The 115343-nt window shown below is 71.6% G+C and carries 100 protein-coding genes, 7 pseudogenes and 1 riboswitch (2 of these 108 cut by a window edge); of the genes and pseudogenes, 77 read left to right on the top strand and 30 right to left on the bottom strand.

The window, feature by feature from the left end:
* From infB to CLT74_RS14970, 7 genes are all read left to right on the top strand, one after another.
* A protein-coding gene (gene infB, locus CLT74_RS15000; protein ID WP_099847102.1) for a translation initiation factor IF-2 crosses the window boundary here: on the top strand, positions 1-745 show its end. Its footprint begins 2243 nt before the window's first position; 745 of the gene's 2988 nt are visible here — the last part of the coding sequence; the start codon falls outside the window, past its left edge; its stop codon occupies positions 743-745.
* Positions 746-836: 91 nt separating this feature from the next.
* Positions 837-1130: a DUF503 domain-containing protein gene (locus tag CLT74_RS14995; RefSeq protein WP_099847101.1), complete on the top strand. Its 294-nt coding sequence runs from the start codon at positions 837-839 to the stop codon at positions 1128-1130.
* Positions 1131-1263: 133 nt separating this feature from the next.
* Entirely contained in the window at positions 1264-1764 is a 501-nt protein-coding gene (rbfA, locus tag CLT74_RS14990) for a 30S ribosome-binding factor RbfA (protein ID WP_099852038.1), read from the top strand.
* Positions 1765-1808: 44 nt separating this feature from the next.
* Positions 1809-2918: a DHH family phosphoesterase gene (locus tag CLT74_RS14985; RefSeq protein ID WP_099852036.1), complete on the top strand. Its 1110-nt coding sequence runs from the start codon at positions 1809-1811 to the stop codon at positions 2916-2918.
* Positions 2919-2981: 63 nt separating this feature from the next.
* Positions 2982-3389 (top strand): hypothetical protein, encoded by a 408-nt coding sequence (locus tag CLT74_RS14980; RefSeq protein WP_099852033.1) that lies wholly within the window; start codon positions 2982-2984, stop codon positions 3387-3389.
* Complete coding sequence (locus tag CLT74_RS14975; RefSeq protein ID WP_199172386.1) at positions 3389-3598, top strand: DUF6186 family protein; 210 nt, start codon at positions 3389-3391, stop codon at positions 3596-3598. The genes CLT74_RS14980 and CLT74_RS14975 overlap by 1 nt, the downstream gene beginning before the upstream one ends.
* Before the next feature lie 527 nt (positions 3599-4125).
* Positions 4126-5457 (top strand): MATE family efflux transporter, encoded by a 1332-nt coding sequence (locus tag CLT74_RS14970; RefSeq protein WP_099847099.1) that lies wholly within the window; start codon positions 4126-4128, stop codon positions 5455-5457.
* Here CLT74_RS14970 and CLT74_RS14965 read toward each other — a convergent pair whose 3' ends face one another.
* On the bottom strand, positions 5458-5778 hold the full coding sequence (locus tag CLT74_RS14965) for a hypothetical protein (RefSeq protein ID WP_099847098.1): 321 nt from the start codon (positions 5776-5778) through the stop codon (positions 5458-5460).
* A gap of 144 nt (positions 5779-5922) precedes the next feature.
* On the opposite strand from CLT74_RS14965, the gene truB reads away from it, so the two are divergent.
* The 7 genes from truB (at position 5923) to CLT74_RS14930 (ending at position 13764) form a co-directional block, all read left to right on the top strand.
* Complete coding sequence (truB, locus tag CLT74_RS14960) at positions 5923-6807, top strand: tRNA pseudouridine(55) synthase TruB (RefSeq protein ID WP_099847097.1); 885 nt, start codon at positions 5923-5925, stop codon at positions 6805-6807.
* Between the two features lie 52 nt (positions 6808-6859).
* The gene (locus tag CLT74_RS14955; protein ID WP_099847096.1) at positions 6860-7789 is read left to right on the top strand and encodes a bifunctional riboflavin kinase/FAD synthetase; all 930 of its coding nucleotides are present in this window, start codon (positions 6860-6862) and stop codon (positions 7787-7789) included.
* A 192-nt stretch (positions 7790-7981) separates the two neighbouring features.
* Complete coding sequence (gene rpsO / locus CLT74_RS14950) at positions 7982-8251, top strand: 30S ribosomal protein S15 (RefSeq protein WP_099847095.1); 270 nt, start codon at positions 7982-7984, stop codon at positions 8249-8251.
* A gap of 221 nt (positions 8252-8472) precedes the next feature.
* The gene (locus CLT74_RS14945; RefSeq protein WP_099847094.1) at positions 8473-10842 is read left to right on the top strand and encodes a polyribonucleotide nucleotidyltransferase; all 2370 of its coding nucleotides are present in this window, start codon (positions 8473-8475) and stop codon (positions 10840-10842) included.
* Between the two features lie 122 nt (positions 10843-10964).
* Positions 10965-12344, top strand: a complete 1380-nt coding sequence (locus CLT74_RS14940) for a M16 family metallopeptidase (protein WP_486582732.1) — start codon at positions 10965-10967, stop codon at positions 12342-12344.
* Positions 12345-12447: 103 nt separating this feature from the next.
* Positions 12448-13221 (top strand): 4-hydroxy-tetrahydrodipicolinate reductase, encoded by a 774-nt coding sequence (gene dapB, locus CLT74_RS14935; protein WP_099847093.1) that lies wholly within the window; start codon positions 12448-12450, stop codon positions 13219-13221.
* A gap of 69 nt (positions 13222-13290) precedes the next feature.
* On the top strand, positions 13291-13764 hold the full coding sequence (locus CLT74_RS14930) for a GNAT family N-acetyltransferase (protein ID WP_099847092.1): 474 nt from the start codon (positions 13291-13293) through the stop codon (positions 13762-13764).
* 11 nt (positions 13765-13775) lie between these two features.
* On the opposite strand, the gene CLT74_RS14925 is transcribed toward CLT74_RS14930, so the two are convergent.
* Positions 13776-14357 (bottom strand): GNAT family N-acetyltransferase, encoded by a 582-nt coding sequence (locus CLT74_RS14925; protein ID WP_099847091.1) that lies wholly within the window; start codon positions 14355-14357, stop codon positions 13776-13778.
* Between the two features lie 35 nt (positions 14358-14392).
* Between CLT74_RS14925 and CLT74_RS14920 the strand changes: the two genes are divergently transcribed.
* The gene (locus CLT74_RS14920; RefSeq protein ID WP_099847090.1) at positions 14393-15682 is read left to right on the top strand and encodes a glycosyltransferase family 87 protein; all 1290 of its coding nucleotides are present in this window, start codon (positions 14393-14395) and stop codon (positions 15680-15682) included.
* Here CLT74_RS14920 and CLT74_RS14915 read toward each other — a convergent pair.
* Positions 15578-16132, bottom strand: coding sequence for a GNAT family N-acetyltransferase (locus tag CLT74_RS14915; RefSeq protein ID WP_099847089.1), 555 nt, complete (start codon positions 16130-16132; stop codon positions 15578-15580). The two genes, CLT74_RS14920 and CLT74_RS14915, sit on opposite strands and share 105 nt — an antisense overlap.
* 78 nt (positions 16133-16210) lie before the next feature.
* On the opposite strand from CLT74_RS14915, the gene CLT74_RS14910 reads away from it, so the two are divergent.
* The 6 genes from CLT74_RS14910 to CLT74_RS14885 all read left to right on the top strand — a co-directional run bounded on the left by CLT74_RS14910 (position 16211) and on the right by CLT74_RS14885 (position 22965).
* Positions 16211-17440: a DNA glycosylase AlkZ-like family protein gene (locus CLT74_RS14910; RefSeq protein ID WP_099847088.1), complete on the top strand. Its 1230-nt coding sequence runs from the start codon at positions 16211-16213 to the stop codon at positions 17438-17440.
* Entirely contained in the window at positions 17437-18057 is a 621-nt protein-coding gene (locus tag CLT74_RS14905; protein WP_199172190.1) for a DUF2752 domain-containing protein, read from the top strand. The genes CLT74_RS14910 and CLT74_RS14905 overlap by 4 nt, the downstream gene beginning before the upstream one ends.
* 62 nt (positions 18058-18119) lie before the next feature.
* Positions 18120-18863 carry an FAD-dependent thymidylate synthase gene (thyX, locus tag CLT74_RS14900; RefSeq protein WP_099852028.1) on the top strand — a complete coding sequence of 248 codons (744 nt, stop codon included), beginning with the start codon at positions 18120-18122 and terminating at the stop codon, positions 18861-18863.
* A gap of 80 nt (positions 18864-18943) precedes the next feature.
* The gene (gene dapA / locus CLT74_RS14895) at positions 18944-19870 is read left to right on the top strand and encodes a 4-hydroxy-tetrahydrodipicolinate synthase (RefSeq protein WP_099847086.1); all 927 of its coding nucleotides are present in this window, start codon (positions 18944-18946) and stop codon (positions 19868-19870) included.
* A 52-nt stretch (positions 19871-19922) separates the two neighbouring features.
* Positions 19923-21614, top strand: a complete 1692-nt coding sequence (locus CLT74_RS14890) for a ribonuclease J (protein WP_099847085.1) — start codon at positions 19923-19925, stop codon at positions 21612-21614.
* A 166-nt stretch (positions 21615-21780) separates the two neighbouring features.
* Complete coding sequence (locus CLT74_RS14885; protein WP_099847084.1) at positions 21781-22965, top strand: alpha-lytic protease prodomain-containing protein; 1185 nt, start codon at positions 21781-21783, stop codon at positions 22963-22965.
* A 51-nt stretch (positions 22966-23016) separates the two neighbouring features.
* On the opposite strand, the gene CLT74_RS14880 is transcribed toward CLT74_RS14885, so the two are convergent.
* Together CLT74_RS14880 and CLT74_RS14875 are read right to left on the bottom strand one after the other, a co-directional pair.
* Positions 23017-24666, bottom strand: coding sequence for a type III secretion system chaperone family protein (locus tag CLT74_RS14880; RefSeq protein WP_486582314.1), 1650 nt, complete (start codon positions 24664-24666; stop codon positions 23017-23019).
* Complete coding sequence (locus CLT74_RS14875) at positions 24663-25142, bottom strand: type III secretion system chaperone family protein (RefSeq protein WP_099847082.1); 480 nt, start codon at positions 25140-25142, stop codon at positions 24663-24665. Before CLT74_RS14875 ends, CLT74_RS14880 begins: the two co-directional genes overlap by 4 nt.
* 112 nt (positions 25143-25254) lie before the next feature.
* Between CLT74_RS14875 and CLT74_RS14870 the strand changes: the two genes are divergently transcribed.
* Together CLT74_RS14870 and CLT74_RS14865 are read left to right on the top strand one after the other, a co-directional pair.
* On the top strand, positions 25255-27702 hold the full coding sequence (locus CLT74_RS14870; protein WP_099847081.1) for an FtsK/SpoIIIE family DNA translocase: 2448 nt from the start codon (positions 25255-25257) through the stop codon (positions 27700-27702).
* Positions 27695-28072, top strand: coding sequence for a VOC family protein (locus tag CLT74_RS14865; RefSeq protein ID WP_099847080.1), 378 nt, complete (start codon positions 27695-27697; stop codon positions 28070-28072). Before CLT74_RS14870 ends, CLT74_RS14865 begins: the two co-directional genes overlap by 8 nt.
* 167 nt (positions 28073-28239) lie before the next feature.
* Here the strand turns inward: CLT74_RS14865 and CLT74_RS14860 are convergent, their stop codons facing one another.
* Together CLT74_RS14860 and CLT74_RS14855 are read right to left on the bottom strand one after the other, a co-directional pair.
* Positions 28240-28467 (bottom strand): hypothetical protein, encoded by a 228-nt coding sequence (locus tag CLT74_RS14860; protein ID WP_099847079.1) that lies wholly within the window; start codon positions 28465-28467, stop codon positions 28240-28242.
* 83 nt (positions 28468-28550) lie between these two features.
* Positions 28551-28865 carry a DMT family transporter gene (locus CLT74_RS14855; protein WP_099847078.1) on the bottom strand — a complete coding sequence of 105 codons (315 nt, stop codon included), beginning with the start codon at positions 28863-28865 and terminating at the stop codon, positions 28551-28553.
* A gap of 57 nt (positions 28866-28922) precedes the next feature.
* Positions 28923-28989: riboswitch (guanidine-III (ykkC-III) riboswitch) on the bottom strand.
* A 90-nt stretch (positions 28990-29079) separates the two neighbouring features.
* Between CLT74_RS14855 and CLT74_RS14850 the strand changes: the two genes are divergently transcribed.
* From CLT74_RS14850 to pspM, 7 genes are all read left to right on the top strand, one after another.
* Positions 29080-30003 (top strand): ornithine cyclodeaminase family protein, encoded by a 924-nt coding sequence (locus CLT74_RS14850; RefSeq protein WP_099847077.1) that lies wholly within the window; start codon positions 29080-29082, stop codon positions 30001-30003.
* Between the two features lie 57 nt (positions 30004-30060).
* Positions 30061-31548 carry a 30S ribosomal protein S12 methylthiotransferase RimO gene (gene rimO, locus CLT74_RS14845; RefSeq protein ID WP_099847076.1) on the top strand — a complete coding sequence of 496 codons (1488 nt, stop codon included), beginning with the start codon at positions 30061-30063 and terminating at the stop codon, positions 31546-31548.
* A gap of 71 nt (positions 31549-31619) precedes the next feature.
* Positions 31620-32213, top strand: coding sequence for a CDP-diacylglycerol--glycerol-3-phosphate 3-phosphatidyltransferase (gene pgsA / locus CLT74_RS14840; protein WP_099852026.1), 594 nt, complete (start codon positions 31620-31622; stop codon positions 32211-32213).
* 59 nt (positions 32214-32272) lie between these two features.
* On the top strand, positions 32273-32782 hold the full coding sequence (locus CLT74_RS14835; RefSeq protein WP_099852023.1) for a CinA family protein: 510 nt from the start codon (positions 32273-32275) through the stop codon (positions 32780-32782).
* A gap of 251 nt (positions 32783-33033) precedes the next feature.
* Positions 33034-33492, top strand: a complete 459-nt coding sequence (locus tag CLT74_RS14830; protein ID WP_099847075.1) for a helix-turn-helix domain-containing protein — start codon at positions 33034-33036, stop codon at positions 33490-33492.
* A 182-nt stretch (positions 33493-33674) separates the two neighbouring features.
* Positions 33675-34535, top strand: a complete 861-nt coding sequence (locus CLT74_RS14825) for a PspA/IM30 family protein (protein ID WP_099847074.1) — start codon at positions 33675-33677, stop codon at positions 34533-34535.
* Positions 34536-34558: 23 nt separating this feature from the next.
* The gene (pspM, locus tag CLT74_RS14820; RefSeq protein WP_099847073.1) at positions 34559-35341 is read left to right on the top strand and encodes a phage shock envelope stress response protein PspM; all 783 of its coding nucleotides are present in this window, start codon (positions 34559-34561) and stop codon (positions 35339-35341) included.
* A gap of 11 nt (positions 35342-35352) precedes the next feature.
* On the opposite strand, the gene CLT74_RS14815 is transcribed toward pspM, so the two are convergent.
* The 3 genes from CLT74_RS14815 to CLT74_RS14805 all read right to left on the bottom strand — a co-directional run bounded on the left by CLT74_RS14815 (position 35353) and on the right by CLT74_RS14805 (position 40975).
* Entirely contained in the window at positions 35353-36030 is a 678-nt protein-coding gene (locus CLT74_RS14815) for a hypothetical protein (protein WP_143697167.1), read from the bottom strand.
* Positions 36031-36149: 119 nt separating this feature from the next.
* Positions 36150-39866, bottom strand: coding sequence for a hypothetical protein (locus CLT74_RS14810; protein ID WP_099847071.1), 3717 nt, complete (start codon positions 39864-39866; stop codon positions 36150-36152).
* Positions 39867-40171: 305 nt separating this feature from the next.
* Entirely contained in the window at positions 40172-40975 is an 804-nt protein-coding gene (locus tag CLT74_RS14805; RefSeq protein ID WP_099847070.1) for a DNA-formamidopyrimidine glycosylase family protein, read from the bottom strand.
* A 110-nt stretch (positions 40976-41085) separates the two neighbouring features.
* On the opposite strand from CLT74_RS14805, the gene CLT74_RS14800 reads away from it, so the two are divergent.
* On the top strand, positions 41086-42288 hold the full coding sequence (locus CLT74_RS14800; protein WP_099852021.1) for a hypothetical protein: 1203 nt from the start codon (positions 41086-41088) through the stop codon (positions 42286-42288).
* Positions 42289-42375: 87 nt separating this feature from the next.
* Here the strand turns inward: CLT74_RS14800 and CLT74_RS14795 are convergent, their stop codons facing one another.
* Together CLT74_RS14795 and CLT74_RS14790 are read right to left on the bottom strand one after the other, a co-directional pair.
* Positions 42376-42618 (bottom strand): CPCC family cysteine-rich protein, encoded by a 243-nt coding sequence (locus tag CLT74_RS14795; RefSeq protein ID WP_099847069.1) that lies wholly within the window; start codon positions 42616-42618, stop codon positions 42376-42378.
* Between the two features lie 26 nt (positions 42619-42644).
* Positions 42645-43544, bottom strand: coding sequence for an SAM-dependent chlorinase/fluorinase (locus tag CLT74_RS14790; RefSeq protein ID WP_099847068.1), 900 nt, complete (start codon positions 43542-43544; stop codon positions 42645-42647).
* 253 nt (positions 43545-43797) lie between these two features.
* On the opposite strand from CLT74_RS14790, the gene CLT74_RS14785 reads away from it, so the two are divergent.
* A complete protein-coding gene (locus tag CLT74_RS14785) occupies positions 43798-44400 on the top strand; it encodes a hypothetical protein (RefSeq protein ID WP_143697166.1) in 603 nt (200 codons plus the stop codon).
* 152 nt (positions 44401-44552) lie between these two features.
* On the opposite strand, the pseudogene CLT74_RS14780 reads toward CLT74_RS14785, so the two are convergent.
* Positions 44553-49084, bottom strand: a pseudogene (locus tag CLT74_RS14780) (ATP-dependent helicase); the annotation flags it as partial.
* Positions 49085-49296: 212 nt separating this feature from the next.
* On the opposite strand from CLT74_RS14780, the gene CLT74_RS14775 reads away from it, so the two are divergent.
* From CLT74_RS14775 to CLT74_RS14730, 10 genes are all read left to right on the top strand, one after another.
* Positions 49297-49677: a hypothetical protein gene (locus CLT74_RS14775; protein ID WP_099847066.1), complete on the top strand. Its 381-nt coding sequence runs from the start codon at positions 49297-49299 to the stop codon at positions 49675-49677.
* Positions 49678-49825: 148 nt separating this feature from the next.
* On the top strand, positions 49826-52663 hold the full coding sequence (locus tag CLT74_RS14770) for a Na+/H+ antiporter subunit A (RefSeq protein WP_099847065.1): 2838 nt from the start codon (positions 49826-49828) through the stop codon (positions 52661-52663).
* The gene (locus tag CLT74_RS14765) at positions 52660-53118 is read left to right on the top strand and encodes a Na(+)/H(+) antiporter subunit C (RefSeq protein ID WP_099847064.1); all 459 of its coding nucleotides are present in this window, start codon (positions 52660-52662) and stop codon (positions 53116-53118) included. Before CLT74_RS14770 ends, CLT74_RS14765 begins: the two co-directional genes overlap by 4 nt.
* A gap of 25 nt (positions 53119-53143) precedes the next feature.
* Entirely contained in the window at positions 53144-54646 is a 1503-nt protein-coding gene (locus tag CLT74_RS14760; RefSeq protein WP_099852018.1) for a Na+/H+ antiporter subunit D, read from the top strand.
* Entirely contained in the window at positions 54643-55239 is a 597-nt protein-coding gene (locus CLT74_RS14755; RefSeq protein ID WP_099847063.1) for a Na+/H+ antiporter subunit E, read from the top strand. Before CLT74_RS14760 ends, CLT74_RS14755 begins: the two co-directional genes overlap by 4 nt.
* Positions 55236-55499: a monovalent cation/H+ antiporter complex subunit F gene (locus tag CLT74_RS14750; protein ID WP_099847062.1), complete on the top strand. Its 264-nt coding sequence runs from the start codon at positions 55236-55238 to the stop codon at positions 55497-55499. Before CLT74_RS14755 ends, CLT74_RS14750 begins: the two co-directional genes overlap by 4 nt.
* Complete coding sequence (gene mnhG / locus CLT74_RS14745) at positions 55496-55831, top strand: monovalent cation/H(+) antiporter subunit G (protein WP_099847061.1); 336 nt, start codon at positions 55496-55498, stop codon at positions 55829-55831. Before CLT74_RS14750 ends, mnhG begins: the two co-directional genes overlap by 4 nt.
* Positions 55832-55996: 165 nt before the next feature.
* Positions 55997-57349 (top strand): hemolysin family protein, encoded by a 1353-nt coding sequence (locus CLT74_RS14740; RefSeq protein ID WP_099847060.1) that lies wholly within the window; start codon positions 55997-55999, stop codon positions 57347-57349.
* Positions 57346-58413 carry a hemolysin family protein gene (locus tag CLT74_RS14735; protein ID WP_099847059.1) on the top strand — a complete coding sequence of 356 codons (1068 nt, stop codon included), beginning with the start codon at positions 57346-57348 and terminating at the stop codon, positions 58411-58413. The genes CLT74_RS14740 and CLT74_RS14735 overlap by 4 nt, the downstream gene beginning before the upstream one ends.
* A gap of 10 nt (positions 58414-58423) precedes the next feature.
* On the top strand, positions 58424-59365 hold the full coding sequence (locus CLT74_RS14730) for a sporulation protein (protein ID WP_099847058.1): 942 nt from the start codon (positions 58424-58426) through the stop codon (positions 59363-59365).
* Between the two features lie 110 nt (positions 59366-59475).
* Here the strand turns inward: CLT74_RS14730 and leuE are convergent, their stop codons facing one another.
* Together leuE and CLT74_RS14720 are read right to left on the bottom strand one after the other, a co-directional pair.
* On the bottom strand, positions 59476-60138 hold the full coding sequence (gene leuE / locus CLT74_RS14725) for a leucine efflux protein LeuE (RefSeq protein WP_099847057.1): 663 nt from the start codon (positions 60136-60138) through the stop codon (positions 59476-59478).
* A complete protein-coding gene (locus CLT74_RS14720) occupies positions 60135-61379 on the bottom strand; it encodes a bifunctional pyridoxamine 5'-phosphate oxidase family protein/GNAT family N-acetyltransferase (RefSeq protein ID WP_099847056.1) in 1245 nt (414 codons plus the stop codon). Before CLT74_RS14720 ends, leuE begins: the two co-directional genes overlap by 4 nt.
* Before the next feature lie 34 nt (positions 61380-61413).
* Here CLT74_RS14720 and CLT74_RS14715 point away from each other — a divergent pair, with 34 nt between their 5' ends.
* From CLT74_RS14715 to rny, 10 genes and pseudogenes are all read left to right on the top strand, one after another.
* Positions 61414-62754, top strand: coding sequence for an aminotransferase class I/II-fold pyridoxal phosphate-dependent enzyme (locus CLT74_RS14715; protein ID WP_099847055.1), 1341 nt, complete (start codon positions 61414-61416; stop codon positions 62752-62754).
* A 206-nt stretch (positions 62755-62960) separates the two neighbouring features.
* Entirely contained in the window at positions 62961-63662 is a 702-nt protein-coding gene (locus tag CLT74_RS14710) for a UdgX family uracil-DNA binding protein (protein WP_099847054.1), read from the top strand.
* Between the two features lie 75 nt (positions 63663-63737).
* On the top strand, positions 63738-64877 hold the full coding sequence (locus CLT74_RS14705; RefSeq protein WP_099847053.1) for an acyl-CoA dehydrogenase family protein: 1140 nt from the start codon (positions 63738-63740) through the stop codon (positions 64875-64877).
* 67 nt (positions 64878-64944) lie between these two features.
* Complete coding sequence (locus CLT74_RS14700) at positions 64945-66348, top strand: MFS transporter (protein WP_099847052.1); 1404 nt, start codon at positions 64945-64947, stop codon at positions 66346-66348.
* Between the two features lie 4 nt (positions 66349-66352).
* Positions 66353-66553, top strand: coding sequence for a DUF3046 domain-containing protein (locus CLT74_RS14695; protein WP_099847051.1), 201 nt, complete (start codon positions 66353-66355; stop codon positions 66551-66553).
* Positions 66554-66738: 185 nt separating this feature from the next.
* Positions 66739-67590: pseudogene (gene recA / locus CLT74_RS31385) on the top strand (recombinase RecA); the annotation flags it as partial.
* 60 nt (positions 67591-67650) lie between these two features.
* Positions 67651-68205 (top strand): annotated as a pseudogene (locus CLT74_RS31380) (LAGLIDADG endonuclease); the annotation flags it as partial.
* A 171-nt stretch (positions 68206-68376) separates the two neighbouring features.
* A complete protein-coding gene (locus CLT74_RS31375; RefSeq protein ID WP_275410384.1) occupies positions 68377-68877 on the top strand; it encodes a hypothetical protein in 501 nt (166 codons plus the stop codon).
* Positions 68878-68886: 9 nt separating this feature from the next.
* Positions 68887-69660, top strand: a complete 774-nt coding sequence (locus tag CLT74_RS14685; protein ID WP_099847049.1) for a regulatory protein RecX — start codon at positions 68887-68889, stop codon at positions 69658-69660.
* Positions 69661-70472: 812 nt separating this feature from the next.
* Entirely contained in the window at positions 70473-72239 is a 1767-nt protein-coding gene (gene rny, locus CLT74_RS14680) for a ribonuclease Y (RefSeq protein WP_099847048.1), read from the top strand.
* 66 nt (positions 72240-72305) lie between these two features.
* Here rny and CLT74_RS14675 read toward each other — a convergent pair whose 3' ends face one another.
* From CLT74_RS14675 to CLT74_RS14660, 4 genes are all read right to left on the bottom strand, one after another.
* Positions 72306-73202 carry an amino acid ABC transporter permease gene (locus CLT74_RS14675; protein WP_099847047.1) on the bottom strand — a complete coding sequence of 299 codons (897 nt, stop codon included), beginning with the start codon at positions 73200-73202 and terminating at the stop codon, positions 72306-72308.
* On the bottom strand, positions 73202-73876 hold the full coding sequence (locus CLT74_RS14670) for an amino acid ABC transporter permease (protein ID WP_099847046.1): 675 nt from the start codon (positions 73874-73876) through the stop codon (positions 73202-73204). The genes CLT74_RS14675 and CLT74_RS14670 overlap by 1 nt, the downstream gene beginning before the upstream one ends.
* Positions 73877-73957: 81 nt before the next feature.
* Positions 73958-74824: a glutamate ABC transporter substrate-binding protein gene (locus CLT74_RS14665; protein ID WP_099847045.1), complete on the bottom strand. Its 867-nt coding sequence runs from the start codon at positions 74822-74824 to the stop codon at positions 73958-73960.
* 60 nt (positions 74825-74884) lie between these two features.
* A complete protein-coding gene (locus CLT74_RS14660) occupies positions 74885-75631 on the bottom strand; it encodes an amino acid ABC transporter ATP-binding protein (protein ID WP_099847044.1) in 747 nt (248 codons plus the stop codon).
* A 188-nt stretch (positions 75632-75819) separates the two neighbouring features.
* Between CLT74_RS14660 and selD the strand changes: the two genes are divergently transcribed.
* Positions 75820-76821, top strand: coding sequence for a selenide, water dikinase SelD (gene selD, locus CLT74_RS14655; RefSeq protein WP_099847043.1), 1002 nt, complete (start codon positions 75820-75822; stop codon positions 76819-76821).
* A gap of 216 nt (positions 76822-77037) precedes the next feature.
* Entirely contained in the window at positions 77038-77517 is a 480-nt protein-coding gene (locus CLT74_RS14650) for a hypothetical protein (RefSeq protein WP_099847042.1), read from the top strand.
* 77 nt (positions 77518-77594) lie between these two features.
* On the opposite strand, the gene CLT74_RS14645 is transcribed toward CLT74_RS14650, so the two are convergent.
* Positions 77595-77831 (bottom strand): DUF2277 domain-containing protein, encoded by a 237-nt coding sequence (locus CLT74_RS14645; protein WP_099847041.1) that lies wholly within the window; start codon positions 77829-77831, stop codon positions 77595-77597.
* A 53-nt stretch (positions 77832-77884) separates the two neighbouring features.
* Between CLT74_RS14645 and miaB the strand changes: the two genes are divergently transcribed.
* The 5 genes from miaB (at position 77885) to CLT74_RS14625 (ending at position 84371) form a co-directional block, all read left to right on the top strand.
* Positions 77885-79402, top strand: coding sequence for a tRNA (N6-isopentenyl adenosine(37)-C2)-methylthiotransferase MiaB (gene miaB, locus CLT74_RS14640; protein ID WP_099847040.1), 1518 nt, complete (start codon positions 77885-77887; stop codon positions 79400-79402).
* A 161-nt stretch (positions 79403-79563) separates the two neighbouring features.
* Entirely contained in the window at positions 79564-80811 is a 1248-nt protein-coding gene (locus CLT74_RS14635; RefSeq protein ID WP_199172385.1) for a tetratricopeptide repeat protein, read from the top strand.
* A gap of 208 nt (positions 80812-81019) precedes the next feature.
* A complete protein-coding gene (locus CLT74_RS14630; RefSeq protein ID WP_486582313.1) occupies positions 81020-82900 on the top strand; it encodes a CHAT domain-containing protein in 1881 nt (626 codons plus the stop codon).
* 92 nt (positions 82901-82992) lie between these two features.
* The gene (locus tag CLT74_RS31370; protein ID WP_486582312.1) at positions 82993-83286 is read left to right on the top strand and encodes a hypothetical protein; all 294 of its coding nucleotides are present in this window, start codon (positions 82993-82995) and stop codon (positions 83284-83286) included.
* The gene (locus CLT74_RS14625) at positions 83283-84371 is read left to right on the top strand and encodes a tetratricopeptide repeat protein (protein WP_099847039.1); all 1089 of its coding nucleotides are present in this window, start codon (positions 83283-83285) and stop codon (positions 84369-84371) included. The genes CLT74_RS31370 and CLT74_RS14625 overlap by 4 nt, the downstream gene beginning before the upstream one ends.
* 56 nt (positions 84372-84427) lie before the next feature.
* Here the strand turns inward: CLT74_RS14625 and CLT74_RS14620 are convergent, their stop codons facing one another.
* Both CLT74_RS14620 and CLT74_RS14615 read right to left on the bottom strand, forming a co-directional pair.
* The gene (locus CLT74_RS14620) at positions 84428-84616 is read right to left on the bottom strand and encodes a DUF397 domain-containing protein (protein ID WP_099847038.1); all 189 of its coding nucleotides are present in this window, start codon (positions 84614-84616) and stop codon (positions 84428-84430) included.
* Positions 84606-85454: a Scr1 family TA system antitoxin-like transcriptional regulator gene (locus CLT74_RS14615; protein ID WP_158240270.1), complete on the bottom strand. Its 849-nt coding sequence runs from the start codon at positions 85452-85454 to the stop codon at positions 84606-84608. Before CLT74_RS14615 ends, CLT74_RS14620 begins: the two co-directional genes overlap by 11 nt.
* Before the next feature lie 205 nt (positions 85455-85659).
* Between CLT74_RS14615 and CLT74_RS14610 the strand changes: the two genes are divergently transcribed.
* Entirely contained in the window at positions 85660-85806 is a 147-nt protein-coding gene (locus CLT74_RS14610; protein ID WP_486582311.1) for a hypothetical protein, read from the top strand.
* Positions 85803-86951: a helix-turn-helix domain-containing protein gene (locus CLT74_RS14605; protein WP_486582310.1), complete on the top strand. Its 1149-nt coding sequence runs from the start codon at positions 85803-85805 to the stop codon at positions 86949-86951. The genes CLT74_RS14610 and CLT74_RS14605 overlap by 4 nt, the downstream gene beginning before the upstream one ends.
* A 313-nt stretch (positions 86952-87264) precedes the next feature.
* On the opposite strand, the gene CLT74_RS14600 is transcribed toward CLT74_RS14605, so the two are convergent.
* Positions 87265-88539: a pectate lyase family protein gene (locus CLT74_RS14600; RefSeq protein ID WP_486582731.1), complete on the bottom strand. Its 1275-nt coding sequence runs from the start codon at positions 88537-88539 to the stop codon at positions 87265-87267.
* A 590-nt stretch (positions 88540-89129) separates the two neighbouring features.
* Positions 89130-90338: a DUF349 domain-containing protein gene (locus tag CLT74_RS14595; RefSeq protein ID WP_099847034.1), complete on the bottom strand. Its 1209-nt coding sequence runs from the start codon at positions 90336-90338 to the stop codon at positions 89130-89132.
* A 259-nt stretch (positions 90339-90597) separates the two neighbouring features.
* Between CLT74_RS14595 and CLT74_RS14590 the strand changes: the two genes are divergently transcribed.
* Genes CLT74_RS14590 through dapF form a run of 3 tightly spaced genes read left to right on the top strand, consistent with a single transcriptional unit; the run spans position 90598 to position 93096 of the window.
* On the top strand, positions 90598-91329 hold the full coding sequence (locus CLT74_RS14590; RefSeq protein ID WP_099847033.1) for a class III extradiol dioxygenase subunit B-like domain-containing protein: 732 nt from the start codon (positions 90598-90600) through the stop codon (positions 91327-91329).
* Entirely contained in the window at positions 91326-92243 is a 918-nt protein-coding gene (gene miaA / locus CLT74_RS14585; protein ID WP_486582309.1) for a tRNA (adenosine(37)-N6)-dimethylallyltransferase MiaA, read from the top strand. The genes CLT74_RS14590 and miaA overlap by 4 nt, the downstream gene beginning before the upstream one ends.
* Before the next feature lie 7 nt (positions 92244-92250).
* A complete protein-coding gene (gene dapF / locus CLT74_RS14580) occupies positions 92251-93096 on the top strand; it encodes a diaminopimelate epimerase (protein WP_099847032.1) in 846 nt (281 codons plus the stop codon).
* Positions 93097-93202: 106 nt separating this feature from the next.
* Here dapF and CLT74_RS14575 read toward each other — a convergent pair.
* A pseudogene (locus CLT74_RS14575) lies at positions 93203-94672 on the bottom strand (NAD-dependent malic enzyme); the annotation flags it as partial.
* Between the two features lie 175 nt (positions 94673-94847).
* Between CLT74_RS14575 and hflX the strand changes: the two are divergent.
* A complete protein-coding gene (gene hflX, locus CLT74_RS14570; protein ID WP_099847031.1) occupies positions 94848-96296 on the top strand; it encodes a GTPase HflX in 1449 nt (482 codons plus the stop codon).
* Between the two features lie 64 nt (positions 96297-96360).
* Complete coding sequence (locus tag CLT74_RS30825) at positions 96361-98079, top strand: hypothetical protein (protein ID WP_199172189.1); 1719 nt, start codon at positions 96361-96363, stop codon at positions 98077-98079.
* A 52-nt stretch (positions 98080-98131) separates the two neighbouring features.
* On the opposite strand, the gene lexA is transcribed toward CLT74_RS30825, so the two are convergent.
* On the bottom strand, positions 98132-98914 hold the full coding sequence (gene lexA / locus CLT74_RS14560) for a transcriptional repressor LexA (protein ID WP_099847030.1): 783 nt from the start codon (positions 98912-98914) through the stop codon (positions 98132-98134).
* Between the two features lie 551 nt (positions 98915-99465).
* Here lexA and nrdR point away from each other — a divergent pair.
* The 5 genes and pseudogenes from nrdR (at position 99466) to CLT74_RS14545 (ending at position 105105) form a co-directional block, all read left to right on the top strand.
* Positions 99466-99966 carry a transcriptional regulator NrdR gene (gene nrdR / locus CLT74_RS14555; RefSeq protein ID WP_099847029.1) on the top strand — a complete coding sequence of 167 codons (501 nt, stop codon included), beginning with the start codon at positions 99466-99468 and terminating at the stop codon, positions 99964-99966.
* 68 nt (positions 99967-100034) lie between these two features.
* Positions 100035-100502, top strand: a pseudogene (locus tag CLT74_RS30820) (vitamin B12-dependent ribonucleotide reductase); the annotation flags it as partial.
* Positions 100503-101384: pseudogene (locus tag CLT74_RS31365) on the top strand (LAGLIDADG family homing endonuclease); the annotation flags it as partial. It abuts the pseudogene before it with no gap.
* Between the two features lie 177 nt (positions 101385-101561).
* Positions 101562-103985, top strand: a pseudogene (locus CLT74_RS30810) (vitamin B12-dependent ribonucleotide reductase); the annotation flags it as partial.
* Positions 103986-104154: 169 nt separating this feature from the next.
* Positions 104155-105105 (top strand): DUF2332 domain-containing protein, encoded by a 951-nt coding sequence (locus CLT74_RS14545; protein WP_099847028.1) that lies wholly within the window; start codon positions 104155-104157, stop codon positions 105103-105105.
* Here CLT74_RS14545 and CLT74_RS14540 read toward each other — a convergent pair.
* Complete coding sequence (locus CLT74_RS14540; protein ID WP_099847027.1) at positions 105089-105508, bottom strand: DUF6010 family protein; 420 nt, start codon at positions 105506-105508, stop codon at positions 105089-105091. The genes CLT74_RS14545 and CLT74_RS14540 overlap by 17 nt on opposite strands.
* An 83-nt stretch (positions 105509-105591) precedes the next feature.
* Between CLT74_RS14540 and CLT74_RS14535 the strand changes: the two genes are divergently transcribed.
* Together CLT74_RS14535 and CLT74_RS14530 are read left to right on the top strand one after the other, a co-directional pair.
* Positions 105592-106575: a helix-turn-helix domain-containing protein gene (locus CLT74_RS14535; RefSeq protein WP_099847026.1), complete on the top strand. Its 984-nt coding sequence runs from the start codon at positions 105592-105594 to the stop codon at positions 106573-106575.
* A gap of 214 nt (positions 106576-106789) precedes the next feature.
* Entirely contained in the window at positions 106790-108061 is a 1272-nt protein-coding gene (locus CLT74_RS14530; RefSeq protein ID WP_099847025.1) for a BtrH N-terminal domain-containing protein, read from the top strand.
* 118 nt (positions 108062-108179) lie between these two features.
* Here the strand turns inward: CLT74_RS14530 and CLT74_RS14525 are convergent, their stop codons facing one another.
* A complete protein-coding gene (locus CLT74_RS14525) occupies positions 108180-109358 on the bottom strand; it encodes an RNA polymerase sigma factor (RefSeq protein WP_099852006.1) in 1179 nt (392 codons plus the stop codon).
* Positions 109359-109444: 86 nt separating this feature from the next.
* Positions 109445-109786 (bottom strand): YciI family protein, encoded by a 342-nt coding sequence (locus CLT74_RS14520; protein ID WP_099847024.1) that lies wholly within the window; start codon positions 109784-109786, stop codon positions 109445-109447.
* 91 nt (positions 109787-109877) lie between these two features.
* On the opposite strand from CLT74_RS14520, the gene CLT74_RS14515 reads away from it, so the two are divergent.
* Positions 109878-110117, top strand: coding sequence for a DUF5522 domain-containing protein (locus CLT74_RS14515; protein WP_099847023.1), 240 nt, complete (start codon positions 109878-109880; stop codon positions 110115-110117).
* A 21-nt stretch (positions 110118-110138) separates the two neighbouring features.
* Here CLT74_RS14515 and CLT74_RS14510 read toward each other — a convergent pair whose 3' ends face one another.
* Entirely contained in the window at positions 110139-110828 is a 690-nt protein-coding gene (locus CLT74_RS14510; RefSeq protein ID WP_099847022.1) for an iron-dependent transcriptional repressor DtxR, read from the bottom strand.
* A gap of 100 nt (positions 110829-110928) precedes the next feature.
* On the opposite strand from CLT74_RS14510, the gene CLT74_RS14505 reads away from it, so the two are divergent.
* From CLT74_RS14505 to CLT74_RS14495, 3 genes are all read left to right on the top strand, one after another.
* Entirely contained in the window at positions 110929-111777 is an 849-nt protein-coding gene (locus CLT74_RS14505; protein ID WP_099847021.1) for a sulfurtransferase, read from the top strand.
* Between the two features lie 72 nt (positions 111778-111849).
* On the top strand, positions 111850-113031 hold the full coding sequence (locus CLT74_RS14500; protein WP_099847020.1) for an acetoin utilization protein AcuC: 1182 nt from the start codon (positions 111850-111852) through the stop codon (positions 113029-113031).
* A gap of 28 nt (positions 113032-113059) precedes the next feature.
* A protein-coding gene (locus tag CLT74_RS14495) for a bifunctional GNAT family N-acetyltransferase/acetate--CoA ligase family protein (RefSeq protein ID WP_099847019.1) crosses the window boundary here: on the top strand, positions 113060-115343 show its 5' portion. Its footprint extends 275 nt past the window's final position; 2284 of the gene's 2559 nt are visible here — the first part of the coding sequence; its start codon is at positions 113060-113062; its stop codon lies beyond the right edge, outside the window.

The following is a 115343-nucleotide window of genomic DNA, read 5'->3' as shown; positions in this document are numbered from 1 at the left end:
CGACCGCACGGTGCGGCAGATCGCCGAGCAGCGGCAGGCGCGGCGGCGGGCGGCGGCATTCGCCAACTCCCGTGGTCGGGCCACTCTTGAGACGCTCATGGAGCAGCTCAAGGAGGGCGAGAAGACGTCGCTCAACCTCATCCTCAAGGGTGACGTCTCCGGTTCGGTGGAGGCCCTGGAGGACGCGCTGTTCAACCTCGACATCCCCGAGGAGGTCCAGCTCAAGGTCCTCGACCGGGGTGTCGGCGCGATCACCGAGAGCAACGTCATGCTGGCGAGCGCATCGTCCGAGCCGGTCACGATCATCGGCTTCAACGTGCGGGCCTCCAACAAGGTCCGCGAGATGGCCGACCGCGAGGGCGTGGAGATCCGGTACTACACCGTCATCTACCAGGCCATCGAGGAGATCGAGGCGGCGCTCAAGGGCCTGCTCAAGCCGGAGTACGAGGAGGTCGAGCTCGGCTCCGCGGAGATCCGCGACGTGTTCCGCTCGTCCAAGATCGGCAACATCTCCGGGTGCATCGTCCGGTCGGGTGTCATCCGACGGAACGCGAAGGCGCGCCTGCTGCGCGACGGCACGGTCGTGGCGGACAACCTCACGATCAGCTCGCTCAAGCGGTTCAAGGACGACGCGACGGAGGTCCGCGAGGGCTTCGAGTGTGGTCTGACCCTGGGTGGTTACAACAACGTCCAGGTCGGCGACATCATCGAGACCTTCGAGATGCGGGAGAAGGTTCGCGCCTGATCCGGCGGTGACGCACTGATCAAGGGGTTTACGCCGGTCGGCGTAAACCCCTTGATCATGTGGGGTGGGGTGCGGGTAGTGTCCCCAGACGATGTACACCGCAACCGCAGTATTCGACCTGCTGCTGCCGGGGGACTCCCGGTCGCTGAAGGCCAAGAGGTCGTACGTACGGCCGATCGTGGCGGCACTTCGCCGGTTCGACGTGTCGGCCGCCGAGGTGGGGGCGCTCGACCTGCACGGGCGAGCGGAGATAGGAGTGGCGGTGGTGGCCGCCGAGGCGGCACACGCCGGCGAGGTGCTCGACTCGTGCGAGCGGTTGGTCGCGAGCCGTCCGGAGATCGAACTGCTGTCGGTGCGCCGCCGGTTGCACGGCGACGACGACTGAGCCGTTGGCCGCCGCCCCGCACGCCGGGGCGGACGGCGCGGGTAGGGTTCGAGTGTTGGGGTCCGGTCCGGGCTCCGGTGACGTGGGCGTCACCGGTCCCGGCCGGTAGCGGGACGCCGTGGAGGTGGCGGAGATGACGGATGCGGCCAAGGTACGCCGGCACGCGGAGCGGGTGCGCGAACTGGTCGCGTCGGTGGTGCGGAGTCAGATCAAGGACCCTCGACTCGGCATGATCACCATCACCGACGCCCGGATCACGGCCGACCTGCGCGATGCCACTGTCTTCTACACAGTGCTCGGCGACGCGGCGGCCCAGGCGGGCACCGCAGCCGCGCTGGACAGCGCCAAGGGCATGCTGCGCAGCACGGTCGGCAAAGCCCTCGGGTTGCGGCACTCGCCGACGCTGACCTTCGTCCTGGACGACGTCCAGGATCAGGTCAAGCGCATCGACGACCTGCTCGCCGCCGCCCGCAACGCCGACGCCGAGGTGCAGCGCCTCGCCGCTCGGGCCGAGTACGCAGGTGAGCCGCAGCCGTACCGGCTGGACGAGGACGAGGACGACGAGGGCGAGACCGCCGAGGCGGGCACCGACGAGGGCGAGACCGACGAGGCCAGGGGCGGGGAACGGCGGTGACCGCTCCCTCCGGTGGTGCCCTCACCGACTCGGACCCGGCCGTCCTGCGGCAGTCCGGCCCCGGCCGGTCCGGTCGGGCGGGTGCCGCCGGACCGGCGGTCCAGGCTGCTGGCGGGTCGGTCTCCGCCGGCCCCACCGAGGCCGACTGGGACGCCGCGGTGGCAGCGGTACGCCAGCTACCAGCCGACGGCCGGGTGCTGCTGATCTGTCACGTCAATCCGGACGGCGACGCGCTGGGCAGCATGCTCGGCTTCGCGCTCGGGTTGCGGCGGCTCGGCCTGCGCCGGTTGCAGGCCACCTTCCCCGGCCCGCTCGAGGTGCCCGAGCCGTTGAGCGGCCTGCCCGGTCTGGAACTGCTGGTGCCGGAGTCGGCGGCGGAGGCCGAGCCGGACCTGGTCATCTGCTTCGACGCGGCGAGCGAGTCGCGGCTCGGTGAGCTGGCCGACCGGCTGGCCGGAAAGGGCACCGCGCTGGTGCTCGACCACCACGCCTCGAACAGCGGTTTCGGCGACGTGAACCTGGTCGACCCGGACGCGGCGGCGACGTCGGTGGTCGCGGAGGAACTGCTGGCCCGGCTCGGCGTACCGCTGGACGCCGGTATCGCCGAGTGCCTGTACGTGGCGTTGAGCACCGACACCGGCTCGTTCCGGTTCGACGCGACCACGCCGGCCGTGCACGAGATGGCTGCCCGCCTGCTGGCCACCGGCATCCGGCCGGGGGAGATCTCCCGGCAGGTGTTCGACAGTCGGCCCTTCGGTGCGGTGCGGCTCTTCGGTGAGGTGCTCGGGCGGGCCCGGCTGGAGCCTGCGGAGGCCGGCGGACAGGGCCTGGTGTGGACCTATGCGACCCTGGACGACCTGGCCCGGCACGAGCAGCGGCCGTACGTGCTCGAGGCACTCATCGATCCGGTGCGCTGCACCGCCGAGGCCGACGTGAGCTGTGTGGTCAAGCAGACCGCGCCGGGCGTGTGGGCTGTCTCGCTGCGCAGCAAGGGTGGGACGGACGTGAGTCGGGTGGCGGTCGCGCTCGGTGGTGGTGGCCACCGGCTGGCCGCCGGGTTCACCGCCCGTGGCACCGTGGACGAGGTCATCGAGCGGATCCGGACCCAGTTGCGGGCGTACGCCCCGGAGAGCGGTGCCGACCAGCAGGGGTGATTTCAGGGTCAGCTCCGGGGCGTCGGCGTTTCGGCACCTGGACAGGACGGGGAGAATCGGATGATGGAGCAGCCCCACGATCTCACCGTCGACGCCCCGCGCACCTGGGAGCGGCCGGTGGTCTGCGTACCGGTGCTGGTCGCCCTCTCACTTGTCGGCGGCCGCTTCCCGTCCTTCTCGACCGAGGCGAACGTCTATGTGTTCGGGGCCGGCGGGATGCTGATCTGGCTCGGCCTGACCAAGCGGGTGCAGGTGCGGCCGGCACCCGAGCGATTGCGGTCCGGCGCGGTCTGGTGGGCGCTGCCGGTGGTGGTGTTCGGGATCTTCGAGGGCGCCACCTTCGTGGCGGCGGCCGGTGACGATTTCCCCACCTTCTCCCGGCTGGCCGACCCGCTGCTGGAGGACCGCCTGGTCCGTTCGGCGGCCTGGTTGGTGTGGCTGTCGGCGTTCTGGGGACTGGTGCGGCGATGATGCGGGCCCTGGCGATCGGCGGTTTCCTGGTCGGGCTGGCGTTGTTCGGGCTCGTCGAGTGGCTGGCCCGGCGGGAGGGCTCGAAGATCCCGACGCTCGGCGAACTCTGCGGTTACGTCATGCGGTACGAGGTGGGTCCGGTGCCGGTGGGCCGGATCGGGCTGTTCGGCTTCTGGTGGTGGATCGGCTGGCACTTCCTGGCGCGGTGACCGGAGCCAACCTGTCCAGATCGCGGGAACAGCGCGCACCATGTGGACCTGAACGATAACTTGGGAAACGGTCGGCGCCGCTTCGGCGCAGGTCAGGGGGCGGAGCCATACCCGGTGCCGCCTCGTTTCAGGGTCGACCGACCCGGGCCACCAGGCCGCCCACCCGCCGCCCCGGCGACCCCGGAACCGGCTTCGGGCGACAGTCGTAGCACCGCCCGTGACGCGCCGCCGCGCTCGGTGACGCGCGCCCTGGAAGGAAGCCACCATGGCCGCCAAGCCCAAGCCCGAAACCACCGACGAGGCCCGTGAGCAGGCCCGTCGCGCACTCCAGACCTCCATGGACACCCGGCAGTGACGGTGTCCGACCGGCGGTGACGCCGAGCCGCCGACGCGTACGGCGGCACCGCCGGTCCGGTCGTCCTTCCGGGTGGCCGGGGTGGACCGGCGCAGCCCTGAGGGAGCGCTCGCCGGGGTAAGTGGTCTACGACCTTGCTCCCCTTACGTCTCACGTGCCACCATCGGCGGCGATGAGCCAGTCCACAGCCGCCGCCGGGCGGGTCGCGTCGCCACGCCGGATCGCCGCGCTCGCCGTGCCCGCCCTGGTGGTGCTCGCCGCCGAACCTCTCTACGTGCTCGTCGACACCGCGGTCGTCGGCCATCTGGGCCGGGTGCCGCTGGCGGCGGTCGCCGTCGGCGGGACCGTGATGACCCTCACCGCCTGGATCGGGACCGTCGTCGCCTACGGCACGACCGGCCGCGCCGCCCGCCGGTTCGGTGCCGGTGACCGCGCTGCGGCAGTGGCCGAGGGTGTCCAGGCGTCCTGGTCGGCCCTTGGCGTGGGGCTGGCGGTCGTGGTCGGCATGCAGCTCGGCGGTGGCGCCCTGGCGGGGGCCCTGGCCGGCGGCGGTGAGGTGGGCGTCGCCGCAGCGGAGTGGCTGCGGATCGCCGCGTTCGGTGCCCCCGGGCTGCTGCTCGCCGCCGCCGGCAACGGCTGGCTACGGGGTGTGCAGGACACCCGCCGGCCGCTGCTCTTCGTCGTCGGCCCCAACCTGCTCTCCGCGGTGCTCTGCCCGGTGCTCGTCTACCCGGTCGGCATGGGGCTGAACGGCTCGGCGGTGGCGAACGTGATCGCGCAGACCCTCTCCGGTGCTCTCTTCGCCGCCGCCCTGGTGGCCGAGCGGGTGGCACTGCGCCCGCGCCCCCGGGTGATCGGCCAGCAACTGGTGCTCAGCCGGGACCTGCTGGTCCGGGGAGTTGCCTTCCAGGCCAGCTTCCTGTCCGCCACGGCGGTGGCCGCCCGGTTCGGTGCCGCCACGGTAGGTGCCCACCAGATCGCCGTACAGCTCTGGTTCTTCGCGGCGCTGGTGCTCGACGCGCTTGCCATCGCCGCGCAGGCGCTGGTCGGAGCGGCGCTCGGTGGCGGTGACGACGCGACAGCCCGGGCGCTGGCCCGACGGATCAGCCGGCTCGGGGCGATCTGCGGTACGGCGTTCGCCGTGCTCGCGGCGGCCGGCGCGGGTGTGGTGCCCACCTGGTTCAGCTCCGATCCGGCGGTACACGAGCAGGCGCTGGTGGCCTGGCCCTGGTTCGCCGCGATGCTGCCGTTGGCCGGCGTGGTGTTCGCCCTCGACGGCGTGCTGATCGGCGCGGGTGACATCCGCTACCTGCGCAACCTCACGGTGGCCGGTGCGCTCGGCGGCTTCCTGCCGGCGATCTGGTTGGCGTACGCCCTCGACCTGGGCCTCGGGGGGATCTGGGCCGGGCTGATGCTGTTCACCGTGATCCGCCTGGTCGGGCTGCTGCTGCGGCTGCGCAGCGGTGCCTGGGCGGTGACCGGCGCGGTCCGCGTCGCCGCCTGATCAGGCCTGGCTGTAGAGCGCGTAGACGAGAAGCACCAGCGCCAGGCTCACCACGAAGGAGACGAGCATGGCGACGACCTTCACGGTGTTCGGGTACCGGTCGCGGAGGCGCTGTCGTCCCTGCCAGGCCCACCAGCGCCGCCGGACCGTGCCGGCCCCGGGCAGAGCGGCCAGCCCCTCGGCGATCCGGACGCCGAGCGTGCGTCTCGGCGGCGGCGGATCCAGCATCCAGTCCGGCAGGACGGAGGGCTGGTCGGGCGTACGCAGGCGGACCGGATCGCCGGGCCGGCGCGTTCGATCTGCACCTCGGTCGGTGGTCATCTCGTGCTCCCCGTGGTCTGCTGGCGCGGCGCTCATCGTCGCCGATACCTCAATCGTGTCAGGGGTGCACCAGCCCGGACATCCCGTTTTTGACTCACTGTCCGGTGCTCAGGCCCGCCGGTCGGTCTGGCAGGCTTGCACGTCGTGAGCACAGACGGCCTGATCGTGGTGGACAAGCCCGGCGGAATGACCTCGCACGACGTGGTGGCCCGGATCCGCCGGCTGGCCCGGACCCGGCGCGTCGGTCACGGCGGCACGCTCGACCCGATGGCCACCGGGGTCCTGGTGATCGGGGTGGGTCGGGCCACCAGGTTGCTGACGTACGTGATCGGTGCGGACAAGAGCTACACGGCGACCATCCGGCTCGGTCAGGCCACGGTCACCGACGACGCGGAGGGCGACGTGATCGCGACCACGCCCGCCGGGACGCTCACCGACGAGGCGGTCCGCGAGGTGCTGGCCGGGCTGACCGGGGAGATCGACCAGGTGCCGAGCGCGGTGAGCGCCATCAAGGTCAATGGGCAGCGGGCGTACAAGCGGGTCCGCGAGGGGGAGAGCGTCGACCTGCCGGCCCGGCGGGTCACCGTGTCCCGGCTCGACGTGCTGGCGATCCGACGGGATCGGCCCGACGTGGTCGACGTCGACGTCGACGTGGCCTGCTCGACCGGGACGTACATCCGGGCGATCGCCCGCGACGCGGGCCTGGCCCTGGCGGTCGGCGGCCACCTGACCGCACTGCGTCGTACCGCGGTGGGCGGGTTCACCCTGGCGGAGGCCGCCACCCTCGACGAGCTGGAGCGCCGGGTGCCGGACGTGGTGGGCCTGCCGCTCGCGGTCGCGGCCGAGCGGTTCTTCCCCCGCCGGGACGCCACCGCCGAGGAGGCGAAGGTGCTCTCCCACGGCGGTCCGCTCGACCCGGTCGGCCACACCGGGCCGTACGCGGTCTTCGATCCGGCCGGCGGGCTGATCGCTATCGTCAGCGAGCGGGCCGGCCGGGCCCGGGCGGAAATCGTGCTGGCCCCGGCCTGACGCCGCCCGGCCGAGCGCCGACGGTAGGGCTCAACGACAGCGGAGGAGCAGCATGCAGCGGTGGCGGGGGTACGACGCGGCGCCCGGTGGCTGGGGACGGTCGGTTGTCACCATCGGCGTCTTCGACGGCGTGCACAAGGGGCACCAGGCGACGATCGGGCACGCCGTGGCGCGGGCCGGCGAACTCGGCGTGCAGTCGGTGGTGGTCACCTTCGACCCGCACCCGGCCGAGGTCGTGCGACCCGGCTCCCACCCGGCGGTGCTGACCGAGCCGTCCCGCAAGGCGGAGCTGATCGAGGCCCTCGGGGCGGACGTGCTCTGTGTGATGCCGTTCACGCCGGAGGTCTCCCGGTTGTCGGCCGAGGCGTTCGTGCACGACGTGCTTGTCGAGCATCTGCACGCCGCACTCGTCGTGGTGGGCGACAACTTCCGGTTCGGCCATCGGGCCGCCGGTGACGTGGCGCTGCTGGAGCGGCTCGGCCGCACGTTCGGCTTCGCCGTCGAGGCACCGCCGCTGGTGGCCGAGGCCGGCACGGTCTTCTCCTCGACGTACATCCGGTCGTGTGTCGACGCGGGCGACGTGACAGCGGCGGCCAACGCGCTGGGCCGCCCGCACCGGCTGGAGGGGGTGGTCGTCCGCGGCGACCAGCGCGGGCGGGAACTCGGCTATCCGACCGCGAACCTGCTCTGCCACAGGTACGCGGCGGTACCCGCCGACGGCGTCTACGCCGCCCGGATGGTCCGTCGGGGCCAGCGGGAGCCGCTGGCCGCCGCCGTGTCGATCGGCACGAACCCGACCTTCTCCGGCCGGGAACGTCGGGTCGAGGCGTACGCGCTGGACTTCGACGGCGACCTCTACGGCGAGCGGCTGGCGCTGGACTTCGTGGCGCACCTGCGGGGGCAGGTCCGCTTCGATGCGATCGAGCCGCTGATCGCCCAGATCGCCGAGGACGTCGAGCGGACCCGCCGGGTGCTGGGCTGACCCGTCGTCGACCCGCCAGTGGCCCTTGACCGGCCGCTTCAAGCGGGTGCTGGTAGGCTGACGGGACGTCGGCTGACCGACGTGGGGCCTCGCCTGCCTGCTCGACGCCGCGGGTGCGAGGACCGTCCGTCACCGGTGCCGTAGCCCGGCCCGACGGACAGCATCGAGACAACCCACCAGAACAGGGAGAACATGGCGCTCGACCAGCAGTCAAAGGCCAAGATCCGCGAGGAGTACGCGACCGCCGAGGGTGACACCGGGTCGCCCGAGGTGCAGGTCGCGGTCCTCACCAAGCGGATCGCCGACCTCACCGAGCACCTGAAGGTGCACAAGCACGACCACCACAGCCGCCGTGGGCTGCTGTTGCTGGTCGGCCGTCGCCGCCGGTTGCTCAACTACGTTCAGAAGAAGGACATCAACCGCTACCGGTCGCTCATCGAGCGGCTCGGCCTGCGCCGGTGACGTGACGGGGGAGTGGCCCACCAGGTCACTCCCCCGTCGGCGTCCCAACCGAGAAACGGGCCACGACCACCCAGACAAGGGAGCGTCGGCGTACCGGTCTCCGGTAGTGGCCTCCGGGCACCCTGGCATCCCGCCGGTGGTCCCGGGCGCTTCGATCGAAGACCGGCCGTCCGCACAGCTCCCGCGTCGTGGCCCCCGATGCGAAGGAGCATTGAAGCAGCATGACCGAGACCAAACTCGGCACCGAAATCCGCACCGCCGTGATCGACAACGGGTCGTTCGGCACCCGTGAGATCACCTTCTCGACCGGCCGACTGGCCCGACAGGCCGCCGGCTCCGTCATCGCCCAGCTCGGCGAGACGGTCGTCCTCTCCGCCACCACCGCCGGCAAGCAGCCGAAGGAGCAGTTCGACTTCTTCCCGCTGACCGTCGACGTGGAGGAGCGGATGTACGCCGCGGGCCGGATCCCCGGCTCGTTCTTCCGCCGTGAGGGCCGGCCCAGCGAGGACGCCATCCTCACCTGCCGCCTGATCGACCGCCCGCTGCGCCCCTCGTTCGTCAAGGGCCTGCGCAACGAGGTCCAGGTCGTCGAGACGATCCTCGCGCTCGACCCGCAGCACCCGTACGACGTCGTCGCGATCAACGCCGCGTCGATGTCGACGAAGCTGTCCGGCCTGCCGTTCTCCGGCCCGATCGGGGCCACCCGGATGGCCCACGTCGACGGCCAGTGGGTCGCCTTCCCGACCCACGAGGAACTGGCTCGGGCGACCTTCGACATGGTGGTGGCCGGCCGCGCCCTGGCGGACGGCGACGTCGCGATCATGATGGTCGAGGCGGAGGCCACCGAGCACACCGTGAAGCTGGTCGCCGGCGGGGCGCCCGCCCCGACCGAGGAGGTCGTGGCCAGCGGCCTGGAGGCCGCCAAGCCCGCCATCCGTGAGCTGTGCCGGGCGCAGAGCGAGCTGGCCGAGGTCGCTGCCAAGCCGGTCGCGGAGTTCCCGGTCTTCCTGGATTACCAGGACGACGCGTACGACGCGGTCGCCGAGCTGGCCCGCGCCGACGTCACCGAGGCCCTGCAGATCGCCGGCAAGGCGGACCGCGAGGAAGCCCTGGACGCGATCAAGCTGCGGGTGCACGAGGAACTCGGCTCCCGCTTCGAGGGCCGGGAGAAGGAACTCTCCGCCGCCTTCCGTTCGCTCACCAAGTCCGAGGTGCGTAACCGGGTGCTGCGCGAGCAGGTCCGCATCGACGGCCGGGGTCCGCGCGACATCCGGCCGCTGAGCGCCGAGGTGGGCGTACTGCCCCGGGTGCACGGCTCGGCGCTGTTCGAGCGCGGTGAGACCCAGATCCTCGGCGTCACCACGCTCAACATGCTGCGGATGGAGCAGGCGCTGGACACCCTCTCCCCGGAGAAGTCCAAGCGCTACATGCACAACTACAACTTCCCGCCGTACTCCACCGGTGAGACCGGCCGGGTCGGCTCGCCGAAGCGCCGCGAGATCGGGCACGGCGCGTTGGCGGAGCGGGCGCTGATCCCGGTGCTGCCCTCGCGCGAGGAGTTCCCGTACGCCATCCGGCAGGTCTCCGAGGCGCTCGGCTCCAACGGCTCCACCTCGATGGGCTCGGTCTGCGCCTCGACGCTGGGCCTGCTCAGCGCCGGTGTGCCGCTGAAGGCGCCGGTCGCCGGCATCGCCATGGGCCTCATCTCCGACGAGGTCGACGGCAAGACCCAGTACGTGACGCTCACCGACATCCTCGGTGCCGAGGACGCCTTCGGTGACATGGACTTCAAGGTCGCCGGTACCCGTGACTTCGTCACCGCGCTCCAGCTCGACACCAAGCTCGACGGCATCCCGTCGGACGTGCTGGCCGCCGCGCTCCAGCAGGCTCACGAGGCCCGGCAGACCATCCTCGACGTGATGCAGCGGGCGATCGAGGCTCCGGCCGAGATGTCCGACTACGCGCCGCGGGTCACCACGGTCAAGATCCCGGTTGACAAGATCGGCATGGTGATCGGCCCGAAGGGTCAGACCATCAACGCCATCCAGGACGAGACCGGCGCCGAGATCTCCATCGAGGACGACGGCACCATCTACGTCGGCGCGACGAACGGTCCGTCGGCGCAGGCCGCGGTCGAGCGGATCAACGCGATCGCCAACCCGACGCTGCCCAAGATGGGCGACCGGTTCCTCGGCACGGTGGTGAAGACCGCTCCGTTCGGCGCGTTCGTCTCGCTGCTGCCGGGCCGCGACGGCCTGCTGCACATCTCCAAGGTGGGCGACGGCAAGCGGGTCGAGAAGGTCGAGGACTTCCTCAACGTCGGCGACCGGGTCGAGGTCGAGATCGCCGACATCGACCAGCGCGGCAAGATCTACCTGGACAAGGTCCGCCCGGAGGGCGCCGAGGCGCCGGCTCCGGCCGAGGCGGACGGCGAGCGGCCGGCCGGCCGTGACCGGGGTGGCGACCGGGGTCCGCGGGACCGGGGCGACCGGGATCGTGGTGGCGACCGGGGTGCCCGTGGCCCCGAGCGTGGCGAGGGCGGCGAGGGCGGCGGCGACAACCGTCCCCGACGCCGCACCCGGCACAGCTGACACATGAACCGCTGACCGGCCGGGCGACACCGTCGCCCGGCCGGTTCGTCAACTCCTCCACCACCTCGTCGTACTGGAAGCAGGTTGCCGTGAGCCGCACCCGGCGTTCGTCTCTCCCCGCGATCACAGCCGGGGTGACACCGCCCGGTGCTGGCCGGCACGCCACCGCGACCGCTCGGGCCGCCGGTGGATCGACCCGGGCGGTGACCCGGACCCTGAGCGACGATCCGCTGGGCGGCACGGTGCGCCGCACGGTGCTGCCGAACGGCCTGCGCGTGCTCACCGAGGCGATTCCGGCGATGCGCAGTGTCTCGTTCGGCATCTGGGTGGCGGTCGGCTCGCGGGACGAGACCGGCCCGCAGGCCGGCGCCGCCCACTTCCTGGAACACCTGCTGTTCAAGGGCACCCACAAGCGCAACGCGCTGGAGATCTCCTCGGCGATCGAGGCGGTGGGTGGCGAGACGAACGCCTTCACCACGAAGGAGTACACCTGCTACTACGCCCGGGTGCTGGACGAGGACCTGCCCCTGGCCATCGACGTCATGTGCGATCTGGTCGCCGACTCGGTGCTGGAACCGGCCGACGTGGAGACCGAGCGCGGCGTGATCCTCGAAGAGATCGCCATGCACGACGACGAGCCCGGCGACGAGGTGCACGACCTGTTCGCCCAGGCCGTCTACGGTGACCACCCGCTGGGCCGGCTGATCTCCGGCACCACCGACACCGTCACCCCGATGACCCGCCGGCAGATCCAGAGCTTCTACCGACGACGCTACGTCGCGCCGCAGATCGTCATCGCCGCCGCGGGCAACCTCGACCACGCCGCCGTGGTGCGGCTGGTCCGCCAGGCGCTGCGGGGCACCCCGCTGGACACCGACCCGGCGGTGCCCGCGCCGCACCGACCGGCCACTCCCGGCGTACGGACCCGGGCCGCCGCCACGGTGGTGGAGGTCAAGGAGACCGAGCAGGCGCACGTGGTGCTGGGCTGCCCGGGCATCGACCGGCTCGACGAGCGCCGCTTCGCCCTCGGCGTGCTGAACAACGTGCTCGGCGGTGGCATGTCCAGCCGGCTGTTCCAGGAGATCCGGGAGCGTCGTGGCCTCGCCTACTCCGTCTACTCCTACGCCAGCCAGTACGCCGACAGCGGCCTGTTCGGCGTCTACGCCGGCTGCGCCCCGGGTCGGGTCGACGAGGTGCTGGAGCTGACCCGGGCCGAGCTGGCCCGTACCGCCGCGGACGGCATCACCGACGCGGAGCTGGCCCGGGGCAAGGGAATGAGCAAGGGGTCCTTCGTGCTCGGCCTGGAGGACACCGGCTCCCGGATGAGCCGGCTGGCCAAGGGCGAGCTGCTCTACGGCGACCTGGTGCCGGTCAACGAGCTGCTCGACCGGGTCGACGCGGTCACCCTCGACGACGTCAACTCCCTCGCCGCCGAGCTGCTGAGCCGGCCGATGTCCCTCGCGGTCGTCGGCCCGTTCGCTGGCCGGCAGTTCACCGGCTGATCCTCCCTTCCGCTCCTGGTCGGCGGTGATCGGTACGGCCGCATCGCCGAGACGGAGTGGATCACGCGGCGCGACCCCGTCCCGTTGGGATAGGTTGTGCCGCGTGACTGACGAGCAGGAGAAGAGCACGCCCGGGTCGATAAAGGTCGGCGTGCTCGGTGCCGGTGGCCGGATGGGTGCCGAGGTGTGCCGGGCCGTCGAGGCGGCCGCCGACATGCGACTTGTGGCGACCGTCGACCAGGACGACTGGCTGGTCAGCGCCGCGGAGGCCGGGGCGGAGGTGCTCGTCGACTTCACCACCCCCGACGTCGTGATGGACAACCTGCGGTGGTGCATCGACCAGGGCATCCACGCGGTGGTCGGCACCAGCGGCTTCACCGGGCAGCGGATCGAGCAGGTACGCGGCTGGCTGGCCGACCGCCCCGACGTGGGCGTGGTGATCGCACCCAACTTCGGTCTCGGCGCGGTGCTGATGATGCAGTTCGCCGCGCGCGCCGCCCGCTACTTCGAGTCGGTCGAGATCATCGAGCAGCACCATCCACGCAAGCTCGACGCCCCCAGCGGTACCGCCATGCACACCGCGCGCCTGGTCGCGGCGGCGCGTGCCGAAGCCGGTCTCGGTCCGGTGCCGGACGCCACGAAGGACGAGCTGGGCGGGGCCCGTGGCGCTGACGTCGACGGGGTACGCGTGCACGCCGTGCGGGCCACCGGACTGGTCGCCCACCAGGAGGTGCTCTTCGGCACCACGGGTGAGACGCTCACCATCCGGCACGACTCGTACGACCGGGTCTCGTTCATGCCCGGCGTGCTGCTCGCGGTACGCGCGGTGCGGAACCGACCGGGCCTGACCCTCGGCCTGGACGCCCTGCTCGACTGAACGCGTACCTGTGCAGGCCAGGCCCGAAATGACGTCGACCCGCAGCCGGGGCACCCATAGGCTGCTCCGATGATCGACTCTGGCCTGACCGATCGGCGCGGACGCCGGATCACCCTTCGTCCGGTGGACGATGACAACTGGCGGGCGGTCGCCGACGTGGCCCCGCGCGACGACCAGCGTGACTGGGTGCCCGCGCTGGCCGCCCGGTACCTGCTGCTGACCGAGCGTTCCGAGGTGTGGAACTCGCTTGTCGCCTACGCCGACGACACGGTGGTCGGGCACGTCATGTGGGGTGTCGACGAGGACGGGTCGCGCTGGATCGGCGGCATGCTCATCGACGCGGCGGAACAGGGCGGCGGTGTCGGTCGGGCGGTGGTCCGGACCCTCTGCGACTGGTTGACCGTCCAGGGCCGCCCGGTGCGCCTGTCGTACCACCCGGAGAACAGCTCGGCGGCCCGGCTGTACGCCAGCCTCGGCTTCGCGCCCACCGGCGCCTGGGAGGACGACGAGCTGGTCGCGGAGCTAACCGTTCAGCGGGGCTGACGCCCGCCCGCTCAGCCGGCCTGGGGCGGTTCGGTGGGGACGGCGACGTGCAGGCGCAGCTGGGGGACCAGCATGTCGTCGACGTCCAGCGCGCGTCCCGCGCCGTCGGGCTCCCAGCCGGCGGTGGTGAGGAACTTCCGGGACGCCTGGTCGCCCTCGAACACCCACGCCACCGCGCGGTCGAAGCCGGACTCCCGCCACAGGTCGACGCTGGCGGCGAGCAGCCGGGAACCATGCCCGCGTCGGCCCCAACGGGGCTCGACGAGCAGGTCGGTCACGGCCACGACGTCCGTGCCGAGCGCCTCGGCCGGTTCGTTCGGGGCCAGCGCCTCGGCGTCGGCCGGACCGGAGGCGGCGAAGCCCACCAGATACGATTGCTCGGCCTGTTCGACGGCGACCAGCACCCGGTGGGTGTCGCCGGGCGGCTGGCGCACCGCGGCGTCCCAGCGTTCGGCCAGCGACGCCTCGTCGAGGCTGTCCAGCACGTCCCGGGGCAGCAGCCGCCGGTAGGCGACCCGCCAGGTCGCGAGCTGGATGCGGGCGATCTCGGCGGCGTCCTCCGGACGCGCCGGGCGGACGTACCCGAGACTCATGGCACGACAGCCTACGCAGGGCGAGGGGGACGACGGTGGCGCAGGGGGCCAGGCGGACGGCCGGACAGGTCGCCGCGGTGATCGTGCTCGCTGTCGCGGTGGCCGGGTTCCTGTCCGTGGCGGCGGTCCGGCACGGCTTCTTCGACCTGCACGTCTACCGGGGCGCTCTGGTCTGGTGGGTGCACGACGGCGGGGAGATCTACGACTACCTCAAGCCCGGCACCCAGTACGGCTTCACCTACCCACCGTTCGCCGCGCTTGTGATGCTGCCGATGGCGTACCTGTCCTGGCACGCGGCGATCGTGGTGAGCGTGGCGGCCGGCGTGGTGACCACCACGGTGCTGATCTGGTGGCTGCTGGATCCGGTCGCCCGGCGCGCCGGTTGGACCCGCTGGTTCGCCTTCGCGGTGGCGCTGTGCCTGGTCGCCGCCTTCGAGCCGATGCGCGAGACCATCAACTTCGGCCAGGTCAACACGCTGCTGCTCTTCCTGGTCGCGGTGGACCTGCTCCGGCTGCTGCCGGGTGGCAGCCGATGGGCCGGGATCGGCATCGGCCTGGCCACCGCGATCAAGCTCACTCCGGGCATCTTCATCGTCTACCTGCTGGTGACCCGACGGTGGCGCGCGGCGGTGACCGCGTCGGGCGCCGCGACCGCCGCGACCGTGCTGGCCGCGGCGCTGTTCCCGGACGCCTCCCGGGAGTTCTGGACCAGCGCGCTGTGGAACACCGGGCGGGTCGGTGAGCTGGCCTTCGTTTCCAACCAGTCGCTGCGCGGCGTGGTGGCCCGGCTCGACCCGCAGAGTCCCAGCACGGTGGCCTGGCTGCTGCTGGTCGCCGGGACGCTTGTGCTCTGGGCCTGGCGGTCCCGGGTCGCGGCGTCCGTCGGCGACGAGGCCACCGGCCTGGCCCTGACCGGCGCGGTGATGTGCCTGGTCAGCCCGGTCACCTGGGTACACCACCTGGTCTGGCTGCTGCCGGGTCTGCTGCTGCTGGTGGAGCGGGGCATGGCCGCGCCGCCGGGCGGTCGGCGTCGTCGGGTCCTGCTGGCCTGCGCGGCCATCGGGTACGCGTTCCTGATCAGCCGGATCGTCTGGGCCTGGGAGGAGGACTTCTCCGGCCTCGACGGTTTCCTGTTCAGCAACACCTACGTCTGGATCAGCCTGGCGCTGCTGGCCTTCCTGCCGGTGCGCCGCCCGGCCGTACCCCGGTCGTCGGGGGATTCAACCGCCGTCGAGCCGGCCGCTGTACCGCAGCTCGACAAGCCCGATCGCCGGTCGACCGCCGGACAACGGGACCGGATAGGTCGACCGCTCACCGTCCGGTGACAACCCGGCCCGCTCGTAGAACCGGCGGGCCCGGTCGTTGTCGGCCAGCACCCAGAGCCGGTACTCCGTCCAGCCGAGCTGCCGCAGGCCCGCCCGCGCCGCCGCGAACAGGGCCTGGGCGGTGCCGTCACCCCAGTGGTCGGGCGTGACGTAGAGGCTGACCACCTCGCCGTACGCCGGATCGAGATCGCTCCGGTCCTGGTTGTTGCGATACGGCCCGAAGGTGGTGAACCCGACGAGCGTGCCGCCCTCCTCGGCGAGCAGGGTGGTGAACGGGTGGTCCGGGTCGGCGGTGCCGAGGGCCCGGCGGCGCTGCGCCCAGGCGACGGGGTTGAGCAGGTTCAGCACCTCGTCCGGCATGATCCCGGCGTAGCCGGCCTGCCAGCCGCGTACGTGCACCCGGGCGATCGCCTCGGCGTCGTCGGGCTTCTCACGGCGGATGCTGGGCATGGAAGTAGTTCTAGGCCGCCGGGGGCGGCTGGTCCAGCGTCCGCACCGGTGTCGTACGCCTGTCGTAGCCTGCCTGCGATGGCTGCACCGGAATCGCTCTCGCTCGCCCAGGCCCGCCGCGTCGCGTTGGCCGCTCAGGGCTTCGCCGATCCGGCGCCCACCGGGGCGCCCACCCGCCGGCACCTGCGTCGGGTGCTCGACCGGGTCGGGTTGATCCAGATGGATTCGGTGAACGTCCTGCAACGCGCGCACTACCTGCCGCTCTACAGCCGGCTCGGGCCCTATCCGACCACCCTGCTCGACTCCGCCGCCTACCGCAGGCCCCGCGAGCTGTTCGAATACTGGGGCCATGAGGCGTCGCTGGTGCCGGTCGCCCTGCATCCGGCGCTGCGGTGGCGGATGGCCCGGGCCCGCTCCGACGCCTGGGGTGGGATGCGTCGCATCGCCGCCGAGCAGCCCGCCCTGGTCGCCTGGGTACGCGACGAGGTGGCCGCCCGGGGCCCGTTGACCGTCGCCGAGATCGAGCACGACGCGCCCCGCCAGACCGGCAACTGGGGGTGGAACTGGTCGGCGGTGAAACAGGCCCTGGAATATCTCTTCTGGGCCGGCGAGGTGTGCGCGGCGCAGCGCACCACCTCGTTCGCCCGCCGCTACGACCTGCCGGAACGGGTGCTGCCGGCGGAGGTGCTGGACGCGCCGACGCCTACCGACGCGGAGGCGTACCGCACCCTGGTCGGCGTCGCGGCCCGGTCGCTCGGGGTGGCCGCGGAGCCGGAGCTGCGTGACTATTTCCGGTTGCCGGTGGCCGGCGCGCGGCAGGCCATCGCCGAACTGGTCGAGGCGGGGGAGCTGCGACCGGTCACCGTGCAGGGGTGGCGGCAGCCGGCCTGGTTGCACGCGGAGGCCCGGCTACCCCGCTGGGTGCGCGGCAACGGCCTGGTGAGCCCCTTCGACCCGCTGGTCTGGGAGCGCGCCCGCACCGAGCGGCTGTTCGGCTTCAGCTACCGCATCGAGATCTACGTGCCCGCACCGCAACGCGTGTACGGCTACTACGTGCTGCCGTTCCGCCAGGGTGAACGCTTCACCGCCCGGGTCGACCTGAAGGCGGACCGCAAGGCCGGGGTGCTGCTGGTGCCGGCCGCCTGGGCGGAGCCGGGCGTCGACCCGGGGGAGACGGCGATCGCCCTGGCCGCCGAGCTGTACCGGCTGGCCGGCTGGCTCGGCCTGGACACGGTGGCGCCGCCGGCCGCAGGTGACCTCGCGGCACCGCTGGCCGCCGCCCTGGTGGGCGTGGCCGGTGTACGGTGAGGCACGTGACGAGCGTTGACCGATCGGACGCTGCCCAGCCGCATCCCGCCGTGGAGTCGACAGGTTCCGGCGGCACACCGGTCCCGGCCGGCCCTCCGCACGGCGCGCCGGCGGGTGGGGCTGTGCAGGGCGACTGGGCTGCCTACCCCGCCGGCTACCCGGTGGTCGAGTCCGACCGGCTGACCCGCTTCGTGCAGCGGGCCCACGCCCGTACGCCGCGCTGGGTGGTGCCGTTGGCCGCCGTCGGCTGTGTCGCCGCCGGCATCGGCTACACGCTGCTCAGCGACCCCACCCGGTCGGCGCCCGACGCGCTGCCGACCTGCCTGCTCAAGCTGACCACCGGGCTGGACTGCCCGGGTTGTGGCGGCACCCGCGCCCTCTGGTACGTGCTGCACGCCGACCTGCCGGCCGCCGCGCGCCACCACTTCCTCTTCGTCTTCGCGCTGCCCTTCCTGGCGTACCTCTTCGTCGCCTGGGCGGGGCGGCAGGCGTTCGGTTGGCGGCTGCCGGAGCTGCGGATCGGCCCGAAGCTGATCGGCGGTTTCCTCGCCGCCTGGCTGGCCTTCTCGGTGGTCCGTAACCTGCCCTGGCCCCCCTTCACCGCCCTCTACGTGTAGCGCCCGGACCGGCGTTTTCTGGTCGTCAGAGGGTGTCGGCTACAGTCCCAGGAATGCCGGAGATGGTGCAGCCCCAGGTCAAGCTGATCGCGTGGACCCAGTTCGAGCCGCCGGAGGACGTGCCCTGGTCGACGGATGCCGACGGGGGGCAGGCGCTCGCGGAGTTCGCCGGGCGGGCCTGCTACCAGAGCTGGAAGAAGCCGAATCCGGCGACGGCCACGAATGCCGGCTACCTGGCGCACATCCTGGAGGTCGGCCACCTCTCGGTGCTGGAGCACGGCTCGGTGAGCTTCTACTTCACCGGCGTGTCCCGCTCGTTCACCCACGAGCTGATCCGGCACCGGCACTTCTCGTACTCGCAGCTGTCGCAGCGGTACGTGCCGGAGCGGGACGCCGCGATGGTGGAGCCGACGGTGATCGCCGAGGACCCGGAACTGCACAAGCGGTTCGTCGAGGCAGCCGAGGCGAGCGTACGGGCCTACAACGACCTGCTGGAGGGGCTGGAACGTCGCTTCGCCGACGTGACGAACCCGACTCTGCGCCGCAAGCAGGCCCGCCAGGCGGCCCGGGCGGTGCTGCCGAACGCCACCGAGACCCGCATCGTGGTGACCGGCAACTATCGGGCCTGGCGGCACTTCATCGGCATGCGCGCCACCGAGCACGCCGACGTGGAGATCCGTGAGCTGGCGGTGGAGTGCCTCCGACAGTTGCAGCGGGTCGCGCCGAACGTCTTCGCCGACTTCACCATCGCCACGCTGCCCGACGGCACCGAGGTGGCCCAGAGCCCGCACGCCCAGGGGTCCTGAACGGTCCTCCGGCCGCACGCCCGGGGGTGGTGAGCCCCTTCCCCGGTGGCCGGCCGTGGGCCGTCCGATAGGTTGTCACCATGACGCACGACCACCTTGACGCTCCGGTCCGGGCGGCCTCCCGCCCGTTCGGCCGGGTGCTCACGGCCATGGTGACCCCGTTCACCGCCGACGGGGCGCTCGACCTCGACGGCGCGGCGCGGTTGGCGGATCATCTGGTCACCGAGCAGGGCAACGACGCGTTGGTGGTCAACGGCACCACCGGCGAGTCACCGACCACCACCGACGCGGAGAAGGAGCGCCTGATCCGGGCCGTGGTGGAGGCGGTCGGTGACCGGGCCCGGGTGGTGGCGGGGGTCGGCACCAACGACACCCGGCACACCATCGAGCTGGCGACCTCGGCGGAGAAGGCCGGCGCGCACGGGCTGCTGGTGGTCACGCCGTACTACAACAAGCCGCCGCAGGCAGGTCTGCTGCGCCACTTCACCGCGGTGGCCGACGCCACCGGGCTGCCGGTGATGCTCTACGACATCCCGCACCGCTCCGGTGTGGCGATCGAGACCGAGACCCTGGTCCAGCTCGCCGAGCACGGCCGGATCGTCGCGGTGAAGGACGCCAAGGGCGACTTGACGGCGACGAGCTGGGTGACCAGTCGGGCCGAGCTGGCGTACTACAGCGGCGAGGACTCGCTCACCCTGCCCGCCCTGGCCGTCGGCTGCGTCGGGGTGGTGGGCACCTCCACGCACTTCACCGGCGCCGAGACCAAGCGGATGATCGAGGCGTACGACACGGGGGACACGGCAACCGCACTGGCGCTGCACCGCCGCCTGCTGCCGCTGTTCACGGGGATCTTCCGTACCCAGGGCGTGATCCTGGTCAAGGCGGGCCTGGCGGTGCAGGGCCTGCCAGGCGGTCCGGTCCGTCCGCCGTTGGTGGCTGCCACCGATGGTGAGCTAGCCCAGCTACGCGCCGACTGCGCGGCGGCGGGCCTGCCGCTCCCTGAATGATCAAACGAGACGACGGACGCCGGGTGACGGCGTCGCAGAATGAGGTGAACGCGTGACCGAGGCGCACAACGAGGAGGCCCAACTTCCACCGCCGCTGCCGGAGGGCGGGCTGCGGATCATACCGCTCGGCGGGCTCGGCGCCATCGGCCGGAACATGACCGTCTTCGAGTACGACGGCAAGCTGCTTGTCGTCGACTGCGGTGTGCTTTTCCCGGACGTGGAACAACCCGGTGTCGACCTGATCCTGCCGGACTTCGGACCGATCCTCGACCGGCTCGACGACATCCAGGCGATCGTGCTCACGCACGGCCATGAGGACCACATCGGCGCGGTGCCGTACCTGCTCGCGCACAAGCCCGACATCCCGCTGGTCGGCTCGCAGTTCACCCTCGCGCTGGTGGAGGCGAAGCTGGCCGAACGGCGCATCCAGCCGTACACGCTCACCGTCCGGGAGGGCGGTCGGGAGCGGCTCGGCCCGTTCGAGTGCGAGTTCTTCGCGGTGAACCACTCGATCCCCGACGCGCTCGCGGTGGCCATCCGAACCCCGGCCGGCCTGGTGCTGCACACCGGCGACTTCAAGATGGACCAGCTACCGCTGGACGGCCGGATCACCGACCTGGCCGGCTTTGCCCGGCTCGGCGCCGAGGGCGTCGACCTGCTGCTGTCGGACTCCACGAACGCGGAGATCCCGGGCTTCGTCACGCCCGAGCGGGAGATCGGTCCGGTCCTCGACTCGATCTTCGCGAAGGCCCGGGGCCGGATCATCGTCGCGTCCTTCGCCTCCCACGTGCACCGGGTGCAGCAGGTCTTCGACTCGGCTGCCGAGCACGGCCGCAAGGTCGCCCTGATCGGTCGGTCGATGGTCCGCAACATGGGCACCGCGCGGGATCTGGGCCTGCTGAACATCCCGGCCGGCCTGGTCGTCGGGCTGGACGAGGCGACCTCGATGCCGCCCGAGCAGATCGTGCTGATGTCCACCGGGTCGCAGGGCGAGCCGATGAGCGCCCTGGGCCGGATGGCCAGCGGCGACCACCGGCACATCACCATCGCACCCGGTGACACGGTGGTGCTCGCCTCGTCGCTGGTCCCGGGGAACGAGACCTCCGTCTACCGGGTGATCAACCGACTGGCCCGGGCGGGTGCGGTGGTCGTGCACAAGGACGTGGCGAAGGTGCACGTCTCCGGACACGCACCGGCCGGGGAACTGCTCTACCTGCTCAACGTGGTCCGGCCCAGCAACCTGATGCCGGTGCACGGCGAGTGGCGGCACCTGCGTGCCCACGCCCGGCTCGGCATCGAGTCCGGTGTGGCCGCCGACCGGGTGGTGCTCTGCGAGGACGGCGACGTGGTCGACCTGGTGGAGGGGCGGGCCAGCCTGGTGGGTCACGTCAAGAGCCGGTACGTCTACGTCGACGGCCTGGCCGTCGGCGACGTCAGCGAGTCGCTGCTCACCGAGCGGCGCATCCTCGGCGACGGCGGCTTCATCGCCGCGACAGTGGTGGTGGACTCGGTCACCGGCAAGGTGGTCGCCGGCCCGACCGTCTCGGCCAAGGGCTTCTCGGAGGACCAGGGCGCGTTCAACGCGGTGATCCCGCTGGTCACCGAGGCGCTCAACCGGGCAGCCGCGGACGGGATCAGCGACCCGCACCAGCTCCAGCAGATCGTCCGGCGCACCGTGGGTCGCTGGGTCAACGACGCGTACCGTCGTCGCCCGATGATCGTTCCCACAGTGGTCGAGGTCTGAGCACCGGGAGTACCGGACCGATTTCGATGGGCCACCGCACCCGCCGGGTGGTGGCCCATCGGCGTCAGCAAATCGATTGGTCGGCGTGCGAGTTCAACCGTTCGAGCCTTTTGCCCGTACTCCGAGCCGGCAGGCGTAACCGCGCCAGCCGGGAGGAGCATGGCGGATGGACCGCAGACGATTGACAGCCATCGGTGTCGTGGTGGCGGCCCTGGGCGCGGCGGCGGCCGTCGCCCTGCCGTCGTTCGCCGGTGACGGTGGCGCCCCGGTCGGCGCACCGACCAGCGGGGCGGTGGAGGGTGCCGACCCGGAGGTGGTCGAGGCGATGCGACGGGACCTGCGGCTGGACGAGTCGCAGGTGGCCGCTCGACTGAAGACCGAACGCTGGGCCTCCGGGGTGGTCGACCAGCTCCGGGCGGACCTCGGCGCGGCCTACGGCGGCAGTTGGCTCAGCGCCGACGGCAGCGAACTCAACGTGGCGGTCGCCAACGCGGCCCAGGCCCAGCGGGTCCGGGCCGCCGGGGCGGTACCCAAGGTGGTCGAGCGCGGGGTGGGCCAGCTCGACACCCTCAAGACTCGGATGGACCGTACCGCCGCCCGCGCCCGGCAGGTCTCCGGTTGGTACGTCGACGTCGCCTCGAACACGGTGGTGGTGCTCGCGGAGCCCGGTGCGGAAGCGGCGGGGTGGCGGTTCGTGGCCCGTGCCGGCGTGCCGCGAACCGCGGTGCGGATGGCCACCGAGGAACAGCCGCGCCTCTTCGCCGACGTACGCGGCGGCGAGCCGTTCTTCATCGGCAGCGGCCGTTGCTCGGTCGGCTTCGCGGTGACTGGTGGCTTCGTCACCGCAGGGCACTGCGGGCGGGTCGGTGACCGCACCACAGGCGCTGACCGGGCGGCGCAGGGTGTCTTCCGTGCCTCCTCGTTCCCCGGTGACGACTGGGCCTTCGTGCAGGTCAACAACAACACCAGGATGCTTCCGGAGGTGACCGACTTCCGGGGCGGGGTGGCCCGGGTGGCCGGTTCGCAGGAGGTGCCGGTCGGCTCGTCCATCTGCCGCTCCGGCTCCACCACCGGCGTCAGCTGCGGCACGGTGCAGGCCCGCAACGCCACGGTCCGTTACCCGGAAGGGCTGGTCAGTGGGCTGGTACGGACGAACGTCTGCGCCGAGCCCGGTGACTCCGGTGGCTCGTGGATCTCGGGCAACCAGGCGCAGGGCGTGACCTCCGGTGGATCCGGCGACTGCGTCCGCGGTGGCACCACGTTCTACCAGCCGGTAAACGAGATCCTTCAGCGCAACAACCTGACCCTGCTCACCACGCAGAACTTCCGCGCCCTGAGCGGCCGGCGCTGAGTCGCCTTCCCGGCCGGGTCGCTGTCCGGACCCGGCCGGGAACGCGTGGTGTCAGGGCAGGGCGGCGACCGCCTCCGCGTACGCGACGCCGGTGCGGACCGCCGCGTCGACAAGCACCGTGACCTGAGCCGGGGCGACCCCGTACGCCAGATCGGTGGTCACCTCGCCGGCCAGCACCAGCTGACCGTCGCCCGGCTCGTGGACGTACGCCTTGGGCAGCAGCCGGTCCCGATTCCAGGCGTTGCAGAAGGCGTACGCCTCGGCGCGCCGGGTGGCCGCCAGTCGACGCCCGGCCACCACCCGGGCGTGCAGGATGTCGTGGCGTTCGCCGGCCCGCCGGAACTGGATCACCGCGTCGCCCCACCGCCCGAGCACCGTGCCGGCGGCGTCGACGGTGTAACCGTCGCCCCGCTCGTCCAGCGCCCTTGTGATCATGGATACGGTCAACGCGCCGATATCGTCCACTGGCGACCCGGCGAGCCCGCCGTCCGGCTCCGGCGGATCGCCGTGTCCGGGTTCCCCGTCCACCCCGAACTCGTCGTCCGGCTCGCACTCCTCGTCGGCGGGCAGCGGCACCGCCGGGGCGAGCGGACGCTCGGCCAGCCAGGCGGCCATCCGGCCGGACTGGTGCCCGGTGCCGTTGCGGGCGTCAAAGCTGCCGGCCAGCGTGGTCGCGACGGCGAGCAGTTCGGCGCCGAGCTGACCCACGGTGACCTCGGCGGCGGGTCGGCCACCGTACCCCGGCCGGCGCACCACCCGGTCGGCGGCCGTCTCGCCCACCAGTGCGCAGACCAGCGCCCCCGCCGCCGCGAACTCCATCACGGACAGATCCTCGTGCGGTTGGTCCAGCCGGGGGAGCTGCTCGACGACGATCTCCACACCGCGGTCGGGGTACCCGCCCAGGGCGCAGAAGCGCAGGTGGGTGGCGAGATAACCGAACCCGTCGGGTTCCGCCCGGTGCCGCCGGTACGCCCGTACGTGGGCGCGGCCGGCCCGCCGCGCGTGGCCCGCGCGCAGCCACGGCAGCAGCGCCGCGGCCAGGGCCGCCTCCGGCTGGGCGGTGCAGCCGGCCGGCGCGTCGAGCAGGGGGTCGAGCAGGTCGAGCGCGGCGGCCCAGTCGCCCCAACCGGCGAACAGCTCCGCCTGCCGGACGGGCAGGCAGTCGGGGCATCCGGCGGCCGGATCGGGTGCGCCGGCCCGCCACCGGGCCAACCAGCGCCGGGCGGCCGGTTCGTCGCCCACATGATCGGCGATCCGGCACCGCAGCTGCGTCACGACCGCCGCGTTCGCCTCGTCGGCGAGGCCGTCCAACACGCCGCGCGCCTGGTCCAGTCCGATGCGGGGGGTGCCGAGCAGCGCCTCGACGGCGTACCGCAGGTAACGACGTCGGGTGTCGTCGTCCAGGCCCGCCACTGTCAGGCAACGTTGGACGGGTTCGAACAGCCGCCATCGTTCGCCGCCGCGCAGGTGCGTCTCGACCAGTTCGGACCAGGCATCCAGTGCGGTCCGCCGATCGCCGTTCGCCTCGGCGAGGGCGGCGACCCGGGCCAGTTCACCGACGCGCACCTCGCCGTCGGGCATGTCCCGGGCGTCGGCGAGGGCAGCGGCTGGCCCTCGCTCGGCGCGTGCCCCGTCGGCTGACCGGCCACTGACGCGAGCCCGGCTGCGGCTTCGGCCACCGCCCAGCGCTGGCCCGGTCACGAGCGCCCCGTCCCCACGAGTCGGCCCACCTCGGCGGCCAGCCGGCAGCCGGCCGAGATGCCCCGGTCCAGCAGCAGATCCAGTTGATGCGGCGTGACACCCCGTTCCAGGTCGGTGATCACCTCGCCGTAGACCCGGGCCCGGCCGGCGTCGTCGACGTGCACGAACGCTTTCGGCCAGAACCGGTCGCGGTTCCAGGTGTTGCAGAAGTCGTGCAACCGCGGCACGTCCTCGACAGGGAAGGCATGGGTGGCGACGGTGCGCACCTGGAGCAGTTCTCCGGAGTCCCCGGCACGGAGGAACCAGATGTGACCCTGTGCCCACCTGCCCACCAGCGCGCCGTCCCCGCCACCGGCCACCGCGCAACCGCGGTGGGCCAGCACGGCGGCGAGGAGATCACCTGTCAACGGCCGCAGCGTCGACGGATGACCCGCCAACGGGTCGCCGGTACGGTCCTCGAACTCCGGCGACCCCATCGGACACTCCCTCGCGAGGCGAATATCACGGCAGGCGGCGGGTACCGCGCTGCGACACGCGGAGCGACCAGGATGACCGGCCAATCACCCGGCCCGCCGTTACGGTGATGCTATGGCGGGCCGTACCCCTCAGGCGAGTCGGCGGCGCGGCGCGTCGCCGCGTGGCAGCGCGAACAGTCGTGCCCGCCAGCCGGCCAAGAAGACCCGTGCGCCGGTACGGCGCCGTACCTCGACGAGGGGGCCGGGCCCGGCGGCGTACGTCGGTCGGGCGATCCAGGCACTGTGGATGGGGTTGGCCCACGGGGTCGGCTGGGCGGTGCGCGCTGCCGGGCGCCAGGCGGCCTCGGCCCGCGACCTCGACCCGGAGCACCGCCGCGACGGTGCCGGCCTGCTGTTCATCGGTCTCGCCCTGCTCGGTGCGGGCGCGATCTGGTTCTCGGCAGCCGGTCCGGTCGGTGCCCGACTGGCCGACACGGTGCGGCTCTTCCTCGGGGCGATCTCCATAGTGGTGCCGGTGCTGCTGGGCATCGGCGCGTGGCGGCTGATGCGCCAGCCCGGCGACCCGGAGCACCGGGGGCGAGGGCTGGTCGGCTGGGGTTCCATGCTGGTCTCCACCGCCGCGCTGCTGCACATCGGTCAGCAGCCGGTCGACCCGCGCGAGCGGGACTTCGCCGGTGGCCTGATCGGCGCGGGCGTGGGCAGCGTGCTGGAGCGCGCGGTCACCGCCTGGGTGGCGGTGCCACTGCTGGTCCTGCTGCTGGTGTTCGGGTTGCTGGTGGTCACCGCGACGCCGATCAACAAGATCCCCGAGCGGCTCGGTCTGCTCGCCGGCGGCGTGATCGGGCAGGACGAGACGGAGCCGACGGAGGCACCCGCCACGCCGGCGCGGCGGCGGCCCACCAAACGGGCGGCGCCGCCTGTCGACCCGGACGAGTTCGACGACCTGGACGGCGCGGACCTCCAGGAGACCATGGTCCTGCCGCGCAAGACACCGTCCCGGGTGCCGGCCAGCCGCAAGCCCGCCGAGCCGCCGGAGCACTCGCCCGCGCCGACCCGCGCCGAGCAGCTCGCGCTTACCGGCCTGGCCGGCGACTACACGCTGCCCCCGTCGAACATGCTGGGCAGCGGGGCCGCTCCGAAGACCCGCAGCAAAGCCAACGACGAGGTGATCGCCGCCCTCACCGGTGTCTTCGACCAGTTCGACGTGGACGCGGCGGTGACCGGCTTCACCCGGGGGCCGACGGTGACCCGGTACGAGGTCGAGCTGGGCCACGGTGTCAAGGTCGAGCGGATCACCCAGCTCTCCCGCAACATCGCGTACGCGGTGAAGTCGCCGGACGTCCGCATCCTGAGCCCGATCCCGGGCAAGAGCGCGGTGGGTGTGGAGATCCCGAACACCGACCCGGAGAACGTGGCCCTCGGTGACGTGCTGCGGTCGCGCGCCGCCACCAGCGACCACCATCCGATGGTGGTCGCCCTCGGCAAGGACATCGAGGGTGGCTACGTGGTGGCCAACCTGGCGAAGATGCCGCACATCCTGATCGCGGGGGCCACCGGGGCCGGCAAGTCGAGCTGCCTGAATTCTCTGCTTATGTCCATTCTGACCCGGGCCACGCCGGACGAGGTGCGGCTGCTGCTGATCGACCCCAAGCGGGTCGAGATGACCGGCTACGAGGGCATCCCGCACCTGGTCACGCCGATCGTGACGAACGCCAAGAAGGCGGCCGACTCGCTGGAGTGGGTCGTCCGTGAGATGGACATGCGTTACGACGACCTCGCCGCGAACGGGGTCCGGCACATCGACGACTTCAACCGGAAGGTGCGCAACGGCGAGATCAAGGCGCCACCGGGCAGCGAGCGTGAGATGCGTCCGTACCCGTACCTGCTGGTGATCGTGGACGAGTTGGCCGACCTGATGATGGTGGCCCCGCGCGACGTCGAGGACTCGATCGTGCGGATCACCCAGCTCGCCCGGGCCGCCGGCATCCACCTGGTGCTCGCCACCCAACGGCCCTCGGTCGACGTGGTGACCGGCCTGATCAAGGCCAACGTGCCGTCCCGGCTGGCGTTCGCCACCTCGTCGCTCGCCGACTCCCGGGTCATCCTCGACCAGCCGGGCGCGGAGAAGCTGCTCGGCCGGGGTGACGGGCTGTTCCTGCCGATGGGCGCCTCGAAGCCGGTGCGGATCCAGGGCGCCTGGGTCACCGAGCGCGAGATCAACGATGTGGTGAAGTTCTGCAAGGACCAGCGTGAGCCGGAGTTCCGCCCGGACGTGCTGGCCCCCGCGCAGGACAGCAAGAAGAAGATCGACGAGGACATCGGAGACGACCTGGACCTGTTGGTGCAGGCGGTCGAACTGGTGGTCACCTCGCAGTTCGGCTCGACCTCGATGCTGCAGCGCAAGTTGCGGGTGGGCTTCGCGAAGGCCGGCCGGCTGATGGACCTGATGGAGACCCGGGGCGTGGTCGGCCCGTCGGAGGGTTCCAAGGCGCGCGACGTGCTGGTCAAGCCGGATGAGCTGGAAGAGGTGCTGGAGGGTCTGCGGGGCGGCGATGGCTGAGCCGACGGCACTGGCCAGCGAGCTGTTTCCGATCATCACGGCCGCCGATCTGGAGGCCGCACTGCGCTTCTACGAGGGGCTGCTGGGCGGCCGGGTCGAGTACCGCTTCCCGGAGACCGGGGAGGCCGCGTACGTCTCGCTGCGCTTCGGTGACGGCCAGTTGGGCATCGGGCGTCAGGAGGCCGACGAACAGCCCGCGGGTCCGGCGACCCTCTGGGTGTACGTCGCGGACTGCGCCGCGGCGCTGGCCCGGCTGGCCGGGGCGGGCGTGGAGGTGCTCGCCGAGCCGCAGACGCAGCCGTGGGGCGAGCGGATGGCGATCGTCCGCGACCCGGACGGCAACCGGGTCCTGGTCGCCGACCGCGGCTGACAGGCCCTTCGTCACAGCTGGTGATTTCCGGCCCGGAGCCGCCCCACCCTCCCACGCCCTTTGCGATAAGGGCGCGCTCAGAGGTGGAACGGACCGTCGTGAGTGTGGACCCGGGACGTGGCGACGGCCCGCCGCGTGAGGCGGCGGGCCGTCGAGTCGCGGAGAGATCAGAGCGAGCTGAGGATCAGCATGCTCAGCAGCATGGCGACCACGTTGGCCGCGGCGGCGTACCAGCCGAGCGGCTTGTCACCGAGCACCGCGCCGACGACGCCGAGGACCAGGCCGATGACTCCGAAGAGGATCGGGTTGAGCAGCAGCGCGAGGACCGCGCACACGAAGCCCACGATGGTGCAGATGCGGGCGGCGCTGGTCGAGCGGACGGTGCTGGTGGCCATGTCTTCCTCCAGTGGGTGAGTCTCATGTCTGCCGTCCGGTCTCTACCCACTACGGACGATCGCCACGCACCCCCGCCCACGCATCAGTGGAACAGCTTGAGCCCGACCACGCCGGCCACCACCAGCAGGAGGCTGAGCAGGCGGGGGAGGTTGGCCGGTTCGCCGAGCGCCACCATGCCGACGAGGGCGGTGCCGACCGCGCCGATGCCGACCCACACCGCGTAACCGGTGCCGACCGGAATCTCCCGCAGCGCGTACGCCAGCCCGGCCATGCTCAGCACCAGCGTGATCACGAAGACCACCGAGGCGACGGGTCGGGTGAAGCCGGCGGAGCGGTCCAGGGCGATCGCCCAGGCGGTTTCGAGCAGTCCGGAGAGCACCAGCACGATCCAGGCCATCGGGTCACCTCTTCAGCAGGGCCCGGCCACCGGGGCCGGGACGAGTCGGGTTCAGCACGCGGGGCGTCTTGGCCTGACCGGGTACGCCCACGACTCGTCCGGGGCGGCCACGCGGGCCGCCGAAACCGACCGTAGCACCGGGTCGTGGCGTGCCTGGGTGAGACGGATCACCCGGGGTGGACCTCAAGCTTGCTTCAGGCTGCACCATGGACCCGTGACCGTGCTCATCTCCGATCCGGAGGTCGCCGCCGCGCTTGACGCAGCGACCTCGGTCGACGCGATGCGTCAGGCTCTGCTCGCGGCTCATGACGGGCGGCTCGTCGCCCCGCCCCGGGCCGCCGCGTCGCTCGGCGCCGGGCGGATGGTGCTCACCGCCGGGCACCTGGTCGGGCAGTGGTACGGATACCGGGCGTACGACACGTTCGGGCACCCGGAGACCGAGCAGGTGGTGGTGCTGCACGACGGGCGGACCGGCGTGGTGCGGGCAGTGGCCGTGGGGGAGGAACTGGGCTCCCGGCGTACCGGCGCGCTGGGCGGGGTGGCGGTCGACGCGTTGGCCCGTCCGGACGCGGCCACCCTCGGCGTGATCGGCTCCGGGGGACAGGCGTGGACCCAGGTCTGGGCCGCCGCCGCCGTGCGACGACTGCGCGAGGTGACAGTGCACAGCCGGTCGACAGCCCGGCGGGAGGCGTTTGCCGCCCGGGTCCGGGCCGAACTCGGGATTCCGGCCCGGGCGGTGGAGACCGCCCGGGAGGCGGTACGCGACCGGGACCTGGTGGTGCTGGCCACCACCAGCCCGACACCGGTGCTGAGCGCCGCCGACCTGCGCCCCGGCACCCACGTCAACGCGGTCGGTTTCAAACAGGTGGACCGCGCGGAGTTCGGCACCGACCTGCTCGACGCCGCCGCCGTGCTGGTCAGCGACTCGGTCGCGCAGGCGACGTCGTACGCTCCGCCGATGCTCGCCGCCCAGCCGCCGTACCTCTCCCGGCTGCGTGACCTGGGCGCGGTGCTGGCCGGCGCGGCACCCGGACGCACCGGTGCGGACCAGATCTCGGTCTTCTGCTCGGTCGGCCTGGCCGGCACGGAGGTCTTTCTGCTCGACCGCGTGGTCCGGATCCTCGCCACGGCGGTCTGAGGCCGCCCGGCTCATACCGCCGTCGCCGGTGCGGGGACCGCCGCCCGGTACCCTCGGATGGTGTCTGCCACCTCCTCGCCTTCCCCCGACGGTCGCCGGGTCGCACTGCTGACCCTGGGCTGTGCCCGCAACGAGGTCGACTCGGAGGAACTGGCCGCCCGCCTGCACGCCGACGGCTGGCAGGTGACCACCGACGGCGAAGGCGCCGACGTGGTGGTCGTCAACACCTGCGGCTTCGTGGAGAAGGCCAAGCAGGACTCCATCCAGACCCTGCTGGCCGCCGCCGACACCGGGGCGAAGGTGGTCGCCGCCGGCTGCATGGCCGAGCGCTACGGCCGGGAACTCGCCGACAGCCTCCCCGAGGCGCAGGCGGTGCTCAGCTTCGACGACTACCCCGACATCGCCGCTCGGCTGGACGCGGTGGTCGCCGGTCGGGAGGTCGCCGCGCACACCCCACGCGACCGGCGTGAACTGCTGCCGCTGACCCCGGTCGCCCGGCACGGCAGCGCCGTGTCCCTGCCGGGGCACGGCCGTGGCGCCGACGTCGACGAGCACACCCCGGCCCACCTGCGTACGGTGCTGCGTCGCCGGCTGGACAGCGGTCCGGTGGCCTCGCTCAAGCTGGCCAGCGGATGCGACAGGCGTTGCGCGTTCTGCGCCATCCCCGCCTTCCGGGGTGCGTTCGTCTCCCGCACCCCCGACGAGCTGCTCGCCGAGGCCGAGTGGCTGGCCAAGAGTGGCGTCCGGGAACTCGTGCTGGTCAGCGAGAACTCGACCTCGTACGGCAAGGATCTGGGCGACCCACGCGCGCTGGAGAAGCTGCTGCCGCAGCTCGCCGCCGTCGACGGCATCGTCCGGGTACGGGCCAGCTACCTTCAGCCGGCCGAGACCCGGCCGGGGCTGATCGAGGCGATCGCCGGCACGCCGGGGGTGGCACCCTACTTCGACCTGTCGTTCCAACACTCCAGTGAGCCGGTGCTGCGCCGGATGCGTCGTTTCGGCTCCACCGACCGTTTCCTTGAGCTGCTGGCCGCCGCCCGGCAGCTGGCACCGGAGGCGGGGGCGCGCAGCAACTTCATCGTCGGCTTCCCCGGCGAGACCCGGGGCGACGTCGACGAGCTGGTGCGGTTCCTCACCGAGGCCCGGCTCGACGCGATAGGCGTCTTCGACTACAGCGACGAGGACGGCACCGAGGCCGCCGGACTACCGGGCAAGGTTTCCGCGGCCACCATCAAACGGCGGTACGACAAGCTAAGCGCGCTCGCCGACGAGCTGTGCTCGCAGCGGGCCGAGGACCGCCTCGGTTCGGCGGTGGAGGTGCTCGTCGATTCGGTGGACGGCGGGATCGTCGAGGGGCGGGCCGCGCACCAGGCGCCGGAGGTGGACGGGTCGACCACGCTCGTCGCCCCGGACGGTGGCGGCGTCGACCTGACCGCGCTACGCCCCGGTGACCTGGTCCGCGCCACGGTGACCGGCACCGAGGGAGTGGACCTGCTCGCCGTACCGGATGAGATGATCTCCGCCGCGCCCGGCGCGGCGCGGTGACGGTGGGCCGGGACGAGGCGGAGGAGGCACGAGGTGCGGTGCCGGGTGTGCCAGCCGAGCGGGGCGATGCCATGACGGGGGCGACGGAGTCACCACCGGTGCCGGTGGTGGCCCGGGTGCCGGTGGTCAATGCCGCTAACGCGCTGACCGCGCTACGGCTGGCGCTCGTGCCGGTTTTCGCGGCCTCGGTGGTCATGTCGGGGATGACGCACGCCGGATGGCAGGTCATCGCCTGCGTGATTTTCGCCGTGGCCTCGGTCACGGACCTGGTCGACGGATGGATCGCCCGGCGGTTCGCGCTCGTCACGGCCGTGGGCAAGGTGGCCGATCCGATCGCCGACAAGGCGCTCACCGGCGCCGCCCTGCTGCTGCTCTCCTGGTACGACCGGTTGCCGTGGTGGGTGACCACGATCATCCTGGCCCGGGAACTGGGCATCACAGCGCTGAGATTCTGGGTGATCAGGCGAGGTGTGATCGCCGCGAGTCGGGGCGGAAAGATCAAGACGGCGCTTCAGATACTGGCCATCACCTGGTACCTGTGGCCGATGCCGGCGGCGCTCACCCCGATCGGGCCCTGGATCATGGGCGCGGCGGTCGCGGTCACCCTCGTCACCGGGCTTGACTACATCGCCCAGGCCACCCGACTGCGTCGCGCTCAGAGGTGAGCGTCCGTCGACGGCGTTGCGACGCGTAGACCACGTCGGGGCCGGGAAGGATGCAGATCATGGGTGTGCGAGAGGCTGAGGGTGCGATGGGCGCAGTGGCGGCGGGGGTGGTGCATCGTCTCGCCGAGCGGCGGGAGACGTTCGCCACCGTCGAGTCGCTGACCGGTGGTCTGCTGGCCGCCACGGTCGTGGAGATCGCCGGGGCGAGCGCCGTCTACCGGGGCGGACTTGTGGTCTATGCCACCGAGCTGAAGGAGCGGCTGGCCGACGTGCCGGCGGCGCTGCTGGCCGAACGGGGCCCGGTCGATGCCGACGTGGCCAAGGCGCTCGCCGAGGGTGGCCGGCGACGCTGTGGTGCCGACTGGGGACTGGCCACCACCGGGGTGGCCGGACCGGAACCCCAGGGCGGCAAGCCGGTCGGGCTGGTCTTCGTCGCGGTCGCCGGCCCGGACGGCACCGAGGTGCGGCAGCTCGACCTGGACGGCGGCCGTGACCGCATCCGGGGTGCCGCGGTGACCGAGGCGTTGCGCCTGGTAGCCGAGCACCTCCAGGTCCCCGACCCGACCTGAGCCGCCGCCGGTCCGCACGCCGTCGGGCTCGTCGTCGGCCGATCGGTGGCATCCCAGATGCTGTTGTCCCGGCGTGTCGGACACCTGGACCGCCACAGATCGGTGGCGCGGCCGACGGCGGCCAGTGGGATGACCGGGCGGGGCGGGATGTCGCGGCGGCGCGCAGCGGGTACGGTTGCGGGAAAGCTCCGACAGCCGGTGCTCCCACAGGCCGGTCGGCCGGGCGAACTGTGTCCCTCAGGGGAGGTGCGATGGTCCTGCTACGCCGGGTGATCGGTGACGCACTACGGGCGCGCCGGCAGGGGCAGCACCGCACGCTGCGCGAGGTCTCGTCCGCAGCCAACGTCAGCCTGGGCTACCTGTCGGAGATCGAACGCGGTCAGAAGGAACCCTCGAGCGAGCTGCTCGCGGCGATCTGCGACGCGCTGGGCGCCCGCCTCTCCGAGCTGTTGCGCGAGGTCAGCGACACGGTGGCGCTCGCCGAGCAGATGCCGGGCGTGCTGGTGCCGGTGCAGGACGAGCCGACCGAGTCGACGCCGGTCGCCGCCGCGTCGGTGCACAAGGCCACCGGCCGGGGCGTACGCCAGGTCACCTCCGACGGTAACGTCGCCGTCTCCGTGCGGCAGGACTCCCCGCTCAAGGCCACGCTGCGTACCGCCCGGGTCCGGCCCGCCGACCGCAGCGACCGGGACGTGGTCTGCGCCGCCTGAGCCTCGTGGCCGATGGTCGCGGTAGCTCCCGCCGCGTAGGGTTGGTCGCGGACGTCCCCTCTCGCCGGTACGGATGCCGTGTTGGCGCCCGGCTGGGACGATGGATCCACCATCGCCGGTAGCCGGGCCGGTCCTCCGGGGTGGGGCAGGCACAGCGACGTGATTGAGGGGATAGCGCGGAGATGGCGAACCCGTTCGTCAAGGGGTGGAAGTACCTGATGGCGCTCTTCGGCGCCCGTATCGACGAGCACGCCGACCCGAAGGTGCAGCTCCAGCAGGCCATCGACGAGGCGCATCGGCAGCACCAGGCCCTCGTCCAGCAGGCCGCCGCGGTGATCGGCAACCAGCGGCAGCTGGAGATGAAGCTGTCCCGGCAGATGTCCGACGTCGAGCGGTTGCAGGCCAACGCCCGCCAGGCGCTGGTCCTGGCGGATCAGGCCCGGGCCAAGGGTGACGAGGCCGAGGCCGGGCGGTACGAGCAGTCCGCACAGACCCTGGCCACCCAGCTCGTCTCCGCCGAACAGTCCGCGGAGGACCTGAAGACCCTGCACGACCAGGCGCTGGCCGCCGCCGGGCAGGCCCGCCGGGCGGTGGAGAACAATTCCATGATCCTCCAGCAGAAGCTCGCCGAGCGCGCCAAGCTGCTCAGCCAGCTGGAGCAGGCGAAGATGCAGGAGAGCGTCGCCGCCTCGCTAGAGTCGATGTCGGCGCTCACCGCTCCCGGCAGCACCCCCACTCTCGACGAGGTGCGCGACCGCATCGAGCGCCGTTACGCCAACGCCATGGGCCGCGCCGAGCTCGCCAGCAACTCGACCGAGGGTCGGATGCTGGAGATCCAGAAGGCGACCCTGGACACCGCCGGTTCTGCGCGGCTGGACCAGATCCGCGCCAGCATGGCCGGCGATCAGCTCGGCGCGGGCGCTGACCGGGGCACCGTTGCCGATCAGCCGGCCACGGCCGACCCGGCGGTGGCCCGGCTGGACGAGATCCGCGCCAGCATGAGCCGTGAGCGCGGCACCGGCGACACCACGGCCGCCGGCTGAGCGGAGAAATCGAGGAGGCCACGGTGGCAGCGGACGAGCGCACCCGGTACTTCCGCAGGCTGAGCAGACTGCGTGGTTCGGCCCGGCGGTGGAGCGTGCTGGCCGGCGGGCTCGGCGGCGCGACAGTTGTGCTGACCCCGTACGCCGGGATCGGTCTGGCCGACGCGGCCTGGGCCGCCGCCGCGGGCGCGGCCACCGCGTTGGCCGGCTGGCGCTGGGTTGACCTGCGTGCCCTCGCCGCCCAACCCGCCCCGCCACCGCTGGACCCGGCCCAGGTGGCCGCCCGCAACCGGGCCCGCCTGGTGTCCGCCGTGGAGCGGCTCCCCGCCGGTGCCGGCGTGCTGGCCGAGGTGCGCCGGGTTCGCTCCCGTACCGCGCTGCGTGGCACCGCCGCCGCCCAGCCGTGGGAGCGCCTGGACCGGGCCGCCGCGACGATGGCATCCATGGCGGGCCGGCTGACCGGCCTAGCCGAACCGGCCGTCGGCGAAGCCTCCGCCGCCGAACAGTCGCTGCGTGAACTGGCCAACCGGGTCGCCAGCGTGGAACGCGCGGTACGTCTCGCCCCCACCGACGCGAAGCCACCGCTGGCCGAGGCGCACCAGGCACTCACCGGGCAGTTGGAGGCGGGTGTGGCGGCGTACGAGCGCCTGGTGGTCGCCGCCGCCGGCTACCTCGCCCAGGAGTACCGCCCCGAAACCGAGCACCCCGCCGCCGCCCGCCTCACCGAGGCCACCGATCTCCTCCATGGCTTCGCCTCAGCCCTCTCCGAACTACGCGCCGCCTCCCACCCCGCCGCGTCGCGTTGATCAGAATTCCGTCAGGATTCGGCCACGTCTGCGACCCGAACCTCTTTGTCAGTGACGTGTTGTCGCCGTTCGGCGGCGGTCGGGTCGACCTGGGTGGCGAGGGGAGCCAGCGCCAGCCATAGGAGGACGGCGCCCAGACCTTCCAGGAGTCGCAGTGCTCCGTCGGCGGGACGACCGGCGACCATCAGGCCGATCCCCACCATGACCAGCAGCAACCGCCACACCGGAACGGCGCGCCGCACCGCGGCCAGGGCGATGAGTGCCAGCAGGCCGGCGAAGAGCAGTATCGGGCCGACCATGAAGAAGATCAGCTCTACGCCGGGAACCGCGAACGCCTGGTCATAGAGGTCGGTCATCACGGCTTTGTCGGTGGCCCGGAGACCGATCACCAGGTCGATGACCATCTGTACGACAAGCGTCGCCGCTCCGATGAGCGCGACGGTGAGGGCCACCCGTCCAGGGGGCGAGCCGTCGACGAGTCGGAACAGAGCGTACGCGGCCAGGCCGAAGAGGACGAAGCTCGCGATCCAGAGCGCGTGTGCCGCGTCCCAGCCACTGTTGGGGCCGGAGCTGCCACCGAGGCGCATGATCACCCAACCGGCCAGCCAGACCAGTGGTGCCGCCACTAGTCCTGCGGAGGGCAGGTCAACCGACCATCGAGGCCGGGTGTCGATCGATTTCGATCTCATGAGTGGACACTAGGCGCGGCTGGTGCCGGCGCACATCGGTGGTGCCCCGGACCGCGCCCCCGACTCCTGACTGCGGGCGTTCCCGTACGGAGCCACCGTCCGCCCGAGAGGGAGGACTGTCACTCCGGGGTGGTGACCGGGATGGGGCCGGTGTACGGGGAGGCGCCCACCACGTTGAACGAGCGCACCCGGTAGTGGTAGGTGACGCCCCGGGCCAGGCCGGTGTTGGTGAAGCCGCGACCGGTGACGGTGAAGCTGGCCAGCTCCCGGCTGAACTGCGGATCCAGGGCCCGTTCCACGGTGAAGCCGGCACCCTGGCCGGCGGGCGTGCTGGCGGACCAGCCCAGCACCACGGTGGCGGTGTCCGGACCGGGGGCGGTGCTGGCCACGCTGACCGAGGTCGGCGTGCCGGGCGCGGGCGGGGTGGTCACCGTCGCCACTGTTGACCAGGGCGAGGCGGCCCCCAGGTAGGTGGTGCGTACCCGGTAGTAGTAGGTGGTGTCGGGCGCGACCGCCGGGTCCAGGTGGTTGTCTCCGACACTTATCGCGGTGGTGCCGGGTCCGCTGGTGAACGTCGGGTTCGTCGCGCGCTGCACGTCGATGCCGGTGGCGAACGAGTGGTTGGCCCAGCGCAACGCGACCCGCAGCGGTGCGGCGGGGGGAATTGTCGCGGTCAGCTTGGCCGGCGCGGTGAGCTGCACCGACGCGGAAACGCTGTTCGACCAGGTGGAGCAGCTCGCCGCGTTCTCCGCCCGGATGCGGTAGTGGTAGGTGACGCCGGGGGTGACCGTGGCGTCGGTGTAGCGGGTCGCCGTGGCCGCCACGGTGATCGTCGTCAGACCGTTCGTGAATGTCACGTCGGTGGCCCGTTGCAGCAGGTGGCTGGTGGCCGGTGGGCGGCTGCCGTTCCCGGTCCAGGCGAGGGTGATCGCCGGCAGCGCGGTCGCCGAGCCGGGGGCCGGTGCGGCGGTGAGCCCGGTCGGTGCCCGGGGCGAGACCCGCACCACCAGCGGCCGGCTCATGCCCTGGTCCCGGAGGCCCGCCGCCGCACTGCCCCAGCGACACTCCCAGCCCAGGTTGACAAGTTGGTTGACCACCGACGCGGGCCGCCCGTCGACCGGGCTGATCGGGGTGGCGTCCAGCCGGGCACCGGCCGGTCGCGCCGGGTCGAGCAGCCGGACGCTGTCGCCGATCTTGAACGGTAGGGGCGGTGCCTCGGGACGCAGCGCGAGCAGCACGTCCTCTCCCGGATCGACCCGCACCACCTGCTTCCAGCCGAGTTCGCCGGGATGCGGTGGCCGGATCGTGCCGTCCCGACCGACCCGGCCGATCACCTGAACGTCGAGGCCGTCGAACCGCACCGGATGGCTCTGCCGCCCGCAGCCGCGTACCCGCCAGAGTTGGCTGCCGTCACCGGGTGTGCCGACCGCCAGCGCCGGGTCGCTGGCGTGTACCACCTCGGTCGCCGGCTCGGTGGGACCGAGCGGCAGGGCGGCCTCAGCCCGTGGTCCGCCGTGTGGATGGGCCACGCCGAGGCGGCCGGTGAGGCGGCCGTACCCGGGCTCGAAGACCTGCCGGACGGACGTGACGGTCAACGGCAGGTTCACCGGTGCGCCGCCGGGCGGGGTGAACTCCACGGTGGTGGCGTGCACCGGAATCCGGGTCGCCGCGCTCGTGGTGCCGAAGCAGGCGTCGTAGGCCGGCTGCGGGACCACCGGGGGGCGTTGGCTGGCCGCGTACGCGCCGGGCAGGCGGTCCCGCAGCCGGTCGAGGTCGTACGGCGTGGCCCGGGTGCCGGTCACCCGGAGCTGCATCAGGGTGCGGGTGTTCGGGCCGTACCCGGGAGCTGTGGGCGGCGCGCCGCCCTCGGCGGTGCGGTCGGGCCCGCCGGTGTGGTGGTCGTAGCGGGGGTCGAAGCAGGGCAGCGGGACCGGGCAGTCGTTGTAGAGGATCAGCGTGGTGCCGGGGTCGACGGTGGCGAGATCCACGAGCACGTCGGCCCGCTCGCCGGGGGCGAGCAGCAGCGCGTGACCGTCGACGTTGAGCACTGTCGGGTCGCGTCGGTCGTAACGGAAGCCGACCGGCCGGTTCGGCACGACCACGGGCGCCGGTAGCAGGCCGCCCTCGTTGCCGATCCGGATCATCTCCGGGCCGGCCGCCGCCGGGTCGGGTACGCCGCCGGCCCGCCCGTCGGTGGGCCAGTCCGCCGGTCGGTCCGGGGTGCGTACCGCCTCGACCATCGGCACCTCACCGGCGGCGGCATCGGCGAGCTGGCCCTCCGGCGTCCACATGGGCGCGTCCGACGCGGCCCGGTACAGCTGGAGGTTGAGCCAACGGTCGGTGCAGGCGTTGAGGATGCGCCACCGGTGGACCTTCGGCTGCACCTCCAGGTACGGGTACGCGGCACCGTTGACCAGGACCGTGTCGCCGTACGCCGCGGGCACCGCGCTCGGGTGCGGTACAGCTGGGGCTTCCGGCGGCTCGTCGGGGTCGGTGACCGGGTCGTGGTGCGGGTTGGCCACGGCTGCGGCGGACGCGTCGGCACCGGCGGGGGCGGTGCGCGACCAGGGCGCGTAGTCCCACCGGCCGGTCGGGTTGACGCCGTCGCGGCGGTACGGGTTCTGCCGGGACTGGTAGACGTGCGGATGCCAGAGCGAACCCCGGGTCCCCCACCGGTCCCGGTCCCAGGTCGGGTCCTGCGCGGCGAGCTGGGCGTCGTCCGGCACGAACGTCTTGTCCTCGAAGACCAGCGGCAACTGCTCGGCCGGCAGCGTCCCGTCGGTGATCAACCGCTCCTGCGCGTCGTCGGTGAGCAGGTAGAGCGCGAGCTGACCGGAGTAGACGGTCAGCCGGGACAGCCCGACGGTGTTGTCATGGAACCAGAGCAGGCGCCCGCTCTGGTCGTTGGGGTAGTAGAGGGTGGTGGCGCCCTGGCCGGGGTGGGCCATGTCCGGCACGTGGGCCAGGTTGACACCTGTGGGATAGGGGGTGATCTCGCCCGCCGGAGTGATCCACTGCCACGGGTTCCCGGCGCTGATCCAGCCGGTGAGCGCGCCGCACAGATGCAGCACCGCCCGGTTCTGCGGGTAGGGCGCCGGCCCGTCGAGGGGCCCCGGGCCGGCGCCGGGCACCGTCGGGTCGACAGGCAGGAAGAGGTCGCCGGTGGGCAGTTGGTTGATGAACTTGATGCGTACCGGCCGGCCGCGTCGGGCGAGCACGACCGGACCGAGGTGCCACGGTCGTCGTGGCGGGGCGACCGTGTTGTGCCCGTCCGGGTCGGTGCCCAGGTTGAGTTGGCGGTAGCCGCGCAGCCGGGTGGCCGGCAGGTCCCGGTGCAGCCGTTGGGTGTACTCCTGGAGCCCGATCTCGTAGTAGTCGCAGCCCGGATAGGTGATCGTGTCGGGTACGGCGACCGGCAGGTGCGCGCCGAGCGGGGTGCGACCCAGCGGGCCGAGGCCGGGCAGCGGGTCGACGAACTTGCGCAGCCCGGTGCCGGTGACCGCCTGCCCGTCCTCGTCGCGGGCGGGCAGGGGACTGTAGGCGTGGTTGGGCACCGGGCCGAAGCAGCGGGGCGTCGCCGTCGGATCGAGAGTGGCCGGCATCGGCGGCGCGGCTGCTACCTGGTGCGGCGGCGCGGCCGGTGCGGGTGCTCGCGGCGCGGGGGCGGGGGCGCTGGCGTCAGGCTCGGCGGGTACGCCGGGGCGGGTACGGGCGGCGTTGTCGTTCTCCGCCTCCGGGCCGGTCCGGGCGGGAGGGACGGCGCTCGGCGGGCCCGGCTTGTCGGTGCGGGCGGCGCGGTCCAGCCAGGTCGACCGGAGTCTGCGGAACACGGCCATGGCTCTCCCGGTGATCGGGGCGCGGCGGCCACCACCCCGACGTGGCGGCGCGGACGCGCGTGCTGACGTTCCGTGAGCCCTCAACCGCAGCATGCGACGCGAGATGGCCGGTTAGGAAGTCCCCTTTCGTGCCAATCTGCCGAGCTGCCGGCGTGTCGTCGCCGCCACTCCGCGCCTGTCGCGTGACCGGCCGTCCACCGGCTCCGACCTGCCCAGACCACCGCGTGGAAGATGCACGCCGGCAGCCCAGCTCGCCGTGTGGAAGATGCCCGCCGGCAACAGCCGGTTCGCGGCAGGTACGGCGCTCAGGCCGGCTCGCCCGGCTGGCAGGTGGGGCACCAGTAGGTGACCCGTTCGCCCAGTTCCTCCTTGCGGATGGCGGTGCCGCAGCGCCGGCACGGCTGCGCCCGCCGGCCGTACACGTAGCTGGTCTGGCCGCGTGCCAGCGAACCGGTGGTGCTCTGCGTCCAGCGCCCCCGGTTGGCGGCCAGCAACTTCTGCGCCAGGGTCACCAGGCCGAGGAGGTCGGGCACCTCCCGCACGGGGGTACGCGGGTGGATGCCGCGCAGAAACAGCACCTCGCACTTGTAGAGGTTGCCGACGCCGGCCAGCAGGCGCTGGTCGAGCACTGCCACTCCGACCGGGGTGTCTGGGTGGGCCGCGAGTCGACGGACCGCCTCGGCCGGATCCCAGTCGGCGCCGAGCAGGTCAGGGCCCAGGTGACCGACGAGGCGCGACTCGTCGGCGGTGGGCACCAGCGCCACCTCGTGCAGGTGGTAACCGACGGCGGTGGCGACCGGGGCGCGCAGCACCACCCGGATCAGGTGCGCCGGCCGGGCCGTCCACCGCTGTCCGGGGGCGTACGTCCGCCAGGTGCCGTCCATCCGCAGGTGCGAGTGCAGCGTCCAGCGCGACTCACCGGTGCCGGCGGGGGCGTCCAGCCGGAGCAGCAGGTGTTTGCCCCGGCTGGCGCTGTCGCGTACCGCCCAGCCGGCGAGATCGGTGGTGGCGAGCGAGGGCACCCGAAAATCGCTGCCGGTCAGCCGGGCGCCGACAAGCGCGCGTTCCAGGACGCGGGCGGTGTTCCAGACGGTGTCACCTTCGGGCACGGCACCATTCTCCCTCACCCGAGCGCAATTCACATGTATCGCTATTTGTATGGCGCTTCTATTCGATCTACTGATATAGGCACTATCGGGGAGTTCTGAGGAGAATGCTGATGAATCATCCCCGCAGTTCCGTCCTGGCCGTCCTGCTGGCCACCGCCCTCGTCGTAGCTCTGCATCCGACCTCCGCCTCATCGGCCGCCCGGCCCGACCGGTGGACCGCCGACCTGTCGGTCGTCGACGCCGACGACGTCAACGTGCGACACACCCGCGCGGGCCTGCGACTGGCCGACGCCCGGCCACCCGGTGCGCCCGCCCGGCGCAGTGCGGTCGCCGAGGGCATGCTGGTGGCCTCACCGCGTGCCCTCAGTCGTTCCGCCAACCGGATCCGCGCCCAGGTCACCGTCGCCGCCAAGCCGGGTGCCACCGCGACCGTCCAGGTCCGTGGCTGGCGGACGACCGGCTGGACGGAGTGGCGCGACGCCGCGCCGACGGCCGTCTTCGACCAGTCGGTCCGTCGGGTGCAGGCCCGGGTGGTGCTCACCGGCAGCCGTTCGGGCGCGAGCACCGAGGTCCGCGCCGTCCGGCTCACCGCCGACACCGTCGCCGCCACCACCGCCGCCACTCCCGGCCTGACCTACCGGGTGTACGCGACCCGGGTCGGACTGGTCGGCGAGGTCACCGCGAACGGTCACACGGTCCGCGTCCGGGACCATTTCGTGGCGTTGCCGTCCCGCCGGGGACTGTCCCCGCGCAACACCGGTGACTACACCGTGCGGGTCTGCACCGTCACCGGCAGCCGCTGCGAGTACGCCCCGGTATGGGACGTCGGCCCGTGGAACACCCGCGACGACTACTGGAACCTCAGCGCGGTGCGGGAGAACTGGAAGGCCCTGCCGCAGGGCCTGCCGCAGGCGCAGGCCGCCTACCAGAACGGTTACAACGGCGGGCGGGACCAGTTCGGTCGGGTGGTGCTCAACCCGGCCGGCATCGACCTCGCCGACGGGACGTTCTGGGACGGGTTGCAGCTGACCACGAACGCCTGGGTCGACGTGGCGTACCTGTGGACCGGCACCGGCCCCCGTGGGGTGGTCGGCGACGGCCCGCTGACCGTGCGGGCCGGACCCGGCACCGGCTACCAGTCCCGGGGCCTGGCCGCCCAGCACGCAAACGTGCCGATCCAGTGTTACGTGGCCGGGCAGACCGTCGTCGGGCCGTACCGCACCACCAACCGGTGGAACCGCCTGGCCAGTGGGCAGTTCGTCAGTCACGCGTACATCTCGGCGGTCTGGGGTGGGTCGGTGCCGCTCTGCTGAGGCGGCACCCCGAGCCGGGCCGGTGTCCTCCCACGCCGGCCCGGCCCGCCGCGTCACCGGGTGCTCAGCAGCGCCCGGTCGGCTGGCTCAGGGCATCTCCTCCGGCCTCGGCGTCCGCACCAGTTCCTGGTACCGAGGGTGGCAGGCGCCGTAGACGGCGAAATTGAGGCGGGCGTGCGACAGGCTCAGGTCCCCGTTCGCCCCGCCACGGACGACGTCCGCGTCGGCGTCGGCCTGACCGTCATCTGTCCAGAAACAGACCGGGCAGGTGCCGCCGCCGGTCCGGTACGCGCAGCAGGGGCAAGCGGCGGGAACCCAGCGATCATCCACCTTGACAGCTTTCCACAGTAGACGGTTCATCCGTATTGTCCGGGAGCGTCCCCCACGACGCCGGAACCCCGGACCCGCAGCAGCGTACCCGGGACCACCCCGAGCAGTTCGGCGGCGTGTCCACCGTTGACGGAGAGCGCCGCCCGGCCGGCCGAGTCGGCGTGCGCCACCAGGGCGCCGACCGGGGCATCGCCGAACGTACGCCCGTGCACCGCTTCCCGCTCCCACCCGCCGCTACCCGCCGGGCTGTCCGCAGCGGCCGGATCGCCGGCCACCGGACCCACCCGGACCCGTGCCGGCAACGGGTCGAGCAGTTCGGCCCGGGCGGCCAGCTGGACGTTGCCGAACCCGTCCACCGTCAGCACCTCGGCGACGAACCCGTCAGGCAACCGGCGGGCCAGCGGCTCCGGTAGCCGTACCAGCGACGCCGGATCGACCGTCGGGCCGGCCTCGGCCAGCGGGGCACCGAGGGCCAGCCGGGCCGCGACAGGCGCGAAGACGTCGCGTCCGTGGAAGGTGGCCGAGACCCGAGGGGCCAGCCAGCGCGGATTTGTCAGCTCCACCGCCCCGGTGATCCCGCCGAGCGCCTCGGCGGAGTCCAGCAGCAGGCCGTTGTCGGGGCCCACCAGTAGGCCGGCGGGGGTGCCCAGGGCGACACCCCGACGGCTCGTGCCGACCCCCGGGTCGACCACCGCCACGTGCACCCCGAGCGGCAGGTGCGGCACGGTCTGGGCCAGTACCGCGCCGCCCCGACGAACGTCACCCGGCGGCACCAGGTGGGTCACGTCGATGATCCGCAGCATGGGCGCGAGGCGGGCGATCACCCCGTGGCAGGCCGCCACGAAACCGTCGGCGAGACCATAATCAGTGGTCAGCGAGACGACCCCGGCCGGTGCCCGCGACTCGCGGGCGCTGCTGCTGGTCACGGCACCGGATCGTACGCCCTGGATCCGCCGCCACGGGCGATGACGGCGTGGGCAAAGGGCGCGGAACAGGTGAGCCCGGTGCTGCCGCCGTCGCGTGCTGTCGGTGGCGTGGTGCTGTCGGTGTCGCGGTGCTGTCGCCGTCGCGTGTTGTCGGTGTCGCGGTGCTGTCGATGTCCGGTTGCCGGATAGCCGACAGCACGGCTGGCCGACCGGCCACTGCCTGCGGCCCGCTCCGGTTGGGCAGACTGCCTGGGTGAGCCACCGGAGCCTGTCAGCCGTCGCCCTGCTTATGATCACCGTCGCGGTCACCGCCTGTGGTGCGGAGCCGAACAGGTCGCCCGCCGCCGCACCGACACCGACGGTCGCCGTACCGTCGGCGGACCCGGCCTCGCCGAACAGCCCGACCGCCCTGCCCGCCCCCACCGGCGAGGCGAGCCCAGCCGCCCCGAGCAGCGCCGCGCCCCGGTCGTCGGCGGCCGGTCCGGGGGCGGGTGGCACCACCGAGCGACGCCCGCCGAGCCCGCCGCCCGTGGAGTTGCCGCCGCGCCAGGCCGGCGCACCGACCGGCCGGGAGGTCGTGGCAGCGTTCCGAGCGGCCGGGCTCAAGGCGGCGAACGTCCGGGACCGTTCCGTCGACTGTGGACCTGACGGGTTGGGGCTGGGCTGTTCGGAGCTTGTCGTGACCGACAACGTGGCCGTCTACGTCTTTCCCGACGAGAGCAGCGCCGGCGACCTGGCCGAGCGGTGGAGCGGAGCCGCCTACCGCAGCGGCACGGTGGTGCTCAACTACCTTGAGGCACCGACCCCACGCGCCGACCGCCCCCGCTACGAGAAGGTCCTCGACACCCTCCGCTGAAGCCTCCCTCCCTCCCTCCCTCCCTCCCTCCCGGTGCGCGCGATCTTGCACTTCTGGTCGCCGACATGTCCTACTTGAGGGGAATTGTCGCGACGAAAAGTGCAAGATCGCGGCGGTGGTGGGGGTGGGGGAGGGCGTGGGGTGGGGGTGGGTTAGGGGCGGAGGCGGAGGCCGCGGGGGTGGTGCGGAAGCCGGCGGCGGTGAGCGCGTCGCGCAGCGGCGACGAGCGTACGGATTCGCCGTCGGCACGTTCCACGGACATCGGGCCCAACGCGCCGGAGTGGACGGCGTCGGCAAGTGCCTTGCCGGCCGCGCCCAGCGCGTCCGCGTCGTCGGTGAAGGAGAGCAGCGTCCGCCCACCCCGTTCCACGTAGAGCGCCAGCTCACCCTCGACAAGCACGACAAGCGCCCCGGCCTTGCGACCCGCCCGGTGCCCGGTGGTCGGCGGCGAGGTCGCGTCGCCGGAGTCGACGACCCGCTCCGGCCAGGGCAGCGCCGCGCCGTACGGGTTTGCGGGATCGGTGGCCGCCAGCACCACTGCGGCTCCGCCCCGGGGCCGGCCGCCGTCCAGCGGCTCGGCGCGGATCCGGTCCACCGCGCCGGGCACCGCGAACTGCGCCGCGCCCAGCCCGTCGACGAAGTATCCCCGCCGGGCGGCGCCACGCTCCTCAAGCGCGGCGAGCACCGGGTAGACGGCGGCGAACCCGCCGATGACCTGCTCGGCCAGGACCGCGCCCCGGGTCAGCACACCGTGCCGTTCCAGCAGGACGTCGGCGAGTGCGGCGGCGCGGCGGGTCGGGTCGGTGTCCCGCGCCGGCAACCGCGACCAGCGCCCGGCCACGGTCGGTGGGCCACCGCGACTCGGCAGTGCCACCCGTCCCGGCCGCCGGTAACGGCCTCGGGCGGCGGCCGGGCGGGCGCGATGCGCGCCACCGGCACCGAGGACCGCCCGCAACGGTGCCAGGGTGTCGTTGCTGAGGTGACCTGCCCAGACCAGGTCCCAGATGACGGCTGTCAACTCGGCGTCGTCGGTGGCGCCGACCCGGTCGGCGAGGGGCCGGAAGAACAGCGCCTGCCCGTCGTCGAGGGCGTCCAGCACGGCGTCGTGCAGAGGCGTACGGGCGAGAGTCTCGTCCGGCGGCGGGAGCAGCAGCGCGGCCGAGTCGGCGTACGCCAGGCTGACCCAGCCGTCCCCACCGGAGATCGCCCCCGCGCCGGCCCACAGCACCTCGCCACTGGCGCACAGCTCGTCGAGCTGAGCGGGGGAGTAGTCGGCGACCCGGGCCGGCAGCACCAGCCGTTCCAACGCCGACGCGGGCACCGAGACACCCTGCAACTGCTCGACGGTCGCCGCCACCGCCTCCACCCCCCGGGCCGAGGAGCCCACCTGCTGCCAGCGGGGCAGGAAGGTGGCCAGGGCCCGTGGCGGCACCGGCTCGATCTCCCGGCGTAGCGCGGCGAGGGAACGGCGGCGCAGCAGGCGCAGCACCTCGGCGTCGCACCACTGGGTGCCGGCCGTGTCCGGGGTGAACTCACCGGAGACCACCCGGCCGGTGGCCGCCAGCCGGCGCAGCGTCTGCTCGACCACGAAGACCCCGAGCCCGAACCGTGCCGCGCAGGCGGCGGCGGTGAACGGGGCGTGCGTGCGGGCGTACCGGGTCACCAGGTCGCCGAGCGGGTCGGCCACCGGTTCGAGGTACGCCTCGGCCACGCCGACCGGCAGGGCCACGCCGAGGGCGTCGCGCAACCGGCCGGCATCCTCCACGCCGACCCAGCGCTCCTCCCCGGCGATGCGTACCCGTAGCACCCGCCGGGCGGCGGCCAGGTCGGTCAGCCACGCCTCGGGCGCGCCGCGCTCGGCCAGCTCACCGGTGCTCAGGTCGCCGAGCTGGCGGAGCAGCTCGATCACATCCTCGGCGTCGCGGGTACGGCGCTGGGTGGTGAGCCAACGCAGTTGCCGTTCGGTCTCGGCGAGCACCGCCGGGTCGAGCAGCTCGCGCAGGTCGACCCGGCCGAGCAGTTCGCCGAGCAGCGCCGAATCCAGCGTGAGTGCCGCGGCCCGGCGCTCCGCCAGCGGGGCGTCCCCCTCGTAGAGGAAGGCACCGACGTAGCCGAAGAGCAGCGACCGGGCGAACGGGGACGGCCGGGCACTCTCCACCTCGACCAGCCGCACCCGGCGGCCGGCCAGGTCGCGCATCACCTCGGTCAGGGCGGGCAGATCGAAGACGTCCTGCAGGCACTCCCGTGCCGCCTCCAGGGTGACCGGGAAGTCGGCGTACTCCCGGGCCACGTCGAGCAGTTGGGCGGCGCGTTGCCGTTGTTGCCAGAGCGGCTGCCGGCGGCGCGGATCGCGGCGGGGCAACAGCAGCGACCGGGCGGCGCACTCGCGGAACCGGGCGGCGAACAGCGCCGAGGTGCCCACCGACTCCTCCACCAGCTGGGCGACTTCCTCTGGATCGAAGGCCACCACATCGGCGCCGGGCGGGGTGTCGGCGGTGTCCGGCAGCCGCACCACGATCCCGTCGTCGGCGGGCATCACCTGTGCGTCGACCCCGTAGCGTTCGGCGAGCCGGCGACCGATGGCCAACGCCCAGGGTGCGTTGACCCGGGCACCCAGGACGCTGTGCACGGCCAGCCGCCAGTCACCCAGCTCGTCGCGGAAACGTTCGACGACCACCGTCCGGTCGTCCGGTAGGGCCCGGGTAGCGGCCCGCTGTTCGTGCAGGTAGGTCAGGAGGTTTCCGGCGGCCCAGTCGTCCAGCCCGGTGGCCCGCAGCGCGGCGGTGGCCTGCTCGGTGTCCTGCCGCAGCAGGGCCCGCACCCGGGCACCGATCGCCCGGCCCAGTTCCACCGGCCGGCCCGGCTGGTCGCCCTTCCAGAACGGCATCTTCGCCGCCTGCCCGGGGGCGGGGGAGACCAGCACCCGGTCCGGCGTGATCTCCTCGATCCGCCAGGACGAGGAGCCGAGCAGGAAGACGTCACCGACGCGGGACTCGTAGACCATCTCCTCGTCCAGCTCGCCGACCCGGGCGGCCCGTTCCGCGCCGGCCAGGAAGACGCCGAAGAGTCCCCGGTCGGGGATGGTGCCGCCACTTGTCACCGCGAGCCGCTGGGCGCCCGGACGGCCGGTGAGCACGTCGGTGGCGCGATCCCACACCAGTCGGGGTCGAAGCTCGGCGAAGGCGGTCGACGGGTAACGGCCGGAGAGCATGTCCAGTACGGCGTGCAGCGCGGAGTCGGGCAGCTCGGCGAAGGGCGCGGACCGTCGGACCACGCTCGCCAGGTCGCCGACCCGCCACTCGTCAAGCGCGACCATCGCGACGATCTGCTGGGCGAGCACGTCCAGCGGGTTGCGGGGATGGTGCAGCTCCTCGATGGCGGCCTCGCCCATCCGCTCGGCGACCACGGCACAGGAGAGCAGGTCACCCCGGTGCTTGGGCAGGACCACTCCCCGCGAGACCGCGCCGACCTGGTGCCCGGCGCGGCCGACCCGTTGCAGGCCGGCGGCCACGCTGGGCGGTGCCTCGATCTGCACGACCAGGTCGACAGCGCCCATGTCGATGCCGAGTTCGAGGCTGGAGGTGGCCACCACCGCCGGCAGCCGGCCCGCCTTGAGCGCCTCCTCGATCTGCCGGCGTTCCTCCCGGGAGACGCTGCCGTGGTGCGCCCGGGCGATGACCGGCGGTGCCCCGGAGACCGCGCCGGCCTGGGCCATCATCTCGGCAGGTGTCCTCGCCGCCGAGCCGGTCGCGGGAGACGTCGCCGCGGCTGTCTCGTCGGCGGCCAACTCGTTGAGTCGGGCGCAGAGGCGTTCGGCGCTGCGTCGGGAGTTTGTGAAGACGATTGTCGAGCGGTGCGCCCTGATCAGGGCGAAGACCCGTTCCTCCACAGCCGGCCAGATGGACGCCGTACGCGGACCGGCGAGGTCGTCCTCCGCCGCCGCCTGCTCGTCGAGGCGGGTCATGTCCTCCACCGGCACCTGGACGCTTACCTCGATCGTCTTGGCGGTCACCGGGGCCACCACCTCGACCGGGCGGGCGCCGCCGAGGAAGCGGGCGCACTCGTCGAGCGGCCGGACGGTGGCGGAGAGGCCGATGCGCTGCGCCGGGGCGGGCAGCAACTCGTCGAGCCGTTCCAGGGAGAGGGCCAGGTGGGCGCCGCGCTTGGTGCCGGCGACCGCGTGCACCTCGTCGACGATCACGGTCTCCACGCCCCGCAGCGAGTCCCGGGCGGCCGAGGTGAGCAGCAGGAACAGGGACTCCGGCGTGGTGATCAGGATGTCCGGCGGGGTACGCGCGAAGGCCCGCCGCTCGTCGGCGGGGGTGTCACCGGTGCGCATCCCGACGGTGATCTCCGGCGGGGGCAGGGCGAGCCGGGTGGCGGCCTGCCGGATGCCGGTGAGGGGGGCGCGCAGGTTGCGTTCGACGTCGACGGCGAGTGCCTTGAGCGGGCTGACGTAGAGCACCCGGCAGCGCCGCCGAGGGTCGGTCGGGGCTGTCTCGCGGGACAGCCGGTCGAGGGACCACAGGAACGCGGCGAGGGTTTTGCCGGAGCCGGTGGGGGCCACGACCAGGGCGTGCCGGCCGGCGGCCACCGCGTTCCAGGCGCCGGCCTGCGCCGCCGTCGGCGCGGCGAACGCCGCACCGAACCACTCCCGGGTCGCCGGCCCGAACCGGGCGAGCGCCTGCTCGCCGGGGCCGTGCTGGAATCCGCCACGACCCCATCCTGCCCCCGGGTACCGACATTCGTTCACCGCGAGCTGGGCGGGATATGTCTTGTTAAGGCGTTAAGAGCGACTTACGCCTAGAATCCGTTAAGTCTTACTTAACTGCTTGCTCTTGAGGGGCAACATAAAGTAACTTCACCCGCGTCGTGGCGAGCGGTGGAGGGAGTCGGATGGCCGTCGAGGAGCGGAGTTCCGGATCCGGCACCGACGTTCTGATCCGCAAGGTCGACAGCCATGTCACAGCCCTGCGCGCCGGGCTGCAGGGCCCCGATCTCGAACTGGCCGAGCGGCTCGCCAGTTGCCTCCGTGAGCTTGTCGTCTCCACCGCGCAGGCCAGCGCGGCCGACCGAGCCCAGGTGCGGGCCGCCGTGCACTACTTCGTGCTGCGTCGCGAGAGCCGTGGCCGGTTGTTGTCCGTGCGCTCCCTGGCCGCCGCCCAGCGACTTGTCAACAAGGCCGCGTTCCAGCTCGGTCGGCCGGACCTGGTCGTCGACGGGCGCCCGGGTCGTGCCGGCGGAAGCGCCGCGCCGGACGTCGCCGCGCACAACTGATTCGGTCGGTGCGCGCCTTCGGCCGCATTGACGGCGAAAGTGTGCTCATTTCGGAAAAAGCATCCATAGCACGCCGAACTGTCGTCTGATCGCTCCTAGGTGCCCCAACCCCCGTGGGGCGTCTCGGCCACCTCGACCGGGAGCGCGCGTGCTCGTACTGCTGATCCTGCACCTGGTGGCGGCCGTGGTGGCCCCACTGCTGGTCCGCCGGTGGGGTCCGCGCGCCTGTTACCTGCTGGCCCTGGTGCCGGCCACCGCCTTCGGCTGGGCGTTGGTACGCACACCCGAGGTGGCCCACGGCGGTGCGGTGGTCGAGACGTACCCGTGGATCTCGGAGCTGGGGCTGGACCTGGCGCTGCGGATGACCACCCTGTCCTGGCTGATGACCCTGCTGGTCGGCGGTGTGGGCGCGTTGGTGCTCGGCTACAGCGCCCGGTACTTCCCGCCGGACGCGCTCGGCAACTCGCGGTACGCGGGCGTGATGGTCGCCTTCGCCGGGGCGATGCTGGGGCTGGTCCTCGCCGACGACCTGCTGCTGCTCTACGTGTGCTGGGAACTCACCACGGTCTTCTCGTACCTGCTGATCGGGCACAGCAGCGAGCGTCGGTCGAGCCGCTGGGCGGCGGCCCAGGCGCTCACCGTGACCACCCTCGGTGGCCTGGCCATGCTCATCGGGTTCCTGATGCTCGGCCACCACGCCGGTACCTACCGCTGGTCGGAACTCGGGCAGCAGCCGCTGCCCGGCGGGGCGTACCTGGTCGTCGCGGTGCTGCTGATCCTGCTCGGCGCGCTGTCCAAGTCGGCGGTGCTGCCGTTCACCTCGTGGCTGCCGGTGGCGATGGCCGCGCCGACACCTGTCAGCGCGTACCTGCACGCGGCGGCGATGGTAAAGGCCGGCGTCTATCTCCTGGGCCTGCTCACCCCGGTGCTCGCCGTGGTCGGGCCGTGGCGGCCGGTGGTGGTGATCGCCGGCCTGGCCACCATGCTGGTGGGCGGTTGGGCGGCGCTGCGGCAGACCGACCTCAAGTTGCTGCTGGCCCACGGCACGGTCAGCCAACTCGGGTTGCTGACGGTGGTGGTCGGAGTGGGCACCGCGGACGCCGCGCTCGCCGGGGTCGCCATGCTGCTGGCCCACGCGCTGTTCAAGGCGGCGCTGTTCCTCGTGGTCGGCGTGATCGACCACGGCGCCGGGACCCGGGACCTGCGCGCGTTGTCCGGGCTGCGGCGCACCGCGCCGGTGCTGACCGGGGTCGCCGTGCTCGCCGCGGCCTCGATGGCCGGGCTGCCACCCCTGCTCGGCTTCGTCGCCAAGGAGGCCGTGTTCGCCGCCTTCGCCGATCAGCCGCTGGTGCTTGCGGTGCTCGTCGCCGGGACCGTGCTCACTGTCGCGTACAGCATCAGGTTCGTCTGGGGGGCCTTCGCCGACCGTCCCGGCGCCACCGCCACCGATCTGGGCCGGATCGCGCCGTCGATGCTGATCCCTCCGGCCCTGCTGGCCGTCGTCGGGCTCGTCACCGGCCCGGCCGCCGGGGCGTTGGATCACCTGCTCCGCCCGTACCCCGAACTTTTCGGCCCCGTCGGCCAGCACCTGGCCCTCTGGCACGGACTCACCCCGGCGCTCGGTCTGTCCGTGCTCGCCCTGGCCGGTGGTACCGCGCTGTTCGCGCTGCGGGGCCCGGTGGCTCCGGTGGTGGCCAGACTGCGCTGGCCGGTCACCGGCCAACGGGGGTACGAGTGGATCACACACCGCTTCGACCGGGTCGCGGTGGACGTCACAAGCGTCACCCAGCGGGGATCGCTGCCGCAGTACCTCGGTCTCATCCTGATCGTCCTGGCCGCCGTGCCGGGCGGGGCGGTGTTTTTCATCCAGCCCTGGGAGCAGTCTCTGGACCTGTGGGCCACCCCGGCGCAGCCGGTGGTGCTGCTGGTGGTCTGCGTCGCCGCGCTGCTCGCCGTGGGGGCCAGCCGACGGTTGACAGCGATGCTCCTGGTCGGCATGACCGGCTACGGCACCGCGATGCTGTTCGTGCTCTACGGCGCGCCTGACCTGGCGCTCACCCAGTTCCTCGTGGAGACCATGACCATCGCGATCTTCGTGCTGGTGCTGCGTCGACTGCCCGAGCGGTTCTCGATGCGACCGCTGCGGCGCAGTCGCTGGATCCGGCGGACCATCGGGGCGATCGTCGGTACGACAGTCGCCGCGCTGGCGGTCGGAGCCGCGGCGGCCCGGCAGGCGCGCTCCATCTCCGAGGATTTCCCACACCTCGCGGTGGAGCAGGGGCACGGCCGCAACGTGGTGAACGTGACCCTTGTGGACATTCGCGCCTGGGACACCCTGGGGGAGGCCGCGGTGCTGGTGGCCGCCGCGACCGGAGTGGCGAGTCTGATCTTCCACCAGTCCCGCACCGGGCCACGTCCCCGTCGACGGGAGGTCGCCGAGGACGCGGAACCCGCCGGCCGCGAGGTCTGGTTACGCGGCGGGGCCACCCTGCACGAGCGGCAACGGTCGATCGTGCTGGAGGTGGTCACCCGGCTGATCTCGCACACCGCTGTGCTCTTCTCCCTCTACCTGCTCTTCTCCGGGCACAACGCACCCGGCGGCGGCTTCGCCGGTGGACTGGTGGCCAGCCTGGCCCTGACCATGCGATATCTCGCCGGTGGCCGCTACGAGTTGGTCGAGGCGGCACCGATCGGCGCCGGCACGGTGCTCGGCGCCGGTTTGCTGCTCGCGGTCGGCAGCGGAGTGGTCGCCCTGGTCGTCGGCGGCACCGTGCTGGAGAGCGCCACTGTCGACCTGTGGCTGCCCCTGATCGGCCACTTCTACCTGGTCACCTCCCTCTTCTTCGACGTCGGCGTGTATCTGGTGGTGATCGGGCTGGCGCTGGACGTGCTGCGCAGCCTCGGCGCCGAGGTGGACCGCCACATCGAGATGGCCGGTGGGGCCGGCGGCGGGCTGGCCGGTCGGCAAGGGGAGGCGCGGCCATGAGCGCGGGCGCCGACCTGGTCTCCTTCGTCACGATCGGAGTCCTCGTCGGCTGCGGCGTGACCCTGCTGCTGGAACGCAGCCTGAGCCGGGTCCTGCTCGGCGTCATCCTGATCGGCAATGGTGTCAACCTGCTCATCGTCTTCGGCGGCCGGGCCGGGGAGCCGCCCGTGGTGGGCGTCAGCGACGAGAGCGCGATGAGCGACGCGCTGCCCCAGGCCATGGTGCTCACCGCCATCGTCATCACCTTCGGCTTCACCGCCTTCCTGTTGGCCATCAGCTACCGCAGCTGGTATCTGACCGGCGACGACGAGGTCCCGGACGACATCGAGGACCGGGAGATCGTCCGGCGGGCGGCCCGTCGCGAGGTGTCCGCCGCCGACCTGGCCAGCGAACCGGCGGTCGCCGACCCGCAGCAGGTCGACGCGCCGGCCCCACCCCGTGAGGAAGACCGGTGATGAGCCGGTACGGGCGGTGGCGGCGATGAGCGCGCTCGTGCCGCTGCCGGTGGTGCTACCGCTGCTTGGCGCCGCGGTGACGCTGCTGCTGGGCAGCCGTCCGTGGACCCAGCGGACGGTGAGCGTGGGCTGCCTGAGCGCGAGCCTGGTGGTGGCGGTGGTGCTGCTGGTGCAGGCGTACCGGGAGGGGCCGGTGGTGATGCAGATCGGCGGCTGGCCGGCGCCGGTGGGCATCGTGCTGGTCGCCGACCAGTTGGCCGCGCTGATGCTCGTGGTGTCCTCGGCGGTGACCCTCTGCGTGCTGCTGTACTCGATCGGGCAGGGTCAGGCGGAGACCGGGGAGAGGTCCCCGGTGGTGATCTTCCACCCCACCTATCTGGTGCTGACCGCCGGTGTGTGCAACGCCTTCCTCGCCGGTGACCTGTTCAACCTCTTCGTCGGCTTCGAGATGCTGCTCGCCGCGAGCTTCGTGCTGATCACGCTCAACGGCACCGCGCCCCGCATCCGTACCGGCTCCACCTACGTCGTGGTCAACATCCTGGCGTCGATGATCTTCCTGATCTCGGTGGGCCTGGTCTACGCGGCCACCGGCACGCTGAACCTGGCTCAGCTCACCGCGCGGCTCGACGCGTTGCCGGACGGCGTACGGCTGAGTCTTCAGTTGATGCTGCTGGTGGCCTTCGGCATCAAGGCGGCGGTCTTCCCGCTGTCGGCCTGGCTGCCGGACAGCTACCCGACGGCCCCCGCCCCGGTCACCGCGGTCTTCGCCGGTCTGCTCACAAAGGTCGGCGTGTACGCGATCATCCGGACCCAGACCCTGCTCTTCCCGGGGCAGGAGGCCGGGGAACTGCTGATGGTGGCGGCCGGCCTGACCATGCTCGTCGGCATCCTCGGCGCGGTGGCCCAGTCGGACATCAAGCGGCTGTTGTCGTTCACGCTTGTCAGCCACATCGGCTACATGATCTTCGGGGTGGGGCTGAGCACTGTCGCCGGGCTGGTCGGCGCCATCTTCTACGTGGTCCACCACATCACCATCCAGACCACCCTGTTCCTGATCTCCGGACTGGTCGAGCAGCGGGCCGGCAGCACCGACCTGCGCCGCCTCGGCGGACTGGCCCGGCTGGCACCCATGGTGGGTGTGCTCTTCTTCGTCTCGGCGATGAACCTGGCCGGCATCCCGCCCTTCTCCGGTTTCCTGGGCAAGCTCGGCCTGCTCCAGGCCGGGGTGGCCGCCGGCGGACCGCTGCCCTGGACGCTTGTCGCCGTGGGCACCGTGACCAGCCTGCTCACCCTCTACGTGGCGAGCCGGGTGTGGAACATCGCCTTCTGGCGCTCACCCTGCGAGACGGTCGCGCCGACCGCACCACTGCCCGCGTTGATGGTCGGTGCCACTGTCGCCCTGGTCGCGCTCGGGGTGGCGCTGACAGTGGTGGCGGGTCCGCTGTTCGAGTACACCGGGCGGGCCGCGACGGATCTGATCGAGCGCACCCCGTACGTGCGCGCCGTCCTGCCGGGCGGGGTGTCATGACCGCGCCGGGCGCCCTGCCGCCCGCGTCGGCGGACCGGCAGACCCGGATGGGCCGGTGGCGTGACCAGCTGATCGCCTACGGCTGGCTGGTGCTGGCCTGGAACCTGTTCTGGGGAGAGCTCACCTGGGGCAATCTGCTGGGCGGGCTGCTTGTCGCCGCCGTGGTGCTGCTGTTCTTCCCGCTGCCGCCGGTGACCTTCCACGGCCGGCTCCGGCCGTGGGGACTGCTGGTGTTCGGCGGCCGGTTCGTCGTCGAACTGGTCCGGGCCAGCGCCCACGTCGCCCGGATCGCGGTGCAGCCCGGCTACACCCCCCGTTCGGCGATCCTCGGGGTGCGGCTGCGCCTGCCCACCGATCTCAACCTGGCCCTCACCGCCGAGGTGCTCTCCCTGGTGCCCGGCACGTTGATCGTGGAGGTGGACCGGGACGCCGGAATCCTCTACGTGCACGTGCTCGACGTACGTGGCCCCGCCGACCTGGACGCCCACCGGGCCCAGGTCCGCGCCGTGGAGCGGCGGATCGTCGAGGCGGTCGGCTCGAACGCCGAGCTGCGCCGGGTACGTACCGGACCCGTCGACAAGGAGTCTCCGTGACCGTCTTCCTCGCCATCGTCCTCACCACGCTGCTGTCGGTGACCGCGCTGCTCGCCCTCGGCCGCCTCTACCGGGGCCCGTCGCTGCTGGATCGGGTCGTCGCCGCCGACATGCTGCTCGCCACGATGGTCGGTGCCGTGGGCGCGGAGGCGGCGGTCAACCGGCACGCCACCACCCTGCCGGTGCTCGTGGTGCTCGCCCTGCTCGGCTTCGTCGGCTCCGTGTCGCTTGTCCGCTTCGCTGTCCGGGACCGGGCGTGACACCGGGTAGCGTCGCCGACTGGCTGGGCGCGGTCAGCCTGGTCGCCGGTGCGCTGCTGAGTCTGGCCGCCGCCATCGGGGTGCTGCGGTTCCCGGACACGCTGAGCCGGATGCACGCGGCCACCAAGCCGCAGGTGCTCGGGGTGCTGCTCCTGCTGCTGGGTCTGGGGCTGCGGCTGCGCAGCCCCGCCGACCTGGGCATGATCGTCCTCGTCGGGGTCTTCCAACTGGCCACCGCTCCGGTCGCCGCGCAGATGATCGGTCGGGCCGCGTACCGCGCCGGGCGGGTGGACCGGAACCTGCTCGACGCCGACGAACTCGCCGACCGTTGAACCGGTCGGGCGACCACAATGAGTACGCACTCCCGCCCGGCCCGGACCTCGACGCCGGTAGAATGACCGCATGATCGACTCTTCTGCCCAGGAGGGCAGCAGTAGCCAGCCGGGTAGGCCCCGGCATCCCCACCGACCGACGACCCCGGGAGCCCTGAACCTCCCGTGTTGATCCTCGTCGGCCTTCTTCTGATCATCGTCTTGACCGTCGCGACGGGGTACTTCGTCGCGCAGGAGTTCGGCTACGTCGCGGTCGACCGCGGCAAGCTCAAGCAACGCGCCGCCGAGGGCGACCAGGCGTCCGCACGGGCCCTGGAGGTCGCCGGACGGCTGTCGTTCATGCTCTCCGGCGCGCAACTCGGCATCACCGTGACCGCCCTGCTCGTCGGTTACGCCGCCGAACCGTACCTCGGTGCCGGCCTGGCCGAGCTGCTCGGCCTGGCCGGCGTCTCCGCCGGTGTCAGCCTGCCGTTGTCCGTCGCGCTGGCCCTGGTCATCGCCACTGTGGTGCAGATGGTGGTGGGTGAGCTGGCCCCGAAGAACCTGGCCATCGCCCGTCCCGAGCAGGTGGCCCGGGCGTTGTCCCGTTCCACCCTGGTCTACCTGGCCATCGCCGGCCCGCTGATCAAGCTCTTCGACAAGTCCGCGGTGCGGCTGCTGCGGCGGGTCGGCATCGAGCCCATCGAGGAGCTGCCCAGCGGCGCCACCCCGGAGGACCTGGAACAGATCATCGCCGAGTCCCGGCTGGAGGGGCACCTCGACGCCGACATGTCGGCGCTGCTGGACCGGGGGCTCGACTTCCGGCAGCTGACCGCGGGTGAGGCCATGGTGCCCCGGGTCGACGTGCACACCGTGCGGGCACACGAGCCGGTCAGCCGGGTGGTCGAGCTGCTCGACACCGGACGCTCCCGCTTCCCGGTACGCGGCACGGAGGGCGTCGACGACCTGGTCGGCGTGATCGGCATCGCCGACGTGCTCCAGGTGCCGCCGGCCGAGCGTGCCACCACCCCGGTCAGCGCGGTGGCCGTACCCCCGCTGCTGGTGCCCGAGACGCTGCCGCTGCCCACCGTGCTGGACCGGCTCCGCTCGGGGCACCGCCAGCTCGCCTGCGTGGTGGACGAGTACGGCGGCTTCGCGGGCGTCATCACCCTCGAGGACATCGCCGAGGAACTGGTCGGCCCGATCCGCGACGAGGACGACCCGCCGGAGCGGGCCCCGGCGCGGCAGGAGGACGGCTCGTGGGTGGTACCCGCTCGCTGGCGTATCGACGAGGTCGCCGACAGCACCGGCATCGCCCTGCCCGAGGGCCCGGAGTACGACACCATCTCCGGGCTGGTCATGCGGGAGCTGGGTCGGGTGCCGGAGGTCGGTGACCGGTTGGAGATCAACCTGCCGGCCGACGGCGACAACGGCCAGGTCCCGCCGCGTGCCCTGGTCGAGGTGCTCGCGGTGGACCGGCACGTGGCCGATTCGGTCCGCCTCCAGCTCGCCGACGGACCCGCGCAGGTGAACGCATGAGCACCGGATTCGCGCTGATCACCTCAGTGGTCCTGCTGGCGCTCAACGGGTTCTTCGTCGCCGCCGAGTTCGCTCTCGTGGCGAGCAAGCGGTACCGCCTGGAACAGGCTGCGGCCAGCGGTGGCCGGGCGGCCCGGGCCGCCCTCGACGGCGTACGCGAGCTGTCGTTGATGCTGGCCGGTGCCCAGCTCGGCATCACCCTGTGCACGCTGGGTCTCGGTGCCCTGGCCGAGCCGGCGATCGAACGGCTGCTCGGTCCGCTGCTGCACGCCGTCGGCCTGCCGTACGGCGCCAGCCATGTGATCGCGCTGATCTTCGCGCTGAGCCTGGTCACCTTCCTGCACCTGGTGGTCGGCGAGATGGCGCCGAAGTCCTGGGCGATCACCCACCCGGAGCGCTCCGCGTTGCTGCTGGCGCTGCCGTTCCGGGCCTTCGCCCGGGTGGCCCGCCCGGTGCTGTCGGTGCTCAACGCGGTGGCCAACGCGATGCTGCGGCTGGTGAAGGTCAACCCGCAGGACCAGTTGGCCCAGGTGCACGGCCCCGACGAGTTGCGGATGCTGCTGGAGCAGTCCCGGGAACACGGGTTGCTCGGCGCCGCCCAGCACGAACTGCTCACCAGCATGCTGGAGTTGCAGGGCACGACCGTGGCGCAGGTGATGGAACCTTTCGACCAGATCGTGACCGTCCGTCGCGATGATCCGGCGGGCCACATCGAGCAGGTCAGCCGGGACAGCGGTCGGTCCCGCCTGGCGGTTGTGGACGCCGCCGGTCACGTCTGCGGCCTGGTGCACGTCCGGGAGGCGGTGCGGGCCACGGCGGGCCGACCCGACGCCACCGCGGCCGACCTGATGAACGACGCCATCACGATTCCCGACACCGCCACGGTGACCGAGGCGGTCGCCGTGATGCGGGCCCGCCAGTCGCAACTCGCGCTGGTCCGCAACGGCGGTGGGCCGACCCGGCCGGTCGGCTTCGTCGCCCTGGAGGACCTTCTGGAGGAGGTCATCGGGGAGTTCGACGACGAGACCGATCCGATTCCGCGCGCGGTACGCCGGCTCAGATAGGGGCACACGGGTGCGGCTGACGGGGGTGTCACCGGGGTCGGGCGGTACGGGCCTGACGGTGCAGACCGCGCTGGCCAACCCGAGCACCCGCCCCGGCCTGCGACTGCCGGGGCGGGTGAACCTCATCGCCGGCTCCGTCGACGTGCCGATCCTGCACGTCCGGCTCGGCCTGGTCAGCACGGCCGAGCCGGACGATCCGGAGGCTCCCCGTCGGCTGGTGCAGTTCCACCAGGCGCAGGTGGCCGGTGCCCTGGTGCTGCGGGCCGGACGGGCCCGCTCGATTCCGTTCGAGTTCCCGGTGCCGTGGGAGACGCCGGTGACCACGCTGGGCGGGGTGCCGCTGCTCAGCCTGCGGATGGGACTGCGTACCGAGGTGGCGATCGAAGCCACGCTGGACCAGGGCGCGATGGTGCCGGTCTTCGTCCACCCGCTGCCGACCCAGCAGCACGTGCTGGCCGCCCTGGACACGCTCGGCTTCAGCGTCCGCCAGTCCGGGCTTGTCGACGCTCGGCTGCCCGGCGTGGAGCAGGCCCTGCCGCTGCACCAGCGGTGGGGCTTCTGGGTCGGTCCGCTCTACGCCGGACCGATCACCGAGCTGGAGGTGATCTTCGTGGCCAACTCCGCAGGCCTGGAGGTGATCCTCTGGTGTGACCGGCGGTTGGCGCTGGCCGGGATCACCCACACCAGCATCAGCCGGTTCCGGATCTGGCACGTCGGCGCCGACCAGCGGGACTGGGTGAACACCGTGGACGGGTGGCTGCGCGAGGCCATCAACAGGCACGCCGCCGCAGCGGCGCACGCCGACTGGTCGGCCCCTGTTTCCGAGTCGGCCCACGTCAGTCGCCCGCCCGACCGGCCGCTGCCGCCCGGCCCGGAACCTGGTGCCGACGCGGGCGGTGCCGGTGTCGGTGGCGGCGAGGGCGGCGGTGGCGGTGGTGGCGGCGGCACCTGACTCGGCCCGTGCCGGCACGCGATGCGGCCCGTGCCGGTGTGATGCGGCCGTGGCGGCGCGTGATGGGGCCGTGCCGGCGTCCCGGGTTGCCGGGAGTGCCAGCGGGTTCGTCAGCCCTGGGCGAGCTTGAGGCCGAAGCCGAGGAAGAGGGCACCCACGGCGGTTGTCGCGCCGGCCGCCAGCCGGCGGCGTCGGCTGAACTGGGCGGCCAGGAAGGTGCCCGCGAAGATCAGCGCGGTCAGGTAGAGCGCGCTCGTCACCTGGGCGATCAGGCCGAGCAGCAGGAACGACAGCGCCGGCCAGGAGTAGGTGGGGTCGACGAACTGGATGAAGAACGAGACGAAGAAGAGGATCGCCTTCGGGTTGAGCAGGCTGATCACCAGTGCCTTGCGGAACGGACTGCGGGTCGCCGCCGGCTCCGCGGCGTCGATCAGCCGCGGCGTGCTCGGGTCGTTGCGGTCCCGCCAGCGTCGCCACGCGCCGCGCAGCATGGTCAACCCCACATAGCCCAGGTACGCGGCACCCGCGTACTTGATCACGAGGAAGATCGGCGGGTACGCCTTGAGCAGCGAGGCCACCCCGGCGGCGGAGAGGAACATCAGGATCGCGTCACCGACCCAGACGCCGCTCGCCGCCTGGTAGCCGACGCCGACTCCACGGCGCGCGGCGGTGGAGAGGACGAACAGCGAGTTGGGGCCGGGCAGCAGCACGATCGCCACGGTGCCCAGCACGTACGTCCAGAGGTCGGTGATTCCCAGCACGTCCGACATCATCGGGCCGACGTGGCGTGAGCGCGAAGCCTTTCCCGCAGGCTGACCTGTGCTTTCGGCCACTCGTCGACGGTCATCGAATACTGCACGGTGTCCCGCCACGAGCCGTCGGGCCGCAACCGGTGCATCCGCAACACACCCTCCCGGGTCGCGCCGAGCCGTTCGATGGCGCGCTGCGAGCGCTCGTTGCGAATGTCGGTGTGCCAGACCACCCGCACCGCGTCGAGTTCCTCGAAGGCGCGGGCGAGCAGCAGCAGTTTCGCCTCGGTGTTGATCCCGGTGCGCCACCACGGCCGGCCGAGAATGGTGTGCCCGATCGCCACCGACCGACGCTCCGGGTCGATCTCGTAGTACGAGGTGGTGCCGACCACCGCGCCGGTGACCGCGCAGCGCTGCGCCCAGGCGACCCGTTCCTGCCGGTGCTGTTCGGCAAGCGCCGCGACGATCACCTCACGCACCTGCTCCGGCCCGGTCGGCAGCGGTCGGCTCAGGTGCTGCCAGACCTCGGTGGCGGCGGTGGCGGCGTACAACTCGTCGGTGTGGGCCAGGTCGAGCGGCTCCAGCAGCACGTGTGCGCCGCGCAGCACCGCCGGTTCGTGCCAGGGCGAGCGGTTCGGCCGCAGGTAGTCCGGCAGCGGTGCGGTGACCCCGACGTCGGGCTCCGGCAGGCCGGAGGTCAGCCGCAGCGGTACCACCCCGGCCCAGTGCGCCAGACCCAGGTCGGCCGGATCGTCGCCTACCTGGCCGGTGCGGGTGCGCAGCGAGACCTCCACAAGTGGCAGCGCCAGTACGGCGGTCTCGGCCAGCTCCCGCCGGCTCGGGGGCCGACTGTCCGCCGCGCGGCCGGTGCCGACCTTCTCCACCAGGGCGGTCAGCACGTGAGCCTTCTCATCCGGGTCGGTGACCAGGTGAGCGATGCCGTGCGCTACCACCGACCGGTAGTTGGCGCTGTGGTGGAACTGGGAGCGACCGTAGACCAGCCCGTCGAGGAGGGTGACCGCGACGCAGACCGGCAGGCCGTCGGTACGGGCGGCGAGCAGCGGCCGGCTGCCGGTGGAGCCGTGCAGGTAGAGCGTGTCGCCCACGCGCACGTGCAGCGTCGGCAGCACGCGGGGTTCGCCCTCCACGGTGAACCCGAGCGCACAGTCGTACGCCTCGTCGAGCACGGCGTGCGCGGCGATCCGGTCATAGCTCATCCGGTCCCGGTAACGGCTGGCGGTGGTGCGGGTGGTTCGCGGGTACATGCTTCCACCTTTGTTCTAGTACAATCCCATCTTTGTGCCAGCACGCTATCAGGTGACGGGTTCGACGGCTGTCGAGATTTCGGCGAGCATCGAGTCCGGCATCCGCGACGCCGCCCTCGCCCCCGGTGACCCACTGCCACCGGTCCGCGCCCTCGCCACCGCCCTGGCCGTCAGCCCGGCCACCGTGTCCCGTGCCTACGCCGAGCTGCGTCGGCGGGGGCTCATCGTCACCGCCGGGCGACACGGCACCCGGGTACGCCCCCGACCACCTGTCACCGCCCGTCGGGCGGCGTTACGCCCGCCGCCCGCACCCGGGCTGCGGGACCTGTCCCGAGGCGCACCCGACCGGCGACTGCTGCCACCGCTGGGTCGGCACCTGACCGCCCTCGCCGACGCCGCCGACGACCCGGTCGGCTATCCCGACGTCGGCGTACTCCCCGAGATGGCCGAGGTGGCCGGGGCCCGGCTGGCCGCCGACGGGGTGCCCGCCCCCGGACTGACCCTCACCGGCGGCGCGCTGGACGGCATCGAGCGCCTGCTCGGCGCGCACCTGCGGCACGGCGACGCGGTCGCTGTGGAGGACCCGGGTTGGGCCGGGCTGCTCGACCTGCTCGCCGCCCTCGGGCTGCGGCCGATCGGAATACCGATCGACGACGACGGGCCGATCGTCGCGGGAGTCGCCGCGGCCCTGGACGCCGGAGCGCGAGCGCTCATCGTGACCAGCCGGGCCCAGAACCCCACAGGCGCAGCGGTCTCCGCCGACCGGGCTGACGCCCTGCGCGCTCTGCTCGCCGGACGTGCCGACCTGCTGTTGATCGAGGACGATCACGCTGCCGAACTGGCCCGCGTACCGCTGCACCCGCTCGCCGGGGCGACCACCCACTGGGCGTTCCTCCGCTCGGTGAGCAAGCCCTTCGGCCCCGACCTGCGACTGGCCGTGCTGGCCGGAGACGAGACCACAGTGGCGCGGGTGGCCGGCCGGATCCGGATCGGCGCCGGCTGGGTCTCCACAGTGCTGCAACGGCTCGTGCTGTCGCTCTGGGAAGATCCGGAGGTGACCGCCCTGGTCGACCGGGCGGCGGAGAGCTACGAACGGCGACGGAACATCCTGATCACCGCCCTGGCCGAGCGTGGCCTGCCCGCGTACGGCCGCACCGGCATCAACGTCTGGATACCCGTGGACGATGAGACAAGCGCGCTGACCACCCTGCGTGACGCCGGTTGGGCGGTCGCACCGGGCGCGCTCTACCGCCTCGCCGGGCCGCCGGGTTTGCGCATCACCGTCAGCGACCTGCACGAGAAGGAGATCCCGACGCTCGCCGACGCGGTCGCCCGCGCAGCCCGCCCCGCCCCGGCACCGGGCTTCACCGCCTGACCGACCCACCCACCACACGCCCGGCGCGGACGTGAGACAGCAGGGTCCGGGTTGTTGTCGTCTGGGCTGAGGTCCGAGGCGGCCAGATCCCGAAGTTGCTGATTCGGGCGCAGGTGGCCGGGTTGCCAGACGAGGTCTGCTGAAAGTCGGTACCAACCCGCGCTCCTGCTCGCGTGGGCCGCGTCACAGCGGGTAGAACAGTCGCCATGGCCGACACCGAGACCGCGCCCGGCGCCCAGCGGTTCATCCCGCCGCAGGCCGACACGCTCGACGAACTGCGCGCCGCCGCCACCGGCTGCCGGGGCTGCGAGCTGTACCGGGACGCCTCACAGACCGTATTCGGCCGGGGCGACGCCAGCGCCCGGTTGGTCCTCGTCGGCGAGCAGCCCGGCGACATGGAGGACCAGAAAGGGCTGCCCTTCGTCGGCCCCGCCGGCCGGCTGCTGCGCAAGGCGGTTGACGACTCCGGGCTGGACCCGGGACACATCTACCTCACGAACGCGGTAAAGCACTTCCGCTTCGAGCTGCGCGGCAAGCGGCGCATCCACCAGACCCCCGACCGGGTGCACATCACCGCCTGCCGGCCCTGGCTGGTCGCCGAGTTCGCCAAGCTGAACCCGGAAGTGATTGTGGTGCTCGGGGCGACCGCCGCCAAGGCGCTGCTCGGCCCGGCCTTCCGGGTCACCCGGCAGCGCGGCGAACTGCTGCCCTGGCCGGCCGCCGCCCAACACCCGGAGGACTTCCAACGGGTACCCGTCGACAGCGCCGGCGGGACCACCGACGCGCCGCCGGCCCGACTGCTGGCCACCATCCACCCCTCCGCCGTGCTCCGCGCCGACAACCAGGACGTGGCCTACGACGGACTGGTCGCCGACCTCACCGTCGTCGCCCGCGCTCTCGCCGGCTGACCTGCCGCGCTCGCCCCCACCGCGGCATCGGCACCGACCACCCGACGGGGTCGCGCCGGTGCCACACTTGCCGCCATGCAGCAGCATCTCTACGAGCCCGACCACGACGAGTTCCGCGAGCTGTGCCGCACGTTCCTGAACCGGGAGGCGGTGCCGCACCACGAGCGCTGGGAGGCCGACGGGATCGTCGACCGGGAGGTGTGGCGCAAGGCCGGCGCCGCCGGGCTGCTCGGCATGGACGTCGACCCCGAGTACGGCGGCGGTGGACAGCGGGACTTCCGGTACAACGCCGTCCTCGTCGAGGAAATCGTCAACTCGGGCTGCTCCGGGCTCGGCTTCGGCCTGCACAACGACGTCGTCGCGCCCTACCTCACCGAGCTGACCACCGAGGAGCAACGCGAACGCTGGCTGCCCCGGTTCTGCTCCGGCGACCTGGTCACCGCCATCGCGATGAGCGAACCCGGTGCCGGTTCCGACCTGGCCGGCGTACGCACCACAGCCGTCCGTGACGGCGACAGCCTCCTGCTCAACGGGCAGAAGACGTTCATCACCAACGGCGAACTGGCCGACCTGGTGATCGTGGTGGCCCGTACCGCCGACGAGGGTGCCCACGGGGTCAGCCTGGTCGCGGTGGAGACCGGAACCGACGGGTTCACCCGGGGCCGTCGACTGGCAAAGGTCGGGTTGAAGGCCAACGACACCGCCGAACTCTTCTTCGACGACTGCCGGGTACCGGCCACCAACCTCATCGGCACCGAGAACCACGGCTTCTACCACCTGATGGCCAACCTGCCCCGGGAACGGCTCAGCATCGCCGTCGCCGCGGTCGCCGCCGCGGAACGGCTGCTCGCGCTGACCCTCGACTACGCGCGTACCCGGGAGGCGTTCGGCCGGCCGATCGGGAAGTTCCAGCACAACCGGTTCCTCCTCGCCGAACTGGACACCGAGGTCACCATCGCGCGGACCTTCGTCAACCACTGCGTGGCCGAGTTCAACGCCGGCCGGCTCTCGGTGACCGACGCGGCCAAGGCCAAGTGGTGGACCACCGAGTTGCAGAACCGGGTCGCCGACAGGTGCGTGCAGTTGCACGGCGGCTACGGCTTCATGGCGGAGTACCCGGTGGCGCGGGCCTGGCTGGACAGCCGCGTGCAGACCATCTACGGCGGCACCACCGAGATCATGAAGGAAATCATCGGTCGCGGCCTGGGGTTGTGACGAAACCGGGCTGCCGGCTGTCGGTCGGGTGCGAAAGGATGGTCACCCCTTACCAAGGAGCCTCCCGTTGGCCACTGACCTGACCACCACGCCGGCGGCGCACCCGGAGGTCGCGCCGATCCAGCGGCGTACCCTCCGGCTGCTCTTCACCACCCAGATCGTCGGCGGCATCGGGGTGACCATCGGCATCGCGGTCGGCGCCCTGCTCGCCGCCGAGATCGCCGGCACCGCCGTGGCCGGCCTGGCGCAGAGCGCCGCCGTGATCGGTGCCGCCCTGCTCGCCGTGCCGGTCACCCGGATCATCACCGGGTACGGCCGCCGTCCCGGCCTGGCCGTCGCGTACCTGGTCGGGGCGCTGGGCGGGGCGCTCGTGGTGCTCGCCGCGGCGACCCGCTGGGTCCCGCTGCTCTTCCTCGGCATGCTTCTCTTCGGCGGCGGCTCCGCGGCCAACCTCCAGGCCCGCTACGCCGCTGTCGACCTCGCCGAACCGGACCGTCGCGCCCGGCAACTATCGCTGATCGTCTGGGCCACCACCATCGGCGCGGTGGCCGCGCCGAACTTCGCCGCGCTCGCCGACCGCACCACGAGCGGCTGGGGACTGCCGGCGCTGTCCGGCCCGTTCGCGTTCAGCGCCGTCGCGTTCGTGCTCGCCGCCGGCGTACTGCTGCTGTGGTTGCGGCCCGACCCGCTGCTCACCGCGCGCCGGCTCGCGGCGGCCCGCACCGGCGAGTCCGGGTCGACCTCGGTGGCCGGTCCAGCGCCGACCTCGGCGGCCCCGGCCCCGGCCGCGTCCGCGCTCGCCCCGGCCGGCACGGTTCCGGCCGAGCCGGTCGCGGCACCGGCACCGTCGGCCCGGCGCGGCGTGGGCATGCGCGCCGCCTGGTCGGTGGTACGCGTCCGACCGGCTGCCCGGCTCGGCGTCGCCGCCGTGGCCGTCGGCCACCTGGTGATGGTGGCGGTGATGGCGATGACCCCGGTGCACCTGCGGGAGTACCACCCCCTCGACGAGGTGCTGCCGGTGGTCGGGCTGGTGCTGAGCCTGCACATCGCCGGCATGTACGCGCTGGCACCGGTGGTCGGTTGGCTCGCCGACCGGTTCGGTCGACGCCCGGTCATCCTCGGTGGGATCGGGACGCTGCTGGCCGCCTGCGCGGTCGCCGGCACCGCCGGGCACCACACGCCCCGGCTCACCCTCGGGCTCATCCTGCTCGGGCTCGGCTGGTCGGCGACCATGGTGGCCGGTTCCACACTGCTGTCGGAGTCGGTACCGGACCAGGTGCGACCCAGCGCGCAAGGGCTGTCCGACCTGCTCATGGGGCTGGCTGGAGCGCTGGCGGGGGCACTGAGCGGGTTTGTCATGCAACTGGCGGGCTATCCGGTGCTGACCCTGCTCGCCGCGATCGCGGTGGCGCCCCTGCTGGCGCTAGCGTTGCGTCCGGTGCCGGTGGGTGCACCGGGCAGGGAGGACTGATCACGTGCGACTGACCGACTTCTGGGCACGCCTGGCCGAGGCGTTCGGGCCGGCGTACGCGGCCAGCATCGCCAGCGACCAGGTGTTGTCGGAACTCGGCGGGCGAACCATCGAGCAGGCCCTCAAGGCCGGCGTGCAGACGCACGTGGTGTGGCGCGCCGTGGTCGCCGCCTATCCCGACCGGGTACCCGCCCGGCTACGCTGAGCAGTCGATTCGTTACTTCCGCGTGTCTCTTGCCGAGTCGTACACCTGTTCGGCTATTGTCCACAGCGGGGTGCTCGTCCACAGGCCACGGCCAGTCGGCTGGTTTTCTGTCGGACCCAGCGCCTAGCGTGTCCCGCGTGACGCGAAGCTCAGGAAAGACGCCGGCGAAGGCAGGGGTGGCAACGATGGCGGCAGGTCCTGACCGGGAGAAGGCGCTCGACCTTGCTCTCGCTCAGATCGACAAGCAGTTCGGCAAGGGCTCGGTGATGCGGCTGGGGGAGCGGCCGGTCATCCAGACCTCGGTCATTCCGACCGGTTCCATCGCGCTCGACGTGGCGCTCGGCGTGGGTGGTCTGCCCCGTGGCCGGGTCGTCGAGGTGTACGGCCCGGAGAGCAGCGGTAAGACCACTGTCGCCCTGCACGCGGTGGCCAACGCCCAGCGGGCCGGCGGCATCGCCGCCTTCATCGACGCCGAGCACGCGCTCGATCCGGAGTACGCAAAGGCGCTCGGCGTCGACACCGACGCCCTGCTGGTCTCCCAGCCGGACACCGGCGAGCAGGCGCTGGAGATCGCGGACATGCTGGTCCGCTCCGGCGCGATCGACATCATCGTGATCGACTCGGTCGCCGCGCTGGTGCCGCGCGCCGAGATCGAGGGCGAGATGGGCGACAGCCACGTGGGTCTGCAGGCCCGGCTGATGAGCCAGGCGCTGCGGAAGATCACCGGTGTGCTCAACAACACCGGCACCACCGCGATCTTCATCAACCAGCTCCGCGAGAAGATCGGCGTCATGTTCGGCTGCATGTCGTACTCGACCCGGGTCACTCTGGCGGACGGCACGCAGGAGAAGATCGGCAAGATCGTCAACCAGCGGATGGACGTCGAGGTCCTCTCCTACAACCCGGACACCGACCGGGTGGAGCCGAAGCGGATCACCAACTGGTTCAACAACGGTCCGGCGGAGCAGTTCCTCCAGTTCACCGTCGCCAAGTCGGGCGGCAACGGGCGGGCGCAGTTCGCCGCCACCGCCAACCACCTGGTGCGCACTCCCGGCGGCTGGCGGGAGGCGGGCGAGTTGATCGCCGGTGACCGGGTGATGCTCGCCGAGTCGCGACGCCTCAGTGAGCAGCAGTGGCAGGTCGTGCTCGGTTCACTGATGGGTGATGGCGCCCTGTCGCCGAACCGGCAGGACCGCTCCGGTGTCCGCTTCCGACTCGGCCACGGTGCACAGCAGGTCGACTACCTCGACTGGAAGGTCTCGCTGCTCGGCAACATCGGCCACTCCCGGCGTACCGACGCGCGGGGCGCGGCCTTCGTGGACTTCACCCCACTGCCGGAGTTGGACGAGCTGCGCCGCGCGGTCTACCTGGGCGACGGCAAGAAGCACCTCAGCTGGGACTACCTCAAGGCGCTTACCCCGCTCGCCCTCGCCGTGTGGTACATGGACGATGGCTGCTTCACCGTCCGTTCCAAGGGCTTGCAGGAGCGTACGGTTGGTGGTTCCGGCCGGATCGAGATCTGCGTTGAGGCGATGGCGGAGGGCAGCCGCGACCGTCTGGTCGAGCATCTGCGTGACGCGTACGGCATGGACGTGAAGCTGGTCTCCCGGGGTGCCCGGCAGACGGCATCGATCATTTTCACCACCGAGTCGTCGGCGAAGTTCCAGGAGCTGGTTGCTCCCTACGTGCCGGCCGCGATGGAGGCCAAGCTGCTGCCGCGTTTCCACGGCCAGTGTGCCGTCGAGCCGCAGTTCGTCCCGGCGGAGCTGATGCCGGTGCCCGCACGGATCATCGATGTCCGGGTCAAGCCGAAGACCCGCTCGATGAACCGGTTCGACATCGAGGTCGAGGGCAACCACAACTACTTCGTCGACGGCGTCATGGTGCACAACAGTCCCGAGACGACCACCGGTGGGCGGGCGTTGAAGTTCTACGCCTCGGTCCGGCTCGACGTGCGGCGCATCGAGAGCCTCAAGGACGGCACCGACGTGGTGGGTAACCGCACCCGGGTGAAGGTCGTGAAGAACAAGGTCGCGGCTCCGTTCAAGCAGGCCGAGTTCGACATCATGTACGGCAAGGGCATCTCTCGCGAGGGCTCGCTCATCGATGTCGGCGTCGAGCAGTCGATCATCCGCAAGTCCGGTGCCTGGTACACCTACGAGGGTGACCAGCTGGGCCAGGGCAAGGAGAAGGCCCGCGAGTTCCTCCGGGAGAACCCGGACGTGGCCGCCGAGATCGAGAAGAAGATCCTGGAGAAGCTCGGCGTCGGGGTCGGCGCGGGCGATGCCGCCGGTGGCCCGGAGCTGCCGCCTGTCGACTTCTGATCCTGAGTCGTGGCAGGACGACGTGCCCGCTCGGGGCGGGGCTGGGATGCCAGCCCGCCCCGCGCGGGTGACCCCACACCGCGTCCCCGCCGAGGCCGCCGTGCCTCCGGGAACGCCGCCGATCCGGGCAGCCCGACGTCGGCCGATCCCCGGGACGCGTCGGCTCCAGGCACCCCGGCCTGGGGTGCAGCCGGTTCCGCCGGACGGGCCGGCGGTCCGGCACGCGGCGAGGCGGCATCCGCACCTCGCGACGAGGCCGAGGTGGCCCGGGAGATCTGTCTGCGGCAGCTCGCGGTGCGCCCGCGTACCCGGGCCGAGCTGGCCGCCGCGTTGGCTCGACGGGGCATCTCCGAGGAAACCGCCAGCCAGGTCCTCGACAGGTACGACGAGGTCGGCATCATCGACGACGCTGCGTTCGCCCGGGCCTGGGTGAGCAGCCGGCACGCCGGCCGTGGGCTGGCCCGCCGGGCGCTTGCCAACGAGCTGCGCCAGCGTGGCGTGGACGGTGACACGGCCAGCGAAGCGCTTGACGAGTTGGACGAGACCACCGAGGCGGAGACCGCCCGCGCCCTGGTGGACCGGAAGCTGCGGACCGCCCGAGGTGAGCCGGACGCGGTGTTCCGGCGGCTGGTCGGCATGCTGGCCCGCAAGGGCTACCCGGCCGGTGTGGCGATCCGGGCGGTGAAGGACGCGATCGCCGCGCAGAGCGCCGAGGCGGCCGAGTTCGCCGAGCAGATCGACGCCGACGCCCTCGCCGACGCCGATGGCGAGATCGACCGCTGACGCCGACATCCAGGGCGAGGTCGACCCGTTGACCGTCGGTCCGACTTCCGCAGCGCCCCGGTCCGTTGACCTGACCAGCCCGGATGAGTCAACGCGGTGTCGGATGTTCGTCTTTTTTGCCCACTGGCGTCCGAGTATTCATCACCGGAGGGTGACGAGTTAACTTCTCTCCGTCCGGGTGGTTTGATCATCTGTTCTTGACCGGAGGCCGGTTGGGACCTAGCCTCGCCATAAAGGCTCACATTGCCCGACCAAGCGCAGGCTAAGCGCACAACATAGATCCCGTAACAGAACAGCATCACTTTGGCCGGAACCATCGGCCGCGTACGTCAGCTTCGGACAGGCCGGTCCGGGCTCACGTGACACTGCACCCGGCCCGCCGGTGTCCGTCAGGGACGTCGGCGGAGGAAGCCAACCCACGGCCACGCGCTCCGGTCGGGCGTCCAGAGTCGCAGGAGCATGCCCACCCGGCAGGCTGTTGCGGCGCGACGGTTCAGGGGAGGCGCGCCATGGCGAGGCGGCACAGGTTCACCGGAGTCCCGGCATGAGCGAGCGGAGCGGGCCGACCTTGAGGCTGTGTTCGGCGCTGCCCGGTCGGGGTGCGCGGCAGAGCGGGGTGTCGGCATGAGCGGGGGGCGCGGCACTTCCGGGGCGGCGGAGTCCGAGGCCGCCGACGACGGTGAGCAGGGTTCGGGGTCGCCGGGGCACCAGTCAGGGTCGCCTGCCGGTGCCGCCGTGGCCGGGTTCGGGGGTGCCGGGGAAGTCGCCGGTGTGGTGGCTCATCGTGGTGACCGGCCGGGCGGAGCCGCCTCGTGAGCGCCTTCGATGTCGTGATCCTGACCGCCGTGCTGGTGCTGACTCTCGTGGTGCTCGGCGCGGTGCTGTTCGGGGTGCGGCTGATTCGGGGGCTGTTGACGCGTCCGGCACCGGAGGATCCCGCGTACGTCGCGGAGAAGGACCGGCAGGAGCAGTCGCTGGCCGCGCTGCGTACCGCAGCAGACGAGGTCAACAGCACTATCGACGTGGCGAAGTCCGCGGCGGCGGCGGCCCGTGCCGAGGCGGCGGCGGCCAAGGCCGAGGCGAAGGCGGCTCGGGCGGAGGCCCGTCGGGTGCTCGACGACGCCCGCGCCGAGGCGGACACCGTGCTCGAACGGGCGCACAAGCAGGCTGAGGCGGATGCCGAGCAGTTGCGCACCGCGGCCCGGCGCAGTGGCGAACGGGAGGTGGCGGTGCTCGCCGCGACCACCCGGGAGCAGGCCGCCGAGGTGGAGCGGCGGGCGACCCGGATGGACGAGCGGGAGCGGCTGCACACCGAGGAGGTGGAGCGGCTCGCGGAACGGGAGCGCCAGCTCACGGCGGCGAATGCCGCGTTGGCCGCCCGTGAGGCGGCGTTGGCCGAACGGGAGGCCGAGCTGGCCGAGGCGGAGAACCAGCGCCGGCGTGAGTTGGAGCGGGTCGCCGAGTTGACCGCCGACGCGGCGCGGGCGGAGCTGATCGAGGCGATCGAGGGCCAGGCGAAGCGGGAGGCCGCGCTGCTGGTCCGGGACATCGAGTCCGACGCCAGGTCCACCGCCGAGCAGCGGGCCCGGCACATCGTGGTCGACGCGATCCAGCGGGTGGCGAGCGAGCAGACCGCCGAGAGCGTGGTGAGTGTGCTGCACCTGCCGGGTGACGAGATGAAGGGGCGGATCATCGGCCGGGAGGGCCGCAACATCCGGGCCTTCGAGTCGGTCACCGGGGTGAACCTGATCATCGACGACACTCCCGAGGCGGTGCTGCTGTCCTGCTTCGACCCGGTCCGCCGGGAGGTGGGCCGGTTGACGCTGGAGAAGCTGGTGCTCGACGGCCGGATCCACCCGCACCGGATCGAGGAGGTGCACGAGCTGGCCCGGCAGGAGGTGGACCAGCTCTGCCACCGGGCTGCCGAGGACGCCCTGGTGGAGGTCGGCATCACCGAGATCCACCCGGAGCTGGTCAACCTGCTGGGCCGGTTGCGTTACCGCACCTCGTACGGGCAGAACGTGCTCAAGCACCTAGTGGAGACCGCCCACATCGCCGGCATGATGGCCGCCGAGTTGCGGCTGGACGTTCCGTTGATCAAGCGGTCGGCGTTCCTGCACGACATCGGTAAGGCGCTCACCCACGAGGTGGAGGGGAGTCACGCGATCGTCGGCGCCGACGTGGCGCGCAAGTACGGCGAGAGCGAGGACGTGGTGCACGCGATCGAGGCGCACCACAACGAGGTGCCGCCGCAGACCGTGGAGGCGGTGCTGACCCAGGCGTCCGACGCCTGCTCGGGCGGGCGGCCGGGGGCGCGGCGGGAGAGCCTGGAGGCGTACGTCAAGCGGCTGGAGCGGATCGAGGAGATCGCGGCCGGCAAGCTCGGGGTGGAGAAGGTCTTCGCGATGCAGGCGGGCCGGGAGATCCGGGTGATGGTGAAGCCCGACGACGTCGACGACATCGGCGCGGCGGTGCTGGCCCGGGATGTGGCCAAGCAGATCGAGGAGGAGCTGACCTACCCCGGTCAGATTCGGGTGACGGTGGTCCGCGAGTCCCGGGTCACCGAGATCGCCCGCTGACCCTGACGGCTGCGGAAGACGACGCGGCGCCGGCCTGATGGCCGGCGCCGCGTCCATGCTCGGGACTCAGCCCTGCGGCTCCACCACTGTGCCGTCACCGCCGGGGGCGGCGTTGGCGGAGGCGACCGGGCCGGTCTGCCTCGGCATCCGGAAGGAGCGGACACCGGTGCGGCGGTCCAACCAGCCGGCGAACCAGGTGAGCAGCGAATTGATGACGATGTAGATGACCGCGATCACCATGGCCGCGGGGATGATGTTGCCGTAGTTGGCGGCGAGGTCGTTGACGCCGCGTTGGAGCAGCTCGGGGTAGGCCACGATGTACCCGAGCGCGGTGTCTTTGAGCAGCACCACAAGTTGGCTGACGATGATCGGCAGCATGGCGCGGGCTGCCTGCGGGAGCAGGATCAGCCGCATCACCTGGTTCTTGCGCATGCCTACCGCGTACGCCGCCTCGGACTGTCCGCCGGGCACGGCCCGGATGCCGGCCCGGAACGCCTCGGCCAGCACCGAGCCGTTGTAGAGGGTCAGGCCGATCACCACGGCCCAGAAGGCGGTCACCGGTCCCTTGATGATGAACGGTACGCCGTAGAAGATGAAGAAGATCATCAGCAGTAGCGGTACCGCGCGGAAGAACTCCACCACCGCGCCGGCCGGCACGCTGATCCACCACCTGTCGGAAAGCCGGCCGAAGGCGAAGATGATGCCGAAGGCGAGCGACAGCACCATGCCGACGCCGGCCGCCTTCAGGGTTGCCCACAGGCCCGGCAGGATGAACTGCGTCCAGGTGGTCGACCGGGTGAACGGCTCCCACAGCCAGGACTCCCACTGGTTGGCCTCGTCGAATCTGGTGTAGATCCAGTAGAGCAGGCCGAGCAGCGCGACGCCGAAGATGACGCTCAGTACCGTGTTGCGCACCTTGGCCCGGGGCCCCGGGTGGTCGTAGAGGACGCTGCTGGTGCTCATCAGCGCTTCACCGCCAGACGGTTGGCCAGCCAGCCGAAGAAGTAGCCGGTGGGGATCAGGAAGGCGGCGAAGGTGCCGGCGAAGACCAGGAAGATCGGGATGACGGCGTCACCGTTGCTGTTGATCAGGTCCTTCATGATGTTGGAGGACTCCAGCAACCCGATGGTGCCGACGATCGTGGCGTTCTTGCAGAGCGCGATCAGGACGCTGCCGAGCGGCGCGATCACCGAGCGCGCCGCCTGCGGCAGCACCACGATCCGCAGGGTCTGGGCGAAGGAGAGGCCGATCGCCCGGGCCGCCTCGGCCTGACCGGTCGGCACGGTGTTGATGCCCGAGCGGATCGCCTCGCAGACGAAGGCGGCGGTGTAGGCCGACAGACCGATCACGCCGAGCCAGTAGACGTTGAGGTCCAGGTCCTGCGACAGGCTCAGGCCGAGGGTGGCGAAGATGCCGAAGTAGCAGAAGAAGATGACGAGCGTCAGCGGCGTGTTGCGGAAGACGTTGACCCAGGCCGCGCCGAAGCCGCGCAGCACGGGTACGGGGGAGACCCGCATCGCGGCCAGCAGTACGCCGATCACCAGCGCGCAGACCGCGGACGCGCCTGTCAACTTGAGGATCCAGAGGAATCCCGACACGTACGCGTCGAAGTTGTCCGGATCAGTGAATACGTGCATGCGTCGGCTCCCGGGGCACGTGGCGGCGGCCGGTGACAGGCCGGAGCCGGCACCCGCGCGGGGTGCCGGCTCCGGTACCGGTCAGACTGCGCCGCAGTGGGTCAGCTTGGTGGTGTCCAGCTCGGGCGCGGGGGTGCCGCTCTTGCCCAGGGTGGCGTCCCAGGCGGCCTTGTAGCTGCCGTCCTCGGCAGCGGCCTTGAGGATCTCGTTGACCTTCTCGCAGCCCTCGGTGTCGTCCTTCTTCAGACCGATGCCGTACGGCTCGTCGGAGAAGGTGCTGCCGACGACCTTGAACTTGCCGGCGTACTGATCCTGCGCGGCGTAGCCGGCGAGGATGATGTCATCGGTGGTCACCGCGTCGACCTGGCCGTTCTCCAGCAGCGGCAGGCACTTGGAGTACGCGTCGAACTGCTGCAGCTTGGCGTCCGGGTAGTTCTCCTGGATCCGCTTGGCCGGGGTCGAGCCGGTCGCCGAGCAGACCGTCTTACCGGCCAGCTGGTCCGGGCCGGTCAGGGTCGAGTCGGACTTGACGAGCAGGTCCTGGCCGGCGATGTAGTACGGGCCGGCGAAGTTGACCTTCTGCTTGCGCTCGTCGTTGATGGTGTAGGTGGCGACCACGAGGTCGACAGTGCCCTGCTCGATGAAGGGCTCCCGGTTGTTCGACACGGTGGTCTTCCACTCGATGCCGCTCTCCTCGACGCCGAGGCCGTTCGCGATGATCTTTCCGATCTCGATGTCGAAGCCCTCGTACTGGCTGCCGGTCTGCAGGCCCAGGCCGGGCTGGTCGGCCTTGACGCCGATGACCAGCTTCTTCTGGCCCTCGGCCTTGCCGACGATGCCACCGGCGCCCGTGCCGGAGCCGCCCTCGTCGCTGTCCCCGCCGCAGGCGGTCATCGCGACCGCGAGGCCGGCAACTGCGGCGAGCGCCGCCATCCGCTTCATTCGCATACCTGTTCTCCTTCTTCGACTGGAGCCGGCCGGGTCACGGCCCGCCCCACTACCGGACGCCTAATGGGTGAGGATCTTGGAGAGGAAGTCCTTGGCACGCTCGCTGCGCGGGTTCGCGAAGAACTCCGTCGGAGCGGCATCCTCGACGAGCTTGCCGTCGGCCATGAAGATGACCCGGTTGGCCGCGTGGCGCGCGAAGCCCATTTCGTGGGTGACCACGACCATTGTCATGCCGTCGCGGGCGAGGGAGGTCATCACGTCCAGCACCTCGCCGACCATCTCCGGGTCCAGCGCGCTCGTGGGCTCGTCGAAGAGCATCGCCTTGGGCTGCATGGCAAGCGCCCGGGCGATCGCGGCGCGCTGCTGCTGGCCGCCGGAGAGCTGGGCCGGGTACTTGTCGGCCTGGTTGGCGATGCCGACCCGGTCGAGCAGGGCCAGACCCCGCTCGCGGGCGGACGCCGGCTTCTCCTTGCGGACCTTGATCGGGCCGAGGGTGACGTTCTCCAGGATCGTCTTGTGCGCGAAGAGGTTGAACGACTGGAACACCATGCCGACCTCGCTGCGCAGCTTGGCCAGGGCCTTGCCCTCGGCCGGCAGTGCCTGCCCGTCGAAGGTGATGGTGCCGGAGTTGATCGGCTCCAGCCGGTTGATGGTGCGGCACAGCGTCGACTTGCCGGAGCCGGACGGGCCGATCACCACGACCACCTCGCCCCGCCCCACCGACAGCGAGACGTCGTCAAGCACATGCAACGGCCCGAACCATTTGTTGACCGAGTCCAGCACGATGAGCGGTTCGCCCGTCGCCACGTCGTCTGTCCTCCTCGTCGCTGTCGGGAGTCGGTCGACCCCCGGTAGCGGCCACTGTAGGCGGGGTGACGTGGCGGAACACAACCTAGATGGTCACGGAGCGGTAACACCATCGACGATCCGACTCCGGTGTCAAGGTTTGACAGGCACGACTGGCGTCCCGTCCCCGTGACGGAGATCATGAGGGGATGACCGAGCCCGTGCGGCTGACCCGATACGCCCGTGGCGGCGGGTGCGCCTGCAAGATCCCGCCCGGTGACCTGGAGGCGATGGTCGCCGATCTCGGCCCCGCCGCCGGTCCCGCTGACGGCACCGCCGAGCTGCTGGTCGGGCTCGACCACGGCGACGACGCGGCGGTGGTCCGGCTGGACGAGCGCACCGGCCTGGTCACCACAGCTGACTTCTTCACGCCTGTGGTCGACGACGCGTACGACTGGGGGCGGATCGCCGCCACGAACGCCCTGTCCGACGTGTACGCGATGGGCGGCACCCCACTTGTCGCGCTGAACCTGCTCTGCTGGCCCCGGGAGGTGCTGCCGCTGGAGTTGGCCCGGGAGGTGCTGCGCGGCGGCCTGGACGTGGCCCGCGCCGCCGGGTGCCACCTGGCGGGCGGGCACAGCGTCGACGATGACGGTCCGAAGTACGGCCTGGCAGTGACCGGGCTGGTGCGGCCGGAGGAGTTGATCACCCTGGACGCGGGGCGGGCCGGGCTGCCGCTGTCGCTCACCAAACCGCTGGGCGTCGGCGTGCTCAACACCCGACACAAGAGCACCGGCGAGAGTTTCCCGGCGGCGGTGGCCGCGATGACCACCCTGAATCGGGACGCCGCGCGGGCGGCGGTGGCGGCGGGTGTGCGCTGCGGCACCGACGTGACCGGGTTCGGTCTGCTCGGCCATGCCAGCAAGCTGGCCCGGGCGAGTCGGGTGACCGTGGCGATCGACATCGCGCGGGTGCCGTACCTGGAAGGTGCCCGCGAGGCGGTCCGCGACGGGTACGTCAGCGGCGGTTCCCGCCGCAATCTGGAGTGGGTGACCCCGACCACCGATTTCGGCACGGCGGCGGAGCAGGACCGGCTGTTGCTGGCCGACGCGCAGACCTCCGGTGGGCTGCTGGTGGCCGGCGAGATCCCGGGCGCCCCGGTGATCGGTGAGCTGCTGCCCGGTGGCGAACACCGGGTCGTCCTGCGCTGAGCGCGGGTTTTGGTACGCGTGCCGTTGCGTGGGAACGCGCACCATACCCGATAAACTGTCACCTTCCCGCTACCTGGAGCGATGAGGCTCAGGGAAATTTGGGCCAGAATGGTCACAGACCGGTAACTTGCCCACGGCTGGGGGCAAATGCCCCGCACCATCGTCGGTAAGGCCCGATCCGGAGGCCGGTGGGGACGAGCACAGCGAGGAGACGGCATGACCGAGCTGTGGAACTGGAGAATCGACCAGGTACGACCGGTGGAGGTCTACCCGGCGCTGGCCGACGCGCTCGGTCGGGTGGTGATGCCACTGGCGGTGGCGGATCCGCTGCGACTGCCGGCGTACGCGGTGGTCTGCGACGTCTGGCAGGCGCCGGGGGAGTTCGCCACGATCGTGGACTGCTACGGCGTACCGGACGAGCTGCCCGAGTTGCCGAGCATCGCGGCGCTGGCCCGGCTGCTCGGCCGCAACTGCCTGCTGCGTGACGACACGCTCGACGACACCCGGCACCTGCTGGTGGCCCCGGACGGCAGCATCCGCCCGGTGCACTTCGACGTGCGCGAGACCGACGACGGCGAGGTGCTCAGCGACCGCCGCCTGTGCACCGAGGCCGACCCGCGCTGCCGGGGCTGGTCGCGCTGCCACCGCTCGCGGTGGGTGCCCGACTCGGTCAACCCGGCCCTGGCCGCAGCCTGACGACCGGCGACCAGCCGGCCGACACCGCCTGGCTGCCGCCCGCCACCGGCCGCCGCGCGCCCGGGAATGCGGGGGCCTCAGCCACCGGCCGGGGCCGCAGGTCGGGCGCCGCCGCGTACCACCAGCTCGTCGAGCAGGGTGCGGGTGGCGGCGGCGATCGTGGCCACCGCGGTGTCGAAGGCTTCGGCGTTGTGTGCCGCCGGTGCCCGGAAGCCGGAGATCTTCCGGACGTACTGCAACGCCGCGGCCCGCACGTCCGCGTCGGTGACCTCAGGGGTGTACGGCTCACGCAGGGTCTTGATGCTGCGGCACATGGCTTCTCCTCGTTTGCGTCCGACAACTCGGGCCCGGCTACGCTGTGCACGTCATGACTACCGCAGCGGCGGGCGGCCCGCGCACCTACCAGGTGCGCACCTACGGCTGCCAGATGAACGTGCACGACTCCGAGCGCATTTCCGGCCTGCTGGAGCAGGCGGGGTACGTCCGCGCGGGCGAGGCCGAGGACACCCCCGACGTGGTGGTGTTCAACACCTGCGCGGTCCGCGAGAACGCGGACAACCGACTCTACGGCAACCTCGGTCACCTGCGTCCGGTCAAGAACCGGCACCCGGGGATGCAGATCGCCGTCGGTGGCTGCCTGGCCCAGAAGGACCGGGGCGACATCGTCCGCCGGGCACCCTGGGTGGACGTGGTCTTCGGTACCCACAACATCGGCTCGCTGCCGGTGCTGTTGGAGCGCGCCCGGCACAACGCCGCCGCCGAGGTGGAGATCCTCGAAGCCCTCGACATCTTCCCCTCGACGCTGCCGACCCGCCGCGAGTCGACGTACGCCGGCTGGGTGTCGATCTCGGTTGGCTGCAACAACACCTGCACCTTCTGCATCGTGCCGTCGCTGCGCGGCAAGGAGAAGGACCGCCGCCCCGGCGACATCCTCAGCGAGGTGCGGGCGCTTGTCGACGAGGGCGTGCTGGAGGTGACCCTGCTCGGGCAGAATGTCAACTCCTACGGCGTCGAGTTCGGCGACAGGTACGCCTTCGGCAAGCTGCTGCGGGCCTGCGGCGAGATCGACGGGCTGGAGCGGGTGCGGTTCACCAGCCCGCACCCGAAGGACTTCACCGACGACGTGATCGCGGCGATGGCCGAGACGCCGAACGTCTGCCCCTCACTGCACATGCCGTTGCAGTCCGGCTCAGACGACGTGCTGCGCGCGATGCGCCGGTCGTACCGGTCGGAGAAGTACCTGGGCATCATCGAGAAGGTCCGCGCCGCCATGCCCGACGCGGCGATCACCACCGACATCATCGTCGGCTTCCCCGGCGAGACCGAGGCGGACTTCGAGCGCACCCTGGACGTGGTCCGGGCGGCGAGATTCTCCTCCGCCTTCACCTTCCAGTACTCCAAGCGTCCCGGCACCCCGGCCGCGACGATGGACGGCCAACTGCCCAAGCCTGTCGTGCAGGAGCGGTACGAGCGGCTGATCGCCTGCGTCGAGGAGATCACCTGGGCGGAGAACAAGAAGCTGGTCGGCGAGACGGTCGAGGTGCTTGTCGCCGTCGGCGAGGGTCGCAAGGACGAGCGGACCGGCCGGATGTCGGGTCGGGCCCGCGACGGCCGCCTGGTGCACTTCGCCACCGGTGACGCCGGTGGACCTGGCGCTGCCGGCACGATCCGGCCCGGCGACATCGTGCACACCACGATCACCTACGCCGCACCGCACCACCTCAACGCCGACGGCGCGCCGCTGTCGCACCGCCGCACCCGGGCCGGCGACGCGGCCGAGGCGGGTCGTTCGCCGCGTACCCCAGGGGTGTTGTTGGGGCTGCCCACGATCGGCGCGCCGACCCCGGCGCCCGAGCCCACGACCGGCTGCGCCGTCTCGCCTTGAGCTAGCCTCTTCCTCCTCCAGGTTCAAGCGCCCGCCGGTAGGCGGTCATCCTGCTGGATCCGCCGGTAGCTGTCCTGGTCGAACCCGCGAAGGCATCCTCGTAGCCACACCGTCCTGATTCGACGGTGCTGACGGTTCCTCAGTGTCAGATCTTGGTCGTTGTGATCTGCCGGATCGGTGCCGGCCGTATCGTGCTGACCGGTGTGGAGGATCTTTTGACTCGCCCACGGTCGGCTGCCACGGTTGCCCAGTGGGTGGAGGTGCACCGGCTGGCGGTGGCGGGCCGGGAACCGGTGATCGCCCGGCACGTCGGCGACCGGGTGGCAAGGATGTGGCTGCGCACGTCGCGGTTCGCGGATGTCGAGGCCCTCGCGACCGCGACCCTAACCCTCGGCCCGGACGTCAGCGCCTTTTATCACCTGGGGCGGGCCCAAGCCGCCACCGGGCGACCCCGGCCTGCCCTGAAAAGCTACGAGCGGGCCCTACGCCTCTACCGCGAGGCCGACGACCACGGCAATGTGGCTGTCACCCTCAACAACATCGGCGCCGTGTACGACGGGCTCGGGAACCGGCAGCAGGCGCTCACCTACTACCGGCAGGCCCTACCCATCCAGCGGGTGGTCGGCAACCGGGCCGGCGAAGCCGGCACCCTCACCAACATCGGCACCGTCTACCGCGGGCTCGGGGACCGGCAGCAGGCCCTCACCTACTACCGGCAGGCCCTACCTATCTTGCGGGAGGTCGGTGACCGGGCTGGCGAGGCCGTCACCCTCAACAACATCGGCCACGTGTACGACGGCCTTGGGAATCGCCAGCAGGCGCTCACCTACTACCGGCAGGCCCTACCTATCATGCGGGAGGTCGGTGACCGGGCCAACGAAGCCGCCACCCTCACCAACATCGGTGTCGCGTACGGGGGGCTTGGGGATCGGCAGCAGGCTTTCACCTACTACCGGCAGGCCCTGCTCATCCAGCGGGAGGTCGGTGATCGGGCCGGCGAGGCCGCCACCCTCAACAACTTGGGCCACATGTACTACGGGCTCGGGGACCTGCAACAGGCGCTCACCTACTTCCAACAGGCACTGCCCATCCAGCGGGAGGTCGGTGATCGGGCCGGCGAAGCCACCGCCCTCAACAACATCGGTGCAATCCGGTCCCAGGAGGGCGATCTTGCTGGTGTGGAGGCTGTGCTCATTGAAGTTCTTGAGGTCTTCCGCGCCATTGGTGATCGCGGATCCGAGGCCATGACGAGCTTCAATATGGCAAGCGTGCTGAAGCGGATGCAGCGAGTGGACGATGCCATCGAGTTTCAGCGCAAGGCGGTGGCGCTGGCCGAGGAGACGAGCCATCCGGATCTAGACGAGATGCGGACGTTCCTCAGTGGCCTTGAGCAAGAACAGAAGGGGTAGCCGGTGGTAACTGCCGTTCTTGAGGTGTCGGGGTCGGACGGCCCGCGTTGGGCTGCGGAGCTGCGCGGCGCTTTGGCCGCGAACGCCGGGCCTGGTGACGAGGTGTCGCCGGTTGAGGTACGGCGTTCCGCAGAGTTAGTGGTCGCGGCCATCGGGTTGGTGTTTGCCGGGGTCGGTGTGGCCAAGCAAGCTGAGGGCGGAAACCACAATGGGTGAGCTGCCCACGTACGAGTTGGAGGTCTTCGAGCAGACCTCCGACTATGCGGAGTTGCGCCTGTCGACCGGTGGAGGACCGCCGCAGACCCGTGGCCTGGACAAGGCAGCTGTCGATCGGCTGATCGGGATGGTGGAACGCGACTACAGCCAGCATGCGAGAGCGCAGGAGGATTTCGGCGCGCCGCAGTTACGTGATCTCGGCACGGAACTGGCCACTTTCCTTGACGGCGACGAGCGCTGGCTGACCCCGGTCCTGGACCGTCCGCCCGGTATCACGCTGCGCATCACCGCCGCGGAACGGCTGCGGCATCTGCCCTGGGAACTACTTGCCGTGGACGGCTCGTACCTGGCCGTCTCCACCCGTGCGCCGCTGCTACCGGTGCGGTCCATCGACACCAACGCGGCGCTCAAGGACCAGGTCAAGCCGGCGAACCGGCCGTTGCGGGTGCTGTTCATGGCCACGTCCCCCGAAGGTGTCGAGCCGGTGCTCGGCTACGAAGCGGAGGAAGCGGCCATCCTGGACGCCACCACCCGCACCGGAACGGAACTGGTGGTGGAGGAAAGCGGCACCCTGGAGGGTCTTCGCTTCGTCAGTCTCGACCACGGCGCGGGATACTTCGACGTCCTGCATCTGAGCGGCCACGCCACCGTCGGCTCGGACGGCCAGTCCGTCTTCGTGGTGGAGAACGAGTTCGGTGGGCGCGCCAATGCCACCGCTGACCAGATCGCCCAGGCGTTGGGCGGTCGCTGGCCCCGCCTGGTCTTCGTCTCCGGCTGCCTGACCGCCAGTGCCCCCGACGCGGGCGCGTTTCCTTCGATGAGTGAGAGCCTGGTCCGTGCCGGAGCCCCCGTCGTGTTGGGGTGGGCGCTGCCGGTCGGTGACGTTTCCGCGACCGAGTTCGCCGCCGAACTCTACCGGTCGCTGGCTGCCGGGCAGGCCTTCGACCGGGCCGTGGTTGACGCCCGCCAGCAGTTGTACGCGAACAAGCGGGGCAACTGGCATCTGCTGCGCGTCTACGCCGACAGATCCCCACTTGCCCCCATGGTCACAGCCCTGCACGAAAAGGGGCGTACCCGGATTCAGATCCGCCCCGCCGACCAGGAGTTCCTGGACCCGCAGACCCAAAGATCCAGGGTCGCCTCCCGCGCCGCGTTCGTCGGACGACGGCGGGTCATCCAGAGCTGCCTGCGTACCCTCAAACAACCGCAGGGTGGCGACGGCGCGGCGCAGGCCCTGGTGTTGGCCGGTATGGGTGGTCTCGGCAAGAGCAGCCTCGCCTCCCGCCTGCTGGACCGCATGTCCACCACACACCAGCGTGCCGTCTGGTACGGCCGCGTCGACCTGACCAAGTTCCGGGAACTCACCACCAAAATCGACTTCCCCAGCATCGAGCAGCAAATCGAGGCGACCAAGCTGCTCGACAACACCCAGGCGCCCCTTCTCGTACGTCTGCGTCACCTGCTGCACGTCGATGGTCCCCTCGGCCAGACTCCTTGCCTGTTCGTGTTCGACGAATTCGAGGACGGCAACCTCAACGAACGCGACGGCGGGCACGTGCTGTCCCCGGAGATGGCCGACATCCTCCCGGCCCTCCTGACGGCCATCCGCGACACCGGCAGCCTCAGCCGTGTCATCATCACCAGCCGCTACCGCTTCCCCACACCCGCCGGCACGGTCGTCTTCGTGTCACTGGAGACGCTTACCGACATCGAGCAGGCCAAGAAACTCGCGAACCTACCCAACCTGCGCCCCGGCTCCCCGGTCGACCTCGACATCCGTCAACGCGCCGTCGAGGCCGCCGCCGGCAACCCTCGCCTGCTCGACTGGCTCGACCTGATCGTCACCGCCCCGAACTCGACATCGACGGCCTGATCACCGCCATCGAGGCCACGGCCGACCGATTCCGCCGGGAAACCATCCTCGCCAAGAACCTCCTCAGTTCTCAATCCGCCGAGCTGCAGAAGATGCTTGCCAAGGTCAACGTCGTCGAACTGCCCGTCCCCGCCGACACCGTCCACGCCCTCCACGACCACCCCGACGCCGCCGTCCACATCGAACGCGCCGTCCAACTTGGCCTGATGGAAGAAGGCACCGACCCGGAAACCCGCCAGCCCCGCTACTACGTCTCCAACGTGCTGCGCCCCCTCATCCGCCCCCTCCTTACCGACGACGAGTACACCCAAGCCTGCGCCGCCGCCGCACGATCCCTCTACAAACTCTGGATCACCGACCCGGCAACGACCGAGCCCGCGTCATGACCACCCTCGCCCGATGGGTGGAGGTGCACCGGCTGGCGGTGGCTGGCCGGGAGCCGGTGATCGCCCGAAGCGTTGGGGCTCGGGTGGCGAGGGTGTGGCTGGGTTGGTCCCGGTTCGCGGATGTCGAGGCCCTCGCGACCGCGACCCTGACCCTGGGCCCGGACGCCGGTGCCTTGTATGACCTGGGGTGGGCCCGATCTGCTACCGGGCGGCCCCGGCAGGCTCTGGACAGCTACGAGCAGGCCCTGCGCTTGTATCGCGCGGCCGATGACCAAGGCAGCGAAGCCGCCACCCTCAGCAACATCGGCCTCGCGTACAACAGGCTGGGGGATTGGCGGCAGGCCCTGGCCTATTACGAGCAGGCGTTACCCCTCTCGCGGGAGGTGGGTGACGGTGCCGGCGCGGCCGCCACGTTGAATAACATCGGCCGGGTTTATGCCGGTTTGGGGGATCGGCGGCGGGCCCTGGCCTATTACGAGCAAGTGTTGCCCATCTCGCGGGAGGTGGGTGACCGTGCTGGCGAGGCCGTCACCTTGAACAACATCGGCACCGTGTATGCCGAGCTTGGGGATCTTCGGCTGGCCCTGACCTTCTACGAGCGGGCGTTACCCATTCGGCGGGAGGTGGGTGACCGTGCCGGCGAGGCCGCCACCCTTAGCAACATCGGTCACGTGTATGCCGGTTTGGGGGATCGGCGGCAGGCTCTGACCTATTTCGAGCGGGCGTTACCCATCTTGTGGGAGGTGGGTGATCGTGCTGGTGAGGCTGCCTCCTTGAACAACATTGGCCTCGTGTATGACGGGTTGGGGGATCGGCGGCAGGCTCTGACCTTCTACGAGCGGGCGTTACCCATCCGGCGGGAGGTCGGTGACCGTGCCGGCGAAGCCGTCACCAGATACAACATTGCCATGATCTATCGCGATGAAGGGCATCTCGACGAGGCGATCGGCGAACTCGAAGTCGTCGTCGACCTCGACTGCCAAGTGGGTCACCCTGACCTCGCAGCCGATACCGCGATGCTCGAACAACTACGCCAGGAACGAGCAGCCGCTCAGCGCCCTGATCTGGGCCCCGACCAGAGCTGAACACCGTCAACGCTCAGGCGGTGGAGATCGGTGGATGCGGCACGGACGGCCGCAGCTCAGGCGCGCGTGCCGGCCGTCTTGATGCCGCTGACGAAGGTGCCCCAGGCCGCAGGGGCGAAGCTCAACGTCCCGACAGCAGGGGCCTTGGAGTCGCGTACGTCGATAGCGGTGCCTCGGTCGCGGACCTCGACGCACTGGCCGTTGCTGCCGGAACGGCTCGACGTGCGCCAGACGTTACGCTCCATGCTCGCTCAGCTCCTTGACGAACTTCATCGACTCGGCCGGCGACCTCGCCAGCATCCTCAGATTGTCGTACGCCGCCGAAAGCCGCGCCAGGTCGCGGCTCGATTCGAGGAACAGCTCACCGGCCAGGGTCTCGATGTAGCCCAGCGGTGGGTCGTCGTGCTCGAAGCTGAGCAGGGCGAAGCCGGAGCTGTCCGCCAGGTGTGCGCCGGCTTCGAAGCGGAGCACCTGGATCGTGACGTTTGGCAGTTGGCTCACCTTGACCAGGTGGTGCAGTTGCTCGCGCAGCACGTCCGGGCCGCCGACCTCGGTCCGCAGGGACGCCTCGGACAGGATGGCGTGCAGCCGCAGCGGGGTCGGCTGCCGCTGTAGCACCTCCTGGCGGGTCATCCGGGCGACGACCCGCTGCTCCACGGTTGCCGGGTCGGTCTCACGGCCGATGATGTTGACCTCGCGGGCATACCGTTCGGTCTGAAGTAGACCGGGCACGAGCATCGGCTCGAAGTTCTTGAGCTCGGCGGCCTCGGTCTCGTAGGCGATGTAGGTGGCGTACTTGCCACCGAGGCGCTGCCACCAGCCCTCTTCGCGCAGGTCGCGAGCAAGCTCCAACAGCGACGTGCCGGGCTCTTCGTCGATCCGGACGCCGTAGGTGACAAGCAGCTCCATGACGTCACCGGCCCGAGGCTTGATCTCGCCGGATTCGATCCGGCTGATCCGGGACGTGGAGCAGCGGACGAGCTTCGCGGTCTCCTCGCCGGTCAGTCCCTTGGCTTCACGGAGCTTGCGCAGCTCTCGGCCGAGTCGGCGGGATCGCGGCGTCGCGGGTGCGAATCGAGGCATGTCTTGATTCTGCATTTATCCAGTCGGCTCGCCTGCCCCGACTCACGTGCGACCTAAGAAGATCATGGGCGCGTTACTTGCTTAGCATCATGTGATGCGCCACTCTGGTTACTTCAAGCAACGGGATGTACTCAGATCGTGTCCGTTGTGGCGTGTCCCTCGTCGGATGGGGTGCCACACGCATCGCTGGGAGGTGAGCGGGCTCGTGGCTGTCGAGCTGGCGATGATGGTGCTCAGTGGAGTGCTGCTGGGGTTCCTGGCCGGGCTGTTCGCGTTTCGGGTGAAGTCGCGGTGGTGTCCGCGCTGCGGGGCGTCCACTCACGCCATGCCGCCCGTGCAGGGGGACCGGTGAACCGCCCACACCGCCGCGACCACAACTCCGTACCCATCGGGCGGCGGGTGGCCGAACTCCGGTCCCGCCGGGGGATGAGCCAGCAGGCGTTCGCCGACCGGCTCGGCAAGTCGAAAAGCTGGGTCGACAAGATCGAACGTGGCGTACGGCGGCTCGACCGCTACTCGGTCATCCGGGAGATCGCCGACGTGCTGCGCCTCGACCCGGACCTGCTCCTCGGCCCCCGCCAACCCCCACCCACCGCACCCAGACTGGACAGGGTCGACGGGGTTCGTGCCGCCCTCGCCCGCTACCACGACCGACCCCGGCGCACCGTCACGGCGCAGCAGGCCAGCCAGCAGGTCGCCCACGCCTGGATGAGCTACCAGCACGCCCGCTACCCGCACCTGCTCGACGCGCTACCCGCCCTGCTCGACACCACCCACGGCACCCACAGCCTGCTGGTGTCCACCTACCGGATCACCGCCGTCGTGCTGGTCAAACTCGACCACCCCGACCTCGCCTGGCTCGCCGCCGACCGGGCCGTCACCGCCGCCGACGGTCCCACCCTCACCGCCGCCGCCACGATCGCCGTCGCGCAAGCCCTGCGCGCCCTCGGCCACCACCACCTCGCGCTGTCCACCGCCCTCACCGGGGCGGACACCGCAGACGACCCTGCCGTACGCGGAACCCTGTACCTCCAGGCCGGACTCGCCGCCGCCGGCAGCGGCGACCGCCGCAACGCCCACGACCTGCTCGACCACGCCGCCGCCCTCGCCGACGGGCACACCAGCGACACTGACCCGCACCACACCGGTTTCGGGCCCGCCGCTGTCCAGGTGGCCCGCTTCCTCGCCGCGCATCACCTCGGCGACACCACCGAAGCCATTCACCGGCACAGGCACACCATCCGCAGCGACGGCTGGCGACGCCTACCGCCCGAACACCGCGCCGCTCACCTCATCGACGCCGCCCGCGCCTACCTCGACACCGGCGACCCCGCCCAGGCTGGGCAGGCCCTGCTGCACGCCGACCGCATCGCCCCCGCCGAAGTCCGCAGCCGCCCTGCCGCCCGTACTCTCCTCGCCCAGGTCATCCAACGCGAACCCGCAGCGCCCGACGTCGCGCGCCTGGCCACCTTCGTCGGCCTGCCCCGTCAACCCTGACCCGCGCGACTCGCCGGCTCCGACCGCTGCTGTCCGCCGATGTGCCGGGCCGGGCCACCACCCATCACCTGGCGGCCTTTGCTCTGCTTCACTCCACGCAACGGTGAGCGGGCGAAACCATTGCGTGGAGTGAAGCAGAGCAAAGCATCCACGACCCACACCAGGCGGAGCCCGGCTGTGGCCGCTCACGCAGCCCTGGGCGGCCTGTGTCGAAGTCCGGGTCGGCCTGCGGCGGGTGCGCGCGACGCCTGGCTGGACGCCGCCTGGACTCCCGCCTCGACTGAGGACTTCGACACAGGCCCTGACCTTACGGTCAGACCGAGATCCGACCGGCGCCCGCGCCGCCCGTCACGATCGACTTGACGTTGCTCGGCGTGTCCAGGGTGTACGAGTAGGGGATGCCGGCCACGCTGCCGCCGGTCTGCCCGCTGCCCGAGTTGACGAAGTGGTTGTTGCGGGCCACCAGCGAGCCCGGGCCGGAGCTGCCCTCACCCAGGTGGTACGGGTCGGGGGTGTTCTCGAAGTAGTTGCCCTCGACGAGCACACCGGCGTTCATCGTGGACGCCACGCCGTAGCCGCGCACGTTGCTGTAGTAGTTGTTGTAGACGTGCACCGGGTTGCCGAACCGGACCCGGGGGTGGCGCTGGTTGCTGCCGTCGAACCAGTTGTGGTGGTAGGAGACCCGCAGCTTGCCGACGTCCTGGCTGGCGTTGTCGTCGCTGTGCCCGAGCAGCATCGACTTGTCGTGGCCGTAGACGCGGTTCCACGACACGGTGATGAAGTCGGAGCCGCGCTTGATGTCGACAGCGCCGTCGTACCCGGCGGTGAAGCTGTTGTGGTCGATCCAGATGTTCGTCGCGGACTGCTCCACGTTGATCGCGTCGTCGCCCCAGTTCCGGAACGTCAGGTTCCGGATGATGACGTTGCGGTCACCGTTGATGGTGAAGCCGCAGCCGGCGATCGTGGCACCGGAGTTGCCGAGGATGGTCTTGTTGGAGCGGACCCGCAGCATCCCCGAGCAGTTGATGGTGCCGGAGACCCGGATCACCGCCGCGCTTGTGGAGTTGAGCGCGCTGGTCAGTGCCGAGGCGCTGGTGACGGTCGTGGTTGCGGCGCTGCCGCCGCCCGAGGTGCCGCCGTTCTGGGTGGCCCAGCCGACCAGGCCGGTCTGCGGTGTGGTGGGCGGGTTGGACGTCGGGGGAGTGGTGCCGCCGCCCAGTCGGACCAGTTGCCACCGCTGGTTGGCCCCGTCCAGGTCGGCGTACTGCGAGATCATCGCGCCGTCGGCGGTGGACCATCCCCACAGGTCGAGCGCCTTGTTGCTGTGCCGGTTGACGAACCGGACGTCACCGTTCGCGGCGTCGGCGAGCCGCCAGTGCTGCTTGATGTCGCTGCTCGCGGTGACCTGGGTGACCTGCACCCCGTCGTTCGAGTTGGGCACCGTGACGACCTTGCCGGAGTGCCGGTTGCGCAGCTGGTAGTAGCCGCTGCCCACGTCGACGAACTGGAACTGCTGGTTGTTGCCGTCGGCCCGGGTGAACTGCCGGATCTCACCGCCGTCGGCGGTGGACCAGTTCCAGAGGTCCATGGCCTTGCCGCTGTGGCGGTTGACGAACACGTAGTAGGCGCCGGTGTCGACGGTCGCCGCGGCGGCCGGTGCGACGGTCACCGCGACGGCGGCGGCGGGCAACGCGACGGCCGTCGCGGCCAGCACCGCCAGCCTTCGCGTCAGGCGAGGCTTGACGTCTGCAAGCACGGTCGTTCTCCTCATCCTCGGTAAATGGGACGGATCGGGTGACGCGTGGGCGCACCGTGGGGCCGTGGGTCAGGGCCGGCCCGGACCGGTCCATGACGTGGCAGGCCACGGTGACTACGGGTGGTGTGGCCGTGGCGGTGGCCCGGATGCGTCATCCGGTGCGGGCGGCAGGGGGTGCGCCGCGGCAAGGGGGCTGCCGTGCCCGGCGGCAGCGATGCCGTGGCGGTCGCAGGATGCGCCCTGCCGGTGGATGAACTGGTCGGAATGGCTCCCGTGCCTCGCCCGACAAGCGGGCAAACGCTTTCCCCAGGTAATCACAGATCAGCGTCGATGTAAATGTCGTACGTTAACATCGCCCCGACCTGCACAAAAGACGGTGCCCCGACTCCCCTGAGGGGAACCGGGGGCACCGGACGTACGGCTCAGCCGGCCTGCTCGGCCAACTGGAGGAACTGGCGCTTCGAGGCGAGCGCCTGCTCGGCCTCCTTGATCCGCCGGGGGTCGCCGGCAGCCTGCGCCCGGGCCAACCGCTCCTCGGCCTCCGCGACCTGCGACCGCATCTGGGCCAGCAGCGGGTTGTCCTCTCGGGTGGTGCGCCGCCAGGCGGAGTCCATCACCTCACGGACCTTCTCGTCGACCGCGCGCAGCCGACGCTCCAGCCCGGCCGCCGCCTCGCGCGGCACCCGACCGGCCTCGTGCCACTGCGCCTGGATCTCCCGCAGCTTCGCCTGCGCACCCTTCGGGTCGCCGTCGATGTCGAGCGCCTCGGCCTCGGCCAGCAGCGCCTGCTTGCGCTCCAGGTTGGCGCGCTGCTCGTTGTCGCGGGCGGAGAAGACCTCACTACGCCGGCTGAAGAAGGCGTCCTGCGCGGCGCGGAACCGTTCCCAGAGCCGCTGCTCGGCTTCCTTCGACGCCCGCGGCGCGGCCTTCCACTGGGTCATCAGGTCCTTGAGCTGATTTGCCGTAGCCGCCCAGTCGGTCGATTCGGCGACCTTCTCGGCCTCGGCGACCAGCTCCTCCTTGACCGTCTGCGCCTGCTTGCGCTGCGCGTCCAGGGAGGCGAAGTGGGCACCCCGACGGCGGGTGAAACCGTCCCGCGCGGCGGCGAACCGCTTCCACAGCTCACCGTCGGTCTTCTTGTCCACCCCCCGGATGGTCTTCCACTCGTCGAGGATCTCCTTGAGTCGGTCCCCGGCGGTCTTCCAGCCGGTCGACTCGGCCGCCAGCTTCTCGGCCTCCTCCACCAGGGCGGTCTTGCGGGCGAGCGCCTCGACGCGGGCGGCCTCCTTCGCCGCCCGGGCCTCGCCCGCCTTCTCCTCGGCCACGATGGCGAGCTTGTCGAGCCGGGTCGCCAGGGCGTCGATGTCGCCGACGACGTGGGCCTCGGCGAGGGAGCCGCGAATCCGCCGGATGGTGGTGAGCGAGTGGTTGGCGTCCGCCGCACCGGACTTGAGCCGTGCCTCGGTCAGGTCCACCTCGGTCACCAGGTCGGCGAAGCGGCGTGCGAAGTGCGCCAGCCCCTCTTCCGGTGCTCCCGCCTGCCAGGATCCGACAACCCGCTCGCCCTCGGCGGTCTTGACGTAAACGGTGCCGTCCGCGTCCACCCGTCCGAAGGCAGTCCAGTCGCTCATGTGCCCATCCTCGTTCTCCCGGCACCAGGGAGCAGTCTCCCGGGCGCCGCCACGGCGCAGCCAAGTTTCTCCGGGCATTGTCACAGGTGCGCCCCGGTCCGCGTCGAGCGCCTATCGCCGACCGTGACCATACGGTGTCCTAGGGCCCGTCTGGGCCATCCGACCGGCGTGCCGCTTTCGCCCGTACGCGTACGTACGAACGGTCGTCCGTCCGGGCGGTACCCGGCAGACGGTGATCCGGGGCCGCTAAGTTTGCCTGGTGCCACTGGTCGCCGCCGCCGTCTGCCCCCACCCGCCGCTGCTCGTTCCCGAGATCGCCGGTGCCGCCGCGTCCGAGCTGGACGATCTGCGCGCCGCCTGTGACGCCGCCGTAGCCGGGCTGCTCGACTCGGGAGCGCGCAGCGTCCTGGTGATCGGCGCCGGCGAGCACAGAGCCGATCTCGACTTCCCGTTCCGGGGCAGCTTCGCCCCCTGGGGGCTGCCGATGGAGGTACGCCTCGGCAACCACCCCGACGGTGTGGTGGGCACCGACCACCTCCCGCTCAGCCTGCTGGTCGGTGCCTGGCTGCTCGGCCGGCGACCGGCGGCCGGAACCGGCGGCGTGGGCTGGCGGATGAAAACGGTCGGGACCGACGAATCGGTCGGGACCTGCGCCGACCTCGGTGCCCGGCTCGGGTCGAACCAGCCGTGGGCGCTGCTGGTGATGGGGGACAGCTCGGCGTGCCGGGGGGAGAAGGCACCCGGTTACGCCGATCCGCGCGCCGAGGCGTACGACGAGACGGTCGCCCGGGCCCTGGCCGACGCGGACGTCGACGCCCTGCTCGGCCTCGACCCCGTCCTGTCGGCGCAGCTCAAGGTCGCGGGACGGGCGCCCTGGCAGGTGCTCGCCGGTGCGGCGCGGGCGGCCGGCGGGCACTGGCGCGGCGAGCTGCGCTACCACGCCGCGCCCTACGGGGTGGGCTACCTCGTGGCGAGCTGGGGGCGGCCGTGACCGGCCCGGGCGTCGTGGTCGCGGTGGTCGGGCCGACGGCGGCGGGCAAGTCCGCCCTGAGCATCGCGCTCGCGCACGCGCTCGACGGCGAGGTGGTCAACGCCGACTCGATGCAGCTCTACCGGGGCATGGATATCGGTACGGCGAAGCTCACCGCCGCCGAACGCGACGGGGTGCCGCACCACCTGCTCGACATCTGGGAGGTCACCGAGCCGGCCAGCGTGGCGGAGTACCAGCGGCTGGCCCGGGCGGCGGTCGACGACATCCTCGCCCGGGGTCGGATGCCACTGCTTGTCGGCGGGTCCGGGCTCTACGTCCGGGCGGTGCTGGAACAGTTCGAGTTCCCCGGCACCGACCCCGAGCTGCGGCACCGCCTGGAAGGTGAGCTGGCCGCGCACGGTCCGGCACCGCTGTACGCGCGACTACGCGAGGTCGACCCGGCAGCGGCGGCCGGCATCCTGCCCGGCAACGGCCGGCGCATCGTGCGCGCGCTGGAGGTGATCGAGCTGACCGGTGGGCCGTTCACCGCGGCGTTGCCGGCGCCGACACCTCACTACCCGGCGGTGCAGATCGGCGTGGACCTGGACACCGCCAGGCTCGACGAGCGGATCGCGGTCCGGGTCGACCGGATGTGGGCCGACGGGCTGGTCGCGGAGACCCGGGGACTTGTCGAGCGCGGCCTACCGCAGGGGCGTACCGCGAGTCGGGCGCTCGGCTACCAGCAGGTGCTGCGTTTCCTGGGCGGGGAGCTCACCGAGACCGAGGCGCACGACGAGACGGTCCGGGCCACCCGCCGTTTCGTCCGCCGCCAGCGCTCCTGGTTCCGGCGTGATCCGCGGGTGCACTGGCTCGACTCGGCCGACCCGGGCATGGTCGGGGCCGCGGTGCGGATCCTCGGCGAGACTGCGCGATGATGGGGGCGTGGAGTTCACCAAGGGGCACGGCACCGGCAACGACTTCGTGATCCTGCCCGACCGGGACGGCGCGCTCGACCTGACGCCCGAGCTGGTGGCGGCGATCTGCGACCGGCGACGTGGCCTCGGCGGCGACGGCGTGCTGCGGGTGGTCCGCGCCGCGAAGCACGCCGACGGTGCCGCCCTGGCCGGTGAGGCCGAGTGGTTCATGGACTACTGGAACTCCGACGGCTCCTTCGCCGAGATGTGCGGCAACGGGGCCCGGGTCTTCGTCAGGTACCTGCTGGAGACCGGGCTGGCCGTACCGGCCGGCGACGCCCTGCCGGTGGTCACCCGGGCCGGCGTGGTGCGGGCGCGGGTCGAGGGCGACGCCATCGCCGTCGAGATGCGACGCCCCCGGCTGTACGGCGCCTCCGCCGCCGCCCTGGGCGGGCTGACCCTGCCCGGCACGGCTGTGGACGTCGGCAACCCCCACCTGGTCTGCCCGGTACCCGCCGGACTGGACCTGACCGGGCTGGACCTGACCCGGGCCCCCGACGTCGATCCGGCGGTCTTTCCCCGCGGCGTCAACGTCGAGTTCACCACCGCCGGTGCGCCGGTGGCCGGCGTCGACGCGCACGTGCTGATGCGCGTCCACGAGCGTGGCTCCGCCGAGACCCTCTCCTGCGGCACCGGCGCCTGCGCCGTCGCGGCGGTGGCCCTGCGCGACGCCGACCGGGAAACCGGCACTGTCGCCGTAGACGTCCCCGGCGGCCGCCTAACCGTGACCGTGGACGAGGACTCCTGCTGGCTCTCCGGCCCCGCCGTCCTCGTCGCCACCGGCCAGCTCACCCTCCCGCCCCTGCACCCCTGACCCTCGCCCCCACCCACCCGTGTTGATCATGAGGTCAACGGCAGTTTCTGATCGAACTCGCCGCTAACCCCATGATCAACATGGGTGGGTGGGGGCGGGGAAGGTCAGGGGTGGCGGAGGCGGTGGCGGCGATCTCGGGGAGGTCGGCCGGGCCGGGGTCGGCGGCGGGTGGCGAGGTGACGGCCGGGTTCTGGGCGGCGGCGCGTACGGCGGCGGCGACCGCCGGAGCCACCCGCGAGTCGAAGACGCTGGGCACGATGACCGTCGGGTTGATTTTTTCTTCGCCCACCACGTCGGCGATGGCCCGGGCGGCGGCGATCGCCATCTCCTCGGTGAACTCCTCGGCGTGCGCGTCGAGCATGCCGCGGAAGACGCCCGGGAAGGCGAGCACGTTGTTGATCTGGTTCGGCTGGTCGGAGCGGCCGGTGGCGACGACCGCGGCGTGCTTGCGCGCCTCCCGAGGGTCGACCTCCGGGTCCGGGTTCGCCAGCGCGAACACGATCGCGTCCTTCGCCATCGTGGCGATGTCGTCGCCGGTGAGCAGGTTCGGGGCGCTCACCCCGATGAAGACGTCGGCACCGGCCAGCGCACCGGGCAGGTCACCCGAGTAGCCGTCCCGGTTGGTGTTCTCGGCCAGCCACCGCCAGGCCGGGTTGAGGTCGGCCTGGCCACGGTGCAGGGCGCCCTGCCGGTCGTACGCGATGATGTCGCCGACGCCCTGACGCAGCAGCAGCTTCATGATCGCGGTGCCCGCCGCGCCGGCCCCGGAGACCACCACCCGCACGTCCGCGAGCTGCTTGCCCACCACGCGCAACGCGTTGGTCAACGCGGCCAGCACGCAGATGGCGGTGCCGTGCTGATCGTCGTGGAAGACCGGGATGTCCAACGCCGCGCGCAACCGGGCCTCGATCTCGAAGCAACGCGGCGCGGCGATGTCCTCCAGGTTGATCCCGCCGTACGCGGGCGCGATCGCCTTGACGATGGCGACGATCTCGTCGGTGTCCTGCGTGTCGAGCACCACCGGCCAGGCGTCCACCCCGCCGAAGCGCTTGAACAACGCCGCCTTGCCCTCCATCACCGGCAGCGACGCGGCGGGACCGAGGTTGCCCAGCCCCAGCACGGCCGAGCCGTCGCTGACCACCGCGACCGTGTTCCGTTTGATGGTCAGTCGCCGGGCGTCGGCGGGGTTGTCGGCGATGGCCTGGCAGACCCGGGCCACCCCGGGGGTGTACGCGCGGGAAAGCTCGTCCCGGTTGCGCAGGGCGACCTTCGGACTGACCTCGATCTTGCCGCCGAGGTGCAGCAGGAAGGTGCGGTCGGAAACCTTGCGCACGTCGACGCCGTCGAGCGCGCTCAACGCCTCGACCACCTGGTCGGCGTGACCGGAGTCGGCGGTGTCGCAGGTCAGGTCGACGATGACGCAGGTCGGGTCGGAATCCACCACGTCCAGCGCGGTGACGACCGCGCCTGCCTCACCGACCGACGTGGTGAGCCGGCCGATCGAGGAGGCGTCGGCGGGCACGGCGATCCGGATCGTGATCGAGAATCCGGCACTGGGCAGTCTGGTCGTGGCCACGCAGGTCCCTCCGTCGGCGCTGAACGGCTCGTCCGCATTTCTACTCGCCCGCCCCGGGCCGCCGGCACCCGCCCCCGTTCTCGCCGCGTCGCAGGTGGGCATATACCAGGTGCGGCGGGCGTTGACACATGTCAGGATTGCTCGGTACGTGCACAGAACGGACAGGAGAGATCGCTTGCGAGACCAGGAGACCTACGTTCCCATCCCCGACGACGAGCTCGACACCACCACTGGCGAGTACGAGCTCTCCGAACGGCAGGCGCTGCGACGGGTCCCCGGCCTCTCCACCGAGCTGACCGACGTCACCGAGGTCGAATACCGACAGCTCCGGCTGGAGCGGGTGGTCCTCGTCGGCGTCTGGACCGAGGGCACCCAGGTCGACGCGGAGAATTCCCTCACCGAGCTGGCCGCGCTGGCGGAGACCGCCGGCTCCCAGGTGCTCGAAGGGCTCATCCAGCGGCGCAACCGCCCCGACCCGGCGACCTACATCGGTCGCGGCAAGGTCGACGACCTCGGCTCGATGGTGCTCGCCGCCGGCGCCGACACGGTGATCTGTGACGGCGAGCTGTCCCCGTCCCAACTGCGCAACCTGGAACAGCGCACAAAGGTCAAGGTGGTCGACCGCACCGCGCTGATCCTCGACATCTTCGCCCAGCACGCCAAGAGCAAGGAGGGCCGGGCCCAGGTCGAGCTGGCCCAGCTCGAATACCTCCTGCCCCGGCTGCGCGGCTGGGGCGAGACGCTGTCCCGGCAGACAGGTGGGTCGGGCCGTGGCGGCGGTGCGGGCGGTGGCGTCGGCGTCCGTGGTCCCGGTGAGACCAAGCTGGAAACCGACAGGCGGCGCATCCGCCACCGCATCTCCCGGCTCCGCCGGGAGATCAAGGCCATGCGGACGGTACGCGAGACCAAGCGCGCCCGCCGCACCCGCAACGGGGTGCCCGCGGTGGCGATCGCCGGTTACACGAACGCCGGCAAGTCCAGTCTGCTCAACCGCCTGACCGGGGCGGGCGTGCTGGTGGAGGACGCGCTGTTCGCCACGCTCGACCCGACCACCCGCCGGTCCACCACGTCCGACGGGCGGGTCTACACCCTCAGCGACACCGTAGGTTTCGTCCGGCACCTGCCGCACCAGATCGTCGAGGCGTTCCGGTCGACGCTGGAGGAGGTCGCCGAGGCGGATCTGGTCGTGCACGTGGTCGACGGCGCCCACCCCGACCCGGAGGAGCAGGTCCGGGCCGTCCGCGAGGTGCTCAGCGAGGTCGGCGCCGACCGGCTGCCCGAGCTGCTGGTGGTCAACAAGATCGACGCGGCCGACGAGGAGACTCTGCTCCGGCTCAAGCGGCTCTGGCCCGAGGCGGTCTTCGTCTCCGCACACCGCGGGCGGGGCATCGACGACCTGCGCGAGACGATCGAGCGGCGGTTGCCCCGGCCGGCGGTCGAGGTGCGCGTGGTGCTGCCGTACGACCGGGGCGATCTGGTGGCCCGCCTGCACCGGCAGGGCGAGGTGCTCAGCACCGCTCATCTGCCGGAAGGGACGATGCTGCACGTACGGGTCAACGAGGCACTCGCAGCCGAACTGGCCCCGTACGGCGACGCGGCGCAGGCGGTCCATACCACCCGGTGATCGTCTGCGGTGATCGCACAGCCGCGTCACCCGGCGGAAACCTGCGGCATGCGACACTTCTTTCATGCTCCGCACTGTTTCCTCCGTCACGGTTGCCCTCGGCCTGGTCGGGGCCACCGTGGCGGTAACCGGTGCCGCGCTCGCCGCGCCCGGTTCGACCCCCGCCAAGGCTGCATCTCCCGTGGTGGCGGCGTTTCCGGCCGCCGCTGTGGGGCCGCCGGTCACGGCTGCGGGCAAGAAGCAGTGTTCGGTCACCGACTCGCGACTGCGTGAGCTGTCCGGCCTGGTCGTGACCAAGAGCGGCTACATCGTCATCAACGACAGCACCGAGCAGGACGACCGTAAGCGAATCTTCTACCTCAACAAGGACTGCCAGGTCGTCCGCGAGGTCCCCTACTCCGGCGCCGGGCCGTTCGACACCGAGGATCTCGCCGTCTCACCGGACGGCAAGACGCTGTGGATCGCCGACACCGGTGACAACGTGACAAGCCGCGAGCGTCGCGAGCGGGTGGCGGTGTGGAGCATGCCGATCGGCGGCGGCAGCCAACCGAAGTTGCACCGGCTGTCGTACCCGGACGGCAAGCCGCGCGATGCCGAGGCGCTGCTGATCGGCGACGACAAACTGCCGTTGATCATCACCAAGGTCACCGCCGGCAAGGCCGAGATCTTCACCCCGGACGGGCCGCTCAAGACCGGCAACACCGATCCGGTGCCGATGAAGAAGCTCGGCGACATCGAGCTGCCGAAGACGGACACCGAGAATCCGCTGAGCACCTTCGGCCGGGTCGCGATCACCGGTGCGGCCCGCTCCGCGGACGGTGCGCGGGTGGTCCTGCGCACCTACGCCGACGCCTTCGAGTACGACGTCCAGAACGGCGACATCGTCGCGGCTCTCACCACGGGCACGCCCCGGGTCACCGCCCTCGCCGACCCGTTCGGCGAGGCGATCGCCTACTCGACCGACGGCAAGACGTTCCTGACCGTCTCCGACGCCGGCCACCTGGAGGACGACGACCCCATCAACATCCTCGGCTACACCCCCTCCACCGAGGGGCCGAAGAAGCTGGCCAACGACCCCGACGCGGCGCAGAAGTCCGGGCAGTCCTTCCTCGACGGACTGACCCCCACCGACATCATGTACCTGATCGCCGCGGTCGGCGTGATCGGAGCCCTGCTCGTCGGCGCGGGCATCTTCGGCATCCTGCGCGCCCGTAAGCGCCCGGCACCTGCCGGCCGGAACCGCGACGACGACGCCGACGTACCGGGCCGCACGAGCGACGGATTCGGCTCGGCCCAGGACCGGGGCCGGGGTGGGGTGTACGGCGGGGCGCAGTCCGCTGGCGTCTACGGCGGCTCGCCGGTCGGCGAGCGACCCGGCGCCGGCACCCGTCCGGGCGGAGTCTACGGCGGCGGCGGTGGCCGACCGGCCGCCGGGAACGGTGCCCGCCCCGGTCAGGGCGGCGGTGGCGTCTACGGCGGTGGTGGCCGGCCCGGCGGTGGCGGTGAGGGTGCTCCGGTCTACGGCGGGCGGCCCGGCGGTGGCCGACCGGCCGGTGGCGGTGGCCGCCCCGGCGGTGGCGTCTACGGCGGTGGCGGCGGTGGTGGTGGTGCGCGCGGCGGCGGACAGCCCGGCGGGGGAGGGCGCGCAGAGCCACCTCGGCGTGGTGGCCCGACCGAGCCCGACTACCGGGGTCGACGCTCCGGCCGCTACCGGGAGGACGACGGCGAGCCGTACGGTCAGGTACGCGGCGGCAACTACGGCTACCGGGGCGACCGGTACTGAGCTGGTGACCGGTACTGACCCCCGGTCAGTACCGGTGTCGCGGACCGTCGAGTCAGATGCGGCGCAGCACCGCCACCACCCGGCCCATGATGGTGGCGTCGTCACCGGGGATCGGGTCGAAGGCCGGATTTTGCGGCATCAGCCAGACGTGACCGTCGCGGTGACGGTAGGTCTTCACTGTCGCCTCGCCGTCGAGCATGGCGGCGACGATCTCGCCGGAGTCTGCTGTCGGCTGCTGCCGGACGACCACCCAGTCGCCGTCGCAGATCGCCGCGTCGAGCATCGAGTCACCCTTGACCTGGAGCATGAAGACCTCGCCCTCGCCGACCAGCTCGCGGGGCAGCGGGAAGACGTCCTCCATCGACTGCTCAGCGAGGATCGGCCCACCGGCGGCGATGCGACCGAGCATCGGCACGTAGGCCGGGGTGGGTCGCTGGGAGCGGCTCAGCTCGTCGTCGACGTCGTTCGGGGAACGGACGTCGACAGCCCGGGGCCGGTTCGGGTCGCGCCGGAGGAAGCCCTTCTTCTCCAGCTCCTTCAGCTGGTAGGCGACGCTGGACGGGGAGACCAGCCCGACCGCCTCACCGATCTCGCGCACGCTCGGTGGGTACCCGTGGCGTTCCACCCAGGTGCGGATGAAATCCAGGATGCGACGTTGCCGGGCAGTCAGATCGACAGTCGCCGGGTCGGGGAAGCTGCTGACCACCGGCGTCACCGGGCGCACGGCCGGCTGACCGGAGCGGCCACGGGTGACGCTCCGGCGTCGGGCGGCCGGGGGGGCCGCCTCGATGCTCTGCTGCGGGCTCTGTGGCCGGTTGGCCCGGTCCTCGGTCACGTCCGTCCTCCCTGGTCGGCGCTGGGTGCCTCGGCGGCTCGTGGTGCGCGCGGTGATCTGCGTACCGGTGGGTCGACCATGGTCACCTCCGGCTGTTCATGACCGTATAGGTGAGATCGGTCTTTTTCAAACATCTGTACGACCTGCCTTCGCGTGTCGATGCGGAAAATCGTCACGACCTCGGGGTCGTACTGATAAATAGTACGTGTGTTCTATGGGAGAGGAATTGTCGACGCTCTCGCCGGATCGGGGGTAACCGCTGCGGCTGGTCCGCGTTGGGCTCTCCGGTTGGGCGTAACCGGTGGTGCGCGTGTGTTCTGGGGTGACGCGCCGGACACGCCGACCAACTTGACCCCGGATCGTCGGCGACATACGGTCGACCCCTAGATGTAGTAGTCACATGGGCGTAAGTTGCCTACAGGTTGGGTTCGACTACCGACCGCACTCCTGCACCGCCAAGCCGGCGGCCATCCTGCGGGGATGGCTCCGGCCACCGAGGCGTGCCCGGAGGGCGGGCCGGCGAACCTGTGGTCGATCGAGGAGGTCGGGCGATGCGGTGTCCGTACTGCCGGCACGCCGACTCCCGGGTGGTCGACTCGCGGGAGGCCGACGACGGCCAGCTGATCCGACGACGGCGGTCGTGCCCCGAGTGCGGCAAGCGGTTCACCACCGTCGAGGAGGCGGTGCTCGCCGTGGTCAAGCGCAGTGGCGTGACCGAGCCGTTCAGTCGGACGAAGATCATCGGCGGGGTGCGCAAGGCGTGCCAGGGCCGGCCGGTCGACGAGGACTCGATAGCGCTGCTGGCGCAGCGGGTCGAGGAGACCGTCCGGGCCAAGGGGGCCGCCGAGATCCCCAGCCACGAGGTGGGGCTGGCCATCCTGGGCCCGTTGCGGGACCTGGACGAGGTGGCCTACCTGAGGTTCGCCAGCGTCTACCGGTCATTCGACTCGCTCGCCGACTTCGAGCGGGAGATCGAGACGCTACGGGCCGCCGCGCGCGCCCGAGAGGGTGCCGGTGCCGAGACGGCCAGCGCCGCCGGCCACGCGCAGTGAGTTCTTTCAGCAGTACCAGTGACAGTCGGATCGCGCGGCGGACCCGCGCGGACGAGGGGGCGGATGAGATGCCGGGGGACGGTGTGACGACAAGCAGGTCACGAAGCAAGGCAGGCGCGGGGCTCAAGGTCGAGCGGGTCTGGACGACCGCCGGGGTACACCCGTACGACGAGGTCGCCTGGGAACGCCGCGACATCGTGATGACCAACTGGCGGGACGGCTCGATCAACTTCGAGCAGCGGGGCGTGGAGTATCCGGAGAGCTGGAGCGTCAACGCCGCGAACATCGTGACCACCAAGTACTTCCGGGGCGCGGTGGGGACCCCGGAGCGCGAGTGGTCGCTCAAGCAGTTGATCGACCGGGTGGTCACCACCTACCGCACCGCAGGTGAGGAGTACGGCTACTTCGCCTCCCCGGCCGACGCCGAGATCTTCGCGCACGAGCTGACCTGGATGCTGCTGCACCAGGTGTTCAGCTTCAACTCCCCGGTCTGGTTCAACGTCGGCACGCCGTCGCCGCAGCAGGTCAGCGCGTGCCTGCCGTACGACTCCCTGGTCAGCACTCCCGGTGGCCTGGTGCCGATCGGCAAGCTGGTCGAAGACGGCGCGGTCGGTACCAAGGTCTACGACGGCACCGGCCTCACCAGCATCGTCGCCGTCAAGGCCAACGGGGTACGCGACGTACTTCGACTGCACACCAAGGCGGGCTACACGCTCGATGTCACGCCGGACCACGTGGTGTGGAAGAGCACGGGCAGCGGCACCGGTACATGGGTCGAGGCCGGTACCCTCAACCCCGGTGACAAGCTCGAATGGCACCGCACGTACGCCTACGGCGAGAGCGAACTGGACCTGCGGGAGATCCGCGAGGCCGCGTTGGCCGGCTGGTTGCAGTCGGACGGGTTCGTCGGCCAGTACGCCGAGGGGACCAACCGGTCGCTGACGATCGAGGCGATGACCGTCAACGACGACGAACTGGACTGGGTCACCACCACCCTCGACGAGGTGTTCCCTGGCGCGCACCGCAAGGAGCGTTCGGTCACCACTCAGGACCAGAACCTCGACTGCCGGCGTACCCGTCTCTATGGCGAACACCTCCGCCCGTTCGTGGAGAAGTGGGACCTGCTGACCCGAGGTACCGACATGCGGGTGCCGCAGCAGCTGTTCACCGCACCGCTGCCGGTCGTCGCCGCGTACCTGCGCAGCATCTTCCAGGCCGAGGGCTACGTCTCGGCGCGCGAGCGGTCGACGCTCGTCGCGGTGGACATGATTCCGGAAGAGCTGATCCGGGGCGTGCAGAGTCTGCTGCTGCGCTTCGGGATCTTCTCCCGGGTGTCGTTCAAGGCGGATCCGCGCCCGGATCGCAAGGGCGTATGGACGGTCCGTATCCAGAACGACGGCGACCGGGACCTCTTCGCCACCCACATCGGGTTCATCGGCGCGGAGAAGATGGCCAAGCTCGAAGCCAGCTTCGCCAACCCGGGCCGGCCCGCCGCCGACGTGAAGCGGCTGGAGATCGACCGGATCGAGCCGCTCGGCTCGATGGAGGTCTACGACATCCAGACCGAGAGCGGCGAGTTCCTGGCCGGCAACCTGCGGGTGCACAACTGTTTCATCCTCGCCGTCGATGACTCGATGGACTCCATCCTGGACTGGTACAAGGAGGAGGGGCTGATCTTCAAGGGTGGCTCCGGCTCCGGGGTCAACCTGTCCCGGATCCGTTCCTCCCGGGAGCTGCTCTCCTCCGGCGGCACCGCCTCCGGCCCGGTCAGCTTCATGCGCGGCGCCGACGCCAGCGCCGGCACCATCAAGTCCGGCGGCGCCACCCGGCGGGCGGCCAAGATGGTCATCCTCGACGTCGACCACCCGGACATCGAGGAGTTCGTGGTCACCAAGGCGCGCGAGGAAGACAAGATCCGCGCGCTGCGCGACGCCGGGTTCGACATGGACCTCGGCGGCTCGGACATCGTCAGCGTGCAGTACCAGAACGCCAACAACTCGGTCCGGGTCTCCGACGAGTTCATGTCGGCGGTGGAGAACGGCGGCACGTTCGACCTGCGTGGCCGGCTCGACGGTTCGGTGATCGACACCATCGACGCCAAGAACCTGTTCCGCACCATCTCCCAGGCCGCCTGGGAGTGCGCCGACCCCGGCCTCCAGTACGACGACACCATCAACGACTGGCACACCTGCCCGGAGACCGGCCGGATCACCGCGTCGAACCCGTGCTCGGAGTACCTGCACCTGGACAACTCCTCGTGCAACCTGGCCTCACTGAACCTGATGAAGTTCCTCCGTGCCGACGGCGGCTTCGAGGTGGAGAAGTTCGTCAGGTCGGTCGAGCTGGTGATCACCGCGATGGACATCTCGATCTGCTTCGCCGACTTCCCGACCGAGAAGATCGGCGAGACCACCCGGGCGTACCGGCAGCTCGGCATCGGCTACGCCAACCTGGGCGCCCTGCTGATGGCCTCCGGCCTGCCGTACGACTCGGACCAGGGCCGTTCGCTGTCGGCCGCGATCACCTCGCTGATGACCGGCACGGCGTACCGTCGCTCGGCTGAGCTGGCCGGCATCGTCGGCGCGTACGACGGCTACGCCCGTAACGCGGAGCCGCACAAGCGGGTGATGCGCAAGCACGCCGCCGCCAACGACGAGATCAAGCCGTCCGGCACGGTGGCCACCGCCGTGGTCCGCGAGGCCACCAGGCAGTGGACGCTCGGCAACAAGCTCGGTGACAAGAACGGCTGGCGGAACTCCCAGGCCAGCGTGCTCGCGCCGACCGGCACCATCGGCCTGATGATGGACTGCGACACCACCGGCGTGGAGCCCGACCTGGCCCTCGTCAAGTTCAAGAAGCTTGTCGGCGGCGGCTCGATGCAGATCGTCAACCAGACCGTGCCGCGCGCGCTGCGCTCCCTCGGGTACCCGGAGGAGCAGGTCGAGGCGATCGTCGAGCACATCGCCGACCAGGGCCACGTGGTGGACGCCCCCGGCCTCAAGCCGGAGCACTACCCGGTCTTCGACTGCGCCATGGGCGAGCGTTCCATCGCGCCGATGGGCCACGTGCGGATGATGGCCGCGGTGCAGCCGTTCATCTCCGGCGCCATCTCCAAGACGGTGAACATGCCGGAGCAGGCCACCGTCGCCGATGTCGAGAAGATCTACTTCGAGGGCTGGAAGCTCGGCCTCAAGGCGCTGGCGATCTACCGGGACAACTGCAAGGTCGGCCAGCCGCTCTCGGTGGCGAAGAAGAAGACCGCCGAGCCGGAGGCGACCACCGCCGTGGAGCCGGTGGTGGAGAAGGTCGTCGAGTACCGCCCGGTTCGCAAGCGGCTGCCGAAGAAGCGCCCGTCGGAAACCATCTCCTTCTCCGTGGGTGGCGCCGAGGGCTACCTCACGGCCTCGTCGTACCCCGACGACGGCCTCGGCGAGGTCTTCCTCAAGATGTCGAAGCAGGGTTCCACCCTGGCCGGTGTGATGGACGCCTTCTCGGTGGCCATCTCCATCGGGTTGCAGTACGGCGTGCCGCTGGAGACGTTCGTCAGCAAGTTCACGAACATGCGCTTCGAACCGGCCGGCATGACCGACGACCCGGACGTGCGGATGGCCGCCTCGGTGATGGACTACATCTTCCGTCGCCTGGCACTGGACTTCCTGCCCTACGAGCGGCGCGCCGAGTTGGGCATCTTCACCGCCAAGGAGCGGGCCGCCCAGCTCGCCGCCGAGGCTGAGGCCGAGGCGAACGGCACCGACCTGACCGCGATGGCCGCCTCCGCTCCGGTGGAGAGCAAGCCGGAGGAGTCGAAGGTCGGCCCGGTTGCCCAGCCGGCCCAGGAACTCGCCGACGTCGCCGCGGTCAAGCCGGCGCCGTCGGTCGGTTCCAGCACCGAGCTGCTGGAGGCCGTGATCGGCAAGGCCGCCGACGCACCGCTCTGCTTCACCTGCGGTACGAAGATGCGCCCGGCCGGTAGCTGCTACGTCTGCGAGGGCTGCGGCTCCACAAGCGGCTGCAGCTGACCCGAGTACGCGACGAGCCCCGGGCGGATCACCGCCCGGGGCTCTGCCGTTCGTTGCGATCTTGGACCGGAACCGCCCTCCCAGGGGCAATTTCGTACCAAGATCTCGTGACGAGGGCGGCGATGGAGGTCACGGTTCACAGCGAGCGTGTTGTTGGGATGATCGGGGCATGACGATCGCTGAGCGCTACGTCAGGTTCGCCGAGCGCGAGGCGCGCGGCGTTTCTCCCTCGTACGAGCGGCTGGCCCACGCGGTGTCCCGCGACGAGGAACTGCTCAGCCTGCTCGGCACCCTGCCGGAGGCCAAACAGCAGCCGAACCTGCTCTTCGGTGTGGTACGCCTGCTCGGCGGGCCGGTCGACGAACCGGCCGCGTTCCGCGACTACACGTTTGCCAACTGGTCGACGGTCGAGGCGGAGATCCGTTCGCGGGTCACGCAGACGAACGAGGCCGGCCGCTGCGCCGTACTGCTGCCGTTGCTCGCGGCGCTGCCGCAGCCGCTGGCGCTGCTGGAGGTAGGTGCCTCCGCCGGGCTCTGCCTCTACCCGGACCGCTACGCCTACCGGTACGCCGGCAGCGCACCAGGTGGCCTGCTGATCGGCGCGGGGGAGCCGGTGCTCGACTGCGTGACCGCGAACCTGACGCCGCCGGACCGTCGGCCGGAGGTGGTGTGGCGGGCCGGCCTGGACCTGAACCCGCTCGACGTGACCGATCCGGCCGACGTGGCGTGGCTAGACGCGCTGATCTGGCCCGAGAACGAGCATCGTCGGGACCGACTGCGGTCGGCGGCGGCCGTCGCCGTCGCCGACCCGCCGTTGCTGGTGCGCGGCGACCTGGTTGACGACCTGCCGGCGCTGGCCGCGCAGGCACCGGCCGACGCCACTCTGGTGGTCTTCCACACGAGCGTGCTCTACCTGGTGCCGGCGCCGCGCCGGGCGGCCTTCGCCGAGGTGGTACGCGGGCTGCCCGGTCACTGGATCGCCAACGAGGGGCCGACCGTGCTGCCGTACGCCGGGCTGCCGCAGCCGCCCAGCGACGCGCACCTCAACGTGCTCGCGCTCGACGGTCAGCCACTGGCCTGGACGCGCGGGCACGGGCAGGAGATCACCTGGTTCGGGTAGCCGGCACGGGCTGCGCGGGCCGGCGGCGGCGCAGGTCCCGCAGCGACCAGCCACCGGTCAGACACCAGAGCGCGATGACCGGGTCGCAGATCGCGCAGCCGAACGACGAGTCGGGGGCGAAGGGGATGATCGGGTTGCCCTTCAGGTGGTGCACGACGTCCCAGCCGGTGTGCAGCAGCCAGCCGACGCCGATCCACCGCCACGACTCCAGCCCACGGAACGCCACGTAGACCAGCACGGCCACGAACGGGAACTCCCACGCACCGAGCCCTCCGCCGCTGAGGTACGCCGCGCCCGCCCCCGCGATCATGATGGCGTTGAAGCGGCGGCGGTGCGGTTCCCGGATCAACGAGTTGAAGCAGACGTAGAGGACGCCGATGAGCAGCGGTACGACGATGTTCATGAGCGGTGAATCTAGGTACCGGCGGCGGTGTCGAGCAGGGGCCGGCGAGCCATCGACCGACGGGTTCTCGCCAGAATGGGCGGATGCACCGGGTGATGGTCGTCGCGTACGACGGTGTGGTCCCGTTCGACCTGTCCGTGCCGGTCGAGGTGTTCGGCCGGGCCCGACTGGCCGACGGTGGGGCCGCGTACCAGGTTCGGGTCTGCGGGGCGACCGACGAGGTCCGGGCCGGCGCGCTCGGTTTGCGGGTGCCGTACGACCTGTCTCTGCTCGCCGAGGCGGACACCGTGGTCGTACCGGGGATGGCCGATTTGGACGCGCCGCTGCCGGAGCCGCTCCGCGCTGCGCTGGCCGGCAGCCCGGCCCGGTTGCTCTCGATCTGCACCGGCGCCTTCGTGCTGGCCGCTGCCGGTCGACTCGACGGGCGGCGGGCCACCACCCACTGGGCGGCCGCAGCCGAGCTGGCCCGACGGTACCCGACGGTCGTCGTCGACCCGGATGTGCTGTACGTCGAGGACGATTCGGTGTTCACCTCGGCTGGTGCCGCCGCCGGGCTCGACCTCTGCCTGCACGTGGTACGCCGCGACCAGGGCGCGGCCGTCGCCGCCGAGACCGCCCGTAGCTGCGTGATGCCGCTGGAACGGGCCGGGGGACAGGCCCAGTTCATCGCGTACGAGCCACCCACGCCGGTCGGGCACAGCCTGGCACCGCTGCTGGAATGGTTGACCGACAACCTGCACCGTCCGCTCACCCTGGCCGAGATCGCCGCGTACGCGACGATGAGTCCGAGGTCGTTGAGCCGGCACTTCCGGGACCAGACCGGCACCACGCCGATGCGGTGGCTCAGCCGGCACCGGGTCCGCCGGGCCCAGCATCTGTTGGAGCGCAGCGACCAGCCGGTCGAGCGGATCGGCGAACTTGTCGGCTTCACCTCACCGACCGCCTTCCGAACGTGCTTCCGACAACTCGTCGGGGTCAGCCCCCGGGATTACCGGGCGACCTTCCCACCTCCGGTGTCGTGGGACTGCGGCGAGGGCCGGCCAGAGTCGCGGACCGCGCCCGTCTGACAACGAGCGAGGGCGGGCGGCTGCGGTAGGGTGTGCGTGGCGCGCCCCCGCGCCCGACCTCCAGACCCGGTGCCCACGCCGCCGGGCGATCGCGGAGGCAAGGGGTCCACGGCCTCGGGGGAGCACGAGACTGGTTTGCGGATGTCCGTTTGTTGGCCGTCGCACCGTCGCGGGCGTGGGTCGGGCGGGTCGGCGAGCCGCAGACGAGGACACCATGACCAGCGACAAGCATCTCAAGGCCCGCATTCGTGCCCGCATGGCCAAGACCGGCGAGCGCTACGCCGAAGCGCGCCGGCACATCGTGGGCATCAGCCGCGAGCACACCGACCACGGGTACGCGCTGCGTGGCGGAATCCACCCCGAGACCGCGAACATCGCAAACGTGCTGCACCACCACGGGCGCGAGATCTCCGAGGCGATGGTGCTCGGAGTAGGTGGCGGCCTCGGCGCGGGTTACATCCTGTGGGAGTTCGCGGCGCACGACACCGCGGTGCTGACGCTCGGGTTCCGGCACCGGTGGAACTACCTGGACTGGACCGACGCGACGCTTACCCGGCTCGGTGTGCCGTTCCGGGCGGAGCGGACCGGCGGGACGAGGAAGGCCCAGGCCGCGCTGACCGCCGCCCTCGACGCCGGACACCCGGCGATCGTGGTGCCGGACCGGCAGCTCGTCGGCTACTGGCATCTTCCCGCGCACCTCGACGGGCATGGCGGTCACCAGGTGGTGGCGTACGCACACACCGGTGGCGGGATCCGGCTCGATGATCGAAACCTCGGTCCGCTCACCGTCGACAGTGCCCGCCTGGACCGGGCCCGCGCCCGGGTCGGCTCGTACCGGAACTGTCTGTGGGAAATCGAAGGCCCGGGCGGCACGGATCTCGGGGCGGCAGTGCTGGCCGGACTCGCTGACTGTCTCGCTGGCCTCGGGGGTTCCTCGACGTCGTTCGCCCTGCCGGCTTGGCGCAAGTGGGCCAGGTCCACCGCCGACGTCAGGGCGGCGAAGGGATGGCCGACCGTCTTCGCGGGCGGCACGGGACTGGTCGGCGCGTTGCTGTCCGTCTGGGAGGGAGTGGAGCCGGTGGGCGCCACCGGCGGGCACCTGCGTGACCTCTACGCCCGCTTCCTCGACGAGGCGGCCGTCCTGCTCCGCGCTCCGGATCTGACCGCCTGCGGGGATCGTTTCCGCCAGGCGGCAGCGGCATGGCACGCGGTGGCCGAGGCGGCGCTCCCCGCCGACGTACCCGATTACCGGCAGCTGCGAGAGTTGAGCGCCGATCTCGCGGCGGCTGTCACGCTCGGCGACGAGGGTGACGGCGAGCGCTCGACCTCCGCCGCTGCGCTCTGGGCGGCACGTGCGGAACTAGACCGGCGGCCACCTGTCGATCCTGACTTCCCCGCCCTGGCGACCGCGATCGAGACGGCCTACGAGACCGAGTCGGTAGCGGTGGACCAGCTACGAAAGGCAGTCCGCTCGCTCGCGACCTAACCTCGTCCACCCCCGCACATAGCGCGTCGATCATGCACTTTCCGTCGGGACGAAGTGGCTGAAGGCGGCCATTTCGACGACCAGAAGTGCATGATCGGCGGGCAGGGGGTGGGGAGTATCAGGGGGTGAGTTCGGATAGGCGGGTGGTGAGGAAATCGCGTTCGGCGTCGTTGTCGACCAGGTCGATGGCGGCCCGGTAGGCCTGCGTCGCCTCGGCGTCGCGGCCGAGCCGGTGCAGCAGGTCGGCCCGGATCGCCGGCAGGTAGTGATAGCCGGTGAGTCGCGGGTCCTCGGCGAGGGCGTCGACCTCGGCGAGCGCCACAGCCGGTCCGTCCACCATCGACACCGCCACCGCTCGGTTCAACGACACCACCGGTGAGGGCCAGCGGTCCAGCAGCAGGTCGTAGAGCTTGACGATCTGTGGCCAGTCGGTCGCCTCGTAGCTGGGTGCGAGGGCGTGCAGCGAGGCGATGGCGGCCTGCAACGCGTACCGGCCGGGCCGTCCGGTGCGGAACGCGCCGAGCACCAGGCGGCGTCCCTCGTCGATGGCGTCCCGGTCCCAGCGGGAACGGTCCTGGTCCGCCAGGCGCAGCAGTCGTCCCTCAACGTCGGTGCGGGTGGCCCGACGGGCGTCGGTGAGCAGCAGCAACGCGAGCAGCCCGGGGACCTCCGGTTCGTCGGGCAGCAGGGTGGTCAGCATCCGGGCCAGGTGCAGGGCCCGGTCGACCAGGTCGGTACGGACCAGGTCGCGGCCGGTGGGCGCGGTGTGTCCGGTGGTGTAGAGCAGGTGTACGACGGTGAGCACCGCGTCCAGCCGTTCGGGCAGTTCAGCGGCCTCGGGGACCCGGTAGGGGAGCCGGGCGGCGGCGATCTTCTTCTTGGCGCGGGTGAGCCGGGCCGCCATCGTCGGTTCGGGGACCAGGAAGGCGTGGGCGATGTCGGCGGTGTTCACCCCGCAGACGAGGCGCAGGGTGAGCGCCACCTGCGCCTCCCGGGCGAGCGCCGGATGGCAGCAGGTGAAGACCAGGCGCAGCCGGTCGTCCGGCACGGCGATCTCGTCCGGGATCTCCGGTTCGGCGTCGTCCCGCTCCACCAGCAGCGGCAGTTTCGCGCGGAGCACCTGCCGTCGGCGCAGTACGTCGAGGGCCTTGCGTCGGGCGGTCGCGGTGAGCCAGGCACCGGGTCGGTCCGGTACGCCGTCCCGGGCCCACGCGCCGAGCGCGGCCACGTACGCCTCCTGGACGCTCTCCTCGGCGAGGTCGAAGTCACCGGCGACGCGCGCGGTGGCGGCGAGCACGAAGGTCCACTCGCGGCGGTGCGCGTCCGCCACGGCCCGTTCGGCTTCGGCGGTCGCGGACGGTGCGATGTCGCGCTCGCCGCCGGTCACTCGGCGGGCGGCTGGAACAGCGGCCGGACCTCCACCCCGCCGTCGATGGTGGCCGGGTTCAGCTTGGCGATCCGCACGGCAGTGTCCAGGTCGGGCGCCTCCAGCACGAAGAACCCGGCGACGACCTCCTTGGCCTCGATGAACGGGCCGTCGGTGACGAGGTCGGCGCGGACGGCGGTGGCGGTGGTGCTCGGTTGCAGCGCGAAGCCCGTCACGATCTGCCCGCCCAGCTCGGCCACCTGCGCTGGGTACCGCTCCAGCAGGGCGATGTAGTCGGGGGTGAGGTCCATCGGGTCGGCCGGTGCCGGCGAGTAGATCAGGACCGCGTACTGAGCCATGGTTTCTCCTTGATCGACTGCATCCTCTGTCCCATCGCTGGACGGGGCCAGTGCGGATTGACGCCGCCCGGGAAAACCTAGACTGCTCGGGATGAGCGGAGAACGACGGCCCCTGGCGGCACGGCCCCTGACTGAGCCGCACCCGTCGCGGCTGCCGCCCGATCACCCCGGTCGACAGCACATTCTCAGAGTGCACGCCGCTGCCCTGGCCGCCGGTGACGCCGGCTACCTCGACCCGGACAGCGGCCTGTTCGTCCTCACGGCCGGATTCCTGGCCCGCCGAGGCACCTGCTGCGGCCGGGGCTGTCGCCACTGCCCGTACGTCAGCTGAGCGACTGCCGAGCAGGCGTGGTCAGGCGGCGGCGACGAAGACCCGGGAGGCGATCTCGCGGGGGAGCCGGACGCTCTCGCCGGAGCGGTCGATCGACACGGCATCGCGTTCCTGCGCCACCGTCACCGTGGCACCCGGGTCGACGCCGGCCGCGTGCAGTTGCCGGAGCACCTCGGCGTCGGTCTGGACGCTCTCGCAGATCCGCCGTACGACGACAGTGCCGGTCAGGCCGGGGAAGGCCAGGTTGCGCTCGCCGTCCGTCGGCTCGGGCTCGGCCTGACCGGGCGAACCCAGCTCCTCCAGGCCCGGGATCGGGTTCCCGTACGGCGACCGGGTCGGCCGGTTGAGCAGGTCGTAGACCCGCTTCTCGACCGCGTCGCTCATCACGTGCTCCCACCGGCAGGCTTCTTCGTGGGCCTCCTCGTAGGGCATCCCGATCACGTTGACCAGCAGCAGTTCGGCGAGCCGGTGCTTGCGCATCACCGAGACGGCGGTGCTGCGCCCTTGCTCGGTGAGGCTGAGGTGCCGGTCACCCTCGACGGTGAGCAGGCCGTCGCGTTCCATCCGGGCGACGGTCTGACTGACCGTGGGACCGCTCTGGCGCAACCGTTCGGCGATCCGGGCGCGCAGCGGAGGCACGCCCTCCTCCTCGAGTTCGAGGATCGTACGCAGGTACATTTCGGTCGTGTCGACCAGGTCGTGTGACTTCATGGTGTCAGCGGCCCTCCAGGCCCTCGATGGTACCCTCCCGCACCCCGGACGTCTGTCGCCGAACCGTCGGGCATGTCACTCATGGTGTTGACTGAAGCACATGTCCGCTACTGAGGATCTTCTGGTCGAGGCCGACCGGCTCGCCGCCGAACTCGACGGAACCGACCCACCCGCCCTGCTCGATGTCCGCTGGCGGCTGGTCGGGCCGCCCGGGCGGGACGACTACCTGGCGGGTCACCTGCCGGGCGCCGTCTTCGTCGACCTGGACACCGCGCTGTGCGGCGCGCCCGGTCCGGCCGGGCGGCACCCGCTGCCTGATCCGGCCGCGCTGGAGGCGACGTTGCGGGCGGCCGGGGTACGAGCCGGTCATCCCGTGGTGGTGTACGACGGCGGCGACGGGATGGCGGCGGCCCGGGCCTGGTGGACACTGCGCTGGGCGGGGCACCTGCCGGTCCGGCTGCTGCACGGCGGCTACCCGGCCTGGATCGCGGCCGGCCTGCCGGTCAGCACCGACCAACCCGCTCCTTTCCAAGGCGACGTGACGGTACGTCCGGGAGCCCTGCCGGTGCTGGACGCGGCGGCGGCCGCCCGGCTGGCGGCCGGCGACGGCGTCCTGGTCGACGTGCGGGCCGCACCCCGGTACCGGGGCGAGCAGGAGCCGATCGACCCGGTCGCCGGACACATCCCCGGCGCGGTGAACCTGCCCGCGCCCGAGTACGTCGCCGAGGGCCGCTTCCCGACCGCCGAGACGCTGCGGGACCGCTTCGCCGCTGTCGGCGTGGCTGCCGAGGCTCCGGTCGGTGCGTACTGCGGTTCGGGGGTGACCGCCGCCCAGGCCGTCCTCGCGCTGCATCTGGCCGGCCGTACCGACGCCGCCCTCTACGTCGGCTCGTGGAGCCACTGGGTCGCCGATCAGGACCGGCCGGTGGCCACCGGCCCGACACCCTGACCTGTCGGACGTTCGGCAGGTGTGCGGCCCGGCGGTCGGGCCACCGGGCGGACCCCGTGCGACCATGGGCAGATGTCCGACGACACGGTGGTGGTGTGGGACGAGTCGCTGCTCGCCTATGACCTCGGTGACCACCCGCTGGATCCGGTGCGGGTGGAGTTGACCATCGCACTCGCCCGGGAGCTGGGCATCCTGGAACGCGCCGGGGTGCGGTTGGTGCCGCCGTCGCCTGCCGACGACGCCCTGCTCACCCGGGTGCACGACCCCCGCTACCTGGACGCGGTCCGAATCGCGCCGCGCGACCCGCTCTTCGCCGGCTTCGGTCTGGGCACTTCGGACAATCCAGTCTTCGACCGGATGCACGAGTCCAGCGCGCTTGTCGCCGGGGCGAGCGTGATCGCGGCCGAGGCGGTCTGGCGGGGTACGGCCCGCCGGGCGGTGAACGTCGCCGGTGGCCTGCACCATGCGATGCCCGCCCGGGCCGCCGGCTTCTGTGTCTACAACGACCCGGCGGTCGCCATCGCCCGGCTGCTCGACCTGGGTGCCGAGCGCATCGCGTACGTGGACGTCGATGTGCACCACGGCGACGGGGTGCAGCAGATCTTCTGGGACGACCCACGGGTGTTGACCATCAGCCTGCACGAGACGCCGCTCGCCCTCTTCCCCGGCACCGGCTTCCCGGACGAGACCGGCGGCCCGAACGCCGCGGGTACCGCTGTCAACATCCCGTTGCCGCCCGGGGTCGAGGACGCCGGTTGGCAGCGTGCCTTCCACGCGGTCGTGCCGTCGGTGCTGCGGGCGTTCCGCCCACAACTCCTGTTCACCCAGTGCGGAGCGGACGCCCATCGTGTCGACCCCCTCGCTGACCTGCACCTCTCCGTCGACGGGCAGCGCGCCACCTACCTGGCGTTGCGGGCGCTCGCCGACGAGCTGTGCGACGGGCGTTGGGTGGCCACCGGCGGTGGCGGGTACGCCCTGGTCGAGGTGGTGCCGCGGGCCTGGACGCATCTGCTGGCGGTGGCCACCGGCACGCCGTTGGACCCGGCGACGCTGACCCCGCCGGCCTGGCGGGAGCTGGCGGCCACCCGGCGGCCCGGTTTCGACGTGCCGCTGCGGATGACCGACGACGTCGACCCGGGGTACGAGCCGTGGCAGCCGACCGGTGAACCGAACCCGGTCGACCGGGCGATAGCGGCGACCCGCAAGGCGGTCTTTCCGTTGCTCGGTCTCGACCCACACGATCCCCGTGACTGACTGAGCCGGCCAAGGAGGGCCGTCCGAGGTGACCACCGCCGAACACGCCGTCGACGTGCTGCTCAGCGACGGCAGCACCGTCCAGTTGCGACCTATCGATCCGTCCGACGCACCCGAGATCGTGGCGATGCACGCCCGCTTCTCCGAACGCACCCGCTACCTGCGCTACTTCTCGCCGTACCCCCGGATCCCCGAGCGGGACCTGCACCGTTTCGTCAACGTCGACCACCGGGACCGGGAGGCGTTCGTGGTGCTGGCCGGTGACCGGATCGTCGCCGTGGGCCGCTACGAGCGGCTCGGCCCGCAGTCGCCCGACGCCGAGGTGGCCTTCGTCGTCGAGGACGCCTACCAGGGGCGGGGCATCGGCTCGGTGCTGATGGAGCATCTCGCCGACGCCGCCCGTCGGGCCGGGATCGTCAACTTCGTCGCCGAGGTGCTGCCGGCCAACGGGCAGATGCTGCGGGTCTTCGCCGACTTCGGGTACCAGATCCAGCGCCAGTTCGCCGACGGGGTGGTGCATCTGAGTTTCCCGATCGCACCCACCGAGGCCACCCTGGAGGTGCAGCGCGGCCGGGAACACCGCACCGAGGCGCGGTCCATCGCCCGGTTGCTCGCCCCGCGTGGGGTCGCCGTCTACGGCGCCAGCGCCACCGGCCAGGGTGTCGGTGCGGCGGTGCTCGGGCACCTGCGCGACGGCGGGTTCACCGGGTCGGTGGTGCCGGTGCACCCCAGCGCCGCGCGGGTGGCCGGGCTGCCCGCGTACCCGTCGGCGGCCGAGGCCGGGCTGCCGGTCGACCTGGCGGTGGTGGCGGTACCTCCGGAGGCCGCCGAGACGGTGGTCGCCGACGCCGCGGCGGCCGGGGTGCACGGCCTGGTCGTGATCTCCGCCGGCTTCGCCGAGGCCGGCGTCGAGGGGGCCGCCGCGCAGCGCACCCTGGTCCGCGCGGCCCACGCCGCGGGCATGCGGGTGATCGGCCCGAACTGCCTGGGGGTGGCAAACACCGACCCGGCGGTACGCCTCAACGCGACCCTCGCCCCGCGCCTGCCGGTGCCGGGCCGGGTCGGCATCTTCAGCCAGTCCGGCGCGTTCGGGGTGGCGCTGCTGGCGGAGGCCGACCGTCGGGGGCTCGGCCTGTCCAGTTTCGTCTCGGCCGGCAACCGGGCCGACGTCTCCGGTAACGACCTGTTGCAGTACTGGCAGGACGATCCCGGCACCGACGTGATCATGTTGTACCTGGAGACCTTCGGTAACCCGCGCAAGTTCGCCCGGCTGGCCCGACGCATCGGCCGGGACAAGCCCGTGGTGGCGTTGGCCTCGCCGGCCCGTCCGCCGGGGATGGGTGACGCCGCCGGCCCGGACGCCACGGCCGTCAGCGCGTTGTTCGCCCAGTCCGGGGTGATCCGGGTGGACACCGTCGGCGAGCTGCTCGACGTCGGGGTGCTGCTGGCCAACCAGCCGCTGCCGGCCGGCAACCGGGTCGGCGTGGTGGGTAACTCCTCGGCGCTGACCGGGTTGGCGGCCACCGCCTGCGCGGCCCAGGGTCTCGCCGTCGCCGACGGCTACCCGCGTGACGTCGGGCCGAGGGCCAGCGCGGCCGAGTTCGCCGAGGCGTTGGCCGGGGCCGCCGCCGACGATTCGGTCGACGCGCTGGTGGCGCTCTTCGCCCCGCCGTTGCCCGGCCAGTTCACCGGCGCCGAGGCCGATCTCACCGCAGCCCTGCCGGCGGCGCTGTCGGGTGGCAAGCCGGCGGTGGCCACCTTCCTCGTCGGCCGCGCCCCGGGCGGGATGCCCTCGTACCCGAGCGCGGAGGAGGCGGTTCGGGCGCTGGCCCGGGTCACCGCGTACGCGCAGTGGCTGCGCCGGCCGACCGGCAGCCTGCCGGAGCTGTCCGGCGTCAACCCGGAGGCGGCCCAGGCGGCGCTGCGGGCGGACGACACCGACGCGGCGGCGTTGCTGGCCGCGTACGGCATCGACGTGGTCGAGTCGGTGCCGGCCGCCTCGGTCGACGAGGCCGTCGAGGCGGCCACCCGGCTCGGGTACCCGGTGGCGCTCAAGGCCGCGGCGCCGGGGCTGCGGCACCGCCTCGACCTCGGTGCGGTCCGCCTGGACCTGCCGGACGCCGCCGCCGTGCGCCGCGCCTGTTCGGAGCTGGCGGCGGCCTTCGGCGCGGAGGTCCTGGTGCAGCCGATGGTGCCGCCCGGCGTGGCCTGCGTGGTGGAACTGGTCGAGGATCCGGCGTTCGGGCCGGTGGTCGGGTTCGGGCTCGGCGGGGTCGCCACCGAACTGCTCGGCGATCGGGCCTGGCGGGCGG

This window comes from Verrucosispora sp. CNZ293, assembly GCF_002754655.1.
Note: the sequence above shows the minus strand (reverse complement) of the source record. Positions and strands in the feature narration are given on the sequence as shown.

Excerpts from the sequence above, each read along its gene's own strand:
- CLT74_RS14630 (WP_486582313.1), top strand. The coding sequence starts at position 81,020 with ATGGGTGAGCTGCCCACGTACGAGTTGGAGGTCTTCGAGCAGACCTCC.
- CLT74_RS14500 (WP_099847020.1), top strand. The coding sequence starts at position 111,850 with ATGTCCGACGACACGGTGGTGGTGTGGGACGAGTCGCTGCTCGCCTAT.
- CLT74_RS14915 (WP_099847089.1), bottom strand. The coding sequence starts at position 16,132 with ATGCCCAGCATCCGCCGTGAGAAGCCCGACGACGCCGAGGCGATCGCC.
- CLT74_RS14810 (WP_099847071.1), bottom strand. The coding sequence starts at position 39,866 with ATGGCCGTGTTCCGCAGACTCCGGTCGACCTGGCTGGACCGCGCCGCC.
- CLT74_RS14980 (WP_099852033.1), top strand. The coding sequence starts at position 2,982 with ATGGAGCAGCCCCACGATCTCACCGTCGACGCCCCGCGCACCTGGGAG.
- CLT74_RS14650 (WP_099847042.1), top strand. The coding sequence starts at position 77,038 with ATGACCGAGCTGTGGAACTGGAGAATCGACCAGGTACGACCGGTGGAG.
- CLT74_RS14720 (WP_099847056.1), bottom strand. The coding sequence starts at position 61,379 with ATGTACCCGCGAACCACCCGCACCACCGCCAGCCGTTACCGGGACCGG.
- CLT74_RS14675 (WP_099847047.1), bottom strand. The coding sequence starts at position 73,202 with ATGAGCACCAGCAGCGTCCTCTACGACCACCCGGGGCCCCGGGCCAAG.
- CLT74_RS14910 (WP_099847088.1), top strand. The coding sequence starts at position 16,211 with ATGGCTGCACCGGAATCGCTCTCGCTCGCCCAGGCCCGCCGCGTCGCG.
- CLT74_RS14800 (WP_099852021.1), top strand. The coding sequence starts at position 41,086 with ATGAATCATCCCCGCAGTTCCGTCCTGGCCGTCCTGCTGGCCACCGCC.
- CLT74_RS14515 (WP_099847023.1), top strand. The coding sequence starts at position 109,878 with ATGAGCGGAGAACGACGGCCCCTGGCGGCACGGCCCCTGACTGAGCCG.
- CLT74_RS14885 (WP_099847084.1), top strand. The coding sequence starts at position 21,781 with ATGGACCGCAGACGATTGACAGCCATCGGTGTCGTGGTGGCGGCCCTG.
- leuE (WP_099847057.1), bottom strand. The coding sequence starts at position 60,138 with ATGATGTCGGACGTGCTGGGAATCACCGACCTCTGGACGTACGTGCTG.
- CLT74_RS14815 (WP_143697167.1), bottom strand. The coding sequence starts at position 36,030 with ATGAGATCGAAATCGATCGACACCCGGCCTCGATGGTCGGTTGACCTG.
- CLT74_RS14970 (WP_099847099.1), top strand. The coding sequence starts at position 4,126 with ATGAGCCAGTCCACAGCCGCCGCCGGGCGGGTCGCGTCGCCACGCCGG.
- CLT74_RS14975 (WP_199172386.1), top strand. The coding sequence starts at position 3,389 with ATGCGGGCCCTGGCGATCGGCGGTTTCCTGGTCGGGCTGGCGTTGTTC.
- CLT74_RS14535 (WP_099847026.1), top strand. The coding sequence starts at position 105,592 with ATGCACCGGGTGATGGTCGTCGCGTACGACGGTGTGGTCCCGTTCGAC.
- CLT74_RS14665 (WP_099847045.1), bottom strand. The coding sequence starts at position 74,824 with ATGCGAATGAAGCGGATGGCGGCGCTCGCCGCAGTTGCCGGCCTCGCG.
- CLT74_RS14670 (WP_099847046.1), bottom strand. The coding sequence starts at position 73,876 with ATGCACGTATTCACTGATCCGGACAACTTCGACGCGTACGTGTCGGGA.
- CLT74_RS14710 (WP_099847054.1), top strand. The coding sequence starts at position 62,961 with ATGGCCGACACCGAGACCGCGCCCGGCGCCCAGCGGTTCATCCCGCCG.
- CLT74_RS14830 (WP_099847075.1), top strand. The coding sequence starts at position 33,034 with ATGGTCCTGCTACGCCGGGTGATCGGTGACGCACTACGGGCGCGCCGG.
- CLT74_RS14755 (WP_099847063.1), top strand. The coding sequence starts at position 54,643 with ATGACCGCGCCGGGCGCCCTGCCGCCCGCGTCGGCGGACCGGCAGACC.
- CLT74_RS14625 (WP_099847039.1), top strand. The coding sequence starts at position 83,283 with ATGACCACCCTCGCCCGATGGGTGGAGGTGCACCGGCTGGCGGTGGCT.
- CLT74_RS14540 (WP_099847027.1), bottom strand. The coding sequence starts at position 105,508 with ATGAACATCGTCGTACCGCTGCTCATCGGCGTCCTCTACGTCTGCTTC.
- CLT74_RS14825 (WP_099847074.1), top strand. The coding sequence starts at position 33,675 with ATGGCGAACCCGTTCGTCAAGGGGTGGAAGTACCTGATGGCGCTCTTC.
- CLT74_RS14735 (WP_099847059.1), top strand. The coding sequence starts at position 57,346 with ATGAGCACCGGATTCGCGCTGATCACCTCAGTGGTCCTGCTGGCGCTC.
- CLT74_RS14955 (WP_099847096.1), top strand. The coding sequence starts at position 6,860 with ATGCAGCGGTGGCGGGGGTACGACGCGGCGCCCGGTGGCTGGGGACGG.
- CLT74_RS14545 (WP_099847028.1), top strand. The coding sequence starts at position 104,155 with ATGACGATCGCTGAGCGCTACGTCAGGTTCGCCGAGCGCGAGGCGCGC.
- CLT74_RS14620 (WP_099847038.1), bottom strand. The coding sequence starts at position 84,616 with ATGGAGCGTAACGTCTGGCGCACGTCGAGCCGTTCCGGCAGCAACGGC.
- rimO (WP_099847076.1), top strand. The coding sequence starts at position 30,061 with ATGGTGTCTGCCACCTCCTCGCCTTCCCCCGACGGTCGCCGGGTCGCA.
- CLT74_RS14855 (WP_099847078.1), bottom strand. The coding sequence starts at position 28,865 with ATGGCCTGGATCGTGCTGGTGCTCTCCGGACTGCTCGAAACCGCCTGG.
- rbfA (WP_099852038.1), top strand. The coding sequence starts at position 1,264 with ATGACGGATGCGGCCAAGGTACGCCGGCACGCGGAGCGGGTGCGCGAA.
- CLT74_RS14595 (WP_099847034.1), bottom strand. The coding sequence starts at position 90,338 with ATGAGCGACTGGACTGCCTTCGGACGGGTGGACGCGGACGGCACCGTT.
- CLT74_RS14760 (WP_099852018.1), top strand. The coding sequence starts at position 53,144 with ATGAGCGCGCTCGTGCCGCTGCCGGTGGTGCTACCGCTGCTTGGCGCC.
- CLT74_RS14930 (WP_099847092.1), top strand. The coding sequence starts at position 13,291 with ATGATCGACTCTGGCCTGACCGATCGGCGCGGACGCCGGATCACCCTT.
- selD (WP_099847043.1), top strand. The coding sequence starts at position 75,820 with ATGACCGAGCCCGTGCGGCTGACCCGATACGCCCGTGGCGGCGGGTGC.
- CLT74_RS14765 (WP_099847064.1), top strand. The coding sequence starts at position 52,660 with ATGAGCGCGGGCGCCGACCTGGTCTCCTTCGTCACGATCGGAGTCCTC.
- CLT74_RS31375 (WP_275410384.1), top strand. The coding sequence starts at position 68,377 with ATGAACCGGTTCGACATCGAGGTCGAGGGCAACCACAACTACTTCGTC.
- CLT74_RS14775 (WP_099847066.1), top strand. The coding sequence starts at position 49,297 with ATGGCCGTCGAGGAGCGGAGTTCCGGATCCGGCACCGACGTTCTGATC.
- CLT74_RS14865 (WP_099847080.1), top strand. The coding sequence starts at position 27,695 with ATGGCTGAGCCGACGGCACTGGCCAGCGAGCTGTTTCCGATCATCACG.
- dapA (WP_099847086.1), top strand. The coding sequence starts at position 18,944 with ATGACGCACGACCACCTTGACGCTCCGGTCCGGGCGGCCTCCCGCCCG.
- CLT74_RS14645 (WP_099847041.1), bottom strand. The coding sequence starts at position 77,831 with ATGTGCCGCAGCATCAAGACCCTGCGTGAGCCGTACACCCCTGAGGTC.
- CLT74_RS14835 (WP_099852023.1), top strand. The coding sequence starts at position 32,273 with ATGGGTGTGCGAGAGGCTGAGGGTGCGATGGGCGCAGTGGCGGCGGGG.
- CLT74_RS14510 (WP_099847022.1), bottom strand. The coding sequence starts at position 110,828 with ATGAAGTCACACGACCTGGTCGACACGACCGAAATGTACCTGCGTACG.
- CLT74_RS14505 (WP_099847021.1), top strand. The coding sequence starts at position 110,929 with ATGTCCGCTACTGAGGATCTTCTGGTCGAGGCCGACCGGCTCGCCGCC.
- CLT74_RS14945 (WP_099847094.1), top strand. The coding sequence starts at position 8,473 with ATGACCGAGACCAAACTCGGCACCGAAATCCGCACCGCCGTGATCGAC.
- CLT74_RS31370 (WP_486582312.1), top strand. The coding sequence starts at position 82,993 with ATGCTTGCCAAGGTCAACGTCGTCGAACTGCCCGTCCCCGCCGACACC.
- CLT74_RS30825 (WP_199172189.1), top strand. The coding sequence starts at position 96,361 with ATGCTCCGCACTGTTTCCTCCGTCACGGTTGCCCTCGGCCTGGTCGGG.
- CLT74_RS14870 (WP_099847081.1), top strand. The coding sequence starts at position 25,255 with ATGGCGGGCCGTACCCCTCAGGCGAGTCGGCGGCGCGGCGCGTCGCCG.
- thyX (WP_099852028.1), top strand. The coding sequence starts at position 18,120 with ATGGTGCAGCCCCAGGTCAAGCTGATCGCGTGGACCCAGTTCGAGCCG.
- pgsA (WP_099852026.1), top strand. The coding sequence starts at position 31,620 with ATGACGGGGGCGACGGAGTCACCACCGGTGCCGGTGGTGGCCCGGGTG.
- CLT74_RS14965 (WP_099847098.1), bottom strand. The coding sequence starts at position 5,778 with ATGACCACCGACCGAGGTGCAGATCGAACGCGCCGGCCCGGCGATCCG.
- CLT74_RS14705 (WP_099847053.1), top strand. The coding sequence starts at position 63,738 with ATGCAGCAGCATCTCTACGAGCCCGACCACGACGAGTTCCGCGAGCTG.
- CLT74_RS14995 (WP_099847101.1), top strand. The coding sequence starts at position 837 with ATGTACACCGCAACCGCAGTATTCGACCTGCTGCTGCCGGGGGACTCC.
- rpsO (WP_099847095.1), top strand. The coding sequence starts at position 7,982 with ATGGCGCTCGACCAGCAGTCAAAGGCCAAGATCCGCGAGGAGTACGCG.
- CLT74_RS14520 (WP_099847024.1), bottom strand. The coding sequence starts at position 109,786 with ATGGCTCAGTACGCGGTCCTGATCTACTCGCCGGCACCGGCCGACCCG.
- CLT74_RS14615 (WP_158240270.1), bottom strand. The coding sequence starts at position 85,454 with ATGCCTCGATTCGCACCCGCGACGCCGCGATCCCGCCGACTCGGCCGA.
- CLT74_RS14860 (WP_099847079.1), bottom strand. The coding sequence starts at position 28,467 with ATGGCCACCAGCACCGTCCGCTCGACCAGCGCCGCCCGCATCTGCACC.
- CLT74_RS14600 (WP_486582731.1), bottom strand. The coding sequence starts at position 88,539 with ATGGACCTCTGGAACTGGTCCACCGCCGACGGCGGTGAGATCCGGCAG.
- CLT74_RS14530 (WP_099847025.1), top strand. The coding sequence starts at position 106,790 with ATGACCAGCGACAAGCATCTCAAGGCCCGCATTCGTGCCCGCATGGCC.
- miaB (WP_099847040.1), top strand. The coding sequence starts at position 77,885 with ATGACTACCGCAGCGGCGGGCGGCCCGCGCACCTACCAGGTGCGCACC.
- CLT74_RS14925 (WP_099847091.1), bottom strand. The coding sequence starts at position 14,357 with ATGAGTCTCGGGTACGTCCGCCCGGCGCGTCCGGAGGACGCCGCCGAG.
- nrdR (WP_099847029.1), top strand. The coding sequence starts at position 99,466 with ATGCGGTGTCCGTACTGCCGGCACGCCGACTCCCGGGTGGTCGACTCG.
- CLT74_RS14875 (WP_099847082.1), bottom strand. The coding sequence starts at position 25,142 with ATGGGGTCGCCGGAGTTCGAGGACCGTACCGGCGACCCGTTGGCGGGT.